This is a genomic window from Bacteroidales bacterium (genome assembly GCA_014860575.1).
Lineage (GTDB): Bacteria > Bacteroidota > Bacteroidia > Bacteroidales > JAAYJT01 > JAAYJT01.
Genome location: JACZJK010000020.1, coordinates 115,343 through 205,336, shown reverse-complemented (window position 1 = coordinate 205,336; position 89,994 = coordinate 115,343). Strand labels below are relative to the sequence as shown.

Annotated in this window: 86 protein-coding genes and 3 pseudogenes; 36 read left to right on the top strand and 53 right to left on the bottom strand. The window is 43.9% G+C overall.

Annotated features, from left to right (window positions below):
* Window positions 1–141 precede the first annotated feature (141 nt).
* Window positions 142–1,518, bottom strand: coding sequence for a primosomal protein N' (priA, locus tag IH597_05765; protein ID MBE0661957.1), 1,377 nt, complete (start codon window positions 1,516–1,518; stop codon window positions 142–144).
* A 125-nt stretch (window positions 1,519–1,643) separates the two neighbouring features.
* On the opposite strand from priA, the gene IH597_05760 reads away from it, so the two are divergent.
* From IH597_05760 to IH597_05740, 5 genes are all read left to right on the top strand, one after another.
* Entirely contained in the window at window positions 1,644–2,429 is a 786-nt protein-coding gene (locus tag IH597_05760; GenBank protein MBE0661956.1) for an MTAP family purine nucleoside phosphorylase, read from the top strand.
* Window positions 2,426–2,827, top strand: coding sequence for a YbaN family protein (locus IH597_05755; protein ID MBE0661955.1), 402 nt, complete (start codon window positions 2,426–2,428; stop codon window positions 2,825–2,827). Before IH597_05760 ends, IH597_05755 begins: the two co-directional genes overlap by 4 nt.
* Before the next feature lie 220 nt (window positions 2,828–3,047).
* Complete coding sequence (locus tag IH597_05750) at window positions 3,048–4,208, top strand: endonuclease (protein ID MBE0661954.1); 1,161 nt, start codon at window positions 3,048–3,050, stop codon at window positions 4,206–4,208.
* Window positions 4,209–4,239: 31 nt separating this feature from the next.
* Entirely contained in the window at window positions 4,240–7,446 is a 3,207-nt protein-coding gene (locus tag IH597_05745; GenBank protein ID MBE0661953.1) for a choice-of-anchor J domain-containing protein, read from the top strand.
* 149 nt (window positions 7,447–7,595) lie between these two features.
* Window positions 7,596–9,197: a fibrobacter succinogenes major paralogous domain-containing protein gene (locus IH597_05740; protein ID MBE0661952.1), complete on the top strand. Its 1,602-nt coding sequence runs from the start codon at window positions 7,596–7,598 to the stop codon at window positions 9,195–9,197.
* Between the two features lie 67 nt (window positions 9,198–9,264).
* Here IH597_05740 and eno read toward each other — a convergent pair whose 3' ends face one another.
* The 34 genes from eno to IH597_05570 all read right to left on the bottom strand — a co-directional run bounded on the left by eno (window position 9,265) and on the right by IH597_05570 (window position 28,910).
* The gene (gene eno / locus IH597_05735; GenBank protein MBE0661951.1) at window positions 9,265–10,554 is read right to left on the bottom strand and encodes a phosphopyruvate hydratase; all 1,290 of its coding nucleotides are present in this window, start codon (window positions 10,552–10,554) and stop codon (window positions 9,265–9,267) included.
* A gap of 88 nt (window positions 10,555–10,642) precedes the next feature.
* Window positions 10,643–11,242, bottom strand: coding sequence for a 50S ribosomal protein L17 (gene rplQ / locus IH597_05730; GenBank protein MBE0661950.1), 600 nt, complete (start codon window positions 11,240–11,242; stop codon window positions 10,643–10,645).
* Window positions 11,243–11,247: 5 nt separating this feature from the next.
* Window positions 11,248–12,240, bottom strand: coding sequence for a DNA-directed RNA polymerase subunit alpha (locus tag IH597_05725; protein ID MBE0661949.1), 993 nt, complete (start codon window positions 12,238–12,240; stop codon window positions 11,248–11,250).
* A gap of 45 nt (window positions 12,241–12,285) precedes the next feature.
* Entirely contained in the window at window positions 12,286–12,894 is a 609-nt protein-coding gene (rpsD, locus tag IH597_05720; GenBank protein ID MBE0661948.1) for a 30S ribosomal protein S4, read from the bottom strand.
* Between the two features lie 59 nt (window positions 12,895–12,953).
* Window positions 12,954–13,343 (bottom strand): 30S ribosomal protein S11, encoded by a 390-nt coding sequence (gene rpsK, locus IH597_05715; GenBank protein MBE0661947.1) that lies wholly within the window; start codon window positions 13,341–13,343, stop codon window positions 12,954–12,956.
* 53 nt (window positions 13,344–13,396) lie between these two features.
* Window positions 13,397–13,777 (bottom strand): 30S ribosomal protein S13, encoded by a 381-nt coding sequence (gene rpsM / locus IH597_05710; GenBank protein ID MBE0661946.1) that lies wholly within the window; start codon window positions 13,775–13,777, stop codon window positions 13,397–13,399.
* 39 nt (window positions 13,778–13,816) lie between these two features.
* Window positions 13,817–13,933, bottom strand: a complete 117-nt coding sequence (rpmJ, locus tag IH597_05705; GenBank protein ID MBE0661945.1) for a 50S ribosomal protein L36 — start codon at window positions 13,931–13,933, stop codon at window positions 13,817–13,819.
* Between the two features lie 43 nt (window positions 13,934–13,976).
* Window positions 13,977–14,195: a translation initiation factor IF-1 gene (gene infA, locus IH597_05700; protein MBE0661944.1), complete on the bottom strand. Its 219-nt coding sequence runs from the start codon at window positions 14,193–14,195 to the stop codon at window positions 13,977–13,979.
* Window positions 14,196–14,215: 20 nt separating this feature from the next.
* Window positions 14,216–14,989 (bottom strand): type I methionyl aminopeptidase, encoded by a 774-nt coding sequence (map, locus tag IH597_05695; GenBank protein ID MBE0661943.1) that lies wholly within the window; start codon window positions 14,987–14,989, stop codon window positions 14,216–14,218.
* A gap of 14 nt (window positions 14,990–15,003) precedes the next feature.
* Window positions 15,004–16,365 (bottom strand): preprotein translocase subunit SecY, encoded by a 1,362-nt coding sequence (secY, locus tag IH597_05690; protein MBE0661942.1) that lies wholly within the window; start codon window positions 16,363–16,365, stop codon window positions 15,004–15,006.
* Between the two features lie 6 nt (window positions 16,366–16,371).
* A complete protein-coding gene (gene rplO / locus IH597_05685) occupies window positions 16,372–16,818 on the bottom strand; it encodes a 50S ribosomal protein L15 (protein ID MBE0661941.1) in 447 nt (148 codons plus the stop codon).
* Window positions 16,819–16,853: 35 nt separating this feature from the next.
* Complete coding sequence (gene rpmD, locus IH597_05680; GenBank protein MBE0661940.1) at window positions 16,854–17,033, bottom strand: 50S ribosomal protein L30; 180 nt, start codon at window positions 17,031–17,033, stop codon at window positions 16,854–16,856.
* 22 nt (window positions 17,034–17,055) lie between these two features.
* Complete coding sequence (gene rpsE, locus IH597_05675) at window positions 17,056–17,574, bottom strand: 30S ribosomal protein S5 (protein ID MBE0661939.1); 519 nt, start codon at window positions 17,572–17,574, stop codon at window positions 17,056–17,058.
* A gap of 6 nt (window positions 17,575–17,580) precedes the next feature.
* Window positions 17,581–17,943, bottom strand: a complete 363-nt coding sequence (gene rplR / locus IH597_05670; GenBank protein ID MBE0661938.1) for a 50S ribosomal protein L18 — start codon at window positions 17,941–17,943, stop codon at window positions 17,581–17,583.
* Window positions 17,944–17,993: 50 nt separating this feature from the next.
* Window positions 17,994–18,548: a 50S ribosomal protein L6 gene (rplF, locus tag IH597_05665; protein MBE0661937.1), complete on the bottom strand. Its 555-nt coding sequence runs from the start codon at window positions 18,546–18,548 to the stop codon at window positions 17,994–17,996.
* A 16-nt stretch (window positions 18,549–18,564) separates the two neighbouring features.
* Complete coding sequence (rpsH, locus tag IH597_05660; protein MBE0661936.1) at window positions 18,565–18,963, bottom strand: 30S ribosomal protein S8; 399 nt, start codon at window positions 18,961–18,963, stop codon at window positions 18,565–18,567.
* Window positions 18,964–18,997: 34 nt separating this feature from the next.
* The gene (gene rpsN, locus IH597_05655; GenBank protein ID MBE0661935.1) at window positions 18,998–19,267 is read right to left on the bottom strand and encodes a 30S ribosomal protein S14; all 270 of its coding nucleotides are present in this window, start codon (window positions 19,265–19,267) and stop codon (window positions 18,998–19,000) included.
* A gap of 3 nt (window positions 19,268–19,270) precedes the next feature.
* Entirely contained in the window at window positions 19,271–19,825 is a 555-nt protein-coding gene (rplE, locus tag IH597_05650; protein MBE0661934.1) for a 50S ribosomal protein L5, read from the bottom strand.
* Window positions 19,825–20,151, bottom strand: coding sequence for a 50S ribosomal protein L24 (gene rplX / locus IH597_05645; protein MBE0661933.1), 327 nt, complete (start codon window positions 20,149–20,151; stop codon window positions 19,825–19,827). Before rplX ends, rplE begins: the two co-directional genes overlap by 1 nt.
* A gap of 14 nt (window positions 20,152–20,165) precedes the next feature.
* A complete protein-coding gene (gene rplN, locus IH597_05640; GenBank protein ID MBE0661932.1) occupies window positions 20,166–20,534 on the bottom strand; it encodes a 50S ribosomal protein L14 in 369 nt (122 codons plus the stop codon).
* Between the two features lie 2 nt (window positions 20,535–20,536).
* Window positions 20,537–20,794, bottom strand: a complete 258-nt coding sequence (gene rpsQ, locus IH597_05635) for a 30S ribosomal protein S17 (GenBank protein ID MBE0661931.1) — start codon at window positions 20,792–20,794, stop codon at window positions 20,537–20,539.
* An 18-nt stretch (window positions 20,795–20,812) separates the two neighbouring features.
* The gene (gene rpmC, locus IH597_05630) at window positions 20,813–21,019 is read right to left on the bottom strand and encodes a 50S ribosomal protein L29 (protein ID MBE0661930.1); all 207 of its coding nucleotides are present in this window, start codon (window positions 21,017–21,019) and stop codon (window positions 20,813–20,815) included.
* A 36-nt stretch (window positions 21,020–21,055) separates the two neighbouring features.
* Window positions 21,056–21,484: a 50S ribosomal protein L16 gene (gene rplP / locus IH597_05625; GenBank protein ID MBE0661929.1), complete on the bottom strand. Its 429-nt coding sequence runs from the start codon at window positions 21,482–21,484 to the stop codon at window positions 21,056–21,058.
* Between the two features lie 33 nt (window positions 21,485–21,517).
* Window positions 21,518–22,282, bottom strand: coding sequence for a 30S ribosomal protein S3 (rpsC, locus tag IH597_05620; GenBank protein ID MBE0661928.1), 765 nt, complete (start codon window positions 22,280–22,282; stop codon window positions 21,518–21,520).
* Window positions 22,283–22,327: 45 nt separating this feature from the next.
* A complete protein-coding gene (rplV, locus tag IH597_05615) occupies window positions 22,328–22,762 on the bottom strand; it encodes a 50S ribosomal protein L22 (protein ID MBE0661927.1) in 435 nt (144 codons plus the stop codon).
* 12 nt (window positions 22,763–22,774) lie between these two features.
* The gene (gene rpsS, locus IH597_05610; GenBank protein ID MBE0661926.1) at window positions 22,775–23,053 is read right to left on the bottom strand and encodes a 30S ribosomal protein S19; all 279 of its coding nucleotides are present in this window, start codon (window positions 23,051–23,053) and stop codon (window positions 22,775–22,777) included.
* Between the two features lie 43 nt (window positions 23,054–23,096).
* Window positions 23,097–23,921, bottom strand: coding sequence for a 50S ribosomal protein L2 (gene rplB, locus IH597_05605; GenBank protein MBE0661925.1), 825 nt, complete (start codon window positions 23,919–23,921; stop codon window positions 23,097–23,099).
* A gap of 12 nt (window positions 23,922–23,933) precedes the next feature.
* Window positions 23,934–24,224 (bottom strand): 50S ribosomal protein L23, encoded by a 291-nt coding sequence (gene rplW / locus IH597_05600; protein ID MBE0661924.1) that lies wholly within the window; start codon window positions 24,222–24,224, stop codon window positions 23,934–23,936.
* Window positions 24,225–24,257: 33 nt separating this feature from the next.
* Window positions 24,258–24,884 carry a 50S ribosomal protein L4 gene (gene rplD, locus IH597_05595; protein MBE0661923.1) on the bottom strand — a complete coding sequence of 209 codons (627 nt, stop codon included), beginning with the start codon at window positions 24,882–24,884 and terminating at the stop codon, window positions 24,258–24,260.
* A complete protein-coding gene (gene rplC / locus IH597_05590) occupies window positions 24,875–25,504 on the bottom strand; it encodes a 50S ribosomal protein L3 (protein MBE0661922.1) in 630 nt (209 codons plus the stop codon). Before rplC ends, rplD begins: the two co-directional genes overlap by 10 nt.
* Window positions 25,505–25,546: 42 nt before the next feature.
* Window positions 25,547–25,852 carry a 30S ribosomal protein S10 gene (rpsJ, locus tag IH597_05585; protein ID MBE0661921.1) on the bottom strand — a complete coding sequence of 102 codons (306 nt, stop codon included), beginning with the start codon at window positions 25,850–25,852 and terminating at the stop codon, window positions 25,547–25,549.
* 33 nt (window positions 25,853–25,885) lie between these two features.
* A complete protein-coding gene (gene fusA / locus IH597_05580) occupies window positions 25,886–27,991 on the bottom strand; it encodes an elongation factor G (protein MBE0661920.1) in 2,106 nt (701 codons plus the stop codon).
* A 36-nt stretch (window positions 27,992–28,027) separates the two neighbouring features.
* A complete protein-coding gene (gene rpsG, locus IH597_05575; GenBank protein MBE0661919.1) occupies window positions 28,028–28,495 on the bottom strand; it encodes a 30S ribosomal protein S7 in 468 nt (155 codons plus the stop codon).
* Window positions 28,496–28,529: 34 nt separating this feature from the next.
* The gene (locus IH597_05570; GenBank protein MBE0661918.1) at window positions 28,530–28,910 is read right to left on the bottom strand and encodes a 30S ribosomal protein S12; all 381 of its coding nucleotides are present in this window, start codon (window positions 28,908–28,910) and stop codon (window positions 28,530–28,532) included.
* 673 nt (window positions 28,911–29,583) lie between these two features.
* Here IH597_05570 and IH597_05565 point away from each other — a divergent pair.
* From IH597_05565 to IH597_05520, 10 genes and pseudogenes are all read left to right on the top strand, one after another.
* Window positions 29,584–30,561: an endonuclease/exonuclease/phosphatase family protein gene (locus tag IH597_05565; protein ID MBE0661917.1), complete on the top strand. Its 978-nt coding sequence runs from the start codon at window positions 29,584–29,586 to the stop codon at window positions 30,559–30,561.
* Window positions 30,562–30,711: 150 nt separating this feature from the next.
* A pseudogene (locus tag IH597_05560) lies at window positions 30,712–32,994 on the top strand (UvrD-helicase domain-containing protein).
* 351 nt (window positions 32,995–33,345) lie between these two features.
* A complete protein-coding gene (locus IH597_05555) occupies window positions 33,346–33,963 on the top strand; it encodes a DUF4290 domain-containing protein (protein ID MBE0661916.1) in 618 nt (205 codons plus the stop codon).
* Window positions 33,964–34,215: 252 nt separating this feature from the next.
* Window positions 34,216–34,443, top strand: coding sequence for a hypothetical protein (locus IH597_05550; GenBank protein MBE0661915.1), 228 nt, complete (start codon window positions 34,216–34,218; stop codon window positions 34,441–34,443).
* A 294-nt stretch (window positions 34,444–34,737) separates the two neighbouring features.
* On the top strand, window positions 34,738–35,574 hold the full coding sequence (gene dinD / locus IH597_05545) for a DNA damage-inducible protein D (GenBank protein MBE0661914.1): 837 nt from the start codon (window positions 34,738–34,740) through the stop codon (window positions 35,572–35,574).
* Window positions 35,575–35,943: 369 nt separating this feature from the next.
* Complete coding sequence (murA, locus tag IH597_05540; protein MBE0661913.1) at window positions 35,944–37,251, top strand: UDP-N-acetylglucosamine 1-carboxyvinyltransferase; 1,308 nt, start codon at window positions 35,944–35,946, stop codon at window positions 37,249–37,251.
* Between the two features lie 171 nt (window positions 37,252–37,422).
* Window positions 37,423–37,986 carry a nucleotide exchange factor GrpE gene (locus tag IH597_05535; GenBank protein MBE0661912.1) on the top strand — a complete coding sequence of 188 codons (564 nt, stop codon included), beginning with the start codon at window positions 37,423–37,425 and terminating at the stop codon, window positions 37,984–37,986.
* Window positions 37,987–38,019: 33 nt separating this feature from the next.
* Window positions 38,020–39,183 (top strand): molecular chaperone DnaJ, encoded by a 1,164-nt coding sequence (dnaJ, locus tag IH597_05530; GenBank protein ID MBE0661911.1) that lies wholly within the window; start codon window positions 38,020–38,022, stop codon window positions 39,181–39,183.
* A 143-nt stretch (window positions 39,184–39,326) separates the two neighbouring features.
* Window positions 39,327–40,280 (top strand): ATP-binding cassette domain-containing protein, encoded by a 954-nt coding sequence (locus IH597_05525; GenBank protein MBE0661910.1) that lies wholly within the window; start codon window positions 39,327–39,329, stop codon window positions 40,278–40,280.
* 11 nt (window positions 40,281–40,291) lie between these two features.
* Window positions 40,292–41,626 carry an ABC transporter permease gene (locus IH597_05520; GenBank protein MBE0661909.1) on the top strand — a complete coding sequence of 445 codons (1,335 nt, stop codon included), beginning with the start codon at window positions 40,292–40,294 and terminating at the stop codon, window positions 41,624–41,626.
* 317 nt (window positions 41,627–41,943) lie between these two features.
* Here the strand turns inward: IH597_05520 and IH597_05515 are convergent, their stop codons facing one another.
* The 3 genes from IH597_05515 to IH597_05505 all read right to left on the bottom strand — a co-directional run bounded on the left by IH597_05515 (window position 41,944) and on the right by IH597_05505 (window position 47,593).
* Window positions 41,944–43,344 (bottom strand): MFS transporter, encoded by a 1,401-nt coding sequence (locus IH597_05515; protein ID MBE0661908.1) that lies wholly within the window; start codon window positions 43,342–43,344, stop codon window positions 41,944–41,946.
* A 426-nt stretch (window positions 43,345–43,770) separates the two neighbouring features.
* Entirely contained in the window at window positions 43,771–44,997 is a 1,227-nt protein-coding gene (locus IH597_05510) for a DUF116 domain-containing protein (GenBank protein ID MBE0661907.1), read from the bottom strand.
* A 121-nt stretch (window positions 44,998–45,118) separates the two neighbouring features.
* Window positions 45,119–47,593: a TonB-dependent receptor plug domain-containing protein gene (locus tag IH597_05505; protein MBE0661906.1), complete on the bottom strand. Its 2,475-nt coding sequence runs from the start codon at window positions 47,591–47,593 to the stop codon at window positions 45,119–45,121.
* A gap of 227 nt (window positions 47,594–47,820) precedes the next feature.
* On the opposite strand from IH597_05505, the gene IH597_05500 reads away from it, so the two are divergent.
* Both IH597_05500 and IH597_05495 read left to right on the top strand, forming a co-directional pair.
* A complete protein-coding gene (locus tag IH597_05500) occupies window positions 47,821–48,594 on the top strand; it encodes a hemerythrin domain-containing protein (GenBank protein ID MBE0661905.1) in 774 nt (257 codons plus the stop codon).
* Window positions 48,595–48,599: 5 nt separating this feature from the next.
* Window positions 48,600–49,208 (top strand): response regulator transcription factor, encoded by a 609-nt coding sequence (locus tag IH597_05495; GenBank protein MBE0661904.1) that lies wholly within the window; start codon window positions 48,600–48,602, stop codon window positions 49,206–49,208.
* A gap of 181 nt (window positions 49,209–49,389) precedes the next feature.
* Here the strand turns inward: IH597_05495 and IH597_05490 are convergent, their stop codons facing one another.
* Window positions 49,390–49,953 carry a thioredoxin family protein gene (locus IH597_05490; protein ID MBE0661903.1) on the bottom strand — a complete coding sequence of 188 codons (564 nt, stop codon included), beginning with the start codon at window positions 49,951–49,953 and terminating at the stop codon, window positions 49,390–49,392.
* A 252-nt stretch (window positions 49,954–50,205) separates the two neighbouring features.
* On the opposite strand from IH597_05490, the gene IH597_05485 reads away from it, so the two are divergent.
* Both IH597_05485 and IH597_05480 read left to right on the top strand, forming a co-directional pair.
* Window positions 50,206–52,572 carry an ABC transporter permease gene (locus IH597_05485; GenBank protein ID MBE0661902.1) on the top strand — a complete coding sequence of 789 codons (2,367 nt, stop codon included), beginning with the start codon at window positions 50,206–50,208 and terminating at the stop codon, window positions 52,570–52,572.
* Between the two features lie 119 nt (window positions 52,573–52,691).
* A complete protein-coding gene (locus IH597_05480; protein ID MBE0661901.1) occupies window positions 52,692–55,337 on the top strand; it encodes a carbohydrate binding family 9 domain-containing protein in 2,646 nt (881 codons plus the stop codon).
* Window positions 55,338–55,489: 152 nt separating this feature from the next.
* Here IH597_05480 and IH597_05475 read toward each other — a convergent pair whose 3' ends face one another.
* Together IH597_05475 and IH597_05470 are read right to left on the bottom strand one after the other, a co-directional pair.
* Window positions 55,490–55,756, bottom strand: coding sequence for a type II toxin-antitoxin system RelE/ParE family toxin (locus tag IH597_05475; protein MBE0661900.1), 267 nt, complete (start codon window positions 55,754–55,756; stop codon window positions 55,490–55,492).
* The gene (locus IH597_05470; protein MBE0661899.1) at window positions 55,753–55,986 is read right to left on the bottom strand and encodes a hypothetical protein; all 234 of its coding nucleotides are present in this window, start codon (window positions 55,984–55,986) and stop codon (window positions 55,753–55,755) included. Before IH597_05470 ends, IH597_05475 begins: the two co-directional genes overlap by 4 nt.
* A 229-nt stretch (window positions 55,987–56,215) precedes the next feature.
* Between IH597_05470 and IH597_05465 the strand changes: the two genes are divergently transcribed.
* The 9 genes and pseudogenes from IH597_05465 (at window position 56,216) to IH597_05425 (ending at window position 67,979) form a co-directional block, all read left to right on the top strand.
* The gene (locus tag IH597_05465; GenBank protein MBE0661898.1) at window positions 56,216–57,607 is read left to right on the top strand and encodes a hypothetical protein; all 1,392 of its coding nucleotides are present in this window, start codon (window positions 56,216–56,218) and stop codon (window positions 57,605–57,607) included.
* 163 nt (window positions 57,608–57,770) lie between these two features.
* Window positions 57,771–58,796, top strand: a pseudogene (locus IH597_05460) (DUF1016 family protein).
* 424 nt (window positions 58,797–59,220) lie between these two features.
* Window positions 59,221–59,334: pseudogene (locus IH597_05455) on the top strand (very short patch repair endonuclease).
* 40 nt (window positions 59,335–59,374) lie between these two features.
* Window positions 59,375–61,252 (top strand): DUF3578 domain-containing protein, encoded by a 1,878-nt coding sequence (locus tag IH597_05450; protein MBE0661897.1) that lies wholly within the window; start codon window positions 59,375–59,377, stop codon window positions 61,250–61,252.
* Window positions 61,253–61,255: 3 nt separating this feature from the next.
* On the top strand, window positions 61,256–63,544 hold the full coding sequence (locus IH597_05445; GenBank protein ID MBE0661896.1) for a DUF2357 domain-containing protein: 2,289 nt from the start codon (window positions 61,256–61,258) through the stop codon (window positions 63,542–63,544).
* 118 nt (window positions 63,545–63,662) lie between these two features.
* Window positions 63,663–63,980 (top strand): thioredoxin family protein, encoded by a 318-nt coding sequence (locus IH597_05440; protein MBE0661895.1) that lies wholly within the window; start codon window positions 63,663–63,665, stop codon window positions 63,978–63,980.
* Between the two features lie 427 nt (window positions 63,981–64,407).
* On the top strand, window positions 64,408–64,710 hold the full coding sequence (locus tag IH597_05435; protein ID MBE0661894.1) for a nucleotidyltransferase domain-containing protein: 303 nt from the start codon (window positions 64,408–64,410) through the stop codon (window positions 64,708–64,710).
* 114 nt (window positions 64,711–64,824) lie between these two features.
* Window positions 64,825–65,613, top strand: a complete 789-nt coding sequence (locus IH597_05430; protein ID MBE0661893.1) for a methyltransferase domain-containing protein — start codon at window positions 64,825–64,827, stop codon at window positions 65,611–65,613.
* 65 nt (window positions 65,614–65,678) lie between these two features.
* Entirely contained in the window at window positions 65,679–67,979 is a 2,301-nt protein-coding gene (locus tag IH597_05425) for a GH92 family glycosyl hydrolase (protein ID MBE0661892.1), read from the top strand.
* Between the two features lie 185 nt (window positions 67,980–68,164).
* On the opposite strand, the gene IH597_05420 is transcribed toward IH597_05425, so the two are convergent.
* Window positions 68,165–70,669, bottom strand: coding sequence for an HYR domain-containing protein (locus IH597_05420; GenBank protein ID MBE0661891.1), 2,505 nt, complete (start codon window positions 70,667–70,669; stop codon window positions 68,165–68,167).
* Window positions 70,670–70,964: 295 nt separating this feature from the next.
* Between IH597_05420 and IH597_05415 the strand changes: the two genes are divergently transcribed.
* The 6 genes from IH597_05415 to IH597_05390 all read left to right on the top strand — a co-directional run bounded on the left by IH597_05415 (window position 70,965) and on the right by IH597_05390 (window position 77,382).
* Window positions 70,965–71,705, top strand: coding sequence for a DUF2807 domain-containing protein (locus IH597_05415; GenBank protein ID MBE0661890.1), 741 nt, complete (start codon window positions 70,965–70,967; stop codon window positions 71,703–71,705).
* A 348-nt stretch (window positions 71,706–72,053) separates the two neighbouring features.
* Window positions 72,054–72,815 (top strand): outer membrane lipoprotein-sorting protein, encoded by a 762-nt coding sequence (locus IH597_05410; protein ID MBE0661889.1) that lies wholly within the window; start codon window positions 72,054–72,056, stop codon window positions 72,813–72,815.
* 24 nt (window positions 72,816–72,839) lie between these two features.
* On the top strand, window positions 72,840–74,066 hold the full coding sequence (locus IH597_05405) for an ABC transporter permease (GenBank protein ID MBE0661888.1): 1,227 nt from the start codon (window positions 72,840–72,842) through the stop codon (window positions 74,064–74,066).
* A gap of 57 nt (window positions 74,067–74,123) precedes the next feature.
* Window positions 74,124–75,347 (top strand): ABC transporter permease, encoded by a 1,224-nt coding sequence (locus IH597_05400; GenBank protein MBE0661887.1) that lies wholly within the window; start codon window positions 74,124–74,126, stop codon window positions 75,345–75,347.
* Window positions 75,348–75,372: 25 nt separating this feature from the next.
* Window positions 75,373–76,062 (top strand): ABC transporter ATP-binding protein, encoded by a 690-nt coding sequence (locus tag IH597_05395; GenBank protein MBE0661886.1) that lies wholly within the window; start codon window positions 75,373–75,375, stop codon window positions 76,060–76,062.
* Window positions 76,063–76,197: 135 nt separating this feature from the next.
* Window positions 76,198–77,382, top strand: coding sequence for a hypothetical protein (locus IH597_05390; GenBank protein ID MBE0661885.1), 1,185 nt, complete (start codon window positions 76,198–76,200; stop codon window positions 77,380–77,382).
* A 3-nt stretch (window positions 77,383–77,385) separates the two neighbouring features.
* Here the strand turns inward: IH597_05390 and IH597_05385 are convergent, their stop codons facing one another.
* From IH597_05385 to IH597_05365, 5 genes are all read right to left on the bottom strand, one after another.
* Entirely contained in the window at window positions 77,386–79,134 is a 1,749-nt protein-coding gene (locus IH597_05385) for an STAS domain-containing protein (GenBank protein ID MBE0661884.1), read from the bottom strand.
* Between the two features lie 54 nt (window positions 79,135–79,188).
* Window positions 79,189–79,737 (bottom strand): hypothetical protein, encoded by a 549-nt coding sequence (locus IH597_05380; GenBank protein ID MBE0661883.1) that lies wholly within the window; start codon window positions 79,735–79,737, stop codon window positions 79,189–79,191.
* A gap of 120 nt (window positions 79,738–79,857) precedes the next feature.
* On the bottom strand, window positions 79,858–80,724 hold the full coding sequence (locus IH597_05375) for a hypothetical protein (GenBank protein ID MBE0661882.1): 867 nt from the start codon (window positions 80,722–80,724) through the stop codon (window positions 79,858–79,860).
* Between the two features lie 264 nt (window positions 80,725–80,988).
* On the bottom strand, window positions 80,989–82,044 hold the full coding sequence (locus IH597_05370; GenBank protein MBE0661881.1) for a hypothetical protein: 1,056 nt from the start codon (window positions 82,042–82,044) through the stop codon (window positions 80,989–80,991).
* Window positions 82,045–82,064: 20 nt separating this feature from the next.
* Window positions 82,065–82,652, bottom strand: coding sequence for a PorT family protein (locus tag IH597_05365; GenBank protein ID MBE0661880.1), 588 nt, complete (start codon window positions 82,650–82,652; stop codon window positions 82,065–82,067).
* Window positions 82,653–82,840: 188 nt separating this feature from the next.
* Here IH597_05365 and IH597_05360 point away from each other — a divergent pair, with 188 nt between their 5' ends.
* Together IH597_05360 and IH597_05355 are read left to right on the top strand one after the other, a co-directional pair.
* The gene (locus IH597_05360; GenBank protein ID MBE0661879.1) at window positions 82,841–83,557 is read left to right on the top strand and encodes a PorT family protein; all 717 of its coding nucleotides are present in this window, start codon (window positions 82,841–82,843) and stop codon (window positions 83,555–83,557) included.
* Between the two features lie 192 nt (window positions 83,558–83,749).
* Window positions 83,750–85,393 carry an NAD+ synthase gene (locus tag IH597_05355; protein ID MBE0661878.1) on the top strand — a complete coding sequence of 548 codons (1,644 nt, stop codon included), beginning with the start codon at window positions 83,750–83,752 and terminating at the stop codon, window positions 85,391–85,393.
* Between the two features lie 43 nt (window positions 85,394–85,436).
* On the opposite strand, the gene IH597_05350 is transcribed toward IH597_05355, so the two are convergent.
* The 6 genes from IH597_05350 to IH597_05325 all read right to left on the bottom strand — a co-directional run bounded on the left by IH597_05350 (window position 85,437) and on the right by IH597_05325 (window position 89,978).
* The gene (locus tag IH597_05350; GenBank protein MBE0661877.1) at window positions 85,437–85,676 is read right to left on the bottom strand and encodes a NifU family protein; all 240 of its coding nucleotides are present in this window, start codon (window positions 85,674–85,676) and stop codon (window positions 85,437–85,439) included.
* An 85-nt stretch (window positions 85,677–85,761) separates the two neighbouring features.
* A complete protein-coding gene (locus tag IH597_05345) occupies window positions 85,762–86,862 on the bottom strand; it encodes an Mrp/NBP35 family ATP-binding protein (protein ID MBE0661876.1) in 1,101 nt (366 codons plus the stop codon).
* A 283-nt stretch (window positions 86,863–87,145) separates the two neighbouring features.
* Window positions 87,146–87,682, bottom strand: a complete 537-nt coding sequence (locus IH597_05340; GenBank protein MBE0661875.1) for an AAA family ATPase — start codon at window positions 87,680–87,682, stop codon at window positions 87,146–87,148.
* A 5-nt stretch (window positions 87,683–87,687) separates the two neighbouring features.
* Window positions 87,688–88,911 carry an S-adenosylmethionine:tRNA ribosyltransferase-isomerase gene (locus IH597_05335; GenBank protein MBE0661874.1) on the bottom strand — a complete coding sequence of 408 codons (1,224 nt, stop codon included), beginning with the start codon at window positions 88,909–88,911 and terminating at the stop codon, window positions 87,688–87,690.
* 42 nt (window positions 88,912–88,953) lie between these two features.
* Window positions 88,954–89,217, bottom strand: a complete 264-nt coding sequence (locus tag IH597_05330) for a hypothetical protein (GenBank protein ID MBE0661873.1) — start codon at window positions 89,215–89,217, stop codon at window positions 88,954–88,956.
* A gap of 38 nt (window positions 89,218–89,255) precedes the next feature.
* Window positions 89,256–89,978, bottom strand: a complete 723-nt coding sequence (locus IH597_05325; protein MBE0661872.1) for a hypothetical protein — start codon at window positions 89,976–89,978, stop codon at window positions 89,256–89,258.
* Between the last annotated feature and the right edge of the window lie 16 nt (window positions 89,979–89,994).

Here is an 89,994-nt window from a genome sequence, read left to right as displayed (position 1 = left end):
CCCCAAGCCCCAAGCCCAAAGCCCAAAGCTCAAAATCCAAAATCCAAAGTTAAAAACCCAAAATCCAAAATTTCAAATTCAAAACAGATTTCATTTGTGGAATAACGAATCTTAAATCTGGAATTTTGAATTAATAACTCCCTACACCGGATCTACATCCACCACAACCCTCACCTGCTTGTGTTCTGTTGTTTTTAAGAAGACTTCAATCATTGATCTGATTTTTTGTTTTGATTCAGCCAGGGTAGCGTCGCGCTTTAATTTGATCAGGATTTCTTTGATATAGTAATTCCTGATCCGCGAGACAACAGGGTATTCGGGTCCAAGGATTTGCTTCGGAAATTCTTTTCTGAGAGCACGCGCAAGTTCAGCGGCAGCCTTATTGAGTGGATCCGGTTCTTTATGCTTCAGCGAAAGCTTCACGAGGCGTGAGTAAGGCGGATAATTGAACTGACGGCGCTCGGCTATCTGAACCTGGTACATGCCTTCATAGTCATTGTCAATCACAAGTTTGATAACCGGATGTTGCGGATTTCGGGTTTGGATCACCACTTTGCCTTGCTTGTTTTTTCGTCCGGCCCTCCCGCTTACCTGCGCCATCATCTGGTAGCTGCGCTCAAAGGAACGGAAATCGGGGAAGCTGATCATATTATCAGCATTCAGGATGCCTACCAGGCTTACATTGTCGAAATCGAGGCCTTTGGTCACCATTTGTGTACCGGTGAGCACATCCACCCGCCTTTCTTCAAAATCGCTGATGATGCGATGGTGGGCGTGTTTGCTGCGGGTTGTATCCAGGTCCATCCGGGCAATACGGATTTCAGGATAAAGCAATGCCAGTTCCTCCTCCACTTTTTCGGTTCCGAACCCAATGAGGTTCATTTCGGGATGCTCGCATTTGGGGCAACGGTGCGGTACCGGTTCGCTATAACCGCAATAATGGCATTTGAGATGCTTTTCGCGCTTGTGGTAGATCAATGTAACATCGCAGTGGCGGCAATCCGGAATATGATGACAGGCCGTACATTCCATGCGAAGGGAAAATCCCCGGCGGTTCTGAAAAAGAATGACCTGCTCTTTGTTGGCCAAAGCCTGATCCAGCGCCGCAAGCAACACTGGACTGAAATGACTTTTCATTTGTTTCAGGCGGGTGGCTTCCTTGATATTGGCAATCTGCACTTCAGGTAAAAGTATGTCGCCGAAACGTTTGTTGAGCGTCACCAGCTCATATTTCCCATGTTTGGCATTGAAATAACTTTCAAGCGCCGGGGTTGCCGAACCAAGCAAAATATTGGCCTGATGCTGATGTGCCAGGTAAATTGCCGCATCGCGGGCATTGTAGCGGGGGTTGGGGTCGTATTGTTTATAAGAACTGTCGTGTTCTTCATCAATAATTACCAAACCCAGTTTACTGAATGGTAGGAACAAGGCCGAGCGCGCACCCAGGATGATGCTGTGCGAGGGAAAAGACAAGATATTTTCATCATTCTTTATTTCTCCATTTCTCCATTTCTCCATTTCCACTTGTCTCTTCGTCTCCTAGTCTCTTGTCTCTTGTCTCTTATCTCTTGTCTTTTGTCTCTTGTCCCACCCCGCTCCTCTATTTTGATTATTTTCGCAAATCTGTTTCAAAATAATATAACATGAGTGTTAAGGGCATTAAGCCGGCTTTGATTGTTGGATCGGGTCTTGAGAATTTCAATTTCCTTAATAACTGGAAAGAACTTGAGGTTGACACGCCTTATGGAGCGCCATCAAGCACATTGTTTTCCGGAATGTTTCAGCAAATGGAAGTGCTCATTCTTTCCCGGCATGGACGTGAGCATACTATTCCGCCGTCGCAGGTAAATAACCGGGCCAATATATGGGCGTTGAAGGAAGCAGGTTGCACACATATCCTGGCTGTTTCGGCTTGCGGAAGTTTACGGGAGCAGATTGAAACGGGCGATATCATTTTCCCGGATCAGTTCATTGATTTCACCCGCCACCGTGCCATCACCTTCTTCGAATCTTTTGAACCCCATCAACCCAGGCATTTTGCCATGCCCGACCCGTTTGATGCCACCCTGAAAGAAATCCTGGCTGAAGCGGCAGAACGCCTTGGCATCAGACATCATAACCAAGCCACTGTGATCACAATCGAAGGGCCGCGGCTGAGCACCCGCGCCGAATCGCACATGTTTCGAAGCTGGGGTGCCGACATCATCAATATGAGCACAGCCCCTGAAGTAATACTGGCCAACGAACTCCAAATCCCTTACGCCCTGGCAGCCCTCAGCACCGACTACGATGCCTGGCGCGAAAACGACAAAGCAGTAAGCTGGGAAGAAATTGTGACAGTTTTCCGGCAAAATATAAACAAGGTCAGTAAGTTGTTGTTAGATGTTTTAGCCTTACTCAGCGATCGCAATATGCGAGGTGCAAAATGACCCAAACCAAAAGATATAATTCCCCGCTGGTTCGCTATTTGCTTATTTTCATGGGCAGCATCTCTGTGGGATTGGCGGTGCTGGGAATTGTTTTACCTGTATTGCCAACCACTCCTTTTCTTCTTTTTGCCGCCTGGTGCTATGCCCGAAGCAGTACACGGTTTTATGTATGGTTGATGACCCACAGGCTATGGGGAAAGTACCTGCGCGATTATACTTCCGGCAGAGGGGTTCCGGTTAAAGTGAAAGTGTATGCAATAGTGCTGCTTTGGATAACCATACTGAGTTCAGTCATTTTCGCGATTGATAAATTATGGTTGCAGATTTTACTGATTGCAATTGCGTTGGGTGTAAGCATCCACATTTTAAGGATCAGAACCCTCAGGCAGGGTAAGTAAAATATTTTCTTCGCTTCCTGCCTCAAAGTATGGAACTCCCGTATAATATGCTACACCCATCGGATCAGTATTGTTAAAGTGGTTGCCTGTAATGTGAAAGTACAATATTAAAAGTCCTTTGAAGGCTTAAAAAAATATCAAACAGGAACTGTTTTTTAATAATCCGTTAACCTTCTTCACGTAAATTCTGGCTATCTTGCGGCATCTTTTATTAGCTTTTATGAACCTTACCCGTATTGCCATTACTTTCATCTATACACTGGTTTTTGCTACGCAATTGCTGGCCCAGGCTCCGCCAGGTTATTACAACAATGCATCAGGCTTATCGGGCGAAGCATTAAAAACCGCCCTGTATCATATTATAAAAAACCATGCGGTAATTTCGGAAGCAGCCATCTGGAATCATTTTGTTAACACCGACGCCAAAGCCAATGGCAAGGTTTGGGATATGTATTCTGATAATCCTAACGGTTCGCCACCTTATGAATACACTTTTATAAGCGACCAGTGCGGCAATTACGATGAAGAGGGTGATTGTTACAACCGCGAACATTCCTTCCCGATGAGCTGGTTTGCGGATGCCTCGCCCATGAGCACAGATCTTCACCACATTTATCCTACTGATGGCTTTGTAAACGGCATGCGGTCTAACTATCCTTTTGGTGATGTTAACAACGCTTCGTGGACTTCAATGAATGGCAGTAAACGCGGTTCAAATTCCGATCCGGGTTATAACGATATTGTGTTCGAACCCATTGATGCATACAAGGGTGATTTTGCCCGAACCTATTTTTACATGGCCACGCGCTATGAGAACCTGATTGCAGCCTGGAAAACAAATACACCGCAAGCCAATGGCGTCCTTGATGGCAATTCCTATCCGGCTTTCAAAACCTGGTATGTTGAACTGCTGGTTTCCTGGCATCTGGCCGATCCTGTTTCAGCCAAAGAAATTGCGCGCAACAATGCTGTTTACACCATTCAGGGCAACCGCAACCCTTTTATTGATGAACCTGCTTATGTTCAGCTTGTCTGGGGTGGCGAGTTTGAAACTGAGCCTTTGAACCATGTCAGCAATTTCACGGCACAACTTATTACACTCAACTGGACTGATGCAGCTGGCCCGACCCAACCCGATGGCTATCTTGTACGCATGAACAATACAGGCTTTGAAAATATCAGTTTGCCGGAAAACGGTTTGCCTGTCGCGGACGATTTCTGGAATAGGAACGTCGGTTTTGGGGATCAAAGTTGTACCTTTGGTGATCTGAACCCGGAAACCACATATTATTTTATGGTTTTCAGCTTCCGTGGCAGCGGCGCCGGAATTATTTATAAAACCGATGGACTCATTCCTCAAATAAACATACAAACCAATTAATCTTTAATTTATCAACCAAAACCCGATTATTATGAAAACACGTACAATTTTAAGAACGCTGGTCCTGATGGCAGGGCTGGTATTTTATGCCCTGAATGGATGGGGGCAGATTATTAGCCAATATGTTGAAACCAATAGCGGAACTGTTCCCAAAGGAATTGAAATCTGGAATAACACTGAAAATACGCTGGATTTTTCCGTTAATAACCTTATTATTCAACAGGGAACCAACGGGGCAGCATTAAACGATTTAGCTGGAACATTGGTAAACTCAGGCTCTTTAGCGCCTGGTGCCGTCATGGTTATCGGAACAACTGACATGGGAACTTATCTCACTGACCAGGGTCTAACCTCTGTGACTTTTGTTTCGTTTACTTTTGTTTTTAATGGTGACGATGCTTTAGCAGTTAAATATGGAGGAATAATTACTGATGTTTTTGGTACACCGGAGTTTGATCCGGGGTCTGCCTGGACAGGTAACGGAGTTTCCACTGCAAATCAAAACATTCAATTAAAGAGCGGTATTACAACCGGAGATCTGGTTGGATGGAGCGATCCCAGTATAAGATTTGAAACAGTATCAACTAATCCAGTTGGCATAGGAGGACTAGAAGGTTTTGGAATAGCACCAGTATCAGCGGAAGATCCGGTCATAACAGTTGACCCGGTTGTACTCAGCGGATTTGAATACCTGTTGGGTGAAGGCCCATCAGATGAACAATTCTTCACTGTTAGCGGTGCGGCTTTAATAGACGATATTAGCCTTACAGCGCCAACCAATTATGAAATATCAGAAACAAGCGGATCTGGATTTAACAATTCTATTGTTTTAATGGAGGTGGATGGAACTGTTAGCGAAACAACCATTTATGTCAGACTAAAAGCTGGCCTGGCAATCGGGGAATACAATAACGAAGCAATAACACTTTCTTCAACAGATGCAACCGAAAAGACTGTAACATTAAATGGTGAAATAAGAGAAATTGCTACTACTACACTGCCTTATGGAGAGACTTTTGATGCAGATTTGGGTGATAGTTATGCTTATAGTGTTTTGGGTAATACCAGATTCTGGAATTGGAATTTAGGTGGCTGGGCACAAATGAATGGTTTCGGTAGCGCAGAGACTGAGGAAGACTGGCTGATTCTGCCAGGGATTAATCTCAACAATTATTCGGGAGAAATAATGACATTTGAAAGCTGGAAAAGATTTGGAAGCGATGATGCCAATAATTACCTTAAACTTCTATACTCTACAGATTATACCGGGACTGGTGACCCAAGCGCTGCATCATGGAATGAACTCACTTTTACGCAACCTGCTGTCGAGCAAGTCTGGACTCCATCAGGAGACGTTGACCTTTCTGGAATCTCAGGCACATCAGTATGGATTGCTTTTAAATATCGCTATGAATTCGGAAATTACCGCTTATGGCAAATTGATAATATTGTGATACAGGAAGTTTCAGTTGAAAACCCCGTTTCATTTGCTGCCACTACTATAAATTCAAACCAGATCAACCTGGATTTCGAAATCAATGCCAGTGGCGATGATGTAGTTATCGTTTACAATTCAACCGGCATTTTTAGCGATCCTTCCGGCGATCCCCCCGCCATTAACGATCCTTTTGCAGGTGGAACATTGTTTTATTACGGAACCGAATCGCCACAGATACATAGCGGGCTCGCAGCCGAGGAAACGGTTTATTATCGTGCATTTTCTTACGATAAGGAATTTTACTCACCGGGATTGAATGCCAATGCAACAACCTATGCCGTTGAACCCAGTAATCATGTTACAGGCTTATCAGCCACTGCCAACTCAGCCAGTTCTATTACCGTTGCCTGGACTGATTCCGATGCAAGCGGTTACCTGATCAAAGGAAGCACAGTTGATTTTAATGATATTACAGCGCCTGTTGATGGTATTTCAGAGGCTGATGGAGCTTTGGTTAAAAATGTAGCAGCAGGAGTTGAAAGCCATGAATTTACCGGACTTGCAGCCAGCACGGAACATTTCTTTAAAATATTCCCCTATAACGGAGTTGGCGCTGCCGTCAATTATAAAACCGATGGAACTATCCCGGAAGCAAGCGCTACAACGTTAGATCCGCCTCCACCGCCCTATGTAGATGTTCTACTACGTCCACAGCAAATAGATTTATCTGCAACCACCTCTCAAAGTGCTGTTTTGATGGAAATTGGAAATTATCCTACAGATGATGTCAGATATAGATTGTATAATGGAAGCAACCAATACAATTGCTGGGATGGAACTGAATATATTTCTTCATTTTCATACTCAGTAGGGCCACAGGTTCCAGGTACGCCAACAACTTCAGCAAAGTTCTGGATACTCTTTGAGCGCGGAAACAATAATAGCACGGCAGCAAGCTACCGCGACAGATTAGGCCCGCTCTATCCTTCCAATTATCAAACTGAAGCATTGCCAGCCGCTACCGCAATGGTAACGCCTTATGATATCAGCCTTAGCATTCCTTTTACAGGAACATACGCTTTGGATGTAAAATATGTTGTTCTCGGATTTGATGCAGAAGTAGATGGAAACTTAATCAGCGCCACTTCGTCTGATCTGACCACCGGTGACTTTGTGTTAAAAGCTGATGAAGGCACAATTATCAGGCGCATTGAAGTACGAACCGTTCTGGATGTTCTTGTGGATGAGTTAATTGGTGAGTGGCCGTCAGCAGTTCCGGAAAACCGCACAGTTGATGGAATCACACTTGGCGTTGACGATACAGAATGTTACGATGCTACCAACAATATTACTGTTACGAACACTACCATTGGAAACGGCGCCAGCGTTGAGTTCAGGGCTGGTGTAAATATCATTCTTGGCGATGGGTTCAGTGCTGTGGAAGGATCATACATGCTTGCCACCATTACGGATGTTTATTGTACGCTGCCACCGGCAATGCTTGCTTCTGAAGAGATCATTGTACCGGAAATACAGAATGCAATTGATGAGCTGGAAACCACTTTCAAAGTTTATCCAAATCCAAGTTCAGGTGTATTTGCGCTGGAGCTTTCAGGTTTGGAACAAACGGAAAAGGTTACAGTTGAAATCTATGGGATGATGGGCGAACGCGTATTGCAGAGTGATTTGTCCGGTTCGCAAATTTATCAGTTTGATATGAGCGCAATGCCAAGAGGTGTTTACATCCTGCGCATCATGCACAGTGGCCAGGCTGAGATACAAAGGATTATTAAGCAATAAATACTGATTATCTTAAAAGATTAACCCTGACAGATTCCAATAACCTGTCAGGGTTTTTACATATACTTGTTTTTGATTTATTGTTGTTGTATTTTTGTGAGCGTGTGAAGTTTCTAGCTTATTGTATTGGAAATTTAAACCACCCGTTCATGAAATTCAAAGCTTCCATAGTATTGCTGCCAGCTTTTCTGCTCTTTTTCTCAGCATGCAGGAAAGATTCTTCGGTTCCTGAAATCTCTACCCTTACAGTTCAGAACCTAAGTTATTATTCAGCAAACTGCGGAGGCATGGTTACTAATGATGGCGGATCTGAAGTTACTCTGAGAGGTGTATGCTGGAGTACTCAGCCCAGTCCAACTATAAACGATGATACTACAGTCAATACTGGCGACCAGCACCATTTCATATCTGAACTACCTGGTTTAACCCCATCAACCACTTATTTTGTGCGGGCTTATGCCATCAATTCAATTGGTACAGGCTATGGCAAGGTTGTAGAGTTCAGTACATTGAAGGGAACTGTTCCGGAATTACTCACACACCAGGTAAGCCAAGTTTATTCCATGCAGGCCGATGTGGAAGGAGAGGTTATCTCTGACGGAGATCTTGCCATAACCGAACGGGGTATTTGCTGGGGAACTGGACCTTTTCCCTCCATCAATTCCGACAAAATAGCTGCTCCTGGAAGCAGCACCAGGTTCACTGCCACAATCAAAGGATTATTACCAACAACCACTTATTACGCCAGAACCTACGCCATCAATCAGGCAGGAGTAGGTTATGGTGAACCGCTCGAATTTACAACTCCTGAAACGGAGCCATTGCCCGAGGTTCTGACAAAACCCGCGCAAAAAATAACGCAATGGTCAGCAGTAGGTGTGGGTGAAATAATTAATGAAGGGTCATTACCCATAAGTGAACGTGGAGTTTGCTGGGGTACTTCGCCCAATCCTGAAAGAACTATTAACTTCAAGGTGGACTTAACCGGCTCCGACCTCTTTTCAGTAAAAATTGATTATCTGAAACCAGTCGCAACCTACTATATCCGGGCTTATGTTATAAGTATTACCGGCATTATTTACGGAAACCAGCAGATTTTCAGCACAATTGCCATCGGTGCTGCCTGCCCTGAAAGCCCGGCGGTAAGTGACATTGATGGGAACGTATATCAAACCGTTCAGGTTGGCGATATATGCATTTTCAAGGAAAACCTGAAAACCACAAAGTTCAGTAATGGCGATCTCATAACTTATTCAGACGCCTTCATAAACCAGCCTTCTTATACATGGTATGCTAAGAACCTGGAAAACAAACATAAATACGGGGGACTTTACAACTGGTATGCTGTATCAAGTGAAAATGGATTATGTCCTGAAGGTTGGCATATCACGGATAATCATGAATGGAATTCAATTGCTGCCTTTGCAGGTTTTGTTGCCATCCAAATGAATGTCCCTGATGGAACCTCGGTTCTTAAAAGCACGCTTACCGAACCAGACCCTCATCCCCGTTGGAACGCAGGTGGAGTCCCCACGAATGATTTACTTGGGTTTTCCGCTCTCCCGGGTGGTGCGCGATTTAGTGCTTCATGGAGTTATAACTGGTTAGGAAGTTCGGCATATTTCTGGTTATCAGATGATGTGAATGAAAATTCGGCCCTGGCACGGAATATTTCAAATTATTGGATCCAAATCTTTTCTACCGGAGGGTATAAGACCTACTTTATGAGCGTTCGATGTGTAAAGGACTGATTACAAGAAAATACCCCGTTAAAGCCTGAAACCTTAACGGGGTATTACAAATAAATTCAACTCAATACTACCTCATAAACTTGAAATTCTTGCCAAGATACTGGGCGGAATTACCAAGGATTTCTTCAATACGGAGCAATTGGTTATACTTTGCAATGCGTTCGCTGCGGCAGGCTGAGCCGGTTTTGATCATTCCGGTTTTCAGGGCAACGGCCAGGTCTGCGATGGTTACATCTTCGGTTTCGCCGGAGCGGTGGCTGATCACCGAAGTATAATGATTGCGATGTGCCATTTCAACGGCTTCAATGGTTTCAGTCAGTGTTCCAATCTGATTCACTTTAATAAGAATGCTGTTGGCAACTCCGGTATCAATGCCACGTTTAAGGCGTTGGGTGTTGGTAACAAAAAGGTCGTCACCAACCAGTTGGATCTTCTTACCCATTTTATCGGTCATCAGTTTCCAGCCATCCCAGTCGTCTTCGGCCATTCCATCTTCGATTGAAATGATGGGATATTTTTCGACCCATGCATTCCAGTAATCTACCATTTGAGCCGGAGTAAGCTTATCGCCTGTTGATTTGTGGAGGTGGTAAACATTTTCTTCGGTTAAGAAGTACTCTGAAGATGCTGGATCGAGTGCGATAAAGATGTCCTGGCCAGGTTTGTAACCAGCTTTTTCAATAGCTTGCAGGATTACAGTAACCGCTTCTTCGTTTGATTTCAGGTTCGGGGCAAAACCGCCTTCATCACCTACATTGGTAGAATAGCCTTGCTTTTTCAAAACCGCTTTCAGGTGGTGAAATACTTCGGCGCCCATGCGGATGGCCTGACTGAAAGTTTCTGCTCCCACAGGCATGATCATGAATTCCTGGAAGTCAATGCTGTTATCGGCATGCGAACCGCCATTGAGGATATTCATCATGGGGATCGGAAGTAAATTGGCGTTCACACCACCAATATAACGGAACAGATATTGACCCGATTCCTGGGCTGCAGCATTGGCAACAGCCAATGATACGCCGAGGATCGCATTGGCGCCCAGGTTTGCTTTGTTTGGTGTGCCGTCAATTTCAATCATGCGGCGGTCAATCTCAATCTGATCCGTCACGTAATAACCTTTCAGCTCTTCGCTGAGGATGCCATTCACGTTTTCAACTGCATTCAGAACTCCTTTGCCGAGGTAGAGGCTTTTGTCATCATCGCGCAGTTCAACTGCTTCGTGAATACCTGTTGAAGCGCCTGAAGGTACGGCGGCACGGCCAACAATACCGTTTTGGGTAAATACTTCTACTTCGATGGTCGGGTTGCCACGCGAGTCTAAAATCTGGCGGGCATGTAAATTCAAAATTGAACTCATGAGTTTTATAATTTAGGGTTATTTAGCGAAAAAGGGACAAGGCAAGTATTCGCCTGTCCCAGTTTTCAAATGTAAAAAGTATATCAACTTATTTTTTTTCCTCTTCAGTTTCCTCAGTAGTTTCTGATTGTTCATCAGATACTTCTTCGGCAACAGGCGTTTCCTGAATGTCTTCGGCAACCATTTCTTCTTCCTCAACTTCAGGTTCAGCAACAGGGGCTTTCTTCGATTCAGCCGGTTTCACAGCATCTTCGGTTTTTTTCTTTCCGGCACCTCTTCTGCGGCGCGATGCCTTGGCTTTGGCTTCTTCCTTGGTTCCGAGCAGGTTTTCATTATAGTCAACCAACTCAATCAGGCACATTTCGGCATTATCACCCAGTCGTGTACCTGTTTTCAGGATGCGGGTATAACCTCCCGGCCTGTCGGCAACCTTCACTGATATTTCCCTGAAAAGCTCGGTGATCGCTTCCTTATTTTGCAGGTAGCTGAACACCACCCTGCGCGAATGGGTTGAATCGTCCTTTGATTTTGTAATCAGCGGCTCAACATACACACGAAGGGCCTTACCTTTGGCAAGGGTTGTATTGATGCGTTTGTGCAGGATCAGCGAAGTAGCCATATTTGCAAGCATGGCATGGCGGTGAGCACTTTTCCGACCTAATTTATTAACTTTCTTTCCGTGTCTCATCTCAATTAGTCCTTATCTAATTTATATTTTGAAATATTCATTCCGAACTCAAGGCTTTTTGATTTCACCAGGTCTTCCAACTCGGTAAGTGATTTTTTTCCGAAGTTGCGGAATTTCAACAAGTCGTTTTTGTTGTAGGCAACCAGTTCGCCAAGGGTTTCAACATCAGCCGCCTTCAGGCAATTGAGCGCCCGAACCGAGAGATCCATGTCAACCAGTTTGGTTTTCAATAATTGGCGGATATGAAGTGTGTTTTCATCAAATTCTTCACTCACGGCTTTTTCTTCGGTATCAATTGTAATTTTCTCGTCACTGAAGAGCATGAAGTGATGAATGAGGATCTTTGCTGCTTCTTTCAAAGCATCCTTGGGGTTGATTGAACCATCGGTGCGAAGCGTAAACAGAAGCTTTTCGTAGTCAGTTTTTTGTTCGACCCGGAAATCCTCAACCACAAATTTCACATTCTTGATCGGTGTGTGAATGGAGTCAATCGCAATGGTGCCAAGGTGTGCGTCAGTATCCCTGTTTTCGTCGGCAGGAACATAACCACGGCCTTTGTTAATCAGCATTTCGAAGGTAACCTTTACGGTTGGATCCATATGGAAAACAACAATGTCAGGATTCAGAACCTGGAAAACCGAAAGGTATTTATTGATATCGCCGGCTTTAAAAGTATCGCGTCCGGTAATTGTAAAGTTGATTTTTTCAAGTTCTTCGTTCTCGTTGAGGCGTTTGAACCTGATTTGTTTGAGGTTGAGTATAATTTCGGTAACATCCTCAATTACTCCTTTGATGGTAGAGAACTCCTGTTCAACACCTTCAATCCGAATAGAGGTAATGGCATAACCCTCAAGTGATGAGAGTAAAACCCTTCGCAAGGCATTGCCTATGGTCAAACCAAATCCTGGTTCCAATGGACGAAATTCGAATGTGCCTTCAAACTCATCCGATTCATTCATAATTACCTTATCGGGTTGCTGAAATGGTAGTATAGCCATGATTTCGCTGTATTGTGTTGATATAAAAAAAATAGGAACAGATCATTATTTTGAATACAACTCAACGATGAGCTGTTCTTTAATATTTTCAGGAATATCCTGACGTTCGGGATAGTTTACAAACTTTCCGGCCATCAGGTTGCCATCCCATTCCAGCCATGAATAAGGGTTGCCACGTCCTGAGAGTGAGTTCTGGATTACTTCCAGTGATTTCGACCGCTCTCTTACGGCAACGACATCACCCGGGCGAAGTTGGTACGACGAAATATTTACAACCTCGTTGTTCACAAGAATATGCTTGTGCGAAACCAACTGCCGGGCAGCGCTGCGTGAAGGTGCAATACCCAAACGGTACACTGTATTATCGAGCCTCGATTCAATAAGCTGGAGCAATACTTCACCGGTGATCCCTGCTTTTTTGCTGGAAGCTTTCTGGAAAATGTTTCTGAACTGGCGCTCGAGAATACCATAGGTATATTTCGCCTTTTGTTTTTCCATCAACTGAAGGGCGTACTCCGATGTTTTTCCTCTCCGGCGGCTGTTTCCATGCATGCCGGGGGGATAATTCTTTTTCTCAAACGAACGGTCAGGGCCGAAAATAGGTTCCCTGAATTTACGTGCTATTTTTGTTTTTGGGCCAATGTATCTTGCCATGCTAACTTTTGTTTATACTGTTCAATTATACATGCCTGCTTGCGCAGGGCATCATTATTTTATACTCTTCTGCGTTTGGGTGGGCGGCAACCATTGTGTGGCAATGGTGTAACGTCAACGATCTCCACCACTTCAATACCTGCTGAGTGGATCGTACGAATTGCTGATTCTCGACCTGCGCCCGGGCCTTTCACATATACCTTAACTTTTCTCAAACCAAGGTCATAAGCCACTTTTGAACAATCAGTGGCAGCCATTTGAGCGGCATAGGGAGTATTTTTCTTCGATCCCCTGAAACCCATTTTTCCGGCTGATGACCAGGAAATAACCTGGCCTCCATCGTTGGTCAATGTTACAATCACATTGTTAAACGATGCGGTAATAAATGCTTTACCAATGGGTTCAACTCTTACGACCCTTTTTTTCGACGATTTAGTGCTTTTTGCCATATCACTTATATTTCTATCTTCTTAATTACTAATGTTAGAGGCAGAACTATCTACTAGCCTTTAGGTGCCTTCTTTTTGTTGGCAACGGTTTTTTTCCTGCCTTTTCGTGTACGGGCATTGTTCTTGGTGCTCTGACCACGCACCGGCAAGCCGATACGGTGACGGATGCCACGATAAGAACCAATATCCATCAAACGCTTGATGTTCATCTGAACTTCTGAACGCAAGGCGCCTTCCACCTTAAAGTGGTCGTTAATGATGGTACGGATACGGTTTTGCTCGTCGTCGTCCCAGTCCTGAACTTTTTTATCCCACGATACTTCAGCATCGGTAAGGATTTTTTGGGCATTGCTTCGGCCTATTCCGTAGATGTAGGTAAGCGCAATTTCGCCCCGCTTATTCTTTGGTATATCTATACCTGCAATTCTAGCCATAGAACTATTTGATTTGGTATCAGTTAATTTTCAATTTTATTATCCCTGACGTTGTTTGTACTTTGGGTTCTTTTTATTGACAATATAAACCCTTCCTTTACGACGTACGATGATGCAGTCGGGAGTTCTCTTCTTAACGCTGGCTCTGATTTTCATTCTCTTGATCGTTTTTAGTATTCACTCTGCAAGCAAGTCCTTATTATTTGTACCGGTATATGATCCTGCCTTTGGTAAGGTCGTAAACTGACATTTCAACTTTAACCTTGTCGCCCGGAAGGATCTTAATGTAATGCATCCTCATCTTCCCTGAAATATGTGCAGTGATAATGTGTCCATTCTCCAACTCAACGCGGAACATTGCATTACCAAGCGATTCCAATACAACACCATCTTGCTCGATAGCTTGTTGTTTTGCCATATTAATTCAGGTTTCTGATTTTAATTATTTAACACTATATCTATTTCTTCAAAACTCGATAAAACTTCAGCCTTGTCTTTTCTAACCGCGATAGTATGCTCGTAATGGGCCGAGGGCTTTCTGTCGAGCGTACGTATTGTCCATCCATCTTTTTCCTGCATTACATGCCTTTTTCCAAGGTTGATCATAGGCTCAATCGCAATCACTATTCCTTCGGTAAGCAAAACGCCTTGTCCTTTCTTCCCGTAATTGGGCACATCAGGCGATTCATGCAGATGCTTTCCAACGCCATGACCGATCAATTCCCTCACTATTCCGTAACCCATCGGGCTAACGTGCTGCTGTATTGCATTCCCGATGTCTCCGATGCGCTTTCCGATAACGGCCTGCTCAATGCCTTTGTAAAGCGCCTCCCTGGTTGCCTTCATCAGTGCCAGTACTTCGGGTTTAACATCTCCAACAGCGAATGTGAACGCCGAGTCACCATAATACTCATCCAGCAGAACACCACAATCAATTGAGACTATGTCACCGTCAAGCAGTCGCCTCTTACCAGGAATTCCATGAACAACATCCTCGTTTACTGAGATGCATAATGTTCCGGGAAATCCCCTGTAACCTTTGAACCCTGGTTTTGCACCATGATCGCGGATACATCTTTCCGCAATCCCATCCAGTTCGAGCGTGGTCACACCGGGTTTGATATGCCGGGCTACTTCAGCTAAAGTTTTACCAACAAGCAAAGAACTCTTTTTAATGAGCTGTATCTCTTCTTCCGTTTTGAGATAAATCATTACTTCATTTTCCTTTATCCGCTAACACTGAATGATGATCTTCCTTTAATTCGCCCCGATTTGGTTAATCCATCGTAGTGGCGCATCAAAAGATGGCTTTCAATCTGTTGCAGTGTATCCAGCACAACACCTACCATAATCAGCAGTGAGGTGCCTCCAAAAAATTGTGCAAACTGCGCGTTCACTCCCATCAGGCTGACAAATGCCGGCATAATGGCAACAAAGGCAAGGAAAAATGATCCCGGTAAGGTAATCCTTGACATGATTGTGTCCATGAACTCAGCAGTCTTCTTTCCGGGTTTTACACCGGGTATAAAACCTCCGTTCTTCTTCATATCGTCTGCCATCTGATTGGGATTGATGGTAATAGCCGTATAGAAATAAGTAAAGAGGATGATCATGATTGCAAATACAAAATTATACCAGAACCCATTCATGTTTGAAAACGTTGAAAGGAAGCCTGTCATGGTTTCTGATTCGGCAAAACCAGCCAGTGTCAACGGTAGGAACATCAATGCCTGTGCAAAGATGATTGGCATAACGCCAGCAGCGTTCACTTTTAATGGTATGTATTGACGAACACCGCCATACTGCTTGTTTCCAACAATGCGTTTGGCGTATTGAACCGGCACCCTTCGAGTGCCCTGCACAAGCAAGATACATAAAAGGATGACTATAACCAGGATGACTAATTCGATGAGGAACATCACCAAGCCTCCTCCTTGTTGTTCCATGCGTGATAAAAATTCTGCAGCAAGCGAAAAAGGCAAACGGGCAATAATACCGATCATAATAATGAGCGAAATACCATTTCCAATTCCCTTATCGGTAATCTTCTCACCCAGCCACATCACAAAGAGGGTTCCTGAAATGAGTATAATGATAGTTGACACCCAGAAAAAGGTAGTGGGAGTAGTAACTGCAGGATCAAAAGGTGTAACAGCTTCCGGTGGTAATTGAGCAATCATATTGCCAATATAAGCCGGAGCCTGGAAACCGGTAATAATAACGGTGAGGTACCTGGTTATCTGGTTAATTTTGCGACGGCCGCTTTCACCTTCTTTCTGTAATTTCTGGAAATAAGGTATGGCCATCCCAAGTAACTGGATAACAATGGAAGCCGAGATATAGGGCATGATCCCGAGGGCAAAAATTGATGCATTCGAGAAAGCGCCGCCTGAAAACATATCCAGCAAGCCAAGCAGGCCGGATGATGTTTGCCGTTGCAGGTTCACCAACTGATCGGGGTCAACACCGGGCAGAACAATATAACTACCCAGCCTGTAGATCAAAATAATCCCCAGCGTGTAGAGAATCCTCTGGCGGAGTTCCTCAATTTTATAGATGTTCCGGATGGTATCAATAAATCTTTTCATTCAGATTTAGATTTTAGTGGCGGTTCCACCGAGTGATTCAATAGCCTTGATTGCAGAGGCTGAAAAAGCATGCGCAGTAACATCGAGTTTTGCAGTGAGTTCACCACGACCGAGGATCTTAAAAAGATCTCTTTTACCAACAATACCGTTTTCAATCAATACCTCAGGCGTGATTACCTGAACATTGTTTTTTTCGGCTATGAGTTGGAGTGTATCAATATTAATACCCCGGTATTCAACCCTGTTTGGGTTCTTGAACCCAAATTTCGGAACCCGGCGGAACAATGGCATCTGGCCACCTTCATGACCAAATCTGCGGCTGTATCCACTGCGCGATTGCTGGCCTTTGTGTCCACGGCCTGCGGTATCGCCGTTCCCACTGCCTTCTCCGCGACCGACCCTTCTTGTCTGCTTGACCGATCCTTTTGCTGGTTTGAGATTACTTAAATCCATGTTTGTATAATTTCTTTATCGTTTAGCAACTAAGGTTATATTTCTTCAACCTGAATCAAATGGTTCACTTTTTTAACCATTCCAAGAATTTGAGGGGTTGCCTCAACTTCAATGGTTTGATGCATGCGGCGGATGCCCAGGGCTTCGAGTGTCCGTTTCTGACGAAGCGGGTAACCGATGCCACTTTTTGTTTGTTTTATTTTCAGCTTTTTCATTTCCGGAAGTTTAAGCTATTGATTAGCCGTTAAAAACTTTACTCATACTTATTCCACGAAGCTGTGCCACCGTATAAGGATCTTTCATCTCAAGCAACGCATTGATGGTAGCTTTTACCACCGAGTGTGGATTGGATGATCCTTTGGATTTTGCCAGCACGTCTTTAACGCCAACACTTTCCAGTACAGCACGCATAGCGCCGCCGGCAATTACCCCGGTTCCGGGAGCAGCTGGTTTCAGAAACACATTGGCACCGCAATACTTGCCGGTTTGCTCATGTGGTACTGTACCTTTCAGCACATGGATTTTTACCAGGTTCTTTTTTGCATCGTCAATGCCTTTTGCAATGGCAGCAGTTACTTCTTTGGCTTTTCCAAGCCCGTGGCCTACTACTCCGCTTTCGTTTCCTACAACAACAATGGCTGAGAAGCTGAAAGTACGTCCTCCCTTGGTCACCTTGGTTACCCTTCGGATACTAACCAGGCGATCCTTCAGTTCAATTTCGCTTGATTTTACTCTTTTTGTATTCACGTTGGACATAATGTTTTAGAATTTAAGGCCCGCTTTTCTGGCAGCTTCCGCCAGCGATTTGACCCGTCCATGATATAAATAACCATTCCTGTCGAACACCACGGTGTTTATACCGGCTTCGATCGCTTTGGTGGCTACCAGCTCACCAACCAGGCTTGCCTGGTCAATCTTGTTGACTTTTTTGTCAGCAATGGTAGCTGCCCTCGACGATGCTGAGATCAGGGTTTGTCCTGCTGCATCGTCAATAACCTGAGCATAAATTTGCTTGTTACTGCGAAAAACAGTCAGGCGAGGCTGTTCGGGAGTTCCCTTTATTACCTTGCGGATCCGCATTTTGATCCGGTTTCTTCTGAATTCCTTGAAATTTTTTGTAGCCATTCTACATTGTTCATTTAGGGCCCGATTTCTGCCGGACCAATTAACTAACTTTATTTGGCTGCTGTTTTACCAGCTTTCTTACGTATTTCTTCACCGGCAAAGCGGATACCTTTACCCTTGTAAGGTTCAGGCTTCCTGAGTGAACGGATTTTAGCCGCCACCTGGCCAATCAATTGTTTATCTGCACACTCCAGAATAATGGTTGGGTTCTTACCTCTTTCGGTGATGGTCTGAACCTTGATCTCTTCGGGAAGTTCCATAACAATGTTGTGAGAATATCCGAGCGCTAATTCAAGCACATTGCCGTTGTTTGTTACTTTATAACCAACACCAACCAGTTCCTGGGTGATTTTAAATCCTTCAGAAACGCCTTTTACCATATTCCAGATAAGGGAACGGTAAAGGCCATGCATTGATTTATGTCGCTTCTGTTCTGTATGCCTCTCTAAAACAATATTGCCATCATCAACTTTAACGGTGATGCCTGGATCAACAGTTTGCTTGAGGGTTCCATGACTGCCTTTTACGGTTACAATATTGTTACTTGAAACATCTATTGTTACGCCGGCAGGAATAGCTATTGGTAATTTTCCGATTCTTGACATTCTTCTGGCCTCCTTATTAACTAACGTAACACAATACTTCGCCGCCAATTTTCTTCACACGGGCTTCTTTGTCGGTCATAACACCCTGCGATGTTGTAAGAATGGCAATACCCATTCCGTTCATAACCCTTGGAAGGGTATGTGAGTCGGAGTATTGGCGTAAACCGGGGCTGCTTATTCTTTCCAGTTTGGTGATGGCAGGCTGTTTGGAAACAGGATGGTATTTAAGGGCAATTTTGATTGTGCCCTGCCGGCCATCGTCTTCAAACTTATAGTTCAGGATATAGCCTTTTTCAAAGAGGATTTTTGTCATCTCCTTTTTGATGTTCGATGCAGGAACTTCAACAATCCTGTGATTGGCCATCACGGCGTTCCTTATTCGAGTCAGATAATCTGCAATTGGATCGGTAATCATGAGATTTTATTATTATTTCAAATTAATGCCTTATTTACCAACTGGCTTTGGTGATTCCGGGGATTAATCCATTGAGTGCCATCTCGCGGAAATTTATACGCGAAACGCCAAACAAACGAATGTAACCTTTGGGTCTGCCAGTGATTTTACAACGGTTATGCAAACGAACGGGCGAAGCATTTCTGGGAAGCATCTGCAAACCATAATAGTCTCCTGCGGCTTTCAGTGCTGCACGCTTTTCAGCGAATTTTGCAACCATGCGCTGCCTCTTTATTTCTCTTGCTTTAATTGATTCTTTTGCCATGGGTTATTTCTGATTTTTAAAGGGTAAACCAAATTCTTTGAGTAATGCCAGGCACTCGTTATCAGTATTGGCAGTAGTCACGAAAGTGACATCCATCCCATTGATCTTGGCAATCTTATCAATATTGATTTCCGGGAAAATGATCTGTTCGGGAATTCCGAGTGTGTAGTTGCCGCGGCCATCAAATCCTTTTTCGTTGATACCGCGGAAGTCGCGGATACGTGGAATGGAAACTGAAATGAGCCTGTCGAGGAATTCATACATACGTTCGCGGCGAAGTGTGACCCTCGTGCCAATAGGCATGCCCTTACGCAGTTTGAAGTTGGAGATGTCCTTCTTTGATTTTGTAGGAACCGCCTTTTGTCCTGAAATCATGGTCATTTCGTTGAGGCCGCTATCAATCAGTTTTTTGTCGGTGATAGCATCACCAAGACCCTGATTGATGCAGATTTTCAGCAATCGCGGAACCTGCATCGGGCTTTTATACTTGAACTGTTCCTGCATGGCAGGAATGATTTCGGCCTGGTACTTTTGTTTTAATCTTGCCTGGTATTCCATTACTTGATTACCTCCCCTGATTTTTTAGAAATACGAACCGCTTTGCCTGATTTTTCATCCACTTTACGTGCTGTGCGGGTAGGTTTTCCGCTACCATCAACCACCATAAGGTTCGAAAGGTTAACAAATGATTCTTTTTTAATGATGCCACCTTTAGGGTTTTTGGCATCGGGCCTGGTATGTTTTGATACCAGCGCTATTCCTTCAACGATGGCGCGGTATTTACCTGCATCTACTTCCAGGACTTTTCCCTGTGTTCCTTTGTAGTCGCCGGAGATTACCATTACGTTATCGCCTTTTTTGATATGTAATTTCTGTTGTGTCATAGTACACTGCTCAATTAAAGCACTTCTGGTGCCAATGATACGATCTTCATGTATTGTTTTTCCCTAAGCTCGCGGGCAACCGGCCCGAAAATACGGGTGCCTGACATTTCGCCTGCGGCATTCAGCAGCACCACTGCGTTATCGTCGAAACGGATATAGGAACCATCGTTGCGACGAATTTCCTTTTTGGTTCTGACCACAACGGCCTTAGCTACTGTTCCCTTTTTAATGTTGCCCGATGGAAGGGCGTTTTTTACCGTAACGATAATTTTATCGCCAATGGATGCGTACCTGCGTTTGGTTCCACCGAGCACCCTGATGCAGAGTACTTCTTTGGCGCCGCTGTTATCGGCAACATTTAATCTTGATTCCTGCTGTATCATAATTATTTTACTCTTTCAATGATTTCGACTAGCCTCCAGCATTTGTCCTTGCTCAGCGGACGGGTTTCCATGATGCGCACGGTATCACCAATCTGGCATTCGTTCTGTTCGTCGTGGGTCATAAACTTTGATGACTTTTTAACGTACTTGCCATACTTGGGGTGACGAAGCCGGCGCTCAACGAGCACAACAATGGTCTTGTCCATTTTATTGCTGACTACAAGACCTGTCTTTTCTTTTCTTAATTTCCTGATTTCCATCGTTTAGCGATTAAACATTTATGATTTTGCCCGTTGGTCAAGCTGTCTTTTCCTTAACTCGGTCTGGAGCCTGGCAATGGTTTTCCTGTAATCCTTGATCTTGTTAGGATTCTCCAAAGGAGAAACAGAATGGTTTAACTTGAGCCTGACAATCTGTTTGCGCTCTTCTTCCAGCCTTTCAATAATGTCGGGGGTGGAAAGTTCTATGATTACTGACTGTTTCATATTTATCGTGTCTTATCCGTTTTTGCCTGGAAAAGGCTATATAGTTTCTTCAACATAATCGCGCCGTACCACAAACTTGGTAGCTATCGGAAGTTTTTGTGCAGCAAGCCTCATGGCTTCTTTTGCTACTTCCAGCGAAACACCTTCGGCTTCGAAAAGAATGCGGCCAGGGGTGATGGGAGCAACGAAATATTCAGGAGCGCCTTTACCTTTACCCATACGTACTTCGGCGGGTTTTTTGGTTACCGGCTTATCGGGGAAAATTCTGATCCAGATTTGTCCTTCACGTTTCATAAAACGTGTCACGGCCTGACGTGCTGCCTCAATCTGACGACCGGTAATCCATGCTTCTTCCAGGGTTTTGATACCAAAGGAACCGAAAGCCAGCTGGTTTCCACGCATGGCATTGCCCTTCATTTTGCCCTTCTGCATCTTTCTGTACTTGGTCTTTTTCGGCTGTAACATTATAGTAAGGAATTAAGGTTATTTAATTTTAAATTATCTGGTCCTGCGGCGTGCTCCGCCTTTGTCCCTGTCCCTGTCTCTGTCGCCACCACCTGGCCTTCCGCCCCTTGAGCGCTGAGGTGCTGATGTTTTAGGTTTCTGTGAGCTTTCAGTTGCTGGTGAAAGATCGGGCTTGCCGTAAATTTCTCCTTTACAGATCCAGACTTTAATACCAATACGACCGTAGGTTGTATGTGCTTCGGCTGTAGCGTAGTCAATGTCGGCCCGCAAAGTATGCAATGGGATGCGGCCTTCTTTATACTGCTCGCGGCGGGCCATTTCAGCGCCACCCAAACGGCCACCAATCAAAACTTTAATACCTTCTGCTCCGATGCGCATGGCTGAAGCAATGGAAGTTTTAATGGCCCTGCGGTGCGAAATCCTGCCTTCAATCTGGCGGGCAATGGTTTGACCTACAATTACAGCATCAATTTCGGGGCGCTTAATTTCCGAGATATTGATCTGAATTTCTTTCCCGGTAAGTTTCTTAAGCTCTTCTTTCAGCTTGTCAACTTCCTGTCCGCCCTTGCCAATAATTATACCGGGGCGTGCAGTATTGATGGTCACGGTAACAAGCTTCAGTGTACGTTCAATTATGATCCTTGAAACGCCGGCTTTAGCCAGACGGGCATTGAGGTATCTGCGGATTTTTTCATCCTCCACCAATTTCCCCTCGAAGCTTTTTCCGCCATACCAATTGGAATCCCATCCTTTGATGATTCCTAACCTAAGACCGATCGGATTAGTTTTTTGTCCCATTAAACAGATTATTTATTTGTGCTGCCTTCAGGCAAAATTGTTTGTTTATTCTTGAGTTTTATTTTCTGTTTCTTTTACCGGAATTTCAACCCTGCTTCCCAATACCAGGGTAACATGGTTCGAGCGTTTGCGAATCCGATGTGCGCGTCCCTGGGGAGCAGGCCTGATCCTTTTCAGAACCCTGCCGGCATCAGCTTGTATTGTTTTTACAAACAAACTGCTGTCTTCTATTCTAACGCCTTCATTCTTTACCTGCCAGTTTGCCATTGCTGACAAGAGGAGTTTGCGAACGCGAACTGCCGGTTCTTTCGGGCAGGTTTTCAGAATATAAAGAGCCTGGTCAACATCCTTTCCACGGATGAGGTCAATGACCAATCGCATCTTTCTTGGCGATGTTGGCACATTGCCCAGGCGGGCATAAGCAATTGTCTTCTTCTCTTCCTTACGGCGCTCTGCGCTGATATTTTTTCTTGATCCCATTATTCTTGTCCTTTATTTTTTGCCTTTATCTTTACTTCCAGCATGACCTCTAAAAATACGGGTGGGTGCAAATTCTCCCAACTTATGACCAACCATGTTTTCAGTCACATAAACAGGGATAAACTTGTTGCCATTATGAACAGCGATTGTCTGCCCGACAAAATCGGGAATTATCACCGAACTCCTGGACCATGTTTTGATCACAGTTTTCTTTTTACTCTCGAGCATGCCCATCACTTTCTTCTCGAGTTTATGATTTAGGAAAGGGCCTTTTTTCAGCGAACGGCTCATTTGTATCTGTGTTTAATATTATAGAGCAATATTATACTATTGATTATTTCTTCCTTCTTTCAAGGATATACTTGCTTGACGCCTTCTTTTTTGAACGTGTCTTGAAGCCCTTGGCCGGGATACCATTGCGTGATCTTGGATGACCACCTGTTGCCCTGCCTTCGCCACCACCCATAGGGTGATCAACCGGGTTCATAACAACGCCACGTACGCGGGGCCTGCGGCCAAACCAGCGGCTACGTCCTGCCTTGCCAGACTTTTCGAGGCTATGGTCAATATTTGAAGCCATACCCACGGTTGCTTTACATGTCTGCAATATCATCCTGCTCTCACCTGAGGGCAGTTTAATTATTGCGAACTTTCCATCGCGCGACATCAACTGTGCTGATGAACCTGCACTGCGTGCCATCTTTGCTCCTTGTCCGGGTCGCAACTCAATATTATGAATTACTGTTCCGAAAGGAATCTCACTCAGGAACAAAGTATTGCCAACGTCGGGGCTTACGCCTTTTCCGGAGGAAACAGTTTGTCCTACTTTTAATCCATGAGGCGAAACGATGTAACGTTTTTCTCCGTCGGCATATACAAGTAATGCAATGCGGGCAGTACGCAGCGGATCGTATTCGATCGTTTTAACTACTGCCGGAATACCATCTTTGTCGCGCTTGAAGTCAATTAACCTTAATTGTTGCTTATGACCTCCACCGATATAACGCATGGTCATTCTTCCCTGGTTGTTACGGCCCCCGGATTTCTTGCGGGGAACCAGTAAACTCTTTTCGGGTTCCATGGTCGTAATGTCATCAAACGCGCTGATGACCTTGAAGCGCTGACCGGGTGTTGTCGGTTTGAATTTCTTTAAAGCCATTTATCTTAATTTCTAAATGTTGCTATAAAAATCAATTGTTTGTCCCTGGGCTAATGTGATAATAGCCTTTTTGAACGCTGATGTACGTCCGGAAATGAATCCACGTTTTGTAAAGCGCGATTTGTTCTTGCCGCTGTAATTCATGGTGTTCACATCCTTGACATCAACACTGTACAGATCTTCAACAGCCTTCTTGATCTGAAGCTTGTTGGCTGCTTTGCGCACAACAAAGCCGTAGCGTTGCAATCGCTCGCCCTGGGCTGTCATTTTCTCTGTTACTATAGGTTTTACTATGATGCTCATCGTGATGAGGTTTATGAGTTGTTAATTTGCTGTTTAAGCCAATACCTGTTCAAGTTTGCCAAGCGAGCTCTCGAAAAAGAACATGCTGTGTGCATTGAGTATATCGTAGGTGTTAAGGCTATCGGCCAACACAACTTTTGTATTGGGAATGTTCCTTGACGAAAGAAAAAGTCCGGTATTGGATTCGGGAACCACAAACAGAACCTTTTTACCTTGCACTTTGAAAACATTGATCATCTCAATCACACTCTTTGTTTTTGGAGTTTCGAAAGTGAAATCCTCGACAACAACAATGCTATTGCTCTGTGCCTTGTAGCTCAATGCGCTTTTGCGTGCAATCTTTTTCAGCTTCTTGTTGAGCTTGAAAAAATAGTCGCGGGGATGTGGGCCAAAAACCCTGGCTCCACCACGAAGCAACGGCGATTTAATACTTCCGGCCCTGGCTGTACCAGTTCCTTTCTGGCGTTTCAGTTTGCGGGTGCTTCCTGAAATCGTAGATTTTTCGAGACTGCTATGAGTGCCTTGACGTTGATTGGCCATATATTGTTTGGCATCAAGATACAGGGCATGATCATTTGGGGTAACGGCGAAGATTTCGTCATTCAGCGTTACAGTCCTGGTGGTCTTCTCACCTTTAATGTTATATACTTCTAGCTCCATCTTTCAACTATTACGTATGATCCTTTGGCTCCGGGTATTGAACCCTTCACAATAATAAGATTCTTTTCTGGCAAAATTCGTACTACCTGCAGGTTGATCATTTTGGTACGGTTGCCACCCATGCGGCCGGCCATACGCATTCCTTTAAAGACCCGCGAAGGATAGGATGATGCTCCAATTGAACCGGGGGCTCTCAAACGGTCGTGCTGGCCGTGTGATCCTTGTCCAACACCGGCGAATTTATGACGCCTTACAACACCCTGAAAACCTTTACCTTTTGAAACACCCACAACGTCAATGAACTCACCTTCAACGAAAATATCTACTGTAACAAGGTCGCCAAACTTTTTCTGGTGACCAACTTCGAAACGGGTAAACTCAGCAACCATTTTCTTTGGGGTCGTACCGGCTTTCTGGAAATGTCCAAGCAAAGCCTTGGTAGTGTGCTTCTCTTTTTTCTCGTCGTACGACAACTGGATGGATTCATATCCATCTACGTCTTTTGTCTTAATCTGGGTAACCACACACGGTCCTGCTTCAATAACAGTGCAGGGCACATTTTTGCCTGCAGCATTAAAAATGCTGGTCATCCCGATTTTTTTACCTATAATTCCTGACATCTCTTCTTCTTTTTATTCGGTTAACGAAGCCTTAACAATCAATTATACTTTAATCTCCACTTCAACACCACTTGGAAGTTCCAGCTTCATCAAAGCATCAATCGTTTTGGATGTGGTGCTGTAAATATCAAGCAATCGCTTGTAGGTGCATAACTGAAATTGGTCCCTCGATTTCTTGTTTACAAAGGTGGACTTTAGCACCGTAAAGATCTTTTTGTTTGTAGGCAAAGGAATAGGCCCATTTACCACTGCACCTGTTGACTTTACAGTTTTTACAATCTTTTCGGCTGATTTATCCACCAGATTGTAATCATAGGACTTTAATTTAATTCTGATCTTTTGGCTCACGTTTGTATGTTTTATTTATTGAGTTCAAAAATTCTATGCTTTTACTAAATAACCTTTGGTCTTTAAAACAACTTCTTCTGTAACATTCTTTGGCGTTTCGCTGTAATGAGAAAACTCCATAGTGGAAGTTCCACGGCCGGAAGTGAGACTACGAAGTGTTGTCACATAACCGAACATTCCGGAAAGTGGCACTGTGGCTCTAACAGCCTGCATATTGCCTCTTACCTCAATGCGTTCAACGCTGGCACGGCGGCGGTTAAGATCGCCTGTAACTTCGCCGATAAATTCTTCGGGGCAAACAACCTCAAGGCTCATAAATGGTTCGAGCAAAACAGCCTGGGCTTTGCGTCCGGCTTCCTTGAAAGCCAAACGGGCAGCAATCTCAAATGCAAGCTGATCGCTGTCAACAGCATGGAAAGAGCCGTCGAGCAGGGTAACTTTCAGGCTTTCGACCGGGAAACCGGCAAGAACGCCATTCTGCATACCAAGTTTAAATCCTTTTTCAATTGGAGAAATATATTCTTTTGGGATGTTTCCGCCTGTAACCTTGTTGATAAACTGCAATCCGCGTTCGTTTTCATCAGCAGGGCCAAATTCAAATACGATATCGGCAAACTTGCCGCGGCCGCCGGTTTGTTTCTTATAAGTTTCGCGGTGTTTCACTGTTGAAAGGAAAGCTTCCTTATAAGCAACCTGTGGTGCACCCTTGCTTACTTCAATACGGAACTCTCTTTTTAGCCGATCGGTAATGATATCAAGATGCAGTTCACCCATTCCGCTGACGAGGGTCTGACCGGTTTCTGAATCAACTCTTACAATAAAAGTTGGATCTTCTTCGGCGAGTTTATGTAAGGCAATATCCAGTTTATCAATATCATCCTGTGTTTTTGGCTCAATCGCCATGCTGATCACAGGTTCGGGGAAAGTAATGTTTTCGAGTACGAGGGGACTTTTCTCTTCGCAAAGTGTATCGCCTGTACGAATATCTTTGAACCCAACGGCGGCGCAGATATCTCCGGCCTCGATATAATCAATCGGGTTTTGCTTGTTGGCGTGCATCTGGAAAATGCGCGAAATTCTTTCTTTTTTCCCGGTTGTTGTGTTCAGAACCATTGTACCAGGTTTGAGCTCACCGCTATAGACCCTGAAAAATGCAACGCGCCCGACAAACGGATCGGTTGTGATCTTGAATGCCAGGGAGCAGAAAGGATCTTTGTTGGTTGGGTGGCGCAATTCTTCTTTCTCGGTGTATGGGTTGATTCCTTTTACGGCTTCAAGATCATACGGATTTGGAAGATATGCCACGATGGCGTCGAGTAAATGCTGAACGCCTTTATTTTTAAATGAAGCTCCGCAGATTACCGGTGTAATCCGGAGTTCAAGCGTAGCTTTGCGAACCGCTTCAATAATTTCTGCTTCAGAGATTCCATCAGGATCAGTAAGGAACTTTTCGAGTAAGGCTTCGCTTTCCTCGGCAGTGCCTTCAATCAATTTGGTGCGGTATTCATGAACCAATTCTACCATATCTTCGGGAACCGGGCCTTCGTCGAAATTCGACCCCAGGCTCTCATCGTCCCATACATAGGCTTTGTTTGCAATCAGATCAACCACGCCAATAAAATTATCTTCGCTGCCAATGGGTAGTTGGAGTGGAATTGGATTGGCTCCCAATCTTTCCCTGATCTGACCCACTACATTAAAGAAATCAGCGCCCGACCTGTCCATCTTATTGATGAAGCTTATACGGGGAACTTTGTATTTATCCGCTTGTTTCCAAACAGTTTCCGATTGTGGTTCAACACCGCCCACAGCACAGAACAGCGCAACAGCGCCATCGAGTACGCGAAGCGAACGCTCAACCTCAACCGTGAAATCTACGTGGCCGGGAGTATCAATGATGTTAATCTTGAATTTCTGGTCGTGATGGTTCCAGAAAACAGTGGTTGCGGCTGAAGTGATTGTAATGCCACGTTCCTGCTCCTGCACCATATAGTCCATGGTGGCGGCGCCGTCGTGTACTTCGCCCATACGGTAATTCACACCAGTATAATACAATATCCGCTCAGTAGTTGTGGTTTTACCCGCATCTATGTGAGCCATAATGCCAATGTTGCGCGTATATTTTTGTCTGCCTGACATTGTTATTGTATCCCGTTGCTTTACCTTAATTATTGATTAAAACCTGAAATGGCTGAATGCCTTGTTGGCTTCTGCCATACGGTGTGTATCTTCTTTCTTTTTGAAGGCTCCGCCTTCTTCCTTTGCTGCAGCCATGATCTCAGAAGCCAGTTTCTGGCCCATTGATTTTTCATGACGTTTGCGTGCATACCCAATGAGGTTTTTCATGCCGATGGATTGTTTACGTCCGGGGCGGATTTCAGATGGAATCTGAAAAGTTGCACCACCCACGCGACGGCTTCGAACCTCAACGGCAGGGGTAACATTGGTCAATGCTTTTTTAAACAATTCCAGGCCATCTTCCTGTGTTTTTTCAGAAACCTTATCAATGGCTTCATAAAAAATTCTGTAGGCTGTGCTTTTGGCTCCCATTAACATAATGTTGTTCACAAACTTTGTGACCAAGGGATCATTGAATCTGGGGTCGGGGAGAATTATTCTCTTTTTGGGTCTTGACTTCCTCATTGTGCAATTACCTTATATTATTAATGCGGGTAAATTATTTTTTCGCCTTAGGCCTTTTGGTTCCGTATTTCGATCTGCGTTGGTTGCGGCCATCAACTCCGGCAGTATCCAAAGCGCCGCGGATGATGTGATATCTTACACCCGGAAGGTCTTTCACCCTGCCGCCACGGATCATCACGATGGAGTGTTCCTGGAGGTTATGGCCTTCGCCAGGGATGTAAGCATTCACTTCTTTTCCGTTGGTGAGCCTTACCCTGGCCACTTTACGCATGGCTGAGTTAGGTTTCTTGGGAGTAGTGGTATAAACCCTGACACAAACACCGCGTCGTTGCGGACATGAATCAAGGGCCGGCGATTTACTTTTATCAACCAGTTCTTTGCGTCCTTTTCTTACCAGTTGCTGAATTGTAGGCATAATTTACGCTTTGATTTATTAAACACCCTTTGAATTTGGGGGTGCAAAAGTACAACTTTAATTTTACCAATGAACCTGTTCAAAATAAAAAATAGGTCAGGCTTTCCTGCGAACCGGACGACTGAGAACTTTTCACTATGTAAGATAGGAATGGAGAGAAGGGTAGTTAACCAGACATCCACAGTATCTTAATTGATTAAAGGCCAGGGGCGTGCCTTAATGATCTGATACCGGTGAAACCTATAATTGTCTGCTCTTCTCAGGTTTCCTTAAAACTTACTAAGCTTTAAAGCTTGTCAGCCAGGGGATATTTTCCCTGTTCCGGCCCCATTTTTTGCGGGTGCAAAGATAGAAATAGTTTTTAATTAACAAATCATGGGGTAAAATATTTTTTTATTTGGCTTGCCGGTCATAAGAATATGCACCAATGATCTCATCAAGAACAAAGTGGAGATTTTGTTTCCGCGGAGAACATCATTGAATGTGCAATTCAATATTTCATTATTGCTTTAAGAAGCTCTGCCAGTAGCGGCAAAGCAATCAAAAAGTGAAAATGTCGGAAAATGTGGCATTTGAAAATTACAAATTATCCGGTGTAACGTCTCTTATGTCTGACCACTCAATTAAACTCGCTTGCTGATTTTTGTTAGCTTTGTGAAATTATTCCAGGCGTATGAACACCGTGTTTATTGTATTGTCCGTATTAACTGTCATCTCTACGGTAATTGCCATGGCAGATAAAAAAGCCTGGTGGATCAGGATTTTTGATTTCCCGCGACCGCAAATCATTTTAGTTCAGATTATTTCAATTGCCGGATTGCTATTGATCGAAGAAAACCTGTCGTTGACCAATGGTATTCATGCAGGCATTACGCTTCTGGCCCTTGGAGTTCAGATTACCTATATCTTTCCCTACTTCCCTTTTGCTAAAAAAGAAGTGCCCGATATAAAATCATCATCAGTCAAAACCATTTCGATATTGGTGGCCAATGTGCTGATGGATAACCGGGAGAGCAAAACCTTGCTGAAGCTTGTGGCACAATATCAACCCGATATTTTTCTTGCCATTGAAACCAACGATTGGTGGGCCACGCAGCTCGATGCAATTGCAGAGCAATACCCGCATCATATCAAATGCCCGATGGACAATACCTATGGAATGCTGCTTTATTCAAGGTTCGCACTTGAAAACGGAAAGATTGAACACCTTGTGAAAAAATCCGTTCCTTCGATTCATGCAGATGTGATTGCCGGAAACTTTACTTTTAAACTCAGTTGCCTGCATCCAGAACCCCCGACTCCCGAAGAAGCCGAAACTTCGCGCCCCCGCGACCGGGAACTTCTGTTGATGGCCCATAAAGTGAAAGAAACTCCCGGGCCATGGGTCGTGCTTGGCGACCTTAACGATGTTGCCTGGTCGGATACTTCCATTAAATTTCTGCGCATCAGCAATTTGAGGGATCCACGCAAGGGCCGGGGTTTTTACAATACCTACGATGCGAAAAAACCATTTATGCGTTGGGCGCTCGATCATGTTTTCCTTTCCGATCATTTCCAAGTTTCAACAATGAAGCGCCTTCCAAACATTGGCTCAGATCACTTTCCGATTTACCTGAAATGCGGAGTTGAAGTATTGCAAAGCAGTGATTAATATGACAGCCCACATTTCGGTATCCTGCAGGTAGGTGAAAGATGGATTAACCTTAGCACATTAACGCGTTAACACCTTCCACCTCCACGCATTTTACTACTTTTGCCTCCTCAACCGAAGGGAAAATTTGTGGATAAACTGCTCAATGATTTAAACAAGGAACAACGTGAGGCCGTGCTGCATACCGATGGCCCCAGCATGGTAATTGCCGGCGCCGGATCAGGAAAAACACGGGTGCTTACTTACAAGGTGGCATGGCTCGTACATAAAGGGGTTGACTCGTTCAATATCCTGGCCTTAACGTTTACAAACAAGGCTGCCAAGGAAATGAAAGAACGCATTGTGCACCTGGTTGGGCCGGATGCCCGCAATGTGTGGATGGGAACTTTCCATTCTATCTTCGCCCGATTGCTGCGCGCTGAAGGCCACCGTCTGGGGTATCCTTCCAACTTTACGATTTATGATACCGATGATTCCAAAAGCCTGCTCAAAAACATTGTGAAGGAACAGAACCTTGATCCGAAAGTTTACCAGCCAAACTACCTGCTTGGAAAAATTTCATCATGCAAATCAAACCTGATTTCGGCTCAGGAATATAATGAGAGCGAAGAGTTTACAACCAACGACAAGCTGGCCGCCAAACCCGAAACCGGCCGGATTTTCCTGCTCTACCAGCAACGATGCTTCAAAGCTTCCGCCATGGATTTTGATGATCTCTTGTTCAATACCTATATTGTTCTGAGGGATTTCCCGGATGCATTGTACAAATACCAGCAACGATTCAGATACATCCTCGTTGACGAGTACCAGGATACGAACCATGTGCAATACCAGATCATAAAAAAGCTGGCTGCCAATAACGAAAACATCTGTGTGGTCGGCGACGATGCCCAGAGCATATACGCATTTCGCGGGGCCAACATTCAGAATATTCTCAACTTCAAATACGATTACACCGATCACAAAGTATTTAAGCTGGAACAGAATTACCGCTCCACCAAGATGATTGTGAACGCCGCCAATTCCATCATCGTTAACAACAAGGATCAGATTTTTAAAGAAATATGGACTGAAAACGAGGAAGGCTTCAGGATTAAAATTCTGAAGGCACAGTCCGACAATGAAGAAGGCAGCCTGGTAGCCGCAAGCATTTTTGAAAACAAGATGAATTTCCAGTTGCAAAACAGCGCATTTGCCATTCTTTACCGAACCAATGCACAATCCAGGGCTATGGAAGAGGCGCTGCGCAAACTGAATATTCCTTACAGAATCTATGGCGGGCTTTCCTTTTACAAACGCAAGGAGATAAAGGATTTGCTGGCGTATTTCCGTATCGCCATCAATCATAACGATGAAGAAGCTTTTAACCGCATCATCAATTACCCGGCCCGTGGCATTGGTAAAACCAGCATGGAAAAACTCACAGCTACTGCGGGCGAAAGCGGCAAAAGTCTCTGGGAAATTGCCGGTGAACCTAACATCCTTCGCGGACTTGTTAATTCAGGCACAGCGCAGAAGATCAGCGATTTCACGGCAATGATCAGGAGTTTTACGGTGCAGTTGAAAACCCGCAATGCTTACGAGCTGGCAAAGCTTATTGCTTCGTCTTCGGGCATTATAAAGGATCTTGAAGAAGATAAAACCCCCGAGGGTGTGAACCGTTTGGATAATATTGAGGAATTGCTAAATGCCATCAGGGAATTCACCGAAAAAGAGCCCGAGCTGCCGAAAGAAAACGGCAATGGTGAAAAGCAGCAATTTGGTCTCGAAGATTTTATGCTCGATATTGCCCTGCTCACCGATGCCGATACTGACGACAAGGACGATATGAACAAGGTCTCGATGATGACCGTACACTCAGCCAAAGGGCTGGAATTTCCTTATGTTTTTGTGGTCGGCCTGGAAGAAAATCTTTTCCCTTCATTCCAGTCGCAGATGGCGCGTGCCGACCTGGAAGAAGAGCGCCGCCTGTTTTATGTTGCTGTGACCCGTGCCCGCGATCGTCTTTTCATTTCCTATGCCGAAAACCGTTACCGCTGGGGCGAGTTGATAAGTTGCGAACCCAGCCGCTTCCTTGGAGAGATTGATTCAAGGTACATTGAAATGCCTTCTTCGAACCGTGGGCGGCATTTCCAGATGAAAGTGCCAGGTTCGAACCCGGAAGATGCAGCACGCATTCCGGTTTCGCTGCCAACAAACAAAAACCTGAAACCATTTAAGCAGGCCGAACTGATGGCGGGCAATGCCAATGTGCTAAGCCCTGATTTCACTGAACTGCAAACCGGGATGGAAGTAGAGCATGAACGCTTTGGCCGGGGCAAGGTCATCAGCCTCGAAGGGGTAGGTTCGAACCGCAAGGCAACAGTTTTTTTCCCGCAAATAGGTCAAAAGCAATTGCTGCTGAAGTTCGCCAAGCTGAGGATCATAAAGTGAATGGAACGCGGATGACGCGGATGCGGCGGATAATCGCGGGGAAGAGCAGGCAGTTGGCAATATGCAGTTGGCAATAAAATACATCGCTCCCCGCCCGTACCGAAGCGGCAGGTTCGAGTGGACATTACTCCATTACTCCAACCATTTAACCAATTAACCAATTAACAAATTAACAAATTGACAAATAAACCAATCCAGGCTTCGACAAGCTCAGCCACCAGAATTTTTACACTTGTTTCAATCAAAAGAGATTTCGTAACTTTGCCGCCGAATACTCAAATGCAGGCAAATAATCGCTTTACCTTCAATGCCGCACACATTTACCCAGGCTAAACTCCTTTAATTCATTTTATGGAATACAACAGTCAGCGTTCAAAGCTTATCGTTCCTGAATATGGCCGGAACGTACAAAAAATGGCCAACCATCTTCTCACCATCGAAGACCGCGAAAAACGCAGCCGCATGGCCAAAACCCTGGTGCATATCATGGGGCAGTTGCATCCGGAAATCAAAGATGCTCCCGATGCCCGCCCGAAACTCTGGGATCACCTGCACATCATCACCAATTTTGAGCTGGATGTTGACTCGCCCTACCCAAAACCTTTGAAGGAACTGCTTGAGAAAAAGCCCAATCCCATGCCTTATGCACAGGAAAAGATTCCCTTGCGCCATTATGGCAAAAATATTATCAGGATCATTGAAACCGTTGCCGACCTAGAAGAAGGAACCGAAAAGGAAAACCTTACCAGGGCCATTGCCAATCACCTGAAAAAATCTTATCTGAACTGGAACCGCGATTCAGTAACCGACGACATCATTGCCGATCACCTGAACAACCTTTCCAAGGGTAAACTCACACTCAGTGAAACAACCCGATTGCACGAAACCAGTGATATTCTTGCCCGTCAGCGAAGTAAAAAGAAATTCATTCCCAAGCCCCAAATGAAAAACAGGGGCCGGAAGAAGTAGAATGCTGCATAAACTAGGCAAGCCCACTGAGTTATACACCCGTGTAACTTTAAAATTCTCCAAAAAATAAAATCATCCTTCGATGATCCTTAGGTAATTGTTTTATTTTTACTTCTTCAAAGGAGAAAAGAAATGATTGCAGTCATACATATACAGCCATTTTGGGTTGTATTGGTGTGATTTTGTCATACATATAAACGAATTAACGGCCAGCTTAAGAAACAGACACCTTTTAACAACCAATTAAACCAAATGATTAAAGAATTAATTATCACTGACAAACAAAAGTATCTGGAAAAAAATTACCCTTTTGAAGGCGCCCCTAAATTAACAGATAGAATTGAATGCATTCACTGCAGTTCAATTTTTACGGTTGGCGTTTATAAAGTATATAAAGATGAAACCTGTTTTGAATTTATATGCTGCCCAAATGCGCCAGAATGTAACGGTACAGTAATTGATTGGATAGATAATGATTAAAAGCTAGGTGCTATTAGCGTGTATAAGCCATTGCTGGCAGAGGGTTTGCGAGGGTTGGTCCTCTGGTTACCTTATGGCAACTCGACATCACAGCACCTTGATCACGCAAAGACTCATACTCACGGGCGTTATCATTAAAGCTAAAACAGTGCCTACCATTTAAAAACCGAAATAGATGGCTATGAAAACCAAAATCTTATGAGTATTATTTTTAGGGGTTTTGGTTTCATGTGATAAAGAAAAATTTCAGTCACACTGCTAAAATGATAATTCCAGAGCTTAAAATAATGCTAAATGAAATCTGACGAAATTAAAAATTTGTTTGCTCAATTTGAGGCTGCTGCCTCAGATTTAGAGGGTGTAGAATGCTGGAGCGCAAGAGATTTACAAGAATTATTAGGATATAGCAAATGGGAAAATTTTGAAAAGGTAATCCAAAAAGCAAGGGACGCATGTAGTAATGCTGGCGGAGTAGTGGATTATCATTTTCCTGACATCAGGAAAACGATACCCATGCCAAAAGGAGCTGTGAAAGAAATAGATGACATTCTTTTAACACGGTATGCTTGCTATCTGATTGCGCAAAATGGAGATAGTAGAAAAGAGGAAATTGCGTTTGCTCAAAACTATTTTGCAGTACAAACTCGTAGAGCAGAATTAGTTGAAAAACGAATTCTGGAATTTGAAAGAGTAAAAGCTCGTGAGAAATTAAGCCAAACTGAAAAACAACTTTCGGGTATTCTTTATGAGCGTGGGGTTGACAGCCAAGGCTTTGCCGTAATTAGGAGTAAAGGAGATCAAGCTTTATTTAGGTTAAATACCAAAATGCTCAAACGCAAAATGAGAGTGCCAGATAGTCGACCTGTTGCTGATTTTCTTCCAACAATCAGCATAAAAGCAAAAGACCTGGCAGCAGAAATGACAGGATTGAATGTACAAAGCAAAGACTTGAAAGGACAAACAAAAATTGAAAAGGAACATATTGATAACAATTTTGCCGTTAGAAATATGCTCACACAAAGAGGAATAGTCCCAGAAAATCTTCCACCTGCTGAAGATGTGAAGAAATTGCAACGGAAACTTGATGGAGATGAGAAAAATTTATTGAAAGGGAATAAAAAGAAAAAATGACGGAAGTTAAAGAATACCAGGCGGTACCATCGTATAATTAATTGCCGTTGCGGTGCTGACAATCAACATTATCAACCGCATCAGCCTCGGTGCTTATCGATAAGAAAGCACCCCGTATTCCGCAATTAATTATAAATGTGCGCCAACAAGGCTAAGAACATCCTTCATAAAAGAATCAGTCTTGATTTTTAAATAACAAGAGTTCTTATTTAAGAAATTTGGCTAAAATTTTAATAAACGCTCTAAACCCAACTAAACCCTTTAAACTTTCTAAACCCTCTAAACCCTCTAAACCCTCTAAACCTCTAAACCCAACTAAACCCTTAAACCCTCGAAACCTTCTAAACCAATTTAAACAAAACACAAACCATGAGTTCATTCGAAATCCAGGGAGGAAAACAGCTAAGCGGTGAAATCACCCCGCAAGGAGCCAAAAACGAAGCTTTGCAGATATTGTGTGCCGTTTTGCTTACACCTGAAAAAGTCAGCATCCATAACATCCCCGACATCATTGATGTAAACAAACTTATTGAAGTGCTGCAGGACCTGGGTGTCAAAGTTGAAAAACATACACCACATTCCTACACATTCCAGGCCGACGCAGTTGATATTGAAATATTAAAAACAAAGGAATTCAGGAAAAAGGCTGCCAGTCTCAGGGGTTCTGTCATGATTATGGGCCCGCTGCTGGCACGTTTCGGAGTGGCATACATTCCGCAACCTGGCGGCGATAAAATCGGCCGGCGCCGGCTCGATACGCATTTTAGCGGATTTCAGAACCTGGGGGCTAAATTTGATTATGACCCGGATCTCAAAATCTATCGCGTGGATGCGAGCAAATTGAAAGGCGCTTATATGCTTTTGGATGAAGCCTCCGTAACCGGCACAGCCAATATCCTGATGGCAGCAGTGCTCTCAAAAGGCAACACTACCATTTTCAATGCAGCCTGCGAACCCTATCTTGCCCAACTCTGCCGCATGCTCAACCGCATGGGAGCCAGGATCAGTGGTGTGGGATCCAACCTGCTTACAATACAAGGTGTTGACGCGCTCAAAGGCTGCGAGCATACCATGTTGCCCGACATGATTGAAATTGGCAGTTTTATTGGCATGGCAGCCATGACCCAATCGGATATCACGATCAAAAACATTGACTTTCAGGAGCTGGGGATAATCCCTGATGTTTTTAAACGCCTTGGAATAAAAATGGAACAGCAAGGCCTGAACCTTCACATTCCGGCCCAGGATCATTATGAAGTAGAAACCTTTTTGGATGGTTCCATCATGACCATTGCTGACGCACCCTGGCCGGGCTTCACCCCTGACCTTATCAGTATCGCGCTGGTGACGGCAACTCAGGCCAGAGGTACCGTGCTTATTCATCAGAAAATGTTTGAGAGCCGGCTGTTCTTTGTTGACAAACTTATAGATATGGGAGCCCAGATTATTCTTTGCGACCCCCACCGCGCTACCGTGATTGGTTTGAACCGCAAGTATCCGTTGCGCGGGGTAAGGATGACATCGCCTGATATCCGTGCTGGCGTGGCGCTGCTGATTGCGGCGCTCTCAGCCAAAGGCACAAGCATCATTGATAATATTGATCAGATTGACAGAGGCTACCAAAACATTGATGAGCGCCTGAGACAATTGGGGGCATCCATCAACCGGATCAATTGATGATGGAAGCCATGCGGGCAAAAGCACACTTCACAAAAATTCATTTCAATGTCAATTTGTCGCAAACACGCTGCTGGCAGGTTATTTGATAAGCTTCCGCCTGCTGCCTGCGAATTGTGGCAACATTATTTATTGGTTCAAACAAAAACAAACATAAAATACCGCTTGACCATGGCAAAGAAGAAATCGAAAAAAACCGAGAAGCAGCATCCCGAAACTAAGGAGAACGAAATGAAGCAGGAAGAAAATTTTGGTTCAGCACAAGAGCCAGTTGAAGAGAAACAAAGCGAGCTGGAAATAAAACTCAGAAAACAGGTTGATGAGCTCAAAGACAGCAATCTCAGGCTGCATGCCGAGTTCGACAATTACCGGAAGCGAACCATCAAAGAAAAGATTGAGTTGAGCAAAACAGCATCGGAAGAGGTTATATCAGAGTTACTGCCCGTACTCGATGACCTTGAAAGAGCACTGCAAAACCTGAACAATAACGCGGATGATGCCTTTATAGAAGGAATAAAACTAATTTACAACAAACTGCTTAGAACCCTTACAAGCAAAGGACTGGAAGAAATGCAGGCTATGGGCCTGGCATTCGACACGGATTTTCACGAAGCAATCAGCCATTTCCCTGCTACTGACGAAAACCAAAAAGATAAAATTGTTGATGTGGTTCAGAAAGGTTATAAACTACATGGCAAGGTTATTCGTTTTGCAAAGGTTGTTGTGGGTTCGTAATACAAATTAAAAGATTTATCTGGAGAAGCAATTGTGGCAAAAAGAGACTATTACGAAATATTGGGTGTTGAACGCAACGCTGACGAAACTGCTATCAAGAAGGCCTACCGGCAGTGCGCCCTGAAATATCACCCGGATAAAAACCCGGGCGACAAGCAAGCCGAAGAAAACTTCAAGGAAGCTGCCGAGGCTTATGAAGTGTTAAGCAATGCCGACAAACGCGCTAAATACGACCGTTTTGGCCATGACGGCCTGAAGAATATGGGCGGTGGCGGATACAGCGGAGGCGGCATGAGCATGGAAGATATCTTCAGCCAGTTTGGCGATGTCTTTGAAAATGCATTTGGCGGTTTCGGTGGTTTCAGTAATTTCGGCGGAAGGCAATCGCAACAGCGCAGGCGTGTGAACCGTGGAACCAACCTTCGCGTGAAAGTTAAGCTCACGCTCGAAGAAATTTCGAAAGGCGTTGAGAAAAAGATTAAAGTTCAGAAATATGTCGGTTGCAACGAATGCAGCGGAAGCGGCGCCCGTGGCGGAGGATCGTACAATACCTGCTCAACCTGTCATGGTTCGGGGCAGGTAACGCGTGTTACCAACACTTTTCTTGGTCAGATGCAAACTACAAGCACTTGTCCGGCTTGCGGGGGTGATGGGCGTACCATCAGCGATAAATGCCCGGCCTGTGCCGGAAATGGCATTGTTAGGGGCGAGGAAGTCATCAGCATTCATATTCCTGCTGGAGTCGCTGAAGGAATGCAACTCTCCGTGAGCGGCAAAGGAAATGCCGCCGCGCGGGGTGGCATTCCCGGCGATCTGATTGTATTGATTGAAGAGCAAAAACATCCGCAATTGATCCGCGATGGCCAAAACCTGTTTTTTGAACACTATGTGAGTTTCTCCGAGGCAGCCCTCGGCGAAAGCCTTGAAGTTCCTACCCTTGAAGGCCGTGCCCGTATTAAAATTGAGCCTGGAACACAATCCGGTAAAGTATTGCGTTTAAAGGGCAAGGGGTTGCCTTCAGTTGACAGTCATGGGCGTGGCGATTTGCTGGTTTCAATAAATGTTTGGACCCCGCAGGCGCTTTCAAAAGAAGAGCGCGCAATTATTGAGAAACTCAGGGATTCAAAGAATTTTCAGCCCAGCCCTACCGGCAAGGAAAAGAACTTTTACGAACGGATGAGGGAATATTTTCAGTAAAAAGAATTGCTGCCTCCTAAACATGTAAGATATTTACAGGCGCTTTTAACCTTGCGCAATGCAAACATTAATAATCTGAACACGTTAACAATCTTCGATATTCTTTTTGGATCACTTCTTCAAAAACCACTCAATCAATAACAATGGAACTCTTTACTGCCAACAATGTAGTTAAACAATTTGCGAACCATCTGGCGCTAAACAAAGTTAGCATCAGCGTTCGCGAGCAAAGTATCTTTGGTTTGCTGGGTCCCAATGGCGCTGGTAAAACAACGCTGATCAGGATCATCAACCAGATCACCGCGCCCGATGAAGGTGAGCTGTTTTTTGCCGGAACCCGGCTCATTCCAAAACACACGGAGCAAATCGGTTATTTGCCCGAAGAGCGCGGACTTTATAAAAAAATGAAAGTCGGTGAACAAGCGCTGTACCTTGCCCGTCTCAAAGGTATGAGCAGGAACGAAGCCGACCTGCGTCTGAAAAAATGGTTCACACGAATGGACATACAGGGGTGGTGGGATAAAAAGGTGGAAGAGCTTTCAAAAGGCATGCAGCAAAAAATACAGTTCATTGTTACTGTGATTCATGAACCGCGCTTACTTATCTTCGACGAACCTTTCAGCGGTTTCGATCCCATCAACGTCAACATCCTGAAAGAGGAAATTCTGCGGCTGCGCAAGGAAGGCTCAACCATCATCTTCAGCACCCACAACATGGCTTCAGTTGAAGAACTTTGCGACGATATTGCCCTGATCAACAAATCAGAGAAAATCCTTGAAGGACGTGTGAAAGACATCCGTCAGGATTACAAAAGCAACACATTCAAAGTAGTATGCAATTCGCTGAACGGCGATTTGAACCAGGTGCTGAAACCCGGGTTTAATGTTATTGAAACTTCAGAAGACGAAGGTTTGAAATTATATAAGATCAAGGTTCCTGAAAAAACAAGACCCAACGAACTGCTTCAGAACCTGCTACCTCATGTTGAAATCCACAGTTTCCAGGAAATACTGCCATCCATGAATGATATCTTTATACAAAAGGTGAGCGATGCCACCGGCAAATCTACAGTTAACGAAATTGCAAACAACCTTTAAGCCTGAAAGTCATGAGCAAAATATCACTTATCATACAAAGGGAATACCTTACAAGGGTCAAGAAAAAATCATTCATTGTAATGACAATCCTCGGCCCAATCCTGATGGCAGCATTGTTTATTGTGCCGGTGTATTTATCGCAAATGGGGGGAGATACCAAAACCATACAGGTTGTTGATGAAACCGGACTGTTCATTGAACGCTTCGAAGATACCGAGCAACTTACCTTCAAACCACAGCTTACCGATATTGAGACTGCCAAGCAGCATTTTCCACGCAGCGGCGATGACGCCCTGTTGTACATTCCAGCAACAGAATTAAGCGTTCCCACTTCGGCATTCCTTTATTTCGACAAACAGCCAACCATGGTCATGAAATCGCATATCAGCAGCACCATGCGCCGCGAAGTGGAAAGCCTGAAACTGGCCGCTTCGGGTCTTGATCCGGATATTGTAAAATCCATCAAAAGCAGTGTGAACCTGATGACCATCAAACTGCACGAAGGCGGCAAAGAGGAAAAGAAATTCTCGGAAGTAGCAACCATTGTGGGTTTTGCTTCCGCGTTCATGATCTACATTTTCATTTTCATGTTCGGAAGCCAGGTGTTGCGTGGCGTAATCGAGGAAAAAACCAGTCGCATCGTGGAGGTAATTGTTTCGTCAGTGAAGCCATTTCAGTTAATGATGGGCAAGATTATTGGCGTTGGCATGGTAGGTCTCACTCAATTTCTGCTTTGGATCGTACTCACTTTGTTGATCGTAGTTGGCTTTCAAACAGCATTTCCTTCAAAATTCAAAGCCCCGCAAACCGATAAAATGCTTGTAACCGATAGCCGCATTGCAAGCCCGGTTCAAATTACAGAGGACACCATGCAGATGGACGACTCTATGATGGCTCAGGTTGCCGAAGGCGTCCGTTCAATTAATTTCGGAACCATCATTTTTTCATTCCTTTTCTTTTTCATTGGTGGTTACCTGCTGTATGCAGCCTTGTTTGCGGCTATCGGAGGGGCCGTTGACAGCGAAACCGATTCTCAACAGTTCATGTTCCCGATCACAATACCGTTGATCATCGCCATTGTGATGGCACAGTATGTGATTAACGAACCCAATGGCGCTATTGCCTTCTGGTTCTCAATCATCCCGCTCACTTCACCAGTGATTATGATGATACGAATTCCTTTCGGCGTGCCGTTTTTCGACCTTGCCTTATCGGCAACCCTGCTTGTTCTTGGCTTTCTGGGCGCTACCTGGATGGCTGCAAAAATCTACCGCACCGGAATTTTGATGTACGGCAAAAAGGTGGATTATGCGGAGTTGTGGAAGTGGCTGAGGTATAAGGGTTGATAGCGAAGAGCTTGGGGCTTAGGGATAGAGAGATGGGGAGACAAGAGACTGAGGGACTAGGAGAAAATGAGAATTTGAGAATTTGAGATGAAGAGATCCGGAAACTTGAATCTTGAACCCGAAACAGCGGCAGTGGCAGTAGTAGTCCACATCTAAGTTAGATTGTACTCAACCCGGAGCCTTGAACTTTGAACATTTAACCCGGCGCGGATCAGCAAGCTCAGCGACTGGAACATTGAACCTTGAACTTTAAACTTTGAACCAAAAACGGCTGATTTCCTTGCGGAAGTCAGCCGTTTTAATTTTACTGAAGGTTTTTAGCTTCTTTTATTTGGTAGATCAAGGCCAAAACCATGTTTCTTATCTACTGCTTTGAGCACTAGTGCAAGGATCATCGCCAGTACACCAAAACCAGCGAAAATTAGTTCCGGCACAGTATAATTATATTTTGCATTGAGGTCTCCGCTTGCGATAGCCTCGGCTACACCAGGGTTGGAGGCAGTAAGCGCCCAACCAATCAGAATGGGTACGGCCAGCAGGCCGATATTCTGAATCCAGAATGTTAAGCCGTATGCTGAACCCAGGAATCGCTCTTCTACAATCTTGGGAATGGAAGGCCACATTGAAGCAGGAACCAGTGAAAAAGCCAGTCCAAGGATAACAATGGTGGCATATGCAATAAATGGAGTAAACGCTGCAGCAGGTACAAGCGCAAAAATTAAATGCGAAACAGTAAGCAGAATAGCCCCATACAGCATCATGGTAGCCCCCCAACCTTTCTTATCGAGGAATGCGCCAATAAATGGAGTAAGAACCATAGCGCCGATCGGGAAGTATGAGAACATGGCTGCAGCATCTTTGATATTGATATCAAGTTTGGAGGCCAGCATATCAGTTGCAAATTTCTGGAACGGGAAAATAGCCGAATAGAACAACACGCATAATCCGGCAATAGCCAGGAAGCCAGGGTTTTTCAGGATCAGCCAGAGATCGCTTATGCGAAAAGCCTCTTCGGGTTCAGAGCCGGCAACAACACCTTTTTCCTTGTCGAAGCGCGCATCCATAAAGGTGTAAATAAAGAATGTGAGAAAACCTACCATAAGGAAAGCAACTCCCCAGAAGATGGCATTGACTGCGCCACCATTTTCGGCGAAAATAGGAGAAAGGCGAAATACAGCAAAAACGCCTAATCGGGCCACCGCCATTTCCAGTCCCATGGCCAGGGCCAGTTCTCTGCCTTTGAACCATTTGACAATTGTTTTTGAAACAGTAATACCCGCCATCTCAACACCAATACCAAAAATAGCAAACCCGAAGAAAGCCAGCTTGGCTGAAGAAGGAACGACCGTCCAGAAAGTATCGAGCCAATTGGCCAAACCGGTTCCGGCAAAAGCTTCGGTAAGCGCATAATACTTGATGGCTCCACCCACAACCATTGCCAGGCCTGCTGTAATAATTGTGAACCGAATGCCCATCTTATCCAGTATGATCCCCGAAAGGATCAGGAAGAAGGCGAAAACGTTCAGGAAAAACTCTGAACCTCCCAGCATGCCGAAAGTTTCTGGTGTCCATCCGTGGTTACGTTCAAGCAAACTTTGAAGAGGTGCAGCAACATCCACAAAAAAGTAAGCAAAGAACATTGTTAATGAGATAAGTGCGAGGGCAATCCAACGGGCCGTTTTTGACTCGCTCAGTAGTTTTTTGACGTTTTCTTTCATACGGTTTGATTTAATTTATTTAAACTATTACAGAACACTTTCAAAAAAGTGAGGCAAATGTATTGTAATAATTAATAAGTACCACAGGCCGCGAAGCTAATTTTGGGTTCGCTCAATGGCGGAAGGACTGATCGGCATAATAAAAACTCCGTAGTAATACAAGGAAGGTTTTGCGGGCTTAGCACTGAGAAAGCTACCAGACTAAACTACGAAGATAAACACATGCATTTCTCAGGGCGGGCCTTGCGCCAGCAGCACGCGTAGTGCCGCACTGCTCTCTGCACTATGAAAACATAAGTTTACTGCGGCACGGTTCGTGCTGCGCTGCCAAAACCTGACGTAGAATTCAAGGAGTTTTTATTAAGCCTTGAACTTTTGGGTACTTTTGGTTCAAGCCAAAAGTACCATCTTAACTGAATTTCAGGTTCAGGCGTTGCAGGCGATCAGTTCTTTTCTCTTGTTCGAAACGGGACGGTTGAGAAGCGGAGCTCTTCCGCCATTAAATTTCCTTACAAGTTCCGTGTCATTCAACGTTGTGGCAGTAGCCACCGTTCGCCAATGTTTGCATCCGCTGCTGTTGAGCACCACGCATTGAGCCGGGATGTTTAATTCCTGTAATGTCCATCCACCAGAAACCAGGTTCGTAAGGCAGGCAACCCCAACCACAGCGGTTTGCCCATTGGTATTATCCTTCAGCCAATCGGGTGGTCTGGAAGCGTGATGCATGATGAATACTTCAAACCCATGTTGTTGCCCAAGTTTTCTGTATCGGTTAATCGCACAGTTTTCATTGCAAGCTTTGCACTTATCGCCTTCAGGACTGTTCACCGTGGCCTTGCATCCGGCTGCGGCACTGCCTCTCATGCAGGGCGGAAGTAGCAGCACTTTCCTCCTTGTTTTCATAAAATTTTCAAAACTACTTTCATTCATCACTTCTGCAGCCAGCATGTTCAAATGATACTCCACACTTGTCTTGTTCACAGATATGGCATCTTCGCGGTGGAGGTATGAGGTGCGAACCTTTTCAAGGAAGTCGTTCACGTGCTGGGTATAAGCGCCCATCTTTTTTTCGGCATAGGCTTCGAACCAATCGGCCAACTGGCCTGCTACGGAAAGATAAACGGATGATTCAATTGCTGAAAGTGACTTCAGGAATTCATACCAGTTTCTGATTCTTCTGGCTTCGGGCCTGAACTCTGCTGTAGCTTCAAGCCAATGAATAAGGCGTTGAAGATTCGGGGTTGACGGAAAAAGAAAGCTGTGCTTGTATTTCTCTTTCATTAAAAGCGCCATACCAAAGCGCCCCCTCATTGAATCAGCTATTTTTTTGTAAATTCCACCCTTACGGCGCAGAGAAGCAAGGCCCTGCATAAAAACCCTCGACAAATATGTTGATCCTTTTGTATATCCGCCATATCTCCGGTAATAAACACCGAGCAATAGTGCCTCAAAAAGATATTCATTGCGGCTGAGTAATTTTTGCGCAGGATATTGCTCAGTGCGGTACACAAGGTATTCGTCAACCAGGTCGCCTGCCTGTTCTTCACAAACCTGCATTACTACCTTGGTAAATCTTTCAACATCCTCATAATACTTTTCAGCATTATCCGATCCGTTTTCTAATGAGTAAGTTAGCGTGTTATTAGTTTTCATCTTGCCGCGAAATATATGGTTTGGCAAAACTAAACCAGCGATAAAGCCTGGTAAAATCTATTCCGGTGAATGACGAAAAACACCCTGCAGAAAGGGTGCTTCAAAAGGTAAAAGATGTGTACTAAAAGTTCCAGCCGAGGCCAATCATTAGCATTCTCGGCAAGCCAACCCGGATTCCCTGTGGCCTGCGTGAGGCAATATAGCGTTCGTTAAAAAGGTTCTTAACAGTTGCTGAAATTTCCAGTCCGGTATCGCCAATTTCATAATAAGCCGCAGCATCAAAGAGAAGGAATGCATCCATTTCACCGATCTGGCCGTTGGCAGTTGCCTGCATGTACTTATAATCTGGGTCGCTTGCAGAGAGTTGGATAAAATCAAATACATTTCGTGTATTGAGCACATCCGTGAATTGCGCGCCCGTATAAGTGCCACTAATCCTCAATCCGAGCCCAAACGGAGAATCAAGCATTGCATGGCCATTCAGCATCCATTCGGGGGCGTAGGGTGTGCGCTTGCCTTCAACGTTTACAAACAAGGTGTCCGCGGCACTGCCCTTTGCTATCTTTTCGATGATCAGGCGCTCGCTGCTGAAAACTGATTTCACGTAGGTTGCATTTAATCTGAACCCAACAAAATATCCGCTGCCTGCAAGTGCTATGCGGTTCGCAAAAAGGCTTAGTTCAGCTCCTGTATGGCGTGTATGACCACCATTGATCAATCCAGTCCCGCTACCACCCGATGATTCTGAAACCGGAATCACCTGGTTCGAGAAATCCATATAAAATGCCGTTAGTTCAAGTTCAACTTCCCCTGCGAGCAATGTGCGGCTGCCTAATTCCATATTCCAGCTTTTTTCGGCATCCAGTTGTAAATCCTCCCCGCTGTTACTTATGGCATCTTTGATGCGAGGTGGTGCGAACCCACGGTGTATGCCGCCAAAAATATCAACCTGATCGCTGGCGCTGAAATTAAACCCGGCGCCGGGAATTGCTGCCAGCACGTTGCCCGTTGTACCAAGAAGTGTATCCTTGTTGCCGAGCCTGAGAATGGATCTTTCATAAAACAGGCTTTCGAAACGGAATCCTGCAGTAAATGCCAGGCGTTCGCTAACAAGGAACTTGTTTTGTAAATATGCACTTGCGGCTTTTCCGGTTCTGATTTCATCATCCTGCAGATTCCCTGAAATCGCATCGGCCATTTGGCCATTCACCCGCTGTTCATAAGCACGCTCAAACATAAAGCGAATTCCGGCATCCAGGTGGTTTTGCATGGTTCCGATAAAAAAGCGGCTACTCAAACGGGGTTCGATACCAGCAACTTCGAATTGCCGGTTGCGGTTGCCGGTGCTGTTGCGCATGTAAATAGCGCCACCTGATAAGCTTTCATCGCCAAAAACAACACCCGTTTGGTTGGAAGCCGTGGAAGAGCCCGAGAAATCCTGGCGCCGCCAGTTGCGGGTGGTTGTATAGCCAAAAAGTATTGTTTTGAGTTTTGTTTGTTCTGTGATCCGGTAATTGTGCACGGCGCTTGCCGAATAACGCCGAACATCAAGGTTGTCGTGGGGCGCTAAAACCGTGAAATCATTTCCACCTTCATCATACATGGCCTGGGTAAGCCCGATATAGGTTGAATTGGAATTCTCATCATAAACCCCCATCTTGATCATAAGACCGGAACGTGCGTTGAGGGTCGTTTTGTATTTCAGCGAAAGATCATCGAGCTGGAAAGTGGTTGGCCCCAATGCATCGGCCTGTTTGCGCAGGTAATTCACCAATATGCCGGAATTACCGAAAGTATTTCCGTAATTGAACTGGCCGGTAAAAAAACCTCCTTCGCCACCACGGATCAGAACATTGCCGGAGCTTTCAGCAGGCGGGTCGGCTGTGATATAATTTACAACGCCACCAATGGTTTGCGGCCCGTAAAGTATTTGTCCATTGCCTTTGAGAACCTCAAGACCGGCCATGCGTTCAATGGCTGGTGTAAAATACATTTCAGGTTCTCCATAAGGCCCCAAAGCTACCGGGATTCCATCTTCGAGTATAAGTACGGTACGGCTTTTATCGGGGTCGAGCCCGCGGATGCCAATGTTTAAACGCAAACCAGCGCCTTCTTCTTCCACAACGTTCAAACCCGAAATTCCTCTTAACAATTCATTTCCACTCAATGGCGCCCTATCTTTCATTTCTTGTTGTCCTATCACGCTGATGGATCCTGGTAACATCCGCAACTGCCCTACCCTGCTGCCCGATATAACAATTTCTTCTATCATCCGGATATCCGGGTCAATTATAAAATTTATTTCAAGTTCCTGATCAGCTGCAATCACAATCTCCCTTTCCACTGCCTGGTAACCAATTCCCTGCACACGCAAGGTATGATGGCCGGGTGTAAGCTGCAACTGATAAAATCCATCTTCGCTTGTGGCTGTGCCATGATGAGTGCCTTTAGCATAAACGTTAACAAACGAAGCCGTTCCTGACAGGCTCTCAACTTTGCCGAAGACTCTTGTGGTTCGCACATTTTCTGAACCGGCAAAGGCATTTGGAGAAAACAATAGAATGATGAGGGTTAGGAGTGATATTGTGGCTTTCATTGATTGGTTTTTTATTTAGGGCACAAAACTAATCCCACTCAAATATCAGTACAATCCCTCATTTTAGGTATTTTTTTACCGGATTACCACAAGGAATATGCCGCTGGAGTTGCTAAATCATAGAATCACAATTGGTTGTCTTCAATATCGGAATCCGGCTTCAGAAAATCAATGAACAGTGGTCTGACATAATTGTTACTTTTGAACCCGGATATAAACAACTAACAATGACACAACGCACCATCAACGGCGATATGAAAATGGCCGGGTTGATCCATCTTGATCCCCGGCTTCTGCCAGTAATTAACCGCTTCGGCATCAGGCTGGGCTTCGGCGACCAAAGCATTGATGAAGTATGCCGATCCTTTAATGTTGATACCAGGTTTTTTCTGGAAATAGTGAATGCATTTCATGACGAGAAATATTTCCCGGCAAGCCATCTTCAGCAATTTGATGCAGGTATGATCATTAATTATTTAAGTGCAACCCATCATTATTATCTTGAAGTGAAGGTTCCGGAATTGCAATTGCTTATTGACAGGCTGGTTGAGAATACAGGTCCGGAGCATAGGAATACTTCCGAACTGCTGAGCAGCTTTTTCAGCAATTATGTTGCCGAGCTGAAAGATCACCTCAAACTTGAAGAGCAAGGCACTTTCCCTTATGTATTGTCGCTACAACGCCAGCTTGATGGAATAGTGCAGGAATCAGGAACTGAAAAGCTTAATGAAGAATACAGCATGTATGAATTTATTGAAGAACACAGCAATCTCGAAGACCAGTTGCTTGATCTCAAAAACATCATCATTAAGTACATTGATTCGCCTTTGAACAGCAATCTCTGCAACAAGATACTTGATGCCCTATTTCAACTTGAAAGCGATCTACGCGATCATGCAAGAATTGAAGATAAAGTGCTGGTTCCAAAGGTGAAGATGATGGAAAAGAAACTCACTGCGAGTAAAAGCAGATCAGGATCATCAAATCTTCAAAATGAATGAGCGCTATGCGAAAAGTAAGTTTCGTCATAGCAAGCCCTTCATTCCTGATGCGCTCGGCGCTCGATGGTCTGATCCAGCAAAGACCTCATGCAGAAGTGGTGAAACAAATTACTAATAATTTTATGCTCACTGACCAGGTGCAGCATTACAGACCCGATTATGCCATATTGGATACCGCCTTACTTAGGTTAACCAATGATTTCAATTTAATAAATGAATTTCCGGGAACGTCCACAACGCGGTTTATTGCCCTGTCTCCTGATCAAGAGTATGGCCTGGCCAATGCGAAGTTTTATGATGTGATCTCTTACCTTGAGGAATTTGATTCGATTCACCAGAAAATTGAAACCTGGGTCAACCAACTGAGCCATGATGAAGATGACAACTGCAGTTCAAGGGATCTCAGCAAACAGGAAAAGAAGGTTTTGCAGTTGCTGGCCCTGGGTCAGACCAACAAAGAAGTAGCTGAAAAGCTATTTATAAGTACGCATACAGTAATGACCCACCGGAAAAACATCACCCGCAAACTTGGTATCAAAACGGTTTCGGGTCTTACGGTTTACGCGATCCTGAATAAACTGGTGGATGTTGCCGATATTCAGCGGCAGGTATAATCATTAGGTATGAGTCTGTTCTGAAAAGACATTATTCGTGAGATTATCTAAAATAAGTCCGTTTGATATCAGTGATTGTCTGTATTTTAGAATTCATTATTCGTGCATCCACCCCGGCGGACAGGTTCGTGGCAAAAAACACCATTTCGAGGGGACTCAACATTGAAATCAGCAACGGCGCTTACAATTGCACCTTCCATTTTATATTACAGCCAATACTCGGAAGTTGTTCTTCAGGAACCTTTTCACCTTTTAAGAGAAGATCAAGTGTGTTGCGCAAGTCAGTTCCCGTTACTGGCATTCCATTTTCAGGCCGAGAAGCATCAAATTGTCCGCGGTAAACCACTTTGCCTTCGCCATCCAAAACATTGAAATCGGGGGTGCAGGCAGCATCGTAAGCTTTGGCTACTTCCTGGGTTTCATCGAAAAGATAAGGAAAGGGGAAATCATTTTGAGTTGCAAAAACTATCATTTTCTCGGGCGAATCCTCGGTGTAATTCTCCACATCATTTGAATTGATCATCACAAACGAAACGCCTTTGGGAATATAGTCTTTGCCCACCTGCACCATTTCCTTGATAATGTGTTTCACAAAAGGACAGTGGTTGCAGATGAAGGCCACTACTGTAGCCTTGTCAGATTTGAGTCCGCTCAACGAAAGTTCTTTTCCCGATACAACATCAGGAAGTGTAAAATCAGGGGCGGTAAAGCCCAGGGGTATCATGTTTGTGGGTGTGCGTGCCATAATCGTTTTTACTTCTTATAACCGTAGATGACAATGAATTGTTCATCATTCGTTGATTGTAAAAACGCCATGCAGAAGCGCCATGCATGGCGTCTCTGCTGAACCCTGTGTACATTTCCGTACAATCTCCTGCTCCCATACGAACACTTTGATGGATTTCCCTTTACCCAAAATATATGTAATTATCTATTAACCAAAGTTTAATAAAGCGTGGTATAATATTGGATTACCGGCATTACAAAATCCATCATTATGTTCACAAATTATATCCTTATGGCCTTCCGGACTAACAATATTAAATTCTCCATCCGCAGCCTGATGAGGCAGAAAGGTTATACCCTGGTAAATATAATAGGACTGGGCATGGGCATGGCGTTGTTTCTGCTTATTGCAGTTTATGTATACATGGAATTTCAAACTGATAAATTTCACAAGAATTATAATGAGATTTACCGCATTGAAACTGCACAGTACGCCATTACGGCAAGCATGGTAGCAAGCTTTGCCCGGGAAGTATTACCCGAAGCTCTTGAAATCTGCCGTGTAGATGTAGGCGGCGGCAATACACTGGCGAAAATTGATGAAAAGCAATTATGGATAAAAAGCCTGTATTACGCTGACAGTAGCTTTTTCGATATCTTCAGCTTTGGACTGATCCATGGCAACGCGGCTACTGCGCTTGTAAATCCGATGAGTATTGTTCTAACGGAGAGCGAAGCAAAAAAGTTTTTTGAAGATGAGCATCCTATTGGTAAAACCCTGGTGATAAACAACGATTTCACAGTTGAAGTTACCGCTGTCATGGTCGATCCAGCTGACAACAGCATTATAAAACCTACAGCGGTGATCCCTTTCCACGCATTACCACAAATTATGCGCGATTCGGCCATGCTGAACGACTGGAATAACTGGAATTACTATACCTGGGCACTTCTTCATAAAGATCACGACATAAGTGCTGTCAGCAATAAATTTGAAGCCGGGATGGACAGGATGGCAAGTGAGAGGCTTGGTTTTACTGATGTGGAACTTGGTTTTCTTTTACGCCCGATATCTGACATTTATTTTAACCGGCACATTCCTTATGATGGGTTGGATAAAGGCAACCTGTCTTTTATACTGATTTATATTTCCATTGCAGTGTTTATTTTGTTCATAGCCGTTATCAATTTCATTAACCTGAGCACAGCCATGGCTTTCAGGCGTGCACGCGAAGTGGGTCTTAAAAAAGTAATGGGAAGCACGCGTAATATGCTTGTCAGGCAATACCTGACCGAATCGGTACTGCTCAGCCTTGTGGCGCTTATACTAGCCCTGGTATTGTTTGAGATTATGGTTCCTGAATTCAACAAGCTTACCCAATCGGGAATAGAATTTAATTTTTATACGAGTCCGGTGGTTATTGCTATCATCATTGGATTTGCCATTGCAACCGGATTGCTTGCCGGATTGTATCCTTCCTTTTATCTTGCACGGTTTGAACCCATTGTGGTAATGAAAGGTGAAGCCACTAAAGGAAAGCGCGGCAGCACGCTCAGGAAAATCCTGATTGTTTTTCAGTTTGCAGTTTCCACAGCGATTATCCTTTCAACCATTGTTATTTACAGTCAGATGGAGTATGCCCGTAACAAAGACCTTGGGTTCGACCGCAACAACATTATTTATTTCTCAAGCTCAGGACATATCCCCCGCGATTTTGAATCGTTTAAAAGTGAACTGAAGCAAATTCCGGGAGTTGAATATGTCGGAATCTCCAGCAGTGTACCCGGCCGTATTGGCATGGGATGGGGAAGAATAGTTGATACAGTTGAACGCCGGGTGAATGCACTCACGCTCGATCCCGAATGCCTGAATGTTTATGGTTTTGAGATTGTTGAAGGCAGGGCTTTTGATGAAAAAATGCCAACCGACCGCGACAATACTTATATTCTGAACGAAACAGCTGTAAAACGTTTTAATCTGGAAAATCCAATTGGGGTAAGGTTCTGGAACGGCACTGTAATTGGGGTAGTAAAAGATTTCTCCTACCTGCCGGTGCATCATGGTATTGGCCCGCTGGTGTTGGCTTATATGCCCGGTTGGAGCAATTATATCAATGTAAAGTTAAGTGGACACAACCTCACACAAACACTTAATCGCATTGAAAAGGTTTATGAATCCTTTGCACCGGGCTTTCCGTTTTCTTACAGTTTTCTTGATGATTCTATTGGCCGGCTATATGCTAAAGAACAGCGTTTATTCAAGCTGTTTTTGTTTTTCTCCGGCCTTGCAATCTTTGTTGCCTGCCTTGGTTTGTCGGGGCTGGCTTTGTTTACAACACAGCAAAGAACCAAAGAAGTGGGCATTCGTAAAGTGTTCGGTTCGTCGGTAAAAGGCATTGTACTTTTACTGACCCGTGATTTTTTAAGATGGGTGTTAATTGCCAACCTTATTGCATGGCCTGTTACCTGGTATTTTATGAACCGCTGGCTCGAAAATTTCGCCTATCACATAAACATGCAATGGTGGATGTTTGCTATAGCCGCTATCCTCACCCTGATAATAGCCATAGCAACCATATCGTTTCAGGCCATCAGGGCCGCTGTTGCCAATCCGGTGAAGGCCTTGAAATATGAATAATAAATTGCCATGTGGCATTTACGCCCTGTTAGAGACGCAATGCATTGCGTCTCTAACTGTAACATATCCATTTTTACCACGTCATATACGCATTCAAAATCCATTAATTTTTTAATCAAATGAGATCAGGTATTTGTGTTCTAATGTGTTTGTTGTTTGGAATGCTGCAAATGCAGCTTCAGGCGCAAAACGGAACTGAAAAGAAAAATTATACTACTCAACGTCTTGAAGGAACCGCGCCTGTTATTGACGGAAACCTGGATGATCTCGTATGGGAAGAGGGAAGATGGGAAGGTGATTTTGTTCAGTACGAACCTTTTGAAAATGCTGCCCCTGCTTTCGATACCAAATTTAAAATTCTTTACGATGACAACAACCTGTATGTTGCCTTCCGGGCTTACGATCCCGCAGCCGACAGCATTGTGCGCCGCCTCTCACGCCGCGATGATACCCAGGGCGATTACCTAGCCATTCAATTTGACAGTTATTTTGACCAGCGTACCGGATTCACTTTTTTTGTTACAGCCGCTGGAGTGAAAGCCGACTGTATTTACCTGAACGATGGCGAATCTCAGGATTATACATGGGATCCTGTTTGGTATGCTAAAACATCATTGACGGATTCCGGATGGGTTGCAGAAATGCAAATCCCACTGAACCAGCTCCGTTTCGGCAATCAGGAAAACCATATCTGGGGATTGCAGGTTGGCCGCCATATCTTTCGCAAACAGGAATTATCATTCTGGCAACCGATGTTGCGTAACGCAACCGGATGGGTTCGGTTTATCGGCGAAATGCACGGCATTGGCGGTATCAAACCCAAAAAGGAAGTTGCTCTTACACCTTATTTCGTGGGTCAGTTGGAAAGGTTCGAAAAAGAAGAAGGCAATCCTTTCAGAACCGGTCACCGCGAAAGCCTGAGTGCTGGACTGGACGTTAAAATAGGTCTCACCAATGATCTTACCCTCGATCTTTCTGTAAACCCTGATTTCGGACAGGTGGAAGCCGACCCATCAGTTGTGAACCTCACAGCCGTTGAAACCTTTTACGATGAAAAAAGGCCATTCTTTATCGAAGGCCGTAACATCATGAATTACAAGCTTCAGCCCGGCAACGACACCGAAGCCAACGAAAACATGTTTTATTCCCGGCGTATTGGCCGGCATCCGCAATTTTGTCCCGATGTCAACGATAACGAATTCATCAAGCTCCCCTCGAATACAGCCATACTTGGTGCTGCCAAACTCACCGGAAAAACACGTAACGGCCTTTCAATTGGCATCATGGAGAGTTTCACCGCCAGTGAACATGCGGTAGTTGACAGTGAAGGCACACACCGCAAGTACGAAGTAGAACCTCCTACCAATTATTTCACAGCACGGGTAGCTAAAGACTACGACCGCGGAAACACCGTGGTTGGTGGTATGTTTACTGCTGTGAACCGCGAACTCAACAATCCTGATCTGCTTTTCCTGCACCGCGCTGCCTATACCGGCGGCCTGGATATGGAACACAACTGGAAAGACAAAACCTATACATTTCGTTTAAAACTGATTGGCAGCCATGTGCGTGGCGACAGTACCGCCCTGATCCGGACCCAGCGTTCATCAGCACGGTATTTCCACCGGCCTGATGCAGAACACTTCAGCCTCGACTCAACCCGTACAAGCCTGAGCGGACATGGCGGCGCCATTGAATTCTGGAAAGGAGGAAATGCAAAACTCAGATTCGGGGGTTTTGTGATGTGGAAATCGCCGGGGCTTGAACTAAATGACATCGGATACATACGCAGCAGCGATGAAGTTTTCCAGGTCTTTTGGGTCGGATATAATGTAAATGAACCCAACGGATTATACCAGCGCTGGAGTCTCAACATCAACCAATGGACAGGCTGGAACTTTTCAGGAACCAATATTTTCAAGGGGGGAAACATCAACGGATACATGCAGTTCAAAAACTACTGGTCAGTTAGCAGCGGAGTAAATGCACAGGGAAATTCACTGGCCAAATCGGCCTTGCGTGGTGGCCCTATGCTTATAGTCCCCGGCATGATCAGCAACTGGAGCAATATCAACAGCGACAGCCGTCGTTCCTTCCGAATCAGCCTGGGATGGTTTGTTTCAAAACATTTTGATTCGCATGCTGAAACACAAAATTTCTGGGCAGGGCTTACTTACAGGCCAGCTCCTGCAATCAGCTTTACACTTAGCCCATCGTATAATGCAACCCACAACAATCTGCAGTTTGTGGATAACATTGAAACGGATGCAGGCATGCAGTATATAAATGCTTCTCTGGATCAGAAAACCTTCAGCCTTGCCCTACGCGCCAATTTGAATTTAACACCCGACCTCACTATACAATACTGGGGCCGGCCATTTATCAGCACGGGAAAATACACTGATTTCAAATACATCACCGATTCACGTGCTGATGTTTATACTAACAGGTACAATATTCTTACCGCGCAACAGATTGAATACTTAGCAGATGATGAAATTTACCGCATAGATCAGAACCTTGATGGTATCACCGATTACACTCTCGATAACCCCGATTATAAGGCGCTTTTCTTCCAGTCGAACCTGGTGCTGCGATGGGAATATTTGCCCGGTTCAACGCTATTCCTGGTGTGGTCGCAAGGTCGTAACGATTATTTTATTGACGGTGGCTTTTCCTTTATGGACGACACCCGCGATCTTTACCAGATACACCCGCACAATGTTTTCCTGATCAAGGTTTCGTACAGGCTGGGGATTAGTTAAATCCATAATTTTTTAACCGCAAAGGCGCGGGGGAGCAAAGAAGTTTAACCACAATAGGAATACTTTTTTTGAACCACAGTAGCCACATTAGAACACAATAGAAATGCAATTATTCAAAACTACTGTGCCCTATTGTGCCTATTGTAGTGATTTCACGGAAAGCGCTTATAAATGTCTTTGCGGTGAAAAAGTGCGGTAAAAAACACCTCATTACTTTCAATAAAAACACCGATACGGTAATCGCCGATACGTATTCTGAAAGCAGTTTTATGCCCTTTCAACTTTTTAATATTTGGGATATCTCTTGCAGTTTCCGCCCTGCTAACCAACTCAATTATGGTAATTACATTTAAAGCCAGTTCTTTGCTTTTGATGGCTTGAAATTGCCTTGAAAAGGAAGTGCTAAATTCATATTTCATAATCCGGCAGTTTGCTTAAGCAACCTTAGAAAGTCGGACTTTTCGGAAGCGGACAAAAATCCCTCCTCACGACCTTTAAGCATTTCCTCAAGCAATGCTGAGTCTTCATCTTCTTCTCCGGCACCGGTTTTGATAATTTTAACATGTTTCACCTGTTCAAGGCTTTCCAGCAGACGTTTCAGGAAAGGAATGGCCTTTTTGTTTTTTGGTGTTATAACAATTGATTCCATGGCGGGTATTATTTCTGCAAATATAGCCATAAGCTATGATCTACAATTTATCCCCTCCGGCTTATCTCTACAGTGGAGCACAATAGAAATGTACTAAAACAAACCAACTATCTCCTGTTACGTCTATTGTGAACCATTTCAGAAATGCTTTCTCCAATCCAAATCACCATCCAATTCATCTCTATATTTGCAGCAGCATCTGGTTCGCAAAAAAACAAAACAGTGGGTTATGAAAAAAGCATTCCTGCATATCGCTCTTATTCTGGCTTCATGCCAGCTTTGGGCAGCCGAAGTTACAATAATCGTTACATCTATGCCGGGCAACACTCCTCCCGGCGACAGCATCTTCATTGCAGGAAACTTCAATGAATGGAATCCCGGCAACCCTGCCTATCGCTTGCAGGCAAACTCCAACGGCCATCCGCAGATAGTCATCACGGGCAGCGGCAATATAGAGTTTAAATTTACCCGGGGCTCCTGGCAAAAGGTAGAGGGTAACGCTACCGGCGGATTCCTGCCCAACCGCACTTTCACTTTTGGTTCAGCCGATACCCTTTTCATTACTATTCAGGGCTGGGAAGACCTCGGAAGTACCAACAGCACGGCAGCTGAAAATGTGATTATTATGAGCAATGATTTTGAGATGCCCCAATTGAACCGAACCCGCCGTATCTGGCTTTACCTGCCTCCCGGTTACGATACTACCACCAAACATTACCCTGTTCTTTATATGCACGACGGACAAAATCTTTTCGACCTCTACACCTCATTTGCCGGCGAATGGGAAGTGGACGAAACACTGAACGCACTCCATGCCACCAACCGCGAAGTGCCTATTGTAGTGGGTATTGACAATGGAGGAGTTGACCGTCTTGACGAATATACTCCCTGGGTCCATCCCACCTTTGGGGGTGGCGATGGTGAATTGTACGCCCAATTTATTGTGGAAACCCTCAAACCCTATATTGATGCCAACTACCGTACCCTGCCCCAACGTGAGCATACCGCTGTGATGGGCAGTTCGCTGGGCGCACTCGTCTCCCATTATATCTGCCTGGAATACCAGGAAGTGTTCAGCAGAGTGGGCGTGTTTTCGCCTTCGTTCTGGTTCAGTGACTCGTGTTACAGTTTTACCTACGAAACCGGCAAACTCCATCCCATGCGCTATTACATGATGGGTGGAACCAACGAAAGCGGCTCCCTGGTTCAGCAAATGAATGATATGGTGGACACACTCCTGGCAGCAGGCTTCAGTACTGAGGAAGTTTTTCTGAAAACCGTTCCCGGCGGGCAGCACAATGAGTTACTTTGGCGAACCCAGTTCGAAGAAGCGTTTGAATGGTTGTTCCCGGTTGACAACACAGGAACTGAAACATTGGACACCAACCCACCATTTGCCATTCATGTGGTGAGCCGCACGCTGCATATCAACGTAATTCAACCTGAATATGCCGGCGACACGGTAGATATCAAAATCTTCTCACTCAGCGGGCAGCAAGTGTTCAGTACACAAATGAATGTTGGAAGTTCACAACTTCTCCCTGCAAACCTGCATGGAATGTTTTTGCTGCAGGTGCAACATGCCGGCTACATAAGCAGCAGTAAGCTTGTGTTGGATTGAACCAGCCAGCAAAAATTGCCGGATTCTGATGCATACAACCATATAGAAACAGCTTGTGCGCCTTGGTGTAATGCCCACCTAAGAAAACTAAATGGAAAACAATAAAGGGTTCCGAAAACCTCATTTAGTTTTTTCGCTATTTTTACCTCCAAAACGCTGAATCATGGAGAATTCACTGCCTGCCAGATTTCTTTATTCGAAGATTGCGGAACTACTACACACTGCAAGGCAAAATGTGGTGCGAACTGTGAACCAAACCATGGTTTACACTTACTATGAAATCGGACGTATGATTGTAGAAGATGAGCAGCAGGGAAAAGAGCGTGCAGCATACGGAAAAGGAGTGTTGAAAGAAATCTCTGACAGGCTCACAAATGAGTTTGGGAGAGGTTTTTCAGTACAAAATCTTGAAAATATGCGTAAATTTTTCCAACTCTACTCCCTTGACCAGAAATCCCAATCACTGATTAGGATTTCTGAGAATAACAGTACGCTGAGTTGGACTCACTATTTAGTACTCATCCGCATCGAAAATCCTGACGAACGCAGGTTTTATGAAATTGAGTCACTCAACAACAATTGGAGCGTCAGGGAACTCAAGCGCCAGTTCGATAGCGCCCTGTATGAACGGCTGGCGCTGAGCCGCGACAAGGATGGTGTAAAACAACTTGCTGAAAAAGGTTAGATTATTGAAAAACCGGCCGATATGCTCAAAGACCCCTACATCCTTGAATTTTTAAACCTGCCCGATAATCAACGCTACTCAGAAAGCGACTTTGAAACAGCCATTATTGACAAACTCGAATATTTCCTGCTTGAACTCGGTAAAGGCTTCACTTTTGTGGGCAGGCAGGTCAGATTTACTTTCGATGAAAAGCATTTCAGGGTTGACCTGGTTTTCTTTAACCGTATCCTGAAATGTTTTGTTGTGATTGACCTGAAAATAGGTGAATTGACCCATATGGATCTGGGCCAGATGCAGATGTACGTAAACTATTACGACCGCCATGTGCGGCTTCCCGATGAGAATAAAACCGTGGGCATCATCCTGTGCAAAGATAAAAACGACACCCTCGTTGAAATTACCCTGCCCGAAGACAACAACAGCATCTTTGCCAGCCGTTACAAAACCATCCTTCCCGCTAAGCAGGAATTCATTAAGCTGCTGAAGGGATTCGAATCACCTTAAAGTTTTTTGAACCACAACCATTACTTAAAATCCAGTGTGCCTATTATGGTGAATCACCTTTTTTTAAACCACAGTAGCCACAGTAGAACACAATGGCAATACCTTTTTGAACCACAGTAGGCACAATAGAAATGCATTTATTAAAAACTACTGTGACCTACCGTGCCTATTGTGGTGAATCTTTTTTTTTGAACCACATAGCCACAGTAGAACACAATAGCAATACCTTTTTGAACCACATAGCGACAGTAGAACACATAGCAATACCACATAGAAAACTTTATAGAAACTACTGAGCACTGTTGTGCCTATTGTGGTAAACAAACACATTTTCATAAAACCTACTGTGCCCTGGTGTGCCTAATGTGGTGAATAAACGATTTTACTAATTTTACCAGCCATTATCAATCCCCCTTTGTGAACCATGGCCGATGTGCACGATAAAAAAACCCGGAGTTTTAATATGAGCCGGATCAAAGGCAAGGATACAAAGCCGGAGATGGTGATAGAATATCTACTTTTACAAAAGTTAATTCATAACTCTAATTTCCTGATAAGTCTTTAAACAGCAAATAATCATGACAATTCCAGCCATCATTGATCGAGAGCATATAGATAATGCTATACAAATTCTTCAAACTGAAGATATTCCGCGAAAAAGATTATCACGAGAGTATTTTCTGGTGGTTAATGGCAAGCATCTCCCTCCGAAATATGTTATAAGTGAAGCTTTTAAAATAGCCACCGGTAAAGAATTGGATAATTCCTATAATGCTATCCAAGCGAAAGATTATTTGAAAAAGAAGGGATATAATGTTATTGAAGGCAAGATAGGACTTAATGAAGCTATCAAGCAAAGTGCCACAAAAAAGCTAAGCTACTTTGCAGAGCTGAATAAATTCTTAGTTCAAACGAAAACCAATGCTCTTACTACATCCAATTACTTATCAGATTTTTATGGGCTTAAGCTTAAGGTTGGTTTTGGACAAGGAACTCCAGCAAGAGTCCCTTGGATCGCATTTCTGGAACCACCAAATACTGTTCAGAATGGAATCTACCCAGTTTATCTTTATTTTAAAAATAAAGATCTATTAATCCTAGCCTATGGTATTAGTGAAACCACACAACCAAATGAAAGTTGGAGATTATCTGACAAAAAAACTATTCGCGAATATTTTGAAGAGAAGGATTTAGGGATTCCAGAAAGATATGGGGGTTCTTATGTTTATCGTGTTTATGATCCTAAAGAGTTAAATGAACAAAAGGTAGATGCTGATCTAATAAAGCTTTTAGACTATTATAAAAACTCTAATATTTATGGCCCCAAGCGTCCAGCAAAAGAATTTACTTACTCTAAATTGAATGATGCTGTCAATAACGCAGGTTTGTTTTTCAATAATACTTTGATCTTACGCTTTTCTGCTTCATTAATAACAAAGCCTTTTGTCATCCTTACTGGTTTGTCAGGCTCCGGAAAGACTAAGCTGGCTCAAGCTTTTACACAATGGATTTGTCAGGACGAAAGTCAATACCGTATTATCCCCGTAGGCGCTGATTGGACCAATCGTGAGCCTTTGCTTGGTTATCCAAACGCATTAAATCCAAAGCAATATGTAAAGCCCGATAGCGGAGTTTTGGATTTAATCATAGATGCGGGCAAAGCCGAAAACTCGGATAAACCCTACTTTTTGATATTGGATGAAATGAATCTGAGCCAGGTTGAACGCTATTTCGCTGATTTCTTAAGCGCAATGGAATCAAAAGAAGAAATACCGCTTTACGCGGAAGGAACTGTTGAAAACGGAGTTCCGGCTAAACTTCCTCTTCCCTCCAATCTTTTTATAATTGGTACAGTGAATATTGATGAAACCACCAATATGTTCAGCCCAAAAGTGCTTGACAGAGCCAACACCATTGAATTCCGGTTAACTAAGGATGAAATAACTAACTTCTTGAAAAACATCAGAGATCTAAACATGAATGCGCTGAAAAACCAAGGTTCTGCTATGGCCACAAGCTTTCTTGAGATGGCTAGAAATAAGTCATTTTCAACTAAAGACGTTGACGAAATCAATGAAACCCTAGTGCGATTTTTCGGTGAATTAAAGAAAACCGGCGCTGAATTCGGTTACCGAACTGCAACGGAAATTCTTAGACTTATTCATCACCTCAGTGTATTAGAGAATGCCTTAACGACCAAAGACAAAGTTGACATAGCCATAATGCAAAAGCTATTGCCAAAACTTCACGGATCGCGCAGAAAACTCAGTCCTGTTCTGGCAACCCTAGGTAAGTTTTGTATTGAGGGGGATGTAAAAATTGAAAAGGATGTTTTTGAAAAGGACGATTTTGATTTCAACGGTGGCGAAGTGCTTTACCCTCTATCTTTGGAGAAAATAACACGCATGTATAAAGGAGCCGTTGATAATGGCTTCACAAGTTTCGCTGAAGCGTAAGGGATGAAATCTAATAACTCCATAGTTATCAGCCTTGATTCGATCAAGGAAGGTTTACGGCTTTACATAGATTCCCGCAAATCTGATACGCTATTTGATGCGGATGGAAGCGCTATGGAAAATAACGAAGCGAGATTTCAACTTGTAGAAGGCTGCTATTATGATTTCGCATTTAGTGATCCAGATTATTTATTAGGGAATATTGGTGACCAAATTATTCAGCCTCATTCAAGAAACAAACATACAGGGACAATATCCCCGAATATTTTTGTTGGAACTCTTTCGTTGCCAGTGATTGAAAATGGCAAAGTTGAAGAACTAGCTATCGTTGAACTTGAAGTTCAGTCTATAAAATCTGGCTATAGGGACGATTATCGCGACATGCTTGAGTTGATTACCGAAAAATGTACTGACTTGTTATTGCAAGCTAACTCTCCGGTTTCCCAGCACTTTGAAATAGACTACACGAAAGATAGTCAGACTCTATATCAAAAGTTCGCTTTTATTAAATCGGTTATTGGCACGGATGAATTTTCTGAGGCCATTCACCGAATTGTAACTGCACCGGTTACCAAATGGACTGAAATCTCAGAATTAAGAGACATTCGTCAATCCAGAAGATTTTCAAATGCCAATTTAAAAGAGCTCTTGAAACAAGGTAACCGAACAATGCTGCCCGACACACATCATTTAAGGAGTTATGGTTTAATCGCTCTTCCCGATCGGGTTACATCTGTTCGCAAATCCGATACGGTTGATACTCCCGAAAATCGCTTTGTTAAACACGCACTGGAAGTTTTTCTGAAGTTTTGTACGGACATAAACAAAGCGGCTACTAAGAGTAGCAAACTGGAGAAAGAATCGCTGATTCAAATACGATTGTTGGAATCTCACTTGCATCACGCCGTACTTAAGTCAATTTCAAGACCCACCACACTGAGACTAAACAGTCCGGTGCTTCAGCGAAAGGAAGGTTATCGCGAAGTATTACGAGTGTGGTTAATGTTCGATCTTGCCGCCAAATTGATATGGACTGGCGGTGATGATATCTATAGTGGAGGCAAAAAGGATATTGCAACGCTATATGAATACTGGTTGTTTTTCAAACTTCTAGACCTGTTTCAATCCATTTTTCAAATTGAACCCAAAGATATTGCCGAACTGATTAAAGAAACTCCAGATGGTTTAAATCTTCAATTGAGACAAGGAAAATATACGGCACTCAATGGTGTTTTTAATTCTGGATCAAGAAACCTTAACATACGTTTCAACTACAATCGTACTTTTAGCGGAAAAAAGGAGTACCCCGAATTAGGAAGTTGGACAACGACGCTTCGACCCGATTATACACTTTCGGTCTGGCCCGTAGGAATTTCAGAAATGGATGCTGAAAAACAAGAATTGATTGTTCACATTCATTTTGATGCAAAATATAAAGTTGCCAATCTTTTTGAACTTCGCGAAGAGTGCAGTGAAGAGGAACTAAGAGAAGAAAAATACGAAAACCGGAAAGGTATTTATAAAAATGCCGACCTTCTCAAAATGCATGCTTATAAAGACGCAATCAGAAGAACTGGTGGATCATACGTGTTATATCCCGGAGATAAATCCATCAAGCAAAAAGGTTTTCACGAAATTATTCCGGGTTTAGGTGCCTTTCCGGTTCGTCCTTCAAAAATGGATAGCGGAATTGGAGAATTAAAAGCGTTCATCTTGGACATATTGAAGCATTTCATTAACAGGGCTTCACAAAGAGAAAAACAGGCCTTTAGAACATTTGATATTTATAAGAAACCTCCCGACCCTTCAAATGAAATTAATGAAGCATTACCTGAGACCTACGATATAAATAGGGACTTAATTCCAGATGACACCTTCGTACTTATCGGTTATTACAAATCCCCAGAACAATACAGTTGGATAGTTCGCAATAAGCTTTATAATTTCAGAATGGGCTCAGGAAAGGGCTCTCTAGTTCTTGATAAAGAAACCGTTAGTGCGAAATACCTCTTATTACATTCAGCCGGAGATCTTGCTTCTGGTGATTTATGGAGAATTGTGAGTAGGGGTCCAAGAGTTTTTTCACAAGATGATTTAAGAAGAAAAGGCTATCCAAATCTTTCTAAGGCAAAGGATAACTATTTAGTGATTCAGATAGAAGCGGTAACAGATTTTGAATTTGAGAATGTTAAATGGCGTTTCAAAAAACTCACAAATTATTCCCCTGGTAGAGCGTCTGCCATTCCTTTTACCGCAAGCCTCACCGAATTGATGAAGTGCAAGGTTAAATGAGATTAAATACATTAGACTGTACGAATGTAAATAGCTTAAACAAAATTTTAAACTTAATGGGTAAACTTCGGTCTTCACTTGTTAGAGTTCAATTCACCTATAAATTGTCTGTGCGAAAATGACTTTTACTGAATTTGAAATCCTCCTCTCCTCCCACCCCTCCTTCATGCTCTATTTCTACAACGATACCTGTGGTGTGTGCAAAACGCTTAGGCCGCAAGTAGAAGCGCTGGTCAAAGAGGAATTTCCGGAAATCAGGCTTATACGTGTAAATGCCACCGAAAGCCGCGAGCTGGCAGGCCAGCTCCGCATGCTGAGCGTGCCGGGCATTGTACTGTTTATGGAAGGGCAGGAAATATTCCGCGCCAACGGTATGATCTCCATGAACGAACTGCACAACCGCATCGCACGGCCATATGGGATGATGTTTGAGTGAGGATGGTCAGTATAACTGACTTTTATGAATACTTAAATTTTGAAAGTAACTCCCACGTCGGGATCATTTTTTGTGATGCAGTGATACAGTGATACAGTGATGCAGTTGGGGCTTTTCATCTAAACAGATATTTATTTCTACTTTTACGAAAAAATGATATGGGCGCGATTATCATTAAGGCTGATAGAAAGACCATTGAAATTTTGTCGGAACTTGCCAGGAGATTAGAGGGTGAAGTTCTTAATATAACAAACACACAATTTGAGGATTTTGCGTTGGGTTCGCAGATGGATTTGGTAAAAACTGGGAAGAATGTTTCACGGAAAAAAATAATGAAGAAACTTCATACAAATGAGGATTGAATTAGTACAAGAAATTTCAAAACCCAACGACCACCCTTCCTGATAAAATAGTTTAACTTTTTGAAATGGTTATTATTGAAAAAAATATGGATCAGATCAAAGCTTTGTGTGACCGGCATAAAGTGACAAGGCTTTTTGTATTTGGCTCTGTTCTCACGGATTCTTTTAATACATCAAGTGACATAGATTTGCTGGTTGATTTTGCCGGCGTTGACCTGTTTGACTATGCAGACAACTATTTTGATCTGAAAGGATCACTTGAAAATTTATTAAATCGTCCTATTGATCTACTAGAAGAAAAGGCCGTGAACAATCCCTATTTGCGTCAATCTATTGACTCTTCAAAAAGAATGATTTATGGACAATGAGATAAAGACCTGGCTATTCGATATCAAGCAATCTATCAGGGAAATTGACGGCTATTATGAAGATAAGCCAAACAGACTTTAAATCAAAGCACAGTTCTGAACCAACCCATAAGCATGTCTGAACTCTTCGACGAAATCCCCCTCTGGTCGGCGCCCTTTGGGCTGAAGCTGCTGGATTTTGTAAATTATAAGCCCGGGATCACAGCGCTCGACATCGGCTGCGGTGCGGGTTTTCCGCTGCTTGAACTGGCCATGCGTTTGGGCAACTCCAGTAAAGTGTATGGTATTGACCCTGATAGTGAATCGCTCTCTCTTGCTGGCAGCAAAGCGGAAACCTTTGGTATTGGCAACATCCATCTGATTAAAGGAGTGGCCGAAGAGATTCCGCTTGGCGATCACAGCATTGATCTGATCGTGAGCAACAACGGAATCAACAATGTCAGCGATATCCACATAGTGCTGAATGAATGTGCAAGAGTGCTCAAACCTATTGGACAATTTGTGCTCAGCATAAACCTGGATCAGACTTTTATTGAATTTTACAAGCAACTGGAAGAAGTACTCAAAGAAATTAACTTGCCGGTTGCCATCCGGCAAATGCATCAGCACATCTATGAAAAACGCCGCCCGCTTGATGAAATGCTAGCTCTTATGCAGCAATCTGGTTTCCAGATCAAAACCGTGGGCAAGGAAGAATTTAGTTACAGGTTCACAGATGCAACGGCTATGTTTCAACATCATTTCATCCGAACCTCCTTTCTGCCATCATGGAGAAAACTGCTTCCGGAAACAAATGCAGATGAAATTTTAGGCGAAGTTGAGTCCCGGATGAATGAGCAGGTTTTGCAAGCAGGCAGTCTGAGCCTTAGCGTGCCGTTTGTTGTGATCAACGCAACACGCTAAACATTGTCAAGAATTTTCAGAATGTCTTAGATTTGCCGCAGCGAATTAAATCCAGCTTACTCCAAATGAAAAGAACCATTCTGCCTCTGCTGCTTTCTCTTGGCCTGTCAACATCCGGCCAACCTGCACTTGTTGATTACACAAAATTTGTGAACCCAATGACCGGAACGGATAATATGGGCCATACATTTCCGGGCGCCACACTTCCTTTCGGGATGGTGCAACTGAGTCCGGCCACCAACCAGGTTCCATTCCATATTGATGGAAAGTACAACCCCGAAACCTACCGCTATTGCGCCGGATATCAGTATAGCGATTCGACGATTTTTGGCTTCGCACATACACACTTCAGTGGTACAGGCCATTCTGACCTCGGCGACTTTTTGGTGATGCCAAGCACCGGTCCGCTGGTTCTTGAACCCGGAAATCCCGCCAAAACCCGAAGCGGATATTTTTCAAGGTTCAGCCATGAAAACGAAGCTGCAGAACCGGCTTACTATCGCGTGCAACTGGATGATTACAACATACTTGCTGAACTTACCGCCAGTGAGCGAACAGGTTTTCACCGCTATACTTTCCCGCAAGCCGATACCGCCCACCTCCTGCTCGACATGATGTACAATATTTACAACCACGATGATAAAAACGTTTGGGTTTTCCTCAGGGTTGAAAACGATTCCACGGTTACCGGTTACAGGCAAACGCATGGCTGGGCGCGCACTCGTTTGATGTTTTTTGCCATGCAGTTTTCAAAGCCTTTCATTGCTTACGGTCATAAAAAATACGACGAAAACCGCTACAACGGATTTTACCGCAAATTCAACGAAGCGGAGAATTTCCCTGAAATGGCGGGCAGGAACATTCGGGCCTGGTTCAGGTTCAGCACTACAGACCAGGAACAACTCATGGTCAAATTTGCCTTGTCGGCAGTAAGCACAGAGGGGGCTTTGAACAACCTGCAGCAGGAAATTCCGCATTGGGATTTTGATCGTGTTCGCAGCGAAGGCCAGAAAAAATGGAATCGTGAGCTTTCGAAAATTGACGCAACTCTGCCCACTTATAATGACACAGTCGTATTCTATACGGCGCTGTATCACACCATGTTGTCGCCGGTCATTTATGAAGATGTTGACGGCCAATACCGCGGCCTGGATCAAAACATTCATCAAAGCAACGGTTTTACAAATTATACCATTTTTTCGTTGTGGGACACCTATCGCGCACTGCATCCGCTGTTTAACCTGATCCAGCCTGCCCGAAACAACGACATGATCAAATCCATGCTTGCCCATCATGATCAAAGCGTGCACCGCATGTTGCCCATCTGGAGCCACCACGCCAACGAGAACTGGTGCATGACCGGCTACCACGCCGTTTCGGTTATTGCCGATGCAATGGCAAAGGGAACTACTGATGCAGATGTGAACCGTGCATTGAAAGCGGCGGTCAACACTTCCATAGTTCCTTACTTCGATGGGCTTGAGCATTACATGGCCCTGGGTTTCGTACCTGAGGACCGCAGCGTTTATTCGGTTACCAAAACACTTGAATATGCCTACAACGACTGGTGTATAGCCCAAATGGCAAAGCAGGCCGGGGATCGCACTGTGCAGAAAACATATCTCGATCGTTCAAAGAGCTATAAGGTTTTGTACGATCCGGAACTGGGTTATATGCGACCCAAAAATACTGATGGAAACTGGCGCCCGGGTTTCGATCCGCTGGACACCCACGGACAGGGATTTATTGAAGGAAACGCGCTGAATTACGGTTTGTACGTTCCCCATGAACCAGATACCATGGTTGCCATGATGGGAGGAAAAGACCAATTCTCCAGCCACCTGGATATGATCTTCAACATTGAACTGGACGACAAATACATTGAGAAAAACGAAGACATCACCCGCGATGGCATGATCGGCGCCTATGTGCATGGCAATGAGCCGGGGCACCATATCCCATATTTGTACAACTGGACCAGCGAGCCATGGAAAACCCAGGAAAGGGTAAGAATGATCATGCGAACCATGTACGCCAACGCTCCCGACGGCCTCTGCGGTAATGACGATGCCGGGCAAATGAGCGCATGGTACATTTTCAGCGCGTTGGGATTTTACCCCGTGCTTCCTGGCAGCGACCAATATGCTATTGGCAGCCCGCTGGTGGAACAGGCAAGACTAAACCTTGAAAATGGAAAACTATTGTGGGTTCGAACCATGAACCAGGGGCCTGTAAATGTATATGTGCAGAAAGTACTCGTAAATGGAAAAGAAATCAAACGCAATTATCTGCTTCACGGTGAGCTTGTCAATGGCGGTGAGATTGTATTCCACATGTCTGATATCCCTGTGAAAAAACAGAAATAATTACATGCTCCTATGAGAATGTTTTTTCTGATCCGCTAGATAACCACACATCAGCCCGAAAGTAGTTTGCATAACCTGGTTGAACGGGTGAAGGTGTTTACTGATTAAGCATACCATTGCATAAAAAAAGCTGGCCCGGTAAAACCAGGCCAGCCATAAATGATTCGTTGGAAATCTTTCAGCGATTAGTAGCTGATAGTGACTTTTTCCTTTTGAATACTGTTATCGCTCTTCATTACAACAATATAAAATCCTTTATTGTATGATTTAGCATCCAGAACAACCTGATAGGTCGTTCCTGCCTGCGCAACTTCATCAAACAATATTCCCATACGCTGTCCAACCAGGTTGTAAAGCTCAATGGTAGTCCTTGTATCTTCTGTTGCAGTAAACTCTACAGTTCCAATTTCTGATACAGGATTAGGATAAACCATCATCTCTGCTGCTTCGTCAGAACCAAAATATACAGCCGAAGACTTCTCGCCGCCATCACAATGTCCGGGACCAATCATGCCATTGTTATAGTCATCAAGTAATGAGGCAAGGGCAAGGAACTGCTGGCGAAGCGCGTTATTCCCTTTCAACGATGCGATTTGAGCAGGTGTGTACATGTTAAACAAAGCAGTTGCTTCTGCAACGGCAGCCTGGGCATCTTCATGGCAGGCGCCGTTAAGGAAGTTCAATTCGGCAGCTATGAACTGATGAGCCAAAATGTAATAAGCATTACCTTTAGGTGCAGTCCACATTACTTCATAATATGATTTTCCACTCAGGTAGAAAATCGTGCTGGCTCCGTCAGGTAGCAATGCCCAGGTTTCATCATAAGGTGCAGGGCCAAACTCCGAATGTGTTTTCCAGTAACCCTGTGAATAGGTACAGCCATCCTCGATAGTGACTGTGAATGAGCATTCGGCTGTGTTTCCTGAAGCATCAACAACCTGGTAAGTGACAGTAGTAGTTCCTTTCGGAAACATCTCGCCTGAAGGCAATCCTGATAATAACACCAGGTGCGTATTTTTAACTTCCAGGATATAAGGATTTGGTGTCCAGAAAGGTGGAAGAGAATTTGGAAGGTCATTCCATCTAATGTTCCCGCCAATATTATAATAATTCACATAATCTTCGCCTCCCAGGTTATTGGGTTCACCGGCGTGCCAGTTACTGTATGCAAAGGGTTCTCCTGTGACCCATTTCCACACACCTTCGGTTTCTTCATCGGTCAGGCCGATCCATGGGTTGCTTGCGGCAAAGCCATTGGAAATGAGTGCGTTTACAACAAAATCATTTTCCGAGGCTGAAGTAATGGTAGCCATGTGGCCAACATTTAACTGCGAATGTGCAAAGGCATCAAGCCATGTAAATGATTCATCTGAAAGAAAATAGCTGGTGTTATCCATTGTGCCTATAAGGGTAAAGCCAGGCAACGAAGCCACCGAACAGTTATCACCGAAAAGAACATCATAATCTACCTCGGCTCCGCACTCCCCGGGGTCATTGCCCATAACAATGTCATCCGGGCAAGTGATTGTGGGTGGTTCATCATCAGTTACAACTACTTGCTGAACACACTCGTCTGTGTTTCCGGCATCATCAGTTGCAGTCCATGTGATGGTTGTTATTCCCAGCGGATAAGGGTCGGACAATGCCAATCCATCGCTTCTTACGCCTTCAATGGCAGGATCGCCGCAGTTGTCGGCGGCTGTTGCAGGTGTTATAGCTACTGTTGCAGAACACTCACCGGCATCAGCCGATTGTGTGATGTCGTCCGGGCAGGTGATGACAGGATTTTCAACATCCGGTTCATTTGTTACTTCGATGGAATAATTACTTTGGCAACCGTTGCCGTCAGTAACGGTAAGGGTGTAGGTTCCTGCTGTAAGGCCTGAGATATCCTCGGTTGATTCCCCATTGCTCCATGAGAAAGTGAATGGGGCAATTCCTCCCGCCGGGTTGAAATCAATGGCGCCATTATCATAATCCGGGCAGGTAGGACTAGTTACAATAAATGATCCTTCTTCAGTAAAATCAACAGTAGCGATACAAACAGACTGGTTGTTGACCGCAGCTCCGGTGGCAGCCGTAAATCCCCAGAAAACATTAGCATTACCGCCGAAAATATCACTGACGACATCACCTGTATAATCAATCCTTAGTATACCATCCAGCCAAACCTTAATGTTTTGAGTGGTAGCGTCCCATTTGATTATATACGGGTGATTCGCGCCATTCTCCAGGTTTGGCACTGGGATGGGGCCTTGCAGATTGTTTGGAGTGTTATGATTCACTACCCCATCTCTCATCAATGCGATATGATCTGCAAACGGATCACTTACATTCTGCCAGGTATCAAATTCCACTGCAAGCGAAGGTGAGATACCCTGGTATCCAATTCCTCCTCCAGCGGTTCCCAATCCATTGCAAACCGGTTGCAAAACAAAAGCTATTCCATCGGCACCATTTGCATCCAGTATTCCAAAATTCAGCGTACCGGTAACCTCAAAATCGGAGTTAAGAGTAATCTTGTTCTGAAACCAGACAGATCCAGCCTGAAACGTCAAGGCCGGTGTTAATCGAAAGCAATCGTTGCCGAGGCTGATCGCATTTCCGTTGATCACATATTGCGACCAACCGGTGAAACTGAGTGCTAAAAGACAACCTATTAAAATAGGTTTCAGTAATTGTTTTTTCATAAAAATAAAATGTTTGAGACATGCCTACTCTGTTAAAAGGATTTTCGGCTTCCTCCTTAATTAAAGCTGTTCAAAAGTACTTCGGAACGGAGGCCAGGGGATAGGACTTTTCTTGCAAAAGATGGTAATTTTCACGCATCATCATCTGCAAAGGCTGACTTTCACACTAAAGCAGTGATAGAATTTCGCAATGCCAGGAAATTTAAAGTAACGTTTTGTTAATAATTTCGTCAAACATAAAACCTAATGTTTTTGGCATTGGAATTGCTTGATTCCGTAAAATAAAACCTTCGCTATGAAAACAAAACTTACACCCAACGTCTTTTTAATGTTAGTCATTACAGGGCTCATCAGTTTCACATTTTCATCCTGCGATCCCGACGACTTCAACTGCATAAGGGGCAAAGGAACCGTTTTCACCGAAACACGCAACACCCCCGATTTTATATCGGTTGACCTCAGGGTTCCTGCAACCGTAACCATTACGCAAGCTGATAATATTAGCGTGGAAGTGAAAACATTCGACAACCTGCTTCCTGAAATACTTACTTATGTGAACGGAAGTACGCTCATCATCGAAAACGACCATTGCCTCAATGTCAGGAACGACGACATTGAAGTGTTTATCTCCGCTCCCGATTTCTCGAAGCTGAAGGTAAGTGGCTCCGGTGAAATCATTTCAACAAATATGCTGGATGTTGCTGATATTGACCTGAACCTGAGCGGATCAGGCTCCATAGATGTGGGTTTGATCACCGCGATGGCCAATAGCAGGGTTTCGGGTTCCGGAAGCATTTGGATCGAAGGCGAGGCTTATGAACATAATATCGAAATCAGCGGATCGGGCAATATTTACTCATTTCCGTTTTATACTGAACGTACCAATATCACAGTGAGCGGTTCAGGAAACTGCGAAGTAAGAGTTTCTGACCGGCTGGATGTGAACATCAGCGGCAGCGGAGTGGTGAAATACAAGGATTATCCTGACATTAGCTCGGTGATCACCGGATCGGGAAAAATTATCAATGCCAATTAAAATGGCTCAAAGTTAGCAACCTCACCAAAAAATCTCAACAGCTTGAATCTTGTCATCCTGATCCGCCGCGGCGGAGAAGAATGACAAAAAACAGCAAAATCAGGGGTTTTGAGACATCCTCTTTAGGGGCAAAATGAGTCTTCAATGTGTGCTCAAGATTTAGAATTCTACTTTTCACCACGGGTCTGATCCAGGCCTGCTTTTCCGTTATTCACCTGCTGATTTCCGTAGTTCACAGCCGAAAGTTTGGCTGATGCAATCAACGACTATATCTTTGTCCTGCTAGAATCAATCAATTTTGCATCCAGGCTTTTGAACCGGAGCAAGTTGAAAATAATATCTTGTACTATGAAAATCCTCAAAATAGTAAGAACCGTCTTTTTGTTGTCGATCATCATTCTACCTTTCCTGACCCTGAAAGCACAAGATCCCCGAGAAATTATCCGCCAGATGGAAGATAAAATGCGGGGCGAAGCTTCCTACGCTGAAATGACAATGACTTCGGTGAGGCCACGCTTTACCCGCGAAATCTCAATGAAATCATGGAGCCTCGGCGAAGATTATGCACTTATCCTCATTACAGCGCCAGCCCGCGACCAGGGCACCGCTTTCCTGAAAAGAGCCAATGAAATCTGGAACTACGTGCCCGGCATTGACCGCACGGTAAAAATGCCGCCTTCCATGATGTCGCAATCCTGGATGGGTTCGGATCTGACCAACGACGACCTTGTACGCGGGGTTTCTACCATTGACGATTACACCCACACCTTGCTCCGGACAGAAACTATGGACGGGCATGAATGCTATGTGATTGAGATGATCCCGAAACCCGATGCTCCTATTGTGTATGACAAAGTGGTTTATTGGATCTCAAAAAAATACATGCTGCCGGTGAAGGTTGAGAATTTTGATGAATTTGGCGAACTGGCCAGCACCATCAATTTCAAGGACATAAAAACCATGGGCGGCAGGGATGTACCGGCGGTTCTTGAAATCATTCCGGCAAGCAAACCCGGCCACAAAACCATTCTTACAACCACAAAAGCTGATTATCAGATTGATCTTTCTCAAAACTTTTTTACGCTTCAAAACCTTACAAACGTCAGGTAATTGCATCAATAAAATCTTTTTACCATGAAACTTCTCTTCATCCTGGCCTGGCGCAATTTATGGCGGAACCGCAAGCGTTCCATGATCACTATAAGCTCAGTGCTGTTCGCGGTGCTGCTTGCCATCGTTTTCGATTCCATGGAAAGAGGATCGTACGAACGCATGATTGACAGCATGGTGAAGTACAGTACCGGTTATATCCAGATCCAGGATGTAATGTATGAAGAAGAACCTTCAATTGATAACAGTCTGTTGTTCGACGAACAGCTTACAGACTTAATTAACGAATACAGCAGCGATATTGCTTACACCGTGCCCCGCATTCAGAACTTTGCCCTGGCGGCCACCGAAACCCAGACACGTGGAACAATGGTGATGGGAATTGATCCAGAACTTGAGATCAGGCTTAACGATCTTACTGACAACTTAGTTTCAGGTGAATTTCTGAACCGTGATGATGGTGATATTTTGCTGGCCGAAGGCCTTGCAGGAATCCTGGCGGTGAACGTGGGCGACACACTCGTTCTTCTTGGCCAGGGCTTCCAGGGTTCAACAGCTGCTGGAAAATACAGGATCAAAGGTCTGGTTGATATGAAAATCCCTGAAATGAATAACAACGCCATCTATATGACCATTGAAACCGCCCGCTGGTTTTATATGGCCGAAAACAGGCTTACTTCTCTCATTATCATGCCGGTGAACCCAAGATCCAGTGAACAGCTTGCCGCTGAACTTCGTGAGAATATTGACACAGAATGGTATAGCGTGCTTACGTGGCAACAAATGCTGAAAGACCTGCTGGCGCTCATGGAATTCGACACAGCAGGCTCAAAAGTCATGATGATGATCTTATACATCGTTATTACCTTTGGCTTGTTCGGAACCATACTTACCATGATGATTGAGCGGCAGCGCGAGTTTGCAATGCTTATTTCATTGGGCATGAAACGGTCGCGGCTGGCGCTGGTATGTTTTCTCGAATCAATTTTTATCTCTTTTACCGGTGTGCTGGCGGGAATTATCGCTGCAATTCCAATTGTGGCTTATTTCCATTTCAACCCCATTAAGTTGAAAGGCGAAATGGCTGAATCCATGCTGGATTATGGTTTTGAACCCTTGATGCCTTTTTCTTCTGACCCGAATATTTTTCTGAACCAGGCCATGATTGTTCTGACATTCGCATTCCTGGTAGGATTGTACCCAATATACCGGGTGTATAAGATCAATATCGTGGAAGTGAAACAACAATAATTAAAAATCCCAGGCCACTGGTTTATTCTGCATACGAACGTGGAAATAAAACAAAAAATGAAAACATTGCTGAAAATATCATGGCGCAATATCTGGCGCAATCCCAAGCGAAGCATGGTGATGATCATTGCGATTACTTTGGGGCTGTGGGCAGGCGTTAGCGTAAGCGCGCTTATGTTCGGACTGCTTGATCAGCGCTTCAAAACCAGTATTGAGCAACATGTTTCCCATCTGCAAATACACAATCCCGAATTCCTGAAAGACAATAACGTGAAGTATGGTATCGCTGAATCGGAATCCCTAATGGCAGCCGTTTCGTCCGATCCTGAAATAAAAACTTTTTCGGGTCGCACTATCGTAAACGGAATGCTTGCCACCGCTACACTCACACGTGGAATTAATATCATTGGTATTGATCCGCTGGCCGAAGCCAACACAACCGGACTGGATCGAAATATTTTTGAAGGAACTTACTTCGTTGAAAGCGGAAGGAATCCGGTACTTATCGGGAAAAAATTGGCTGAGAAAACTAAATTGCAGATTCGTTCACGGCTGGTGCTGACGTTTCAGAACAAGGATGGAGAACTGGTTTCGGCATCATTCAGGGTGGCAGGAATTTTTCAAAGTGCCAACACTATGTTGGACGAACGCAATATATACGTATTGCAAACTGACATCATAGGCTATATAGGGCATGATGAAACCATCAACGAACTGGCAATTGTTGCGCATGACCTTGAAACGGTAAATGGCCTCAGCGAAAGTTACAGTCAACGATTCCCCGGATTAAGTGTACGCACCTGGGCAGAGATTTCCCCTGAACTCAGTTATATGCAGGAAATGTCCGAGTCCATGTTGATGATCATTTTGGCGATCATACTTTTTGCCCTTGCTTTTGGTTTGGTGAACACAATGCTGATGTCTGTTTTCGAACGCGTTCATGAACTGGGCATGCTCATGGCTGTAGGTATGAACCGCAAAAAAGTATTTGGGATGATCATGTTTGAAACATCATTCCTTACATTTCTGGGAGCTATGGGAGGCATGTTGTTTGGGTTCTTAACAACGCAATTCTTTGGCCGTACAGGAATCAATCTGGCAAAGGTTGGAGGCGACTCACTCCATAGTTTCGGGTTTCCATCAAAGATTTACCCATCCCTCAATGCAGATTTTTTCCTGATGCTCACAATGTTGGTGATCATCACGGCATTTTTGACTTCCATTTACCCCGCTATGAAAGCATTACGGCTGAAACCCGCTGAAGCAATAAGAAAAGAATAAGATCCAATCAGAAAATTATACGATCATGAAAATCATACAAACTGAGCAGCTAACAAAAATCTACAACGATAAATCCTTGCCCGTAAGAGCATTGAACAAAGTTGACCTGGCTTTTGAGAAAGGCGAATTCACGGCAGTGGTAGGCCCATCAGGCAGCGGTAAAACAACCTTCCTTAATATGATTGGCGGACTCGATAAGCCAACCGAGGGCAAAATCGTTATCAATGATACAGACATCACGGCGCTTTCCGATTCAAAACTTATTGACTTCAGGCTGCACAATATTGGTTTTGTGTTTCAATCATACAATCTGCTGCCGGTTCTCACCGCAAAGGAGAATGTCTCTTTCATCATGTTGCTGCAAAAAACCAACGCCGCTGAGATGGAAGCCAGGGCTACTGAACTGCTCAAACAAGTCGGGCTTGAAGACAAGATGAATGTGAGACCCACGAAACTTTCGGGCGGGCAGCAACAACGTGTGGCGGTTGCAAGGGCGTTGGCTTCGAAGCCAAAATTTATCCTCGCCGATGAACCTACGGCCAACCTGGATACCGAATCGGCATTCAACTTGCTCGATATCATGGCCAGACTCAACAAAGAAGAAAAAGTAACACTCATTTTCTCCACCCACGACCAACGTGTGATTGATCGCGCACGAAGGGTGATAACGCTGGTGGATGGCGCCGTGGCACGGGATGAGTATTTTGAGAGATAGAGGAAAGGTTGAGGATGAGGAGAAGGCGGAGGAGAAGGAGAAAGGGAGAAAGGGAGAGGTGGGGAGACTAAGAGATCACTTCTTACACTGTACTTCTGAAGTATGATAAGAAATGATATTATTCAGATGAGAATTATGGAGAATACAGTAGTCATAAAAAATACAGCAGTTTTGCTTGCGTTTTTCGCTATAGTTACAATAACTTCTGCGCAGACTTTTGGTTCGGGGGAGAATCCGCCGTTAATATTTCGTGGTTATGTGAAGGAAATGCCGGCGCTGCAATTTGGAAAAGGTTTTACTGATCCTTCATTCATGAATATTTTTCAGAACCGCCTGAACTTCAGATGGAACATTACAAAGGATCTCCATTTCGCTGCCGAAGGGCGCAACATGGTTTATTACAGCAAAATGTTTCAGAATAACCTGATATTCAAGGATCTTCTTGAAATGGACGCAAGCTATTTCGATATGTCTTCTGCATGGCTGCATGAAGGTTCCTGGATTGCCCACTCCATGGTTGACCGCCTGTATGTTGACTGGCAACAAAGCAACTGGCAAATGCGTGTTGGCCGGCAGCGCATCAACTGGGGCGTGAACATGGTTTCGAACCCCAACGACCTCTTCAACACTTATTCATTTTTTGATTTTGATTATGCAGAACGTCCTGGAACAGATGCGTTGAGGTTGCAGCATTATTTTGGGGATATGTCGAAGGCGCAACTCGCCATAAGTCCTGGCAGGAAAAAAGAAGAGATGGTGGCAGCAATAATGATTAATCTCAACCGCTGGAATTATGATTTTCAAACCCTGGCCGGATATTACAACAACCGTCTTGCTTTGGGCGCCGGCTGGGCCGGCCACATCGGCGGAGCCGGCTTCAAAGGTGAAGCTACCTGGTTTTACGACCTCAAACGGCGAGCAGGTGTTAAACGCGGAAACCTCGTTGCTGCCAGCGGCGTTGATTACATGTTTGGTAGCGGAACTTTTGTGGTGCTTGAATTTCTTTATAACGGAGGTTACAAACGCACACCGGATAAAATCATGCTTATCACGCAACCACTTCAGGCAGATAACCTCATGTTTTCCGAATTTGCTGTCACATTAAGCGCCCAGCATCCGTTGTCAACCATTGTACAGGGCAGACTGGCCATCATGGCTTTACCGGATATTGAAGCTGGATTTATAATGCCCAGTATAAGCTACTCCGTTGTAACCAACCTTGATTTGGGTTTTGTCGCTCAGATTTTCATTGGTGGAAATGATTCCATCTTTGAAGAAGCCGGATCGTCGTGGTTCGCATCACTGAAATACTCGTTTTGACAATTAGTGGTTAGTGCTTTTGGAAATGACAGGATTCCCTTTGATACATTTAAGTTTTTTTGCCTGCTCAAGTGAAGCAAAAATATCTGCACAAATCTGCTCCTCTCCTACCAGGTGGTGAATGTTGTTCTTCACCAAAGTTTCATAAACCTTTGGGTTCGCACCGGATAAAATAATCCTGATTCCCTGGTTCTGAGCCTTCTGAATAAAACTCCGGAGATTGTTGATTCCGGTTGTATCAATAAAAGGCACTCGCCGCAGCCGGATGATCCTTATTTTGGGCAGTTTGCTAACCTGCTTTTCAGCTTCTTCAAATTTGTTGGCAATCCCGAAGAAAAAGGGCCCGCGTATCTCAAAAACTTCAACGCCTTTTGGTATCTCAAGCATTTCGCCTTCGTCGAATTTTTCCGAACGCTCATCCTCCACTTCTTCATTTAAAACCTCGACATCGGTGGTTTCTATCACCCTTCGTAAAAACAGGAATACTGCCAGCAGCAATCCAAATTGTATGGCAACGGTAAGATCAATAAGCACCGTAAGTAAGAAGGTAGTAAGCAATACCGCAACTTCACTCTTGTTGTTCTTCAGCAATCCTTTGAAGGAGCGCCATTCGCTCATGTTATAGGCTACGATCACAAGAATTCCGGCAAGGCAACTCATAGGGATGAGTTTGGCCCATTTGCCAAAAAATAAAAGGATCAACAACAAAACAACTGCATGAATAATACCCGCAACCGGTGTTTTCCCTCCATTGCGGATGTTTGTCATGGTGCGGGCAATGGCGCCGGTGGCAGGAATTCCACCAAATAGCGGTGTAACAATATTCGCAATTCCCTGGGCTACAAGTTCGGTGTTTGAACGGTGCCGTCCCCCGATAGCTCCATCAGCCACCATGGCCGACAGCAGCGATTCAATGGCTCCCAGCATTGCAATTGTAAATGCCGGAACAAAGAGCATCCGGAAAGTGGAATAATCAATGGCAGGGATATGTGGCGCCGGAATAGTAGCCCGTATTTCTCCAAACCTGCTACCAATGGTTTCAACCGGAAGATTGAAAAGCGTTACTGCAAGCGTAGTAAGAACAAGAGCAATCAGGGTACCGGGAACTTTCTTGTTGATTTTAGGCCAGAGCAATGCAACTGCCAGCGTGAACAATGCAATTCCCAGGGCATACAGGTTTACCTGGTTGAGGTTCTGAAAATAATAAATCCATTTTTCAACAAAGCCAGCCGGTACGTTGCCTTCGGCAATCATACCAAAGAAATCCTTGATCTGCGAAGAGAATATGACAACGGCAATTCCACTGGTAAACCCAACCACGATTGGATAAGGCATAAATTTGATGATGGTTCCGAGCTTCAATAATCCCATGGCAACCAGCATTACACCGGCCATGATTGTAGCAATGATCAGGCCCTCAACACCAAACTGTTCAACGATGCCATACACAATCACAATAAATGCTCCGGTAGGGCCACCAATCTGGACCTTGCTTCCGCCAAGAAATGAAATGAGGAACCCGGCAATGATGGCGGTGATCAAACCTCGTTCAGGTGATACGCCGGATGCAATACCAAAGGCAATGGCCAAAGGGAGCGCTACCACGCCAACAATTACTCCGGCTCCCAGGTCGGATAAGAAAGTGCTGAGCTTATAATCCTTCAGGGTTGTGAAAATTTTCGGGTGGAAGGATTGTGCGAACCAATGCTGAAATGAATTGGAATTGAAAAGGGCTTTTGCACTTTTAAGCATGACAGGGAGTTAAAAATTTCGCTGCAAAAGTAATTGAATAAACCAGATGTGTTATCAGGAAATAATCCATTGTTTTTGCGCTAACGAAATTTCAGAAACCAAGGACGAAATATCCTGTGGTTGAGGGTCATATAGTACCTTATCAGCGAGTTTTTCGAGCCATAAGCTGTAAGGTTTTTCCTTTTGCCCCCTGCTACTTTTTAGATAAATGAAAAGCCCTGGTTCAATAAAGCGCCGTAAACTTCTTGATTCGCAAACAATCAAGTGGTCCGCCGGAACCATCTTTAAGAATGCATTCCATGCCGCCTCTACTGCATGATCCCTGACCTGAATGTAAAACGATCGGGTTGCCCCGGCTTCAAGCATTTTTAATGTGTCTTTGGGTCGGCCGCTACCCATCTCTTCATCAATCGTAAAATACCCTGCGCTGAGCAATTCATGTTCGCCATGATACCCTTCGTTATTTTGATAAATGCTTGTGACTTTTAATGAGATAACCGGTTCAACAGATGCAGCAGCACTGATAATCTCACATAGCAATGTAGTTTTACCAATATGGCGGGAGTTGCCTCCAACCAGCAGTAAATTGTTTATTTTTAGCATAGTGGCCAGGTTTGAAAAAACTGCAAAATTAATCGTCTGGTTATTATTTACTATAACCGGATTGCACATAAATAAAAAACCCGGACCTGTTTGGATCCGGGTTCAAGATTATCTGCGCACTCATCTGGTGCTTACTACAAGATATTTTGAGGCTTTCCAGAATTGCTCCGGATCTTTGATGACAAGCTTTTCGATAGGATTCTCACCTACTAACTCGTAGCTACCGGCAGGATGTGCAGTTACAACTTCCACCTTGCTGGCATTGGTTATAATTTCAGTAATTTGACGCATATCAGCTTCTGTAAACTCATTTTTAATGAAGTTCTCAGCCGGAATAGTAGTCTTTCCAATTCCCATAAAGCCACCCTGGCGGTCAATGATACCTTTATCATCCAATTCGCTTCTCTCACCCACAACGTACCATACCTTATTCATGTCAACTATCTTTTGATCAATCATTGCTGTTTTTCCCGTACTTTCAGTCTCAAGATCAGCAACCCTTACGTTCAGGTTTTCAATCTCTATATTCAGTCTGCCCAGGTTATCTTTAAGCTGAGCAATTTCCTGTTCCTTGGTAGCAACAGTTTCATTCATCCGTTCAACAGTTTTGTTGAGATCCGTAACCTTCAGGCTGGAATTTTTCACCTGCACATTCAGGCGGTTCACAAGTTCCTTGTTTTTGTCCATTAACTGGTTGATTTCAGCAATACTTTGGTTGATGCGGTCTTTTACATCGGCTTTCATTTCCTGTGAATCGCCGGTTTGATCAGCAATCAATGACTCCTTTGCTCTGACTGTTGCAAGATTTTCTTCAATTTCATTGAGTGTTTGAAAAAGGGCATTGATAGCTGTTTCTTTTTCCTGAGCTAACTGAGTAAGGCGCAAGCTGTCAGCCTGCAAGCTTTGAATGTGTGCCGTTTGTTTTTTGTTTTCGCAACTAAAAAACAGTGGTAGCACAGCTAGTGATAAAATTAGGAACTTTTTCATTTTTCTTTTGTTTTGTTAATTATTAAAACCCCCTTGATTAATACTGGATATGTATATGGAATGACATTGGCATTAAATACCATGCCAGAATAATCATGCAAGGTCCTAATTGCAGGAAGTTTAAGTTATTAACCAACGCCAGACAACGAACCAATATTACCATCGAAACATCATTTTACCTCCTGAAAGTTTGTAAATATAGAAATAAAACCTCAAGATGGGGAAATAATCCTCGTAGCAACCAGCTTTTTAGAGAATTAAAGATCAGAACACAAAGCGGCTGGGTTTATAGCCTGAGGCCTTTAAAATTTCCCTGGAATCAGGCGCTGATAAAAGCTTGCTGTGGACATCGTCTGGGCTGTTATCCGCATAGGCCTTTACTATCTGCCATCCAACCCATAATGCTGCCCGGGCGGGTGAATCATTATGAAACGCTGTGGTGAAAGGTCCATCGTTAATAAAGCGGTTAATTACAAGAGGATCGGATGAAAATAGCAACTCGTTTTCTATAAAATAAGCCCACATATTGCTTTCATTTTTTTTGCACCACTTAATATCTTCAACTGTGTAGCCCATCTTGTATTCGTCGGCAATCCAGGGCAAAAAAGTATCAAGGAAATAAAGGATCTTACCTTCATCGATCATTTTGTCAAGCATGTTTTCGGAAAATGCCGGTTTTATAAAAACATTACGGATGATCATTTCAATACAATCGGCCAGCAGATAATCTATTTGCATCTGCCTGATTTTGTATTGCGGGATGCCAACCATACGGTACATCTCATACGATTCTCCCAAATACATATCAATAGCAATAATCAATTCTGTGCCGGTATACTTCACGGGCATTTCATAGAACAAACCGGAAACATAAGAATACACCATTGGAGGTTGCCACTCAGGGAAATAATAGCGGATATGCTTAAATGCCAGTGTCAGATCATCTTCCAGAAACCCAAGCTCAGGGAAGGCGCTCATCGTTTCCGCATAGATTTGCCTGATAGCGGTATCCGTAACAAACTCTTGTATCTGAAGTATCGCATCAGCATCTGAAAGATCGGCATTAAGAAAAGGAAGAAAAGAAGGCTGAAGCCGTATGAGTTCGGCCCCGGTATTATTGGTATCAATTGAAAACAGAGCTTTTTCGTAGCGATTTATTGTTACTTCGAGCATTTCAACTTTTATTGCTTCTTTATTGACTTTTCCTTTGCGGGAACAAGCAGTAGAACCGAATAAAATAGCAATGAAAAGGATAGCAAAAAGCAGACTAATATAATTGGAGTGCCTCATTTCACGGTAACGATCAAAATTAAAGTTCATGCAAAAACAGGGGGTGCTGTTTAGAATATTTTCCAGCCAAGGCTCACATTGAACAATGAGTTTCTCAACTCAATACCCTCAATAGCTGAAATATTGCTAAGTCCAATTTCATATCGCACATCGAGGGTAACCATGAGTACATCCAGCCCAATGCCACTTTGTATGCCCCACATGGCATCTTTGATTTTCTCAGGATCGAGGCGTTCAAAACTATCGCGCATAACAATATCCTTATCTAAAATAAAGGACATGGAAGGGCCAATCATAATTCTGAGATTTGCAGCTTTCAGGTCAAGCACCTTAGAGCCAATTAAAAAAGGTATCTCAACTGTTGACAATTCAATTTCCCTGGTATGAAAGAAATCATTCTGGCTGAAAATACCACCCTTTGTTGTAAAATTAGCTTCAGGCTGAATGAATACTTTGTTGCCCAGCCGTAAAAATATCCCGCCATGTATATTGGCTGCAAATGCTTCCTTAATTTGATATTTATCAGTTGTAAGCGTGGTTGTTGTGAACCCGACTTTGGGGCCAAGGCTGAAGAATGATTGTGCATTGAGCAAGCTTACAGATAACAGTGCGATGATAAGAACAGCAATTTTTTTCATATTGAAGTAATTATGTGAAAAAAAGCGACGCAATATACAAATATTAATATTTACTAAAAGCAAGCTTTATGACAATTCCGGCTTAATAACGATTTTTTCTGAAGATTGTTATTCTTAGCAAGCATCTTGCCAAAACATGGAATATATTTGTACTTTTAACGCCGGAACCACATTTAAACTCAAAAAGTATGAACACATCCATGAAACCAATAGCATTAATCCTTTTTATCGTCTCATTCACAAACCTGCAGCAAGTGCAGTCGCAGAACACTACTAATCAAACCCGTGAACTTAAGCCGGTTTTTGGGTTCAGGATGGCACCAAATGTTGGCTGGATCAGGGGAGATGAAGCAAGTTATGAAAACGATGGCGCTACGGTTGGCTTTTCATGGGGTTTTATTGCTGAATTTCCGGCAGCTGAGAATTATAGTTTTGCAACGGGCTTTAATATTCTTTTTAATGGCGGGAAATTAAAATACCCTCATCAGATTCAAGGTTTAGGCGATGGCAGCCTCGCAAGAAAATATAATCTTAAATACCTGGAGTTGCCCATGATGCTGAAATTGCGCACGACCGACCGGGGCGGACCGATTTTCTACGGACAAATTGGTCTGGGCCTTGGTGTGCTGCTTGATGCCAGAGGCACCGATGTATTCACATATTCGGGTGGAACTTCAGAATTCGATAAAGAAAAAATATCAGAAGAAATCAGGTTGTTCAGAACCGCACTTCTTTTCGGGCTTGGTGTTGAATATCCACTTGGCCCATCATTAAAAGCCATCGGCGGACTTGCGCTTAACAATGGATTCTCGGATATTCTCAAGGGATCGAATCTTGTTGATAGCAGTGTGAGCCACAAAGCATTTGCAAATTTTATTGAGCTAAACATCGGATTATTGTTTTAGCCTGAATAATTCACACCACCAAGACGCAACGACGCTAAGATTTGATTTAAAAAAGAATAAGAGAACGTTGATTGCAACAAACATCATTATCTCTTTTTCAATTAAGTGACTTATTCTTGAGGCCTAAGAGGTTTGACGCGAAGATTTATTGATAAAACAGGTTAGAATCAATTACACAATACCTCCTATGGGATGAAAATAGCACTGGCTCAGCTCAACTTCAGGATTGGCGATTTTGATTACAACATCAACAAAATAAAGGTTCATATTGAGAAGGCCAGGCTACTTGGTGCGCATCTTATCGTGTTTTCTGAACTCTCGGTTGCTGGTTATCCCCCCCAGGATTTTCTCGGCTTTGACGATTTCATTGAAAAATGCAGGCTTGCTGTTCTTGAAATAGCGCAGGTTTGCCAGGGAATTGCAGCTATCGTAGGCTATCCTGAGCGAAATACTGACAGCAAAGGAAAAAACCTGCTTAACACCGCCGCAGTGCTTTTCAATGGCAAAATCTTTGCCCAGGTTCACAAAACCTTATTGCCTACTTACGATGTGTTCGACGAATACCGCTACTTCGAACCCAACCGGGTTTTCAATATTGTGAACCTTCCATTCGGGAAAATGGCACTTACGATCTGTGAAGATTTATGGAACGTCAGCGATTATCCCTTATACGTGAGATCGCCGATGGAAGAACTCATTTCTATGCAACCGGAAATTGTAATTAACATAGCAGCTTCACCATTCCATTATAACCAGGCAGTGGATCGCACAGAAACGCTGAAGCGCAATGCACTTAAATACAAGCTTCCGGTATATTATGTGAACCAGGTAGGCGCCCAAACCGAGTTGATTTTTGACGGTGGTTCGATGGCCATTGACCAAAAGGGTGAAAAAGTTGGTCAACTTGCATATTTCTCAGAAGACTTCCGTGTTTTTGATACCAAAGATCCTTCAGGTTCAGATGAAGAGTTCACAATTCCAAAACGTGAAAAAATGGAATTGATCCATGATGCCCTTATCCTGGGCATCCGTGATTATTTCGCAAAATTGGGGTTAACAAAAGCTATCATTGGGCTTTCAGGTGGCATTGATTCAGCGCTCGTACTTGTGCTGGCTGCCAGGGCGCTGGGAAAAGAGAATGTAATGTCGTTGCTGATGCCATCGGGTTTCTCATCCGATCATTCAGTGAATGATGCGGTTGCTCTTGCACACAAGCTTCAAACGCCATACGAATTAATACAGATTGAGAATACTTTTCAAATGCTGTTAACTGATCTGAAGCCATTTTTCAAGGCCAAACCATTCGATGTTGCCGAAGAAAACATCCAGGCACGAATCAGGGCAGTTTTATTGATGGCTTTCGCCAATAAGTTTGGGTATATTCTCTTGAACACCTCCAACAAAAGTGAAGCAGCCGTTGGTTACGGAACCCTTTACGGCGATATGTGCGGGGGAATTTCAGTGTTGGGCGATGTGTATAAAACAGAGGTGTATGAACTTGCCCGCTTCATCAACCGGCATGAAGAAATAATTCCAGTAAATATTATAAACAAACCCCCGTCAGCAGAATTACGCCCCGATCAGAAAGATTCGGATTCATTGCCACCGTATGAATTGCTGGATAAAATTCTGTTTGCCTATATCGAAGAATTCAAAGGCCCGGAGGAAATTATTCAATCCGGGTTCGAACCAAATGTGGTAGGCAAGGTGTTGAACCTTGTAAATAGCAGCGAATGGAAAAGGCATCAGGCACCACCCATACTAAGGGTTTCGCCCAAAGCTTTTGGTTTTGGAAGACGCATGCCTATTGCAGCTAAATACCTGGCTAAAAGCTGAATTTACATTTTGGCCAAACCTAGCCTTCAGTCAGATAAGGGGATCAGGCTTCTTCGACAGCTTTAATCTCCGGAACTGAACGTTTCATGGCTTCTTCAACGCCACTCTTAAGGGTCATACGGCTGTAAGGGCATGAACCACAAGCGCCCTGAAGCTCAACCTTTACGATATTGTCGGAAGTTAATTCCACAAAATGAATATCACCACCATCCGCCTGAAGATAAGGCCTTACCTGTTCAATTACATTTTGCACCTTGTTAATCAGATCCACATTTGTGTTCATAATAACTGTTGTTTTAGTTGTTTTCTGTTTATTAAATAGTTCCAATATTCTGTAAGCCAAGAGTTTTGAACCCGAGAGGTTTGTTCTAACGATTCATTTGAACCAGCTTAGTTGGAGGCAAGGTTGCATTACGGATAGCGATCTGCTGGGCGGTCGCCTCAGCCATTGCCATGAATGCTTTTGATGCAGAAGAACTTTCATCAAGAACGATTGGACTGCCGAAATCACCAGATTCCCTGACACCCTGCACCAACGGAATTGAGCCAAGCAGTGGTACACCAAGTTCTCTGGCCAGTTTTGCTCCGCCATCCTTACCAAAAATGAAATACTTGTTATCAGGCAGTTCAGCGGGTGTGAACCACGCCATGTTCTCAACGAGCCCTAAAATGGGAACGTGTATATTTTCCTGCTGGAACATGCCAATTGCTTTACGGGCATCGGCCAGGGCGATTTCCTGTGGTGTTGTAACGATAACAGCGCCGGTAACAGGCAATTGTTGAACAAGGGTCAGGTGAATATCGCCGGTACCCGGAGGCAGGTCAATGATCATATAATCCAGATTTCCCCAGTCGGCTTCGGTAAAAAGCTGGGTTAAAGCACTTGAAGCCATAGGGCCACGCCAAATCAGAGCTTTTTCTGACTCGACAAAAAAACCGATTGACAACAATGAAATTCCATATTTGTTGAGCGGTATTACTTTCGACTTGCCATCAACCTCCATAGCCACAGGCTTCACATTCACTAAATCAAACATCAGCGGGATAGACGGGCCGTAAATATCAGCATCAACAAGGCCTACTTTCGATCCGCTTTTTGCCAGGGCTACAGCCAGGTTCACGGCAATGGTAGATTTACCTACCCCACCTTTGCCTGATGCTACTGCAATAATGTTCTTAACACCTTTCAGCATTTCATCGGCCTTGTTTCTGCGACTTGTAACCCGTGAGGTTAACTCAACATCTACTTCGGCCTCCGGATCAATATATTCGTGAATGGCATCCACACAGTCGCGTTGCATGCGATGTTTCATTGGGCAGGCCGGAGTTGTAAGCACGAGTTTAAAAGCTACTTTCTTGTCTTCGATTACGATGTCCTCAATCATTTTCAAGGTAACCAGGTCCTTCTTCAAATCAGGATCTTCCACATGACTTAGCGCCTTTAAAATGTCTTGTTCAGTATAGCTCATATTGAGTAATGTTGTATTAATTTAGAATTGGTAAAAATAACATTTTTTTAACACTCAGCCGGTCTCTCTAAAAAATTAGTGGTTTTGCGTGGGGTAAGGAAAGCATGGAGTAAAGGAGTGATGGAGTGTTAACTGGTTAATTGGTTGGAGTTGGAGTAATGGAGTAATGTAATTATTAATTCAAAATTCAAGATTTAAGATTCGTAAATCAACAAACGACAGCTTTTTTGAATTTGAAATTTTGGAATTTGGGTCTTGGGATTTGGAACTTGGGTCTTTGATCTTAAGTCTTGTTCAGCGTGCTTAATAATTGTTGAAATGCCAGTTCAGGGCTTACTTGGTTCACATCCCAGCAATTGATCGGATCGGCTTCGAATTTCTCAGTAACTGCCTGCTCAAAACTTGTTCTTACAGCCAAGATCATGATAGAAGGTGGGTTGTGTAATAACCGGAAAATTGCTTCGGCCCAACCTTTACCATTGAGTTCAAACCCTCCAACTTCGTCAATAAACACTATAGCTTGTTTACCTTCGGAAGTTTTAAGGATTTGATAGCCAAGCTCCATGCCTTTTTGTTTAAAGAAGAAACGATGGAACTGCTCATCATTTACTTCTGAAACCGTATTGCAAAGGCGTTCTCTTTTCAATCCGTTTATCTCAACTATATCAAAGCCATCCCGGATTCCATTCTTCCAGTATCCTTCAGCATAGAATCCTCCACATTCATATCCTGATGTGATCAAAAGGGCTGCAAGCTTTTTGACAAAAGTAGTTTTGCCAACACCCTGATCGCCTGTTATAAAGCAAATAGATGTTTTCATTTGGATCATGGAATAAATATGCAACTGTCGCCGTAGCTTAAAAACCTGAATCCTTGTTGTAATGCGAATTGATAAGCATTCTTCCATTCCGGTCCAATCAATGCTGCCACCAGCAGCAGCAGGGTGCTTTTTGGTAAATGAAAATTTGTGATCAGACCCTTACAGATTCTGAATTGATAACCCGGTGCGATCAGCAATCCTGTTGATGCCTGCAAAATATTGGTGACTGATTCGTCCATAAAATTGAGCAGTGCTTTGAGTGCAATTTCAACGCTGCAGTTGTGATCAGTCCCATCATAAGGTTCCCATTGTTCTGTAACGAGACGGGTCTGCGCACTTTGCCTGCTTATCCTGGCTCCGAGCCAATAAAGGCTTTCAAGTGTTCGCATTGAAGTTGTACCAACAGGAATTACAGGATTGTTCTGGTGCCTGATCAGTTGCAAAATCAAATCACGGTTAACAGCATAATGTTCATGATGCATTTCGTGGCCACCAATGTTTAGAGCACTCACCGGTTTGAACGTACCAGCACCTACATGCAGCGTCACCCATTCAAATGAAACTTTATTTGCTTTTAACGATTTCATTATGTTTTCTGTGAAATGTAGCCCGGCAGTTGGTGCAGCCACGGAACCTTGTTCGCGCGCGAAAATGGTCTGATAGCGCAATGCGTCTACATCTTCATCAGCCCTGTTAATATAAGGTGGAAGTGGAATATGGCCGGCAGCTTCCATTACCTCAGAAAAAGACATGGAAGGATCATTCCAGGTGAATTGCACATTCACAGTATCTTTTTCGGAAGCAGTTTTTTTTGCCCATATTTTTAAAGGTTTTGCTGGCGTAGGCACTTCGAGCTGTAAAATATCTTCCTTCCATTTTTTCAGGTTGCCAACATAGCATTTCCAGTGACTTTCACTGATAGCTGCGAAAGCTTGCTGCAAATCAATGGTAGGAGCGCTTGGTTCGAGGCAAAATATTTCAATACGCGCCCCGGAGGTTTTATGAAACTCAAAACGTGCCCTGATGACCCGTGTATTATTAAATACGAGTAGTGTGTTTTTTGGTAATAGTGAAGGTAAGTCAAGAAATGATGATTCGGAGATGGAGTTCTTATTGCAGATCAGTAAGCGTGAGGAATCCCTTGTTTCAAGCGGATATTGTGCTATCTGTTCAAGCGGAAGATCATAATCATATTCCTGAATTTGAAGACTTCTGGGATCGTTCATCATTGGTTTTTATGAACGCCAAAAGTATATAATTTCAACGTTTCACTAGTGACCACCACACTTATACACATCACCAAGATCAATTTCCTTTTCGTAATGGTGGATCACATCTTTGAGGTCAACTATTTCAAGCTTATCAATTTTTTTACCGTTCTGCTGGTACCATAGTTCTACATAAAAATCACCCATGCAGTAAAGCTTTACCACATAGTAAATATAAATCCGGCTGATGAGTTCCTTACCGTGTTCCAACACTGCTGCAGCCCTTTCCATCAACGATAAGTCGTAGAATTCCTCTTTGGTGATCATAGTCAGTATTTTTGAAAAGCCTGATTAACAAGTTGCTATCAAGCCATACGCTCAACTTCCTTGCGGTATTTGTTTCGGGTATGATTCAGAATGTCGAGGTTGGTTTTTTTATCGTAAATTCTTACCATGTCAACCACTCCACTTTTGTGGTACGCTGAAGCAAGTGCAGCATCATACACTTTGTGGTCGGAATTATTTTTAACCGATTCTGAAATCTTCTCAAATGTATCCCAGCCAATACCTTTCGGGATGACGACATAATAGGTATCTGAAAGGTCATCATCCTGATAAATGTTATCATCAATTTTTGTGAGATCAAAAAATTTGGTGATCTTGATAAGGCTATCGTAAGTCAACACTTTGCGATGTGGAACAAACTCCAATCCAAATTTGGTATAAAGCCTCAGTAATTCAGGCAGGTGGCTATAGTCGTCTATTTGTATGCGCAGGCAAGGTGCCACCTCATTAGATAGAGTAAGCTTACCAGGAACTGTATCAAAGTGTTGATTAAAGTGTTCTCTAACCTCCATTGTGATCCGGATAATATTATCCTGATCGCTTAATAAATTGTTGCGCAACATGGCAAAAATCCAGCGCGGGAGCAAGTCCTTTTCCTGCGAAGGGATTTCAAAATGATCATAGTAACCTGGAAGAGGGTCTTTGTCCTCGAGCAATAATTCGGCGAAACTCACTTCCCACTCAAGAGATGCCAGTTTTTCTTTTTTCCATAAGGTACCGATTGATTGGATTTTCTCGCTCATACAACTTGTAATAAAT

What these genes read in the sequence shown, in the direction of transcription:
- IH597_05525 (MBE0661910.1), top strand. Translation starts at nt 39,327, where the DNA reads ATGGAACTCTTTACTGCCAACAATGTAGTTAAACAATTTGCGAACCAT.
- IH597_05330 (MBE0661873.1), bottom strand. Translation starts at nt 89,217, where the DNA reads ATGATCACCAAAGAGGAATTCTACGACTTATCGTTGATGGAAAGGGCT.
- IH597_05350 (MBE0661877.1), bottom strand. Translation starts at nt 85,676, where the DNA reads ATGAACACAAATGTGGATCTGATTAACAAGGTGCAAAATGTAATTGAA.
- IH597_05750 (MBE0661954.1), top strand. Translation starts at nt 3,048, where the DNA reads ATGAACCTTACCCGTATTGCCATTACTTTCATCTATACACTGGTTTTT.
- IH597_05325 (MBE0661872.1), bottom strand. Translation starts at nt 89,978, where the DNA reads ATGAGCGAGAAAATCCAATCAATCGGTACCTTATGGAAAAAAGAAAAA.
- IH597_05490 (MBE0661903.1), bottom strand. Translation starts at nt 49,953, where the DNA reads ATGGCACGCACACCCACAAACATGATACCCCTGGGCTTTACCGCCCCT.
- IH597_05510 (MBE0661907.1), bottom strand. Translation starts at nt 44,997, where the DNA reads ATGAAAACTAATAACACGCTAACTTACTCATTAGAAAACGGATCGGAT.
- IH597_05755 (MBE0661955.1), top strand. Translation starts at nt 2,426, where the DNA reads ATGACCCAAACCAAAAGATATAATTCCCCGCTGGTTCGCTATTTGCTT.
- rplQ (MBE0661950.1), bottom strand. Translation starts at nt 11,242, where the DNA reads ATGAGACACGGAAAGAAAGTTAATAAATTAGGTCGGAAAAGTGCTCAC.
- map (MBE0661943.1), bottom strand. Translation starts at nt 14,989, where the DNA reads ATGATTTATCTCAAAACGGAAGAAGAGATACAGCTCATTAAAAAGAGT.
- IH597_05475 (MBE0661900.1), bottom strand. Translation starts at nt 55,756, where the DNA reads ATGAAATATGAATTTAGCACTTCCTTTTCAAGGCAATTTCAAGCCATC.
- IH597_05360 (MBE0661879.1), top strand. Translation starts at nt 82,841, where the DNA reads ATGAACACATCCATGAAACCAATAGCATTAATCCTTTTTATCGTCTCA.
- IH597_05565 (MBE0661917.1), top strand. Translation starts at nt 29,584, where the DNA reads ATGAACACCGTGTTTATTGTATTGTCCGTATTAACTGTCATCTCTACG.
- IH597_05485 (MBE0661902.1), top strand. Translation starts at nt 50,206, where the DNA reads ATGTTCACAAATTATATCCTTATGGCCTTCCGGACTAACAATATTAAA.
- IH597_05375 (MBE0661882.1), bottom strand. Translation starts at nt 80,724, where the DNA reads ATGAAAAAGTTCCTAATTTTATCACTAGCTGTGCTACCACTGTTTTTT.
- rpmD (MBE0661940.1), bottom strand. Translation starts at nt 17,033, where the DNA reads ATGAAAAAGCTGAAAATAAAACAAACAAAAAGTGGCATCGGTTACCCG.
- IH597_05465 (MBE0661898.1), top strand. Translation starts at nt 56,216, where the DNA reads ATGAAAAAAGCATTCCTGCATATCGCTCTTATTCTGGCTTCATGCCAG.
- IH597_05740 (MBE0661952.1), top strand. Translation starts at nt 7,596, where the DNA reads ATGAAATTCAAAGCTTCCATAGTATTGCTGCCAGCTTTTCTGCTCTTT.
- rpsG (MBE0661919.1), bottom strand. Translation starts at nt 28,495, where the DNA reads ATGAGGAAGTCAAGACCCAAAAAGAGAATAATTCTCCCCGACCCCAGA.
- rplN (MBE0661932.1), bottom strand. Translation starts at nt 20,534, where the DNA reads ATGATACAGCAGGAATCAAGATTAAATGTTGCCGATAACAGCGGCGCC.
- rplX (MBE0661933.1), bottom strand. Translation starts at nt 20,151, where the DNA reads ATGACACAACAGAAATTACATATCAAAAAAGGCGATAACGTAATGGTA.
- IH597_05405 (MBE0661888.1), top strand. Translation starts at nt 72,840, where the DNA reads ATGAAACTTCTCTTCATCCTGGCCTGGCGCAATTTATGGCGGAACCGC.
- IH597_05400 (MBE0661887.1), top strand. Translation starts at nt 74,124, where the DNA reads ATGAAAACATTGCTGAAAATATCATGGCGCAATATCTGGCGCAATCCC.
- IH597_05340 (MBE0661875.1), bottom strand. Translation starts at nt 87,682, where the DNA reads ATGAAAACATCTATTTGCTTTATAACAGGCGATCAGGGTGTTGGCAAA.
- IH597_05390 (MBE0661885.1), top strand. Translation starts at nt 76,198, where the DNA reads ATGGAGAATACAGTAGTCATAAAAAATACAGCAGTTTTGCTTGCGTTT.
- rplF (MBE0661937.1), bottom strand. Translation starts at nt 18,548, where the DNA reads ATGTCAAGAATCGGAAAATTACCAATAGCTATTCCTGCCGGCGTAACA.
- rpsK (MBE0661947.1), bottom strand. Translation starts at nt 13,343, where the DNA reads ATGGCAAAAAGCACTAAATCGTCGAAAAAAAGGGTCGTAAGAGTTGAA.
- IH597_05505 (MBE0661906.1), bottom strand. Translation starts at nt 47,593, where the DNA reads ATGAAAGCCACAATATCACTCCTAACCCTCATCATTCTATTGTTTTCT.
- IH597_05410 (MBE0661889.1), top strand. Translation starts at nt 72,054, where the DNA reads ATGAAAATCCTCAAAATAGTAAGAACCGTCTTTTTGTTGTCGATCATC.
- IH597_05345 (MBE0661876.1), bottom strand. Translation starts at nt 86,862, where the DNA reads ATGAGCTATACTGAACAAGACATTTTAAAGGCGCTAAGTCATGTGGAA.
- IH597_05445 (MBE0661896.1), top strand. Translation starts at nt 61,256, where the DNA reads ATGAAATCTAATAACTCCATAGTTATCAGCCTTGATTCGATCAAGGAA.
- rplR (MBE0661938.1), bottom strand. Translation starts at nt 17,943, where the DNA reads ATGGCTACAAAAAATTTCAAGGAATTCAGAAGAAACCGGATCAAAATG.
- infA (MBE0661944.1), bottom strand. Translation starts at nt 14,195, where the DNA reads ATGGCAAAACAACAAGCTATCGAGCAAGATGGTGTTGTATTGGAATCG.
- priA (MBE0661957.1), bottom strand. Translation starts at nt 1,518, where the DNA reads ATGGAGAAATGGAGAAATGGAGAAATAAAGAATGATGAAAATATCTTG.
- IH597_05435 (MBE0661894.1), top strand. Translation starts at nt 64,408, where the DNA reads ATGGTTATTATTGAAAAAAATATGGATCAGATCAAAGCTTTGTGTGAC.
- IH597_05535 (MBE0661912.1), top strand. Translation starts at nt 37,423, where the DNA reads ATGGCAAAGAAGAAATCGAAAAAAACCGAGAAGCAGCATCCCGAAACT.
- IH597_05365 (MBE0661880.1), bottom strand. Translation starts at nt 82,652, where the DNA reads ATGAAAAAAATTGCTGTTCTTATCATCGCACTGTTATCTGTAAGCTTG.
- IH597_05335 (MBE0661874.1), bottom strand. Translation starts at nt 88,911, where the DNA reads ATGATGAACGATCCCAGAAGTCTTCAAATTCAGGAATATGATTATGAT.
- IH597_05440 (MBE0661895.1), top strand. Translation starts at nt 63,663, where the DNA reads ATGACTTTTACTGAATTTGAAATCCTCCTCTCCTCCCACCCCTCCTTC.
- IH597_05380 (MBE0661883.1), bottom strand. Translation starts at nt 79,737, where the DNA reads ATGCTAAAAATAAACAATTTACTGCTGGTTGGAGGCAACTCCCGCCAT.
- rplB (MBE0661925.1), bottom strand. Translation starts at nt 23,921, where the DNA reads ATGGCTTTAAAGAAATTCAAACCGACAACACCCGGTCAGCGCTTCAAG.
- dinD (MBE0661914.1), top strand. Translation starts at nt 34,738, where the DNA reads ATGAAATCTGACGAAATTAAAAATTTGTTTGCTCAATTTGAGGCTGCT.
- IH597_05570 (MBE0661918.1), bottom strand. Translation starts at nt 28,910, where the DNA reads ATGCCTACAATTCAGCAACTGGTAAGAAAAGGACGCAAAGAACTGGTT.
- rpsN (MBE0661935.1), bottom strand. Translation starts at nt 19,267, where the DNA reads ATGGCAAAAGAATCAATTAAAGCAAGAGAAATAAAGAGGCAGCGCATG.
- rplP (MBE0661929.1), bottom strand. Translation starts at nt 21,484, where the DNA reads ATGTTACAGCCGAAAAAGACCAAGTACAGAAAGATGCAGAAGGGCAAA.
- eno (MBE0661951.1), bottom strand. Translation starts at nt 10,554, where the DNA reads ATGAGTTCAATTTTGAATTTACATGCCCGCCAGATTTTAGACTCGCGT.
- IH597_05385 (MBE0661884.1), bottom strand. Translation starts at nt 79,134, where the DNA reads ATGCTTAAAAGTGCAAAAGCCCTTTTCAATTCCAATTCATTTCAGCAT.
- rplD (MBE0661923.1), bottom strand. Translation starts at nt 24,884, where the DNA reads ATGGAGCTAGAAGTATATAACATTAAAGGTGAGAAGACCACCAGGACT.
- IH597_05515 (MBE0661908.1), bottom strand. Translation starts at nt 43,344, where the DNA reads ATGAAAGAAAACGTCAAAAAACTACTGAGCGAGTCAAAAACGGCCCGT.
- rpsM (MBE0661946.1), bottom strand. Translation starts at nt 13,777, where the DNA reads ATGGCTAGAATTGCAGGTATAGATATACCAAAGAATAAGCGGGGCGAA.
- rpsS (MBE0661926.1), bottom strand. Translation starts at nt 23,053, where the DNA reads ATGAGCCGTTCGCTGAAAAAAGGCCCTTTCCTAAATCATAAACTCGAG.
- rpmJ (MBE0661945.1), bottom strand. Translation starts at nt 13,933, where the DNA reads ATGAAAATCAGAGCCAGCGTTAAGAAGAGAACTCCCGACTGCATCATC.
- rpsE (MBE0661939.1), bottom strand. Translation starts at nt 17,574, where the DNA reads ATGTCCAACGTGAATACAAAAAGAGTAAAATCAAGCGAAATTGAACTG.
- IH597_05500 (MBE0661905.1), top strand. Translation starts at nt 47,821, where the DNA reads ATGACACAACGCACCATCAACGGCGATATGAAAATGGCCGGGTTGATC.
- IH597_05370 (MBE0661881.1), bottom strand. Translation starts at nt 82,044, where the DNA reads ATGAACTTTAATTTTGATCGTTACCGTGAAATGAGGCACTCCAATTAT.
- IH597_05395 (MBE0661886.1), top strand. Translation starts at nt 75,373, where the DNA reads ATGAAAATCATACAAACTGAGCAGCTAACAAAAATCTACAACGATAAA.
- rpsC (MBE0661928.1), bottom strand. Translation starts at nt 22,282, where the DNA reads ATGGGACAAAAAACTAATCCGATCGGTCTTAGGTTAGGAATCATCAAA.
- IH597_05495 (MBE0661904.1), top strand. Translation starts at nt 48,600, where the DNA reads ATGCGAAAAGTAAGTTTCGTCATAGCAAGCCCTTCATTCCTGATGCGC.
- IH597_05745 (MBE0661953.1), top strand. Translation starts at nt 4,240, where the DNA reads ATGAAAACACGTACAATTTTAAGAACGCTGGTCCTGATGGCAGGGCTG.
- IH597_05480 (MBE0661901.1), top strand. Translation starts at nt 52,692, where the DNA reads ATGAGATCAGGTATTTGTGTTCTAATGTGTTTGTTGTTTGGAATGCTG.
- IH597_05425 (MBE0661892.1), top strand. Translation starts at nt 65,679, where the DNA reads ATGAAAAGAACCATTCTGCCTCTGCTGCTTTCTCTTGGCCTGTCAACA.
- IH597_05520 (MBE0661909.1), top strand. Translation starts at nt 40,292, where the DNA reads ATGAGCAAAATATCACTTATCATACAAAGGGAATACCTTACAAGGGTC.
- rplC (MBE0661922.1), bottom strand. Translation starts at nt 25,504, where the DNA reads ATGTCAGGAATTATAGGTAAAAAAATCGGGATGACCAGCATTTTTAAT.
- IH597_05725 (MBE0661949.1), bottom strand. Translation starts at nt 12,240, where the DNA reads ATGGCTATACTACCATTTCAGCAACCCGATAAGGTAATTATGAATGAA.
- fusA (MBE0661920.1), bottom strand. Translation starts at nt 27,991, where the DNA reads ATGTCAGGCAGACAAAAATATACGCGCAACATTGGCATTATGGCTCAC.
- rplO (MBE0661941.1), bottom strand. Translation starts at nt 16,818, where the DNA reads ATGGATTTAAGTAATCTCAAACCAGCAAAAGGATCGGTCAAGCAGACA.
- rpsH (MBE0661936.1), bottom strand. Translation starts at nt 18,963, where the DNA reads ATGATTACCGATCCAATTGCAGATTATCTGACTCGAATAAGGAACGCC.
- IH597_05420 (MBE0661891.1), bottom strand. Translation starts at nt 70,669, where the DNA reads ATGAAAAAACAATTACTGAAACCTATTTTAATAGGTTGTCTTTTAGCA.
- rpsQ (MBE0661931.1), bottom strand. Translation starts at nt 20,794, where the DNA reads ATGGAAATCAGGAAATTAAGAAAAGAAAAGACAGGTCTTGTAGTCAGC.
- IH597_05450 (MBE0661897.1), top strand. Translation starts at nt 59,375, where the DNA reads ATGACAATTCCAGCCATCATTGATCGAGAGCATATAGATAATGCTATA.
- rplE (MBE0661934.1), bottom strand. Translation starts at nt 19,825, where the DNA reads ATGGAATACCAGGCAAGATTAAAACAAAAGTACCAGGCCGAAATCATT.
- IH597_05760 (MBE0661956.1), top strand. Translation starts at nt 1,644, where the DNA reads ATGAGTGTTAAGGGCATTAAGCCGGCTTTGATTGTTGGATCGGGTCTT.
- murA (MBE0661913.1), top strand. Translation starts at nt 35,944, where the DNA reads ATGAGTTCATTCGAAATCCAGGGAGGAAAACAGCTAAGCGGTGAAATC.
- IH597_05550 (MBE0661915.1), top strand. Translation starts at nt 34,216, where the DNA reads ATGATTAAAGAATTAATTATCACTGACAAACAAAAGTATCTGGAAAAA.
- IH597_05470 (MBE0661899.1), bottom strand. Translation starts at nt 55,986, where the DNA reads ATGGAATCAATTGTTATAACACCAAAAAACAAAAAGGCCATTCCTTTC.
- IH597_05430 (MBE0661893.1), top strand. Translation starts at nt 64,825, where the DNA reads ATGTCTGAACTCTTCGACGAAATCCCCCTCTGGTCGGCGCCCTTTGGG.
- secY (MBE0661942.1), bottom strand. Translation starts at nt 16,365, where the DNA reads ATGAAAAGATTTATTGATACCATCCGGAACATCTATAAAATTGAGGAA.
- rpmC (MBE0661930.1), bottom strand. Translation starts at nt 21,019, where the DNA reads ATGAAACAGTCAGTAATCATAGAACTTTCCACCCCCGACATTATTGAA.
- IH597_05555 (MBE0661916.1), top strand. Translation starts at nt 33,346, where the DNA reads ATGGAATACAACAGTCAGCGTTCAAAGCTTATCGTTCCTGAATATGGC.
- rplV (MBE0661927.1), bottom strand. Translation starts at nt 22,762, where the DNA reads ATGGGATCAAGAAAAAATATCAGCGCAGAGCGCCGTAAGGAAGAGAAG.
- rpsD (MBE0661948.1), bottom strand. Translation starts at nt 12,894, where the DNA reads ATGGCAAGATACATTGGCCCAAAAACAAAAATAGCACGTAAATTCAGG.
- IH597_05355 (MBE0661878.1), top strand. Translation starts at nt 83,750, where the DNA reads ATGAAAATAGCACTGGCTCAGCTCAACTTCAGGATTGGCGATTTTGAT.
- rplW (MBE0661924.1), bottom strand. Translation starts at nt 24,224, where the DNA reads ATGAGCATCATAGTAAAACCTATAGTAACAGAGAAAATGACAGCCCAG.
- IH597_05415 (MBE0661890.1), top strand. Translation starts at nt 70,965, where the DNA reads ATGAAAACAAAACTTACACCCAACGTCTTTTTAATGTTAGTCATTACA.